Annotated in this window: 104 protein-coding genes and 6 pseudogenes (1 of these 110 running past the window's edge); 66 read left to right on the forward strand and 44 right to left on the reverse strand. The window is 74.0% G+C overall.

Going from position 1 to position 112,235, the window contains the following annotated elements:
- The 5 genes and pseudogenes from ADL08_RS08825 to ADL08_RS08845 all read left to right on the forward strand — a co-directional run.
- Positions 1-433, forward strand: a 433-nt coding sequence (locus tag ADL08_RS08825) for a DUF4394 domain-containing protein (protein ID WP_159043093.1), incomplete at its 5' end; no start/stop codon positions are given.
- 512 nt (positions 434-945) lie between these two features.
- Positions 946-1,419: a hypothetical protein gene (locus ADL08_RS08830; RefSeq protein ID WP_053641516.1), complete on the forward strand. Its 474-nt coding sequence runs from the start codon at positions 946-948 to the stop codon at positions 1,417-1,419.
- 167 nt (positions 1,420-1,586) lie between these two features.
- Positions 1,587-2,252, forward strand: coding sequence for a class F sortase (locus ADL08_RS08835; RefSeq protein ID WP_053641517.1), 666 nt, complete (start codon positions 1,587-1,589; stop codon positions 2,250-2,252).
- A 106-nt stretch (positions 2,253-2,358) separates the two neighbouring features.
- Complete coding sequence (locus tag ADL08_RS08840; RefSeq protein ID WP_053641518.1) at positions 2,359-2,652, forward strand: SPW repeat domain-containing protein; 294 nt, start codon at positions 2,359-2,361, stop codon at positions 2,650-2,652.
- 187 nt (positions 2,653-2,839) lie between these two features.
- A pseudogene (locus ADL08_RS08845) lies at positions 2,840-3,079 on the forward strand (hypothetical protein); the annotation flags it as partial.
- A 61-nt stretch (positions 3,080-3,140) separates the two neighbouring features.
- On the opposite strand, the gene ADL08_RS08850 reads toward ADL08_RS08845, so the two are convergent.
- Positions 3,141-3,533: an STAS domain-containing protein gene (locus tag ADL08_RS08850; RefSeq protein ID WP_053641519.1), complete on the reverse strand. Its 393-nt coding sequence runs from the start codon at positions 3,531-3,533 to the stop codon at positions 3,141-3,143.
- A gap of 328 nt (positions 3,534-3,861) precedes the next feature.
- Here ADL08_RS08850 and ADL08_RS08855 point away from each other — a divergent pair, with 328 nt between their 5' ends.
- Complete coding sequence (locus ADL08_RS08855; protein WP_053641520.1) at positions 3,862-4,146, forward strand: hypothetical protein; 285 nt, start codon at positions 3,862-3,864, stop codon at positions 4,144-4,146.
- A gap of 181 nt (positions 4,147-4,327) precedes the next feature.
- Here the strand turns inward: ADL08_RS08855 and ADL08_RS08860 are convergent, their stop codons facing one another.
- The 4 genes from ADL08_RS08860 to ADL08_RS08875 form a co-directional block, all read right to left on the reverse strand.
- Positions 4,328-5,398 (reverse strand): PP2C family protein-serine/threonine phosphatase, encoded by a 1,071-nt coding sequence (locus tag ADL08_RS08860; protein ID WP_234352062.1) that lies wholly within the window; start codon positions 5,396-5,398, stop codon positions 4,328-4,330.
- 547 nt (positions 5,399-5,945) lie between these two features.
- Positions 5,946-6,626: a GAP family protein gene (locus tag ADL08_RS08865; protein ID WP_053641521.1), complete on the reverse strand. Its 681-nt coding sequence runs from the start codon at positions 6,624-6,626 to the stop codon at positions 5,946-5,948.
- Positions 6,627-6,633: 7 nt separating this feature from the next.
- On the reverse strand, positions 6,634-8,019 hold the full coding sequence (locus ADL08_RS08870) for a DUF1254 domain-containing protein (RefSeq protein WP_053641522.1): 1,386 nt from the start codon (positions 8,017-8,019) through the stop codon (positions 6,634-6,636).
- Between the two features lie 12 nt (positions 8,020-8,031).
- Positions 8,032-9,345: a DUF1254 domain-containing protein gene (locus tag ADL08_RS08875; protein WP_053641523.1), complete on the reverse strand. Its 1,314-nt coding sequence runs from the start codon at positions 9,343-9,345 to the stop codon at positions 8,032-8,034.
- 149 nt (positions 9,346-9,494) lie between these two features.
- Between ADL08_RS08875 and ADL08_RS08880 the strand changes: the two genes are divergently transcribed.
- Positions 9,495-11,177 carry a SulP family inorganic anion transporter gene (locus ADL08_RS08880; RefSeq protein ID WP_159043094.1) on the forward strand — a complete coding sequence of 561 codons (1,683 nt, stop codon included), beginning with the start codon at positions 9,495-9,497 and terminating at the stop codon, positions 11,175-11,177.
- Positions 11,178-11,202: 25 nt separating this feature from the next.
- Here the strand turns inward: ADL08_RS08880 and ADL08_RS08885 are convergent, their stop codons facing one another.
- Together ADL08_RS08885 and ADL08_RS08890 are read right to left on the reverse strand one after the other, a co-directional pair.
- On the reverse strand, positions 11,203-12,549 hold the full coding sequence (locus ADL08_RS08885) for an MFS transporter (RefSeq protein ID WP_053641524.1): 1,347 nt from the start codon (positions 12,547-12,549) through the stop codon (positions 11,203-11,205).
- Between the two features lie 2 nt (positions 12,550-12,551).
- Entirely contained in the window at positions 12,552-13,964 is a 1,413-nt protein-coding gene (locus ADL08_RS08890; RefSeq protein ID WP_053641525.1) for an alkyl sulfatase dimerization domain-containing protein, read from the reverse strand.
- A gap of 171 nt (positions 13,965-14,135) precedes the next feature.
- Here ADL08_RS08890 and ADL08_RS08895 point away from each other — a divergent pair, with 171 nt between their 5' ends.
- The 9 genes and pseudogenes from ADL08_RS08895 (at position 14,136) to ADL08_RS08935 (ending at position 22,556) form a co-directional block, all read left to right on the forward strand.
- Complete coding sequence (locus ADL08_RS08895) at positions 14,136-15,374, forward strand: PucR family transcriptional regulator (RefSeq protein WP_053641526.1); 1,239 nt, start codon at positions 14,136-14,138, stop codon at positions 15,372-15,374.
- A 506-nt stretch (positions 15,375-15,880) separates the two neighbouring features.
- Positions 15,881-17,140, forward strand: coding sequence for an alpha/beta fold hydrolase (locus tag ADL08_RS08900; protein WP_053641527.1), 1,260 nt, complete (start codon positions 15,881-15,883; stop codon positions 17,138-17,140).
- 9 nt (positions 17,141-17,149) lie between these two features.
- Positions 17,150-17,782, forward strand: a complete 633-nt coding sequence (locus ADL08_RS08905) for an MBL fold metallo-hydrolase (RefSeq protein ID WP_053641528.1) — start codon at positions 17,150-17,152, stop codon at positions 17,780-17,782.
- A gap of 52 nt (positions 17,783-17,834) precedes the next feature.
- On the forward strand, positions 17,835-18,614 hold the full coding sequence (locus ADL08_RS08910) for an exodeoxyribonuclease III (RefSeq protein WP_053641529.1): 780 nt from the start codon (positions 17,835-17,837) through the stop codon (positions 18,612-18,614).
- Between the two features lie 185 nt (positions 18,615-18,799).
- A complete protein-coding gene (locus ADL08_RS08915; RefSeq protein ID WP_053641530.1) occupies positions 18,800-19,243 on the forward strand; it encodes a DUF6278 family protein in 444 nt (147 codons plus the stop codon).
- 174 nt (positions 19,244-19,417) lie between these two features.
- Positions 19,418-20,165, forward strand: a pseudogene (locus ADL08_RS08920) (amino acid ABC transporter ATP-binding protein).
- A gap of 13 nt (positions 20,166-20,178) precedes the next feature.
- Positions 20,179-21,035: pseudogene (locus ADL08_RS08925) on the forward strand (glutamate ABC transporter substrate-binding protein).
- A gap of 19 nt (positions 21,036-21,054) precedes the next feature.
- Positions 21,055-21,699, forward strand: a complete 645-nt coding sequence (locus ADL08_RS08930; protein WP_053641531.1) for an amino acid ABC transporter permease — start codon at positions 21,055-21,057, stop codon at positions 21,697-21,699.
- Positions 21,696-22,556, forward strand: coding sequence for an amino acid ABC transporter permease (locus ADL08_RS08935; protein ID WP_053641532.1), 861 nt, complete (start codon positions 21,696-21,698; stop codon positions 22,554-22,556). The genes ADL08_RS08930 and ADL08_RS08935 overlap by 4 nt, the downstream gene beginning before the upstream one ends.
- A 37-nt stretch (positions 22,557-22,593) precedes the next feature.
- On the opposite strand, the gene ADL08_RS08940 is transcribed toward ADL08_RS08935, so the two are convergent.
- The 3 genes from ADL08_RS08940 to ADL08_RS08950 form a co-directional block, all read right to left on the reverse strand.
- Positions 22,594-24,153, reverse strand: coding sequence for a CocE/NonD family hydrolase (locus ADL08_RS08940; RefSeq protein WP_078968251.1), 1,560 nt, complete (start codon positions 24,151-24,153; stop codon positions 22,594-22,596).
- A 105-nt stretch (positions 24,154-24,258) separates the two neighbouring features.
- Positions 24,259-25,521: a hypothetical protein gene (locus ADL08_RS08945; RefSeq protein ID WP_053641534.1), complete on the reverse strand. Its 1,263-nt coding sequence runs from the start codon at positions 25,519-25,521 to the stop codon at positions 24,259-24,261.
- Between the two features lie 123 nt (positions 25,522-25,644).
- A complete protein-coding gene (locus tag ADL08_RS08950) occupies positions 25,645-26,397 on the reverse strand; it encodes a hypothetical protein (protein WP_053641535.1) in 753 nt (250 codons plus the stop codon).
- Between the two features lie 116 nt (positions 26,398-26,513).
- Here ADL08_RS08950 and ggt point away from each other — a divergent pair, with 116 nt between their 5' ends.
- A complete protein-coding gene (ggt, locus tag ADL08_RS08955; protein WP_053641536.1) occupies positions 26,514-28,313 on the forward strand; it encodes a gamma-glutamyltransferase in 1,800 nt (599 codons plus the stop codon).
- Between the two features lie 108 nt (positions 28,314-28,421).
- On the opposite strand, the gene map is transcribed toward ggt, so the two are convergent.
- Positions 28,422-29,189: a type I methionyl aminopeptidase gene (gene map / locus ADL08_RS08960; protein ID WP_053641537.1), complete on the reverse strand. Its 768-nt coding sequence runs from the start codon at positions 29,187-29,189 to the stop codon at positions 28,422-28,424.
- Positions 29,190-29,221: 32 nt separating this feature from the next.
- On the opposite strand from map, the gene ADL08_RS08965 reads away from it, so the two are divergent.
- Complete coding sequence (locus ADL08_RS08965) at positions 29,222-29,479, forward strand: helix-turn-helix domain-containing protein (RefSeq protein ID WP_053641538.1); 258 nt, start codon at positions 29,222-29,224, stop codon at positions 29,477-29,479.
- 40 nt (positions 29,480-29,519) lie between these two features.
- Here ADL08_RS08965 and ADL08_RS08970 read toward each other — a convergent pair whose 3' ends face one another.
- Positions 29,520-29,831 (reverse strand): hypothetical protein, encoded by a 312-nt coding sequence (locus tag ADL08_RS08970; protein ID WP_234352063.1) that lies wholly within the window; start codon positions 29,829-29,831, stop codon positions 29,520-29,522.
- A 17-nt stretch (positions 29,832-29,848) separates the two neighbouring features.
- Between ADL08_RS08970 and ADL08_RS08975 the strand changes: the two genes are divergently transcribed.
- The 7 genes from ADL08_RS08975 (at position 29,849) to ADL08_RS09005 (ending at position 38,305) form a co-directional block, all read left to right on the forward strand.
- The gene (locus tag ADL08_RS08975; protein WP_053641539.1) at positions 29,849-30,232 is read left to right on the forward strand and encodes a PPOX class F420-dependent oxidoreductase; all 384 of its coding nucleotides are present in this window, start codon (positions 29,849-29,851) and stop codon (positions 30,230-30,232) included.
- A gap of 115 nt (positions 30,233-30,347) precedes the next feature.
- On the forward strand, positions 30,348-31,745 hold the full coding sequence (locus ADL08_RS08980; RefSeq protein ID WP_107092050.1) for a UL36 very large tegument protein: 1,398 nt from the start codon (positions 30,348-30,350) through the stop codon (positions 31,743-31,745).
- A gap of 266 nt (positions 31,746-32,011) precedes the next feature.
- Positions 32,012-32,854, forward strand: coding sequence for a nitrilase-related carbon-nitrogen hydrolase (locus tag ADL08_RS08985; protein ID WP_053641540.1), 843 nt, complete (start codon positions 32,012-32,014; stop codon positions 32,852-32,854).
- Entirely contained in the window at positions 32,851-34,131 is a 1,281-nt protein-coding gene (locus tag ADL08_RS08990; protein ID WP_053641541.1) for an aspartate aminotransferase family protein, read from the forward strand. Before ADL08_RS08985 ends, ADL08_RS08990 begins: the two co-directional genes overlap by 4 nt.
- A gap of 50 nt (positions 34,132-34,181) precedes the next feature.
- Positions 34,182-35,585 carry a dihydropyrimidinase gene (gene hydA / locus ADL08_RS08995; protein ID WP_053641542.1) on the forward strand — a complete coding sequence of 468 codons (1,404 nt, stop codon included), beginning with the start codon at positions 34,182-34,184 and terminating at the stop codon, positions 35,583-35,585.
- Between the two features lie 11 nt (positions 35,586-35,596).
- Positions 35,597-36,613: a TIGR03842 family LLM class F420-dependent oxidoreductase gene (locus tag ADL08_RS09000; RefSeq protein ID WP_053641543.1), complete on the forward strand. Its 1,017-nt coding sequence runs from the start codon at positions 35,597-35,599 to the stop codon at positions 36,611-36,613.
- A 162-nt stretch (positions 36,614-36,775) separates the two neighbouring features.
- Positions 36,776-38,305, forward strand: coding sequence for an NCS1 family nucleobase:cation symporter-1 (locus tag ADL08_RS09005; protein WP_053641544.1), 1,530 nt, complete (start codon positions 36,776-36,778; stop codon positions 38,303-38,305).
- Here ADL08_RS09005 and ADL08_RS09010 read toward each other — a convergent pair.
- Together ADL08_RS09010 and ADL08_RS09015 are read right to left on the reverse strand one after the other, a co-directional pair.
- Positions 38,259-39,080, reverse strand: a complete 822-nt coding sequence (locus ADL08_RS09010; RefSeq protein ID WP_078968262.1) for a serine protease — start codon at positions 39,078-39,080, stop codon at positions 38,259-38,261. The genes ADL08_RS09005 and ADL08_RS09010 overlap by 47 nt on opposite strands.
- Before the next feature lie 235 nt (positions 39,081-39,315).
- Positions 39,316-40,380 carry a lipoate--protein ligase family protein gene (locus tag ADL08_RS09015; RefSeq protein WP_053641545.1) on the reverse strand — a complete coding sequence of 355 codons (1,065 nt, stop codon included), beginning with the start codon at positions 40,378-40,380 and terminating at the stop codon, positions 39,316-39,318.
- Between the two features lie 139 nt (positions 40,381-40,519).
- On the opposite strand from ADL08_RS09015, the pseudogene ADL08_RS39165 reads away from it, so the two are divergent.
- The 8 genes and pseudogenes from ADL08_RS39165 to ADL08_RS09050 form a co-directional block, all read left to right on the forward strand.
- Positions 40,520-40,798, forward strand: a pseudogene (locus ADL08_RS39165) (effector-associated constant component EACC1); the annotation flags it as partial.
- A 22-nt stretch (positions 40,799-40,820) separates the two neighbouring features.
- Entirely contained in the window at positions 40,821-41,039 is a 219-nt protein-coding gene (locus tag ADL08_RS09020; RefSeq protein ID WP_053641546.1) for a hypothetical protein, read from the forward strand.
- Between the two features lie 46 nt (positions 41,040-41,085).
- Positions 41,086-41,922 carry an inositol monophosphatase family protein gene (locus ADL08_RS09025; RefSeq protein ID WP_053641547.1) on the forward strand — a complete coding sequence of 279 codons (837 nt, stop codon included), beginning with the start codon at positions 41,086-41,088 and terminating at the stop codon, positions 41,920-41,922.
- Between the two features lie 80 nt (positions 41,923-42,002).
- A complete protein-coding gene (locus tag ADL08_RS09030; protein WP_053641548.1) occupies positions 42,003-43,421 on the forward strand; it encodes a phytoene desaturase family protein in 1,419 nt (472 codons plus the stop codon).
- Positions 43,422-43,431: 10 nt separating this feature from the next.
- A complete protein-coding gene (locus ADL08_RS09035; protein ID WP_053641549.1) occupies positions 43,432-44,052 on the forward strand; it encodes an L-threonylcarbamoyladenylate synthase in 621 nt (206 codons plus the stop codon).
- Positions 44,053-44,140: 88 nt separating this feature from the next.
- The gene (locus ADL08_RS09040; RefSeq protein ID WP_053641550.1) at positions 44,141-45,616 is read left to right on the forward strand and encodes an AlkA N-terminal domain-containing protein; all 1,476 of its coding nucleotides are present in this window, start codon (positions 44,141-44,143) and stop codon (positions 45,614-45,616) included.
- 12 nt (positions 45,617-45,628) lie between these two features.
- Positions 45,629-46,129, forward strand: coding sequence for a methylated-DNA--[protein]-cysteine S-methyltransferase (locus ADL08_RS09045; RefSeq protein ID WP_053641551.1), 501 nt, complete (start codon positions 45,629-45,631; stop codon positions 46,127-46,129).
- Between the two features lie 63 nt (positions 46,130-46,192).
- Complete coding sequence (locus tag ADL08_RS09050; protein WP_053641552.1) at positions 46,193-46,396, forward strand: type II toxin-antitoxin system VapB family antitoxin; 204 nt, start codon at positions 46,193-46,195, stop codon at positions 46,394-46,396.
- A gap of 109 nt (positions 46,397-46,505) precedes the next feature.
- Here ADL08_RS09050 and ADL08_RS09055 read toward each other — a convergent pair whose 3' ends face one another.
- Entirely contained in the window at positions 46,506-46,724 is a 219-nt protein-coding gene (locus ADL08_RS09055) for a hypothetical protein (protein ID WP_053641553.1), read from the reverse strand.
- Between the two features lie 112 nt (positions 46,725-46,836).
- Between ADL08_RS09055 and ADL08_RS09060 the strand changes: the two genes are divergently transcribed.
- Complete coding sequence (locus ADL08_RS09060) at positions 46,837-47,985, forward strand: glycerate kinase (protein ID WP_078968252.1); 1,149 nt, start codon at positions 46,837-46,839, stop codon at positions 47,983-47,985.
- A 46-nt stretch (positions 47,986-48,031) separates the two neighbouring features.
- On the opposite strand, the gene ADL08_RS09065 is transcribed toward ADL08_RS09060, so the two are convergent.
- The gene (locus ADL08_RS09065; RefSeq protein WP_053641555.1) at positions 48,032-49,231 is read right to left on the reverse strand and encodes a PucR family transcriptional regulator; all 1,200 of its coding nucleotides are present in this window, start codon (positions 49,229-49,231) and stop codon (positions 48,032-48,034) included.
- Positions 49,232-49,429: 198 nt separating this feature from the next.
- Here ADL08_RS09065 and ADL08_RS09070 point away from each other — a divergent pair, with 198 nt between their 5' ends.
- The 5 genes from ADL08_RS09070 (at position 49,430) to ADL08_RS09090 (ending at position 54,492) form a co-directional block, all read left to right on the forward strand.
- Positions 49,430-50,248, forward strand: coding sequence for an ABC transporter ATP-binding protein (locus ADL08_RS09070; RefSeq protein WP_053641556.1), 819 nt, complete (start codon positions 49,430-49,432; stop codon positions 50,246-50,248).
- The gene (locus tag ADL08_RS09075; RefSeq protein WP_078968253.1) at positions 50,245-51,096 is read left to right on the forward strand and encodes an ABC transporter ATP-binding protein; all 852 of its coding nucleotides are present in this window, start codon (positions 50,245-50,247) and stop codon (positions 51,094-51,096) included. Before ADL08_RS09070 ends, ADL08_RS09075 begins: the two co-directional genes overlap by 4 nt.
- Positions 51,093-51,983 (forward strand): branched-chain amino acid ABC transporter permease, encoded by an 891-nt coding sequence (locus ADL08_RS09080; protein ID WP_053641557.1) that lies wholly within the window; start codon positions 51,093-51,095, stop codon positions 51,981-51,983. The genes ADL08_RS09075 and ADL08_RS09080 overlap by 4 nt, the downstream gene beginning before the upstream one ends.
- A 143-nt stretch (positions 51,984-52,126) precedes the next feature.
- A complete protein-coding gene (locus tag ADL08_RS09085; protein ID WP_053641558.1) occupies positions 52,127-53,230 on the forward strand; it encodes a branched-chain amino acid ABC transporter permease in 1,104 nt (367 codons plus the stop codon).
- Positions 53,227-54,492: an ABC transporter substrate-binding protein gene (locus ADL08_RS09090; RefSeq protein WP_053641559.1), complete on the forward strand. Its 1,266-nt coding sequence runs from the start codon at positions 53,227-53,229 to the stop codon at positions 54,490-54,492. The genes ADL08_RS09085 and ADL08_RS09090 overlap by 4 nt, the downstream gene beginning before the upstream one ends.
- Before the next feature lie 6 nt (positions 54,493-54,498).
- Here ADL08_RS09090 and ADL08_RS38005 read toward each other — a convergent pair whose 3' ends face one another.
- Entirely contained in the window at positions 54,499-55,038 is a 540-nt protein-coding gene (locus ADL08_RS38005; RefSeq protein ID WP_053641560.1) for a hypothetical protein, read from the reverse strand.
- Between ADL08_RS38005 and ADL08_RS38010 the strand changes: the two are divergent.
- Together ADL08_RS38010 and ADL08_RS38015 are read left to right on the forward strand one after the other, a co-directional pair.
- A pseudogene (locus ADL08_RS38010) lies at positions 55,037-55,450 on the forward strand (GNAT family N-acetyltransferase); the annotation flags it as partial. The gene ADL08_RS38005 and the pseudogene ADL08_RS38010 sit on opposite strands and share 2 nt — an antisense overlap.
- A 78-nt stretch (positions 55,451-55,528) precedes the next feature.
- Positions 55,529-56,044, forward strand: coding sequence for a GNAT family N-acetyltransferase (locus ADL08_RS38015; RefSeq protein WP_234352068.1), 516 nt, complete (start codon positions 55,529-55,531; stop codon positions 56,042-56,044).
- Positions 56,045-56,108: 64 nt separating this feature from the next.
- On the opposite strand, the gene pssA is transcribed toward ADL08_RS38015, so the two are convergent.
- The 9 genes from pssA to ADL08_RS09145 all read right to left on the reverse strand — a co-directional run bounded on the left by pssA (position 56,109) and on the right by ADL08_RS09145 (position 67,006).
- On the reverse strand, positions 56,109-56,969 hold the full coding sequence (pssA, locus tag ADL08_RS09105) for a CDP-diacylglycerol--serine O-phosphatidyltransferase (protein ID WP_053641561.1): 861 nt from the start codon (positions 56,967-56,969) through the stop codon (positions 56,109-56,111).
- Positions 56,962-57,618: a phosphatidylserine decarboxylase gene (locus tag ADL08_RS09110; protein WP_053641562.1), complete on the reverse strand. Its 657-nt coding sequence runs from the start codon at positions 57,616-57,618 to the stop codon at positions 56,962-56,964. Before ADL08_RS09110 ends, pssA begins: the two co-directional genes overlap by 8 nt.
- Positions 57,619-57,786: 168 nt before the next feature.
- A complete protein-coding gene (locus ADL08_RS09115; RefSeq protein WP_053641563.1) occupies positions 57,787-58,992 on the reverse strand; it encodes an acyl-CoA dehydrogenase family protein in 1,206 nt (401 codons plus the stop codon).
- Positions 58,993-58,994: 2 nt separating this feature from the next.
- Positions 58,995-59,519: a MaoC family dehydratase gene (locus ADL08_RS09120; RefSeq protein ID WP_053641564.1), complete on the reverse strand. Its 525-nt coding sequence runs from the start codon at positions 59,517-59,519 to the stop codon at positions 58,995-58,997.
- 5 nt (positions 59,520-59,524) lie between these two features.
- Positions 59,525-60,499 carry an HpcH/HpaI aldolase/citrate lyase family protein gene (locus tag ADL08_RS09125; RefSeq protein ID WP_053641565.1) on the reverse strand — a complete coding sequence of 325 codons (975 nt, stop codon included), beginning with the start codon at positions 60,497-60,499 and terminating at the stop codon, positions 59,525-59,527.
- Positions 60,496-62,508 carry a protein meaA gene (locus ADL08_RS09130; RefSeq protein WP_078968254.1) on the reverse strand — a complete coding sequence of 671 codons (2,013 nt, stop codon included), beginning with the start codon at positions 62,506-62,508 and terminating at the stop codon, positions 60,496-60,498. The genes ADL08_RS09125 and ADL08_RS09130 overlap by 4 nt, the downstream gene beginning before the upstream one ends.
- 15 nt (positions 62,509-62,523) lie before the next feature.
- A complete protein-coding gene (ccrA, locus tag ADL08_RS09135; protein ID WP_053641567.1) occupies positions 62,524-63,861 on the reverse strand; it encodes a crotonyl-CoA carboxylase/reductase in 1,338 nt (445 codons plus the stop codon).
- A gap of 408 nt (positions 63,862-64,269) precedes the next feature.
- Complete coding sequence (locus ADL08_RS09140) at positions 64,270-65,109, reverse strand: TetR family transcriptional regulator (protein WP_234352064.1); 840 nt, start codon at positions 65,107-65,109, stop codon at positions 64,270-64,272.
- Positions 65,110-65,224: 115 nt separating this feature from the next.
- Positions 65,225-67,006: a 3-hydroxyacyl-CoA dehydrogenase family protein gene (locus tag ADL08_RS09145; protein WP_053641569.1), complete on the reverse strand. Its 1,782-nt coding sequence runs from the start codon at positions 67,004-67,006 to the stop codon at positions 65,225-65,227.
- 328 nt (positions 67,007-67,334) lie between these two features.
- Here ADL08_RS09145 and ADL08_RS09150 point away from each other — a divergent pair, with 328 nt between their 5' ends.
- Positions 67,335-67,973, forward strand: coding sequence for a HEAT repeat domain-containing protein (locus tag ADL08_RS09150; protein WP_053641570.1), 639 nt, complete (start codon positions 67,335-67,337; stop codon positions 67,971-67,973).
- Between the two features lie 30 nt (positions 67,974-68,003).
- On the opposite strand, the gene ADL08_RS09155 is transcribed toward ADL08_RS09150, so the two are convergent.
- On the reverse strand, positions 68,004-69,632 hold the full coding sequence (locus ADL08_RS09155) for an alpha/beta hydrolase (RefSeq protein ID WP_053641571.1): 1,629 nt from the start codon (positions 69,630-69,632) through the stop codon (positions 68,004-68,006).
- Positions 69,633-69,772: 140 nt separating this feature from the next.
- A complete protein-coding gene (locus ADL08_RS09160; RefSeq protein ID WP_053641572.1) occupies positions 69,773-70,822 on the reverse strand; it encodes an Rv2578c family radical SAM protein in 1,050 nt (349 codons plus the stop codon).
- A 147-nt stretch (positions 70,823-70,969) separates the two neighbouring features.
- On the opposite strand from ADL08_RS09160, the gene ADL08_RS09165 reads away from it, so the two are divergent.
- On the forward strand, positions 70,970-71,413 hold the full coding sequence (locus ADL08_RS09165; RefSeq protein ID WP_053641573.1) for an SRPBCC family protein: 444 nt from the start codon (positions 70,970-70,972) through the stop codon (positions 71,411-71,413).
- Positions 71,414-71,693: 280 nt separating this feature from the next.
- Positions 71,694-74,165, forward strand: coding sequence for an MFS transporter (locus ADL08_RS09170; RefSeq protein ID WP_053641574.1), 2,472 nt, complete (start codon positions 71,694-71,696; stop codon positions 74,163-74,165).
- 14 nt (positions 74,166-74,179) lie between these two features.
- Here ADL08_RS09170 and ADL08_RS09175 read toward each other — a convergent pair whose 3' ends face one another.
- The gene (locus ADL08_RS09175; RefSeq protein WP_053641575.1) at positions 74,180-75,475 is read right to left on the reverse strand and encodes a hypothetical protein; all 1,296 of its coding nucleotides are present in this window, start codon (positions 75,473-75,475) and stop codon (positions 74,180-74,182) included.
- Positions 75,476-75,690: 215 nt separating this feature from the next.
- Here ADL08_RS09175 and ADL08_RS09180 point away from each other — a divergent pair, with 215 nt between their 5' ends.
- The 6 genes from ADL08_RS09180 to ADL08_RS09205 all read left to right on the forward strand — a co-directional run bounded on the left by ADL08_RS09180 (position 75,691) and on the right by ADL08_RS09205 (position 82,886).
- A complete protein-coding gene (locus ADL08_RS09180) occupies positions 75,691-76,524 on the forward strand; it encodes a M55 family metallopeptidase (protein ID WP_053641576.1) in 834 nt (277 codons plus the stop codon).
- A complete protein-coding gene (locus tag ADL08_RS09185; protein WP_053641577.1) occupies positions 76,517-77,851 on the forward strand; it encodes a M20/M25/M40 family metallo-hydrolase in 1,335 nt (444 codons plus the stop codon). Before ADL08_RS09180 ends, ADL08_RS09185 begins: the two co-directional genes overlap by 8 nt.
- A 123-nt stretch (positions 77,852-77,974) precedes the next feature.
- Complete coding sequence (locus ADL08_RS09190) at positions 77,975-79,972, forward strand: LpqB family beta-propeller domain-containing protein (protein WP_053641578.1); 1,998 nt, start codon at positions 77,975-77,977, stop codon at positions 79,970-79,972.
- Positions 79,969-80,928, forward strand: coding sequence for a S66 peptidase family protein (locus ADL08_RS09195; protein WP_053641579.1), 960 nt, complete (start codon positions 79,969-79,971; stop codon positions 80,926-80,928). Before ADL08_RS09190 ends, ADL08_RS09195 begins: the two co-directional genes overlap by 4 nt.
- A 170-nt stretch (positions 80,929-81,098) precedes the next feature.
- Entirely contained in the window at positions 81,099-81,734 is a 636-nt protein-coding gene (locus ADL08_RS09200) for a class I SAM-dependent methyltransferase (protein ID WP_324610442.1), read from the forward strand.
- A gap of 285 nt (positions 81,735-82,019) precedes the next feature.
- Complete coding sequence (locus ADL08_RS09205) at positions 82,020-82,886, forward strand: D-alanyl-D-alanine carboxypeptidase family protein (RefSeq protein WP_234352065.1); 867 nt, start codon at positions 82,020-82,022, stop codon at positions 82,884-82,886.
- A 61-nt stretch (positions 82,887-82,947) separates the two neighbouring features.
- Here ADL08_RS09205 and ADL08_RS09210 read toward each other — a convergent pair whose 3' ends face one another.
- Together ADL08_RS09210 and ADL08_RS09215 are read right to left on the reverse strand one after the other, a co-directional pair.
- Positions 82,948-84,036, reverse strand: coding sequence for an adenosine deaminase (locus ADL08_RS09210; protein ID WP_053641580.1), 1,089 nt, complete (start codon positions 84,034-84,036; stop codon positions 82,948-82,950).
- A 76-nt stretch (positions 84,037-84,112) separates the two neighbouring features.
- Positions 84,113-84,868 carry a GntR family transcriptional regulator gene (locus tag ADL08_RS09215; RefSeq protein WP_053641581.1) on the reverse strand — a complete coding sequence of 252 codons (756 nt, stop codon included), beginning with the start codon at positions 84,866-84,868 and terminating at the stop codon, positions 84,113-84,115.
- A gap of 299 nt (positions 84,869-85,167) precedes the next feature.
- Here ADL08_RS09215 and ADL08_RS09220 point away from each other — a divergent pair, with 299 nt between their 5' ends.
- A complete protein-coding gene (locus tag ADL08_RS09220; protein WP_053641582.1) occupies positions 85,168-85,518 on the forward strand; it encodes a hypothetical protein in 351 nt (116 codons plus the stop codon).
- 98 nt (positions 85,519-85,616) lie between these two features.
- Positions 85,617-86,219 (forward strand): GNAT family N-acetyltransferase, encoded by a 603-nt coding sequence (locus tag ADL08_RS09225; protein ID WP_078968255.1) that lies wholly within the window; start codon positions 85,617-85,619, stop codon positions 86,217-86,219.
- A gap of 13 nt (positions 86,220-86,232) precedes the next feature.
- On the opposite strand, the gene ADL08_RS09230 is transcribed toward ADL08_RS09225, so the two are convergent.
- On the reverse strand, positions 86,233-86,565 hold the full coding sequence (locus ADL08_RS09230) for a DUF6204 family protein (protein ID WP_053641584.1): 333 nt from the start codon (positions 86,563-86,565) through the stop codon (positions 86,233-86,235).
- 191 nt (positions 86,566-86,756) lie between these two features.
- On the opposite strand from ADL08_RS09230, the gene ADL08_RS09235 reads away from it, so the two are divergent.
- Positions 86,757-88,718 (forward strand): DUF5107 domain-containing protein, encoded by a 1,962-nt coding sequence (locus tag ADL08_RS09235; protein WP_053641585.1) that lies wholly within the window; start codon positions 86,757-86,759, stop codon positions 88,716-88,718.
- Positions 88,719-88,851: 133 nt separating this feature from the next.
- On the opposite strand, the gene ADL08_RS09240 is transcribed toward ADL08_RS09235, so the two are convergent.
- Together ADL08_RS09240 and ADL08_RS09245 are read right to left on the reverse strand one after the other, a co-directional pair.
- Positions 88,852-89,688 (reverse strand): methyltransferase domain-containing protein, encoded by an 837-nt coding sequence (locus ADL08_RS09240; RefSeq protein ID WP_053641586.1) that lies wholly within the window; start codon positions 89,686-89,688, stop codon positions 88,852-88,854.
- Between the two features lie 90 nt (positions 89,689-89,778).
- Complete coding sequence (locus tag ADL08_RS09245) at positions 89,779-90,309, reverse strand: GNAT family N-acetyltransferase (protein ID WP_053641587.1); 531 nt, start codon at positions 90,307-90,309, stop codon at positions 89,779-89,781.
- 196 nt (positions 90,310-90,505) lie between these two features.
- On the opposite strand from ADL08_RS09245, the gene ADL08_RS09250 reads away from it, so the two are divergent.
- The 3 genes from ADL08_RS09250 (at position 90,506) to ADL08_RS09260 (ending at position 94,241) form a co-directional block, all read left to right on the forward strand.
- Positions 90,506-91,744, forward strand: coding sequence for a sulfite oxidase (locus tag ADL08_RS09250; RefSeq protein WP_078968256.1), 1,239 nt, complete (start codon positions 90,506-90,508; stop codon positions 91,742-91,744).
- 174 nt (positions 91,745-91,918) lie between these two features.
- Positions 91,919-93,151, forward strand: coding sequence for an aminotransferase class I/II-fold pyridoxal phosphate-dependent enzyme (locus tag ADL08_RS09255; protein WP_053641588.1), 1,233 nt, complete (start codon positions 91,919-91,921; stop codon positions 93,149-93,151).
- A 67-nt stretch (positions 93,152-93,218) separates the two neighbouring features.
- Positions 93,219-94,241 carry an MBL fold metallo-hydrolase gene (locus ADL08_RS09260; protein ID WP_078968257.1) on the forward strand — a complete coding sequence of 341 codons (1,023 nt, stop codon included), beginning with the start codon at positions 93,219-93,221 and terminating at the stop codon, positions 94,239-94,241.
- A 123-nt stretch (positions 94,242-94,364) separates the two neighbouring features.
- Here ADL08_RS09260 and ADL08_RS09265 read toward each other — a convergent pair.
- Together ADL08_RS09265 and ADL08_RS09270 are read right to left on the reverse strand one after the other, a co-directional pair.
- Positions 94,365-94,961, reverse strand: a pseudogene (locus tag ADL08_RS09265) (DedA family protein); the annotation flags it as partial.
- Positions 94,962-94,990: 29 nt separating this feature from the next.
- The gene (locus tag ADL08_RS09270) at positions 94,991-95,764 is read right to left on the reverse strand and encodes an MBL fold metallo-hydrolase (protein ID WP_053641591.1); all 774 of its coding nucleotides are present in this window, start codon (positions 95,762-95,764) and stop codon (positions 94,991-94,993) included.
- A gap of 121 nt (positions 95,765-95,885) precedes the next feature.
- Between ADL08_RS09270 and ADL08_RS09275 the strand changes: the two genes are divergently transcribed.
- The 5 genes from ADL08_RS09275 to ADL08_RS09290 all read left to right on the forward strand — a co-directional run bounded on the left by ADL08_RS09275 (position 95,886) and on the right by ADL08_RS09290 (position 100,170).
- Positions 95,886-96,290 carry a recombinase family protein gene (locus ADL08_RS09275; protein ID WP_053641592.1) on the forward strand — a complete coding sequence of 135 codons (405 nt, stop codon included), beginning with the start codon at positions 95,886-95,888 and terminating at the stop codon, positions 96,288-96,290.
- Positions 96,291-96,512: 222 nt separating this feature from the next.
- Positions 96,513-98,648, forward strand: a complete 2,136-nt coding sequence (locus tag ADL08_RS09280; RefSeq protein WP_234352069.1) for a phage holin family protein — start codon at positions 96,513-96,515, stop codon at positions 98,646-98,648.
- A 139-nt stretch (positions 98,649-98,787) separates the two neighbouring features.
- Positions 98,788-99,165 carry a hypothetical protein gene (locus ADL08_RS09285; RefSeq protein WP_053641593.1) on the forward strand — a complete coding sequence of 126 codons (378 nt, stop codon included), beginning with the start codon at positions 98,788-98,790 and terminating at the stop codon, positions 99,163-99,165.
- Positions 99,166-99,224: 59 nt separating this feature from the next.
- Entirely contained in the window at positions 99,225-99,377 is a 153-nt protein-coding gene (locus ADL08_RS37125) for a hypothetical protein (RefSeq protein ID WP_159043095.1), read from the forward strand.
- Positions 99,378-99,753: 376 nt separating this feature from the next.
- Entirely contained in the window at positions 99,754-100,170 is a 417-nt protein-coding gene (locus tag ADL08_RS09290; protein WP_053641594.1) for a hypothetical protein, read from the forward strand.
- On the opposite strand, the gene ADL08_RS09295 is transcribed toward ADL08_RS09290, so the two are convergent.
- On the reverse strand, positions 100,160-100,987 hold the full coding sequence (locus ADL08_RS09295) for a helix-turn-helix domain-containing protein (protein WP_053641595.1): 828 nt from the start codon (positions 100,985-100,987) through the stop codon (positions 100,160-100,162). The genes ADL08_RS09290 and ADL08_RS09295 overlap by 11 nt on opposite strands.
- Positions 100,988-101,104: 117 nt before the next feature.
- On the opposite strand from ADL08_RS09295, the gene ADL08_RS09300 reads away from it, so the two are divergent.
- Positions 101,105-101,410, forward strand: a complete 306-nt coding sequence (locus ADL08_RS09300) for a 4a-hydroxytetrahydrobiopterin dehydratase (protein WP_053641596.1) — start codon at positions 101,105-101,107, stop codon at positions 101,408-101,410.
- A 50-nt stretch (positions 101,411-101,460) separates the two neighbouring features.
- Positions 101,461-102,195: a class I SAM-dependent methyltransferase gene (locus ADL08_RS09305; RefSeq protein ID WP_053641612.1), complete on the forward strand. Its 735-nt coding sequence runs from the start codon at positions 101,461-101,463 to the stop codon at positions 102,193-102,195.
- A 56-nt stretch (positions 102,196-102,251) separates the two neighbouring features.
- Here the strand turns inward: ADL08_RS09305 and ADL08_RS09310 are convergent, their stop codons facing one another.
- Positions 102,252-103,109 (reverse strand): NmrA family transcriptional regulator, encoded by an 858-nt coding sequence (locus tag ADL08_RS09310; RefSeq protein ID WP_053641597.1) that lies wholly within the window; start codon positions 103,107-103,109, stop codon positions 102,252-102,254.
- Between the two features lie 95 nt (positions 103,110-103,204).
- Here ADL08_RS09310 and ADL08_RS09315 point away from each other — a divergent pair, with 95 nt between their 5' ends.
- Positions 103,205-104,137 (forward strand): AraC family transcriptional regulator, encoded by a 933-nt coding sequence (locus tag ADL08_RS09315; RefSeq protein WP_053641598.1) that lies wholly within the window; start codon positions 103,205-103,207, stop codon positions 104,135-104,137.
- Positions 104,138-104,174: 37 nt separating this feature from the next.
- Here the strand turns inward: ADL08_RS09315 and ADL08_RS09320 are convergent, their stop codons facing one another.
- Both ADL08_RS09320 and ADL08_RS09325 read right to left on the reverse strand, forming a co-directional pair.
- Positions 104,175-104,639 (reverse strand): RICIN domain-containing protein, encoded by a 465-nt coding sequence (locus tag ADL08_RS09320; RefSeq protein WP_053641599.1) that lies wholly within the window; start codon positions 104,637-104,639, stop codon positions 104,175-104,177.
- 124 nt (positions 104,640-104,763) lie between these two features.
- Positions 104,764-106,251, reverse strand: a complete 1,488-nt coding sequence (locus ADL08_RS09325) for a PLP-dependent aminotransferase family protein (protein ID WP_078968258.1) — start codon at positions 106,249-106,251, stop codon at positions 104,764-104,766.
- Positions 106,252-106,297: 46 nt separating this feature from the next.
- Here ADL08_RS09325 and ADL08_RS09330 point away from each other — a divergent pair, with 46 nt between their 5' ends.
- Positions 106,298-106,750 (forward strand): carboxymuconolactone decarboxylase family protein, encoded by a 453-nt coding sequence (locus tag ADL08_RS09330; RefSeq protein WP_234352066.1) that lies wholly within the window; start codon positions 106,298-106,300, stop codon positions 106,748-106,750.
- Positions 106,751-106,851: 101 nt separating this feature from the next.
- Here ADL08_RS09330 and ADL08_RS09335 read toward each other — a convergent pair whose 3' ends face one another.
- The 3 genes from ADL08_RS09335 to ADL08_RS09345 form a co-directional block, all read right to left on the reverse strand.
- Positions 106,852-107,646: an aldo/keto reductase gene (locus ADL08_RS09335; protein WP_053641614.1), complete on the reverse strand. Its 795-nt coding sequence runs from the start codon at positions 107,644-107,646 to the stop codon at positions 106,852-106,854.
- Positions 107,647-107,920: 274 nt separating this feature from the next.
- Positions 107,921-109,744 carry an AMP-dependent synthetase/ligase gene (locus ADL08_RS09340; RefSeq protein WP_053641601.1) on the reverse strand — a complete coding sequence of 608 codons (1,824 nt, stop codon included), beginning with the start codon at positions 109,742-109,744 and terminating at the stop codon, positions 107,921-107,923.
- A gap of 316 nt (positions 109,745-110,060) precedes the next feature.
- Entirely contained in the window at positions 110,061-110,927 is an 867-nt protein-coding gene (locus ADL08_RS09345; protein ID WP_053641602.1) for a LysR substrate-binding domain-containing protein, read from the reverse strand.
- Between the two features lie 121 nt (positions 110,928-111,048).
- Between ADL08_RS09345 and ADL08_RS09350 the strand changes: the two genes are divergently transcribed.
- The gene (locus ADL08_RS09350) at positions 111,049-112,149 is read left to right on the forward strand and encodes a bile acid:sodium symporter family protein (protein ID WP_053641603.1); all 1,101 of its coding nucleotides are present in this window, start codon (positions 111,049-111,051) and stop codon (positions 112,147-112,149) included.
- Positions 112,150-112,207: 58 nt separating this feature from the next.
- Here the strand turns inward: ADL08_RS09350 and ADL08_RS09355 are convergent, their stop codons facing one another.
- Positions 112,208-112,235 carry the 3' portion of an FhaA domain-containing protein gene (locus ADL08_RS09355; protein ID WP_053641604.1) on the reverse strand. 2,183 nt of this gene lie beyond the right edge of the window, so only the last 28 of its 2,211 coding nucleotides appear in the window; the start codon falls outside the window, past its right edge; the stop codon is at positions 112,208-112,210.

The raw sequence follows: 112,235 nt of genomic DNA on the forward strand, positions 1-112,235 counted from the left end.
CCACAACATCGACGACCCGGCCGCCCCGAGGACCACCACGGTCGACGGCACCCTCACCAACCCCACCACGCCGCCGTCCACCGCCCTGGGCGTCACCGGAGCGGCGTACACCAACAACGACCTCGACGCGGCGACCGCGACCACCCTGTTCGACGTCGACACCACCAACGACCGCGTCTCGCTGCAGTCCCCGGCCAACGCCGGAACCCTCGCCCCCACCGGCAACCTCGGCGTGAACGCCGGTCCCTCGGCCGGTTTCGACATCTACTACAAGCCCTCCAACGGGACCAACCGCGGCTTCGCGGCCCTGACGACCGGCGGAAAGCAGCGCTTCTACCAGGTCAACGTCCTCAACGGTCGCGCCGACCTCGTCGGCGCCTTCCCCACGGACCGCCAGGTCGTCGACGTCGCCCTCCCGCTCGACCAGCACTGACCAGCAAAGACGACGGGGGCGGGCTGCACCGGCCCGTCCCCGGCCCACCCGACACGCGGATGTCGGACGACGGCTGGCAGAGCACCTCCGTGCCCGGTCTCGAGGTACGCGGCGAACCGGGAAGGCCCGAGACACGGCTGTTGGGCTGGCAGGGAATGCTGCCGCCCTCGCTGCTCTGCTGCCTCCAGGACACACCACCCGCGCCGACACAACAGGTCGTCCTGAAAGTCCGCGGCATCGAGCCGACGCGGTGAGGGACGGCGTCCGAACAGCACGCGGCCGGCCTTGTCCGGCGGTCCTTCCAGGCAGCCACCGATGCCATGGCGAGGCGGTACGCAGACGCTTCCGGGCGTATTGCTGACGCCCTTTCGGCTCTGCAGGGCCATGTCGGCTTCCCGGATGCAGTACCTCAAGTGGCAGCCGTATGAGCGGCGGCTGACGGTGGGCCATGTCGCTGTGTGTGAAGAGCTGACAGCAGGTCGGCCGGCGCAGCGTACGGAAGGAAGCCATCGATGCGCTCTGCCCGCATTCTCTTCGCCGCCACCGCCACCGCCGCAGCTCTGGCGATCACCACGCCCGGCGCGTACGCCCTCACCACCGGCGACGACTGGTCCAAGGACGACTCCGCCCACAGCCAGAAGCGCGACCACGACAAGAAGGACCACGACAAGGGCGAGAAGGACCACGGCAAGCCGCACGGCGGCATGCACACCGGCGGCGGCGCGCTCACCGCGGTGAACGCCGACGACTGGTCCAAGCCGGAGACCGAGCCCAAGCCCGAGTCCAAGCCGGAGCAGAAGGACTACGAGAAGGACCACGAGAAGGACTGGGGCAAGGAGCACGACAAGCCCCAGGGCGGCATGCACACCGGCGGTGGTGGCCTGGCGAGCTCGGGCACGAACGTGACCGGCGCCGTGGTGCTGGCCGGCGGAGTGGCCGCGTTCGTCCTCTACCGACGCAAGAAGGCCGCGGGCGCCACCGCGTGACACCCGGCCGGGGCTCGCGAGCCGCTTCCTCGCGAGCCCCGGCCCACACGTTCCCCACTCCGCCTGCACCCGGCTCGCGCATTCGAAAGGTATCCGTGGTGAAGACCCGACCAGAATCCGCCGGTGCGAGAGCGCCCCGTCGCACCGCTCGGTGGGTTGTCCCGACGGTGTTCTGGACGCTGGTGCTGGTCGTGCTCCTGGCAGTCTTCGGCCCGGGCGTGTTCTCGTCGGATACGACCGTGCCGCCCGGCCCCGCGGCCCCTTTCGCGGCCGGACACGCTCCCGCTGCCGCACCGCGGCCTGTCGTGCCGCCCGCCCCGGACACCTCACGTCGTGTTTCGTCGAACAGTGCCCCGCCGGTCGGCCCGGCGATGCCGAGATCGGCTCCCGTACGCCTGAGGATTCCCAGGATCGGGGTGGACGCGCCGTTCACCGACCTGCGGATCGGTCCTTCCGGGGCTCTTGATCCGCCTCCGGCCGATGACACCAACCTGGTCGGCTGGCACGCTGCCGGCACCTCTCCCGGAGAGCGGGGCACCGCCCTGATCGCCGGCCATCTCGACACCGCCACCGCCCCGGCCGTCTTCGCCCGCCTCAGCGAACTCGACGCCGGAGACACCTTCGAGGTCACACGCGCCGACGGCACCACCGCGGTCTTCCTCACCGACTCCGTCGAAAGCTTCCACAAGGGCAATTTTCCCGACCGGCGCGTCTACGACGACACCCCCGCCGCGCTCGTACGCCTGATCACCTGCGCGGGTGCCTACGACCGCACGGCGAAGGACTACACCGAGAACCTCGTCGTCTTCGCCCACCTGCAACCCGCCGACTGACGCGCGGGCATCGCATCCATGGCGTATCGAGTCAAGGATGCCGTGGGGGAAATCAGTCCGGCTTTTTGCCGCATATGGCTGTTTAGTCGAAGAGCATCCCGACCTGGTGGAGCTGCGGGCCCGGGCGTCCCCGTGGATAGCCGGCTTCAACGGCTTCACCACCCTGGCCTACGCGCTGCTCGTGGGCGGTCTCGGCAACTCCTGCGAACGTACCCGCTCCATGGCCTGGGCCGCCGTCGTCATCGGCGTCCGGACCTGCTTCGCCCCCTGGGGCGTCGCCGGTGACGCCGCCCGCACCCGCTCCATCACCAGCAGCCTCATCGCCGGCGCCGCAGCCCGCGACCGCACCGACAACCGCCATGGCGCACGCGGCCACCGTTCCACGGCCGACGAGCACTGACCGCTCCGGCTCTGCTCCAAGGCGCCGAGATCCCTGAGAAGAACTGTTCGGGCCGGCCGTGACGGCGCTCCCGCCGAAACACGGCCGGGGCGAACGGCGCTCAACGCCTTCGTCGGCCGCCCCTGCCCGCCTTCCCGAGGATCTTCGTCGGCCGCACCCCGTCCCACCTCCTTCAAGGAGGACCGTCATGTCTGAACGCGACACGCTGATCCGCAGCCTGCACGATGTGGGCCTGGCCGTCCGGTTCGGCGGCTCCCTGATGGGCGCGGTCGGCCTCGACGGCGCCGCCGGGGAGGAAGGCGCAACCGACACGGCCACGGACCGGATCGCATCCGCCGGCTGGGCGAAGCGGACACCGGTCAACGCCGCCGCCGTCGGCGCGCACCTGTTCGGCGGTGGCGGACTGCTGGCCGTCAACGCCCACCGGGGCTGCCGCCCGAGTTTCCGGCAGCGCCGGGCCGCGGTGATAGCGGGCGTGCGCGGGAGTATCAGCTCTTGAGCGCCCGACTGAGGGTTTCGTGGCAGTCGATGGCGCTGTCGGGGCCGGCGATGCCGATGGTGCGCATGACGCCGGTGGGGGTTCCGGCCAGGCGCAGCCAGCCACCGGCTTCGGTGAGGGTGCGGTGGGCGGCGATGAGGATGTTGATGCCGCTGGAGTCCATAAAGGTGCCCTGCCGCATGCCGGCCACGATGCGGAGAGACGAGGTGTCGGGAAGGGGCGGAGCCCGGTACTCGATGTCGCCGGTGGTGGTAGCCGTGACCGGCAGACGGCCAGGCCGCTCGGCCTCGGCCATCACCGCGGCAGCAGCCAGAGCGACGGCGACGAAGGTCTTACGGAAGGACGGCGCGATCTCTTTCCAGGAAGTGGAGGTCAGGGACACCGCAGACTCCACCAGCGCCCGTCTTCGCTCGCACGCCGGGATGCGCCACTTGGACCGCCGGATGCCCCGACGTGCTTCCCCGCCGGTGTTCCGGTGGTGGTGACGACCTGGGGCGCGGTGTCGCACTGCTCGACAGGGGTTCGTGAACGGTACTGGTGCTGTCGTAGACGGATCCGCAGGACAGGACTCGGCCGAGTGGACGTCTCGCCTGGCGGGCGCTGCTGGTCACCCTGAGTCTGAGTCCCAAGCCCGCGGCTGTAGGGGGCCATGTCTCCTGCTCCAGTCGCCGGCTGCCCGTACCCGCATCCCTCACGCAAGGAGAACCATCATGCCCAGAGCCGCCACGACGAAGGTGACGCAGCCGGTCACGGACGACAGCATCAAGGTGCGCCAGCTCAGCCACTACCAGTTCAGCTGGGTCGCCGGTGAGCCCGCGGCCCGAGGCACCCTCACCCTGCAACTCGTCCTGGACGAAGGCGCCTGGGAAGAGGTGCTGACCGTCGACGTCGACGACGCCGACGTGCTCCAGGACCTCTTGCGCAGCACGCCGACCGTGCACTATGACGTCAGTCGTCGGACCCTGATGTTCGGCGTCACCACCGTCGGCACCTGAACAGGCGACGCCCGCCCGTCACCGCAGGACTCCTGGGCCGCCGTCGACGGTGAGCCCCGTCCACCGTGTCGGGCGGGCAGGTCGCCCACCAGATGCGGGACAAGCAGGTCACCGGATGAGGGTTCTGCACCGTCGTCCATGGACCCAGCCTCTCGGACATTCGCCACCGCAGAACGCGCGGTCAGGCCGTGGGAGGAACGTACAGGGCGAGCAGGGCGGTGTCGTCGCTGGCCCAGCCGCCGTGATGGGTGCCCAGGACGCCGGTGAGGTGGGTGATGGTCGCGGCGGCGTCCATGCCGCGGCTGGCCGCCAGGGCCAGGGCGAGGTCTTCCTCGCCGAAGATCGCCTGCGCGTCCTCGGGAGCGGTCCCGGGACGGGGACGGGCTTCGGTGGCGCCGTCGGTGTAGAGCAGGAGCAGATCACCGGGTGCGAGGTGGAAGGACACGTCGGTCAGCGTCAGCGTGTTCATGATGCCCAGCAGGGTGCCCGGCGTGCCGAGGGATTCGACGGTTCCGTCGGCACGCCGGAGCAGTGCCGGGGGGTGTCCGGCCAGGGCGATGGTGCCGGACAGGCCGGTGGGGGTGAGGTGGAAGGTGGTGTAGACGGCGGTGAGGAACCGCGGGGCCTTCTGGGCGATCAGGGCGGTGTTGAGCCGGTCGAGCAGCTCGGCCGGGGACCCGGCCTCGCCCCCGTCGGCGCGGATCGTGTAGCGGGCCATCGAGCTGACCTGCGCGGCCTTCACACCCTTGCCGCACACGTCGCCCAGGACGGCGGCGTAGTTCGCACCGTGGGTGTGGAACAGGTCGTAGAAGTCGCCGCCGACCTCGATGTCGGCGCGGTGCCGGTTCGAGGCCGGCAGGTAGGAGGCGGCGGTCTCCACGCCGGGGATCGTGCGCAGCCGCGGGGGCAGCAGTCCGGCCTGCAGAGTGTGGGCGAGGTCGGCCGAGCGCTGGTGGGCGTCCTGGGCCGCGGTCAGGCTCTGGCGCAGGTGTATCTCCGCGGAGACCGAGCGGGCCAGGGTCGCCAGCGTCTCCAGGTCCGCCCGGGACCAGACGCGGGGGGAGTCGTCGATCACGCAGAAGCTGCCCAGCACCCGCCCCTGGGGATCGAGCAGCGGGTAGCCGGCCCAGGCTCCGATGTGCATCGGCCCCACCGACGGATGGCCGGCGGTGCGCGGGTCGGTGGCGGCGTCCTCGACGAGGAACGGCTGCCCTTCCAGCCCGACCAGGAAGTAGCAGAAGCTCTGTCCCACCGGGTGTTCTGCCGGTCGGCGAGCGCGTCGGCATCCACGCCGACGCACGCCTTCCAGAACGAGCGGTCCGCGTCGACCAGCGTCACGAACGCCCGCCCCGACCCGGTGATCCTCGCGGCCAGCGAGGCCAGGTCCTCGAAGACCTCCTCCGGACCGGTGTCGAGCAGGCCGGTGGCTTCCACCGCGGCCAGGCGCCTGGGATCCGACAGCGCGGCCGGCAGGCCGTCCGCCCGCAGCCCGCCCGCGAAATCCGTCTCCGCCACTCGCCCGCGCCCTCTCCTCGCCCACTGATACGACACCAAGCGAACCACACTGCCTGCACAGGCGGGCTGCGGTGGGGTCCTTGGCGATGTCACCGGGACCCACGTGTCCCTCCCGGTCCGCCTCAGGGGCGAGCAGCCACACGATGCCGCCGTCGGCATCGTCCGCGCCCACCACGGCGAGCCCGCACCGGCCCTCCGTCCCGGAGGCGGGCCGACCGTCCGTTGTCGCTCCCCGCCGCCGGCGATTCCGGGCTCGTCGCCCGTCACGTACTGCCGTCAGGGGCTCAGCCCGCCAGCCCGCTGATCGCGTCGCCGGTGTACTTGGCGCCGAGGACGATCAGGACGGTGGTCATGACGGCCGCGTTGTGGGCGGCCATCCACGCCTTCCACTCGCCGAGCACCTTCGCCGACTTCCGGCCGCCGAGGAGGTAGACGCCGAGTGGCAGCAGGGTGCACAGGGACGCGATCAGCACCATGAGGACGGCGGCGACCGCCTTACCGCCCGTCGAGGCCGTACTCGCGGCGATGGAGACGGCGCCGCCGACCGCGAGGACGAGGTTCTTCGGATTGGCGACGGCGAGCGCGGCGGCGAGTCCGGCCGACCTGCCCGGGGTGAAGGTGTCGATCGCCTTCATCCAGCCCGGCTGCCCGGCCGCGTGTCCTTCCCTCGGCCGGTCCTTCCACTGCTTGGCGCCCATGAGCAGGAACAGCACGCCGAGCCCCAGCTTCAGCCACAGCGTCCAGGAGGCCGGACCGTCGTCGCCGCCGGAGGCGTCGCCGCCCGAGCCGACGAGGACGACGACCGTGACGAGCGCGGCGAGCGAGACCAGCCAGCCCGCCGTGAAGGCGATGCCGTTGCCCCGGCCCTCGGGGGTGGCCAGCATGAGGATCACGGCGATCAGCGGCAGGGGGCTGATGGCGATGCCGACCGCGGAGGCGAGCATCTGCCCGACGGCGTCTCCCACGGCGGCCTCACCCCCTCGCCACGACGGGCGGCAGCCGGTAGGTGCCGTCGAGGACGGACCGCCCGGGCGTGTAGAGACGGATCATGGGCCGGAAGTCGCCCTCCGGGGCGGGCAGCCAGTTCGCCGCCTCGGCCGGGTCGTCGGGGCGTTCCCGCTGGATGACGACGGTCAGCGAACCGTCCTCGCCGTACACCAGGCCGGGAGTGCGGTCGCCGAGCGAGTAGCGGCCGGCCGGGTTGGCGACGAGGTAGTAGTCGGGGGTGTCGTACATGGTCACCGACCAGAACGACTCGACGGGAGGGGGCTGCTCGAAGCGCAGGGTGTAGGACCGGGCCCCGTTCAGCCGCTCGCCGGTGGAGTCGGTGAAGGTGTGCGCGTACACCGCCTCGTAGCCGTGGTTGCCCCACAGCGCGGCCCGCGCCGCGGCGGCCCGTACGAGGTAGGACGCCTCCCGGTCGGCGGTCTTCCACTCCGGTGCGTCGATCGTCCCGATGCCGAAGTGGTCGAGGTTGTAGTCGAACAGGTGGGGGTTCGCCTCCCAGGCGCCCGGGGGACGGTCACCGTCGGCGGACGGCTTCGACGCGGCCTCGACGCGCGCCTTGCCGGCGGCGAGCCCCTCGGTGAGGGCTTTGACGAGGGCGGGGTCGGCGTTCACGTACGGCGAGGGGCCTTCTTCGAGGAGGCCCAGGGGCTGGAAGCGTTCCTGGTGGTCCTGGTCGGGGCCGGCGGGCGGGAAGTCCGCCATCCAGACGCGCATCCGCTCGTAGAAGCGCAGTTCCTCGGGCACGTCGGGATCCGGCGCCGGCAGACCCGTGCGGTGGGCGGTCGGCGCGTCGAGCGGGGTGAGCGTGAGCCGCTGCTGCAGGGCGTGTACCCGGGGCATGTCGTCGGGGCCGTCGCAGGCGTTGCGGCCGATGACGGAGATCACGGCGGTCGGTGCTTCGATCACCCCGCGCACCCCGTCGGGCGCGGTGCCGGACCAGCCGGGCGGGACGACGAGCCAGTCGCCCTCCTCCGTACCGGTGGCGCGTTTTCCCAGGTACGCGAAGTTGTTGCTCCACACGTCCACGAACTGCAGGACGTAGTACGCGCCGGCCGTGTCCGGGACGTGGAGGAGGAGCGGGCCGCCGGAGAGGTCGACCTGGGCGATGGAGTAGACGGTGTCGTTGTTGACGGACACGAAGTGGGCGTCGGGGGTGGCCAGTTTGGTGGAGTGCCCGAAGCGGTTGAAGGGGGTGGGCGGCAGCGAGCCGAAGCCCTTGTGCGTGGACGCGGAGATCATCGACACGTCGAAGACGAGGGGGTAGCCGTAGACGTACGCGTCGGCGGCCAGGTCGGCGAGGCCGCCGGCGGCACGGCTGTCGGTGCTGCTCGGACTGGTCTGGCTGTTCACGGTCGGCTCCTGTCAGGCGTCGACGCTCAGGGCGGGCAGGGTCCAGGTGCCGTCGAGGACCGAGGGCTCGGGACCGTACACGCGGATGGCGATGGTGAAGGGTCCGTCGGGCGCGGGCAGCCAGTTCGCGGCCTGCTTCGGCTCGGTCGGGCGGTCCTTGCGCACGTAGAGGGTGAGGCCGCCGTCGTCGTCGTGGACCAGCCCGGGAGTGCGGTCGCCGATCGAGTAGCGGTCGATCTCGTTGGCGACGAGGAGCCGTTCGGGCAGCCGGTAGATCGTGGCCGACCAGAAGGAGCGGGCGGGCGGCAGCGCGCCGGGGGCGAAGCGGATGACGTGGTCGTGCGTGGAGGCGTTCGGCGGCCGGTTGCCCTGGTCGTCCTGGGCCCACCCCGCGTACCACGCCTCCGCCGCCGGCAGGCCGTACAGGCCCTTGTCGACGCCGACGGCGCGGGTCAGGTAGTCGTCGCCGTGCTCGGCGCGGGTGCCGAACCAGTGGGTGGAGTCGGCGGCGTCCTTCTTCGCCTCCTCCAGACGCGCGCGGGCGTCCGCGACGCCCCGCTCGATCGCGGCGCGGATCTCGGGCTTCAGGGCCGAGGGCTCGAACTCGCCGCCGCCCGTCACTCCGAGGGCGGCGAGCCGGTCCCGCAGCTCCCGCTCGCCGTCGAGGACGGGGAAGAACCGGAGCAGGAAGTCGAGGAGGGTGAAGAACTCGACGGTGTCGAGGTCCTCCTCCCGCCAGACCGGCCACACCGGCTCCTCGACCGGGTGCGGTGCGGCGGTGCCGGTGAACTCCGACAGCGGCCGGAGGAGGTACCGCTCCTGGATCGCCCGCAGGGCCGGTACGTCGTCGGGGCCGGCCAGACAGGTGCGGCCCAGGATGCCGACCAGGAAGGTGTCGGCGCGCAGCACGCCCGTGATGCCCTCGGGAACGACGCCGTCCCAGCCGGGCCCGGCGACCAGGTGGTCGCTCGCCTCCGGGCCGGTCGTACGGGCGCCGACGTAGCCGACGTAGGAGGTGTCCAGGTCGTGCGGCGGCAGGACGTAGTACCGGTCCACGGCCGGCACCGAGATCACCCAGGGCTCGGCGCGCAGGTCCAGCCAGGCCCACGAGTAGGGGGTGTCGTTGTTCGGGGTCACCACGTCGGTGTTGGCCGGGGTGAACGGCTCCGAGTAGTGCCGGAAGCGGCCGAAGCCCCCCACGTACCGGGGGTCGTCGGAGTCGACCGCCTGCGGGTACATCGTCCGGTAGTTCTCCAGGAGCGCGTACCCCCAGATCCAGCCCTCGGCCGCGGTCCGCCGCGCCTCCTCGACCGTCAGCTCCGACACACCGGCCTCCTCGCACAGAGCGCACATATCGCTTCAAAATGTCACGCTACTTCGTGGGACGCATCCGCAGCCCTGCCCCTCGGGCACGAACCGGACGCAGCGAAGGAGCCGGCCATGCGGCTCACGAGGGATTCTCCGAGGTCGTCCGCGTGAGCGCCGGACAGGAACACCGGAACCGGCCGGTGGCCGACTGGCTGGGTCGCTACCACAAGGGTCTGCTGCGGGGCGACGTGCTGGGGGCGCTCACGGCGTGGGCGCTCATCGTCCCCGAGAGCGTCGCGTACGCGCAGATCGCCGGGCTGCCCCCGCAGAACGCGTTCTACGCCGCTCCGGTGGCCCTGCTGGTGTACGCGTTGTTCGGCCGGTCCAACTTCCTGATCGTCGGCGCGACGTCGGCGGCGGCGGTCCTGTCGGCGGCGGCCGTGTCCGACATCAGCGGTGATCCGAAGGACGCCGTCGGCCTTTCGGCCGCTCTCGCGGTCGTCGTCGGGGCGGTGCTGCTGGTCGCCGGCGTCGCCCGCCTGGGGTTCGTCACCAACTTCCTCGCCGAGCCCGCTCTGGTGGGCTTCCTGTTCGGGATGGCCCTGACCATCGTCGTCCGGCAGGGAGCCAAGCTCGTCGGCGTCTCCAGCGGGGACGGCGACTTCTTCGAGCGCCTGTGGACCATCCTGCGCAAGGCGCCCGACTGGTCGCTCGCCACGCTCGCCGTCGGAGCCGGTGCGCTGGCGCTGCTGCTCCTGCTGGAACGGTTCGCGCCCCGCCTGCCCGCCGCGCTGATCGTGCTCGCCCTCGCACTGGTCCTCTCCGCCCCCCTGGGCCTGAAGGACCACGGCGTGGACGTCGTGGGCGAGATTCCCCAGGCCGTCCCCGTACCGCACCTGCCGGGCATCGCGGCCGAGGACTGGATCGCCCTGTCGGCGGGTGCGCTCGGCGTCGCCCTGGTGGTCTTCGCCGAGGCGTTCAGCATCGCCAACCGCTTCGCGCGCGAACACGGCCAGGAGGTCGACGCCGACCGGGAGATGGTCGCGGTCGGCCTCGGCAACATCGCCGTCGGCCTGGTCCGGGGTTTCGTCGTCTCGGGCAGCGCCTCGCGCAGCGCGGCGGCGACCGGCGCGGGCGGCCGCACCCCGATGGTGTCCCTGATCGCCGCGGGCCTGATCCTGCTGACCGGGGCCTTCCTCACCCCGCTCTTCACCGACCTGCCCGAACCGGTCCTGGGCGCCATCGTGATCGTGGCCGTACGCGGCTTCATGAGGACGGACGAACTGCGCCGTTACGCGGCACTGGACCGGCAGAGCCTGTGGGTGGCGCTCACCGCCCTGATCGGCGTCCTCCTCTTCGACCTGCTTCCCGGACTGCTGCTGGCCGTGGCGCTCTCCCTCCTCCTCTTCATCGCCGCCGCCGGCCGCCGCAACGTCGCCGTCCTCGGGCGCCTGCCCGGCACCCGTCTGTACGCCGACACCGCGCAGCACCCGGACGCGGCCACCACCCCCGGCGTGCTCGCCGTGCGGCCCGACGGCAGCCTGTTCTTCGGCAACGTCGACCGCGTCCGCCTCGCCGTCCGTGACCTGGTCGCGGACGCCTCCCCGCCCCCGCGAGCCGTCGTCCTGGACCTGACCGGCAGCTATCGGCTCGGCATCCCGGTCCTCGACACGCTCGACGAACTGGGAGAGGAACTGGCCAGGAAGGACATCACCCTGCACGTGGCGCACGTACGGGCACGCGCCGAACGGGACCTGGCCCGGCACGTCCTGGCGGACCGCGTCGGACCGCACGGCCTCCACCGCACCGTGGACGACGCCGTCTCGGCGGCGACCGGCGGGCCGGCCTGAGCAGCGGGCCCGCGCTCCCGCCCTTTCAGTGGCTGACGGGAATCCCGGCGGCCGGGGACTCCGGGACGCCGAGGCGCCGCGCGTCCTTCTCCGGGCGCATGAAGAGGGCCGCCAGGAGGCCGGTGACCAGCAGCAGACCTGCCGTGACGAGCCAGCCGTCCCGATAGCCGATCGCGGCTGACGCGCCACTGTCCACGATCCGGCCCAGCACCAGGGGCGACACGATCCCGCCCAGGGCGAAGACCGCCACCAGGGCGCCGAGGACGACGCCGCGCTGGGAGGGCGGCGTGATCCGGGCGATGGCCGTCTGCGCGACGGTGATCATGACCAGGGCCAGAGCCATCGGACCGAACATCATCGGGACCTTGATCCAGAGCGCGTCGGCGGTCGCGAACACGGTCACCGCGACCGCCGAGGCCACCAGCAGCAGACCGGCGCCGGCGCCGGCGGGCAGCCTTCCCCCGGTGCCGCGCCGCGCGGCCCGGCGGGCCAGCAGCCCGTGCGCCAGGAGGACCGCCCCGTTGGCGACAGCCGCCGCGCCGACCGCGGTACCGGCCTGCTTCAGGTTCCAGCCGACCACCGTCTGGAGGTAGTCCGGCAGCCACGTGAGCTTGGCGCTCATCACCCAGTAGGCGGCGAACGCGCCCAGGGCCGCCGTGACGAACGTGCCGGAGAGGAAGACCTTCCGCAGCGGTACCTCCGGGAGCCCGGATCCGCCGTCCGCGGTGGGCGCCCGACGGCCCACGGGCGGGGCCAGCGGCCCCTCCCCGCCCTTCACCGTCCACACCGCGGCCCACAGGAGCCCGGCGGCGCCCGCCGCTCCGAAGGCCCATCGCCAGCCGAAGTGGGAGATCACCGCGCCCAGGGTCGGCGCCGCCACCGCGACGCCCGCCGCAGCGCCGACCATGAGGATCGCGGTCGGCAGGGTGCGCTCCCGCTGCTCGAACCAGCCGTGCACGTGGTGGACCGCCACCGGGGCCGCGGGCCCCTCGGCGAAGCCGAGCAGCACCCTCGTCGCGATCAGCGTCCCGAAGCCCGCCGCGGCCCAGAGCATCGGCAGCTGGGCGACCGACCACAGCAGGCCCATCACCAGGAGCAGCACCGAGGTGCGCACCTTGCGCGTCAGGAACGACACGCCGAGGGCGGAGAGCGAGAAGAGGCCGAAGAACGCGGCCTGGGCGGTGCCGAACTCCTGACGGCCGAGACCGAACTCCTTCATGATCTCCGGTCCGGCAAGGCCCAGGACGGCCTTGTCGGCGAAGTTCACCAGCATGAAGGCCAGCAGCAGCCAGGTGGTCGTCCACGCCTGCCGGCCGGCAGGCGCCGTCACCACCGGCCCGGTGGGTCGCGTCGGGACGTGGGTCGCCTCCATGGTCACGCCCCTTGCCGTGCGTCGGCATCCGCGGGCGTGCCGCATCCGCAGCCGTCGTCGTCGACGACGCCCACGCTGATGGCTCCCGCGGCCCGTCGCCGCCCCTCGTCGCTGCGCGTCAGCTCGGTGGCGACGTCCGTGCCCTCGGCGACGGCGGCGGATTCGGCGGCCGCCCAGTTGAAGACGCCGCGCGCCATCGTCGAGGTCTCCCGCTCGGCCCGGCGGGCGAAGACCTCGGCCCGGATCCGGGCGACCTCCCGGTCGGCCGGTGCGGCCAGGGCGGCGGTCTCGGCGAGGTGGGCCGCCAGGCGCAGTTCGCCGAGGCCGAGCAGCTGCCCGGCCCGGTCCGCCAGCGCTCGGGCGCCGCCCGCCGCGTCGGCGAGTTCGGCGGCCAGCGCCGCTTCGGGGGCCGGCTTGAGGTGCGCCGGGTTCTGGTCGTACCAGCCGCCCCACAGCCGCCAGAGGTTGCGCACGACGAACTCCGGCTCGTCGTACGCCGGGTGGAGGTACGGCTTCTCCAGGAGGCCCGGCGGAACCTTCACCCCGTGCAGCACCTCGTCCAGACGCGCCCCGGCGTTCATGAGGTCCCGTGTCTGGTCGCACAGCGACTCCAGGAGCTCGGCCGTGTCGCCGAGGGCCTGACGGATGCGGTCGGAGCCGAGGATCGGCACCCCGTGCCCGGGGAGCAGGACCTCGGCGTCCAGCTCCTGCATGTCGCGCAGCGCCCGTGCCCACTCCACCGGATAGCGCTGCACCTTCTGCGGGTTGCCGGCGTTCGGCGAGTTCCAGATGAACAGGTCACCGGTGCACAGGGTGCGCAGCTCCGGGATCCACACGTAGGTGTGGTCGTCCGTCTCCCCGCGCGCGTGCACCAGCTCGAAGGTCAGCTCTCCCCGGCGCACGGTGAGCCGGTCCCGGTAGGTGGTGTCGGGGTAGCGGTACTGCGTCGGCCACTGCAGGGACGGGACGCCGAACTGCCGCCGGTTGATCCACGTGTTGTACCCGGCGGTCTCGCGGTAGCGGTCGAAGCGTGCCGCCACCGCCTCGTGGGCGAAGACCTCGGGGCGCTCCGTGCCCGCGTCGGCCGCCTCCTGGTCGAACGGCGCCAGGCCGAAGACGTGATCCACGTGACCGTGGGTGTAGACGACCGCGCTCACCGGATCCGCCGAGTGGTCGCGCACCGACGCGTGCAGCCGGGACGCCGTCCGGATGTCGCCGGAGTCGATCAGCACCAGACCGTCACCGGTGTCGAACACCGACACGTTCGCGAAGGCCGGGAAGAGCGCGGTCCGCTCGCCGACCGCCACGAGACCGCCGTCGGCGAACTCTCCCGTGAAGTGGGCCAGCAGCGACTCCTCGCCGGACCAGACCCGGTCCGCGTACTCCATGTAACCGCTCGCACTGTGTTCCGTCATAACACCCGGCTCCTCGTACGTCAGCCCGGGGACCGCGTCCCGCGTCCCCTCGCGTGGCCCTCTGATGTCTGTAGAGTCTGCGCCGGAGCCCGACGGGGAGACACCCGCGGTCTTCACAGTGGTTCGCGGCATCGGCTGTGACCCGTCACAACCCCCAGGGAGGAAGCCTCGATGCCGAGTGCCCCGCCGCCCGGACGCCAGGGCGCGTACCCGGCTCCCTCACCCGCCGCCCAGGCCCTTGCCGCCCGGTGCGAGAGCCGCGTCAACGAGCTCGCCCGCCGCATGGCCCGGGAATCCTTCGAACGACTCCCCGGGTACCGCGACCTCCCCACCGACGTGAAGGACGTGGAGGTCGCCGCGACGGTCCGCCACGGGCTGCGCCTCTTCCTGCACCGCGTGCGTGATGCCCGGGACGACGACGGGGACTACCGCCTCTTCCGGGAGCGCGCCGCCCAGCGCGCCGACGAGGGCATGCCCCTGCACACGCTGCTGCGCAGTCACTCGACGGCCGTCCACGTCCTGTGGCAGGCCCTCAGGGACGAGGCCGTCGCCGGGGAGGAAGCCGCGCTCCTGGAACTCGTCGACCTCCTCCTGCGCGGTCACGAAGCCGTCATCGGAGCCGTCGCCGAGACCTACCTCGACGAGCAGGCCGCGCTCTTCGCCGAACGCCGCGAACACCACCGGTCCCTGGTGCGCGGGCTGCTGGACGGCTCGCTGCCTCCCGCGCGGGCCTTCGAGGAACTGGGCCTCGAAGGCCCCGCTCTCGTCGTCCACCTGCACGTCCCGCGGGAGCGGGATCCGGCGGCCTCGGCCGTCGCGGACCGTCGCCGGGTGCGCCGCGTGCAGACCGTTCTCGACCGCGCCCTCGGATCCGGGGCGGTGTCGCTGCTCGATGTCGACGGCGGCCACGTGATCGCTCCGCGGCGGACGGACGACACCGACGGCGTCCGCGCCTGCGAGGAGCTGGCCGTCCGGCTCCGGCAGGTGTGCGGTCACGACGTCCGGCTGGCCGCGGTCACCGCCGCCACGGCCCAGGACGTGCCGGCCGCCGCCCGCACCGCCACCGACATCGTCCGGGTCGCCCGCGCCTGCGGACGCCCCGCCGGCCCGCACCGCATGGACGACGTCCTGCTGGAGTACCACCTCTCCCGCCACGACGAGAGCAGCGACCGCATCGCCGCCCTTCTCGATCCCGTCGGTGACCGGCCCGAACTCGTCGAGACCCTGCGCGTCCACCTCGAACACCGGCTGGACCGGCGCGGCACCGCCCACCGCCTCGGGCTGCACCCCAACACCGTGGACAACCGGCTGGCCAGGATCACCGAACTCACCGGCCTCGACGTCGCCTCCCCCCGCGGCAGCGCCCTGGCACTGGCCGCCCTGCTGCTGCGCGGCGACGCGCCCCGGTGACCGTCGCGGGAGCGGCGACCGGGTGTGCGGGGACCGGCGCTCCGGGGCGGGGAGTTCCACCCGTGCGCCCGGCGCGACGCGCCGGAGACCTCCGAAGCCGTCGGCCCCAGCTCGGAACGTCGCTGCGTATGAGGACGAGTCGAGGCGCTGGCCCCGAAACGGTAAGCGGACGAATCTGCCGACGCCTTGACCCGCCTCGTCCGCCCAGCGTCTGAGTCCCGCTTCGGTGAGGGCTTCGACGATCCCGTGCTGCCGTGCGGCGGTCAGGTCGTGAGTCGAGCCGGGCGGAGCCGGTGAGACCCGGAGCAGCCGTCCGAACGGACTCCGGTCGCCCCGACGGGCAGCAGCACGGCCACTCCCGCAGGACTCGCCCCGAGCGAATCACCGCGACCGCGCGGGCGGACGGGAATCGTCGGTGGTGCCGGATCCGGCACCCGGCCGGAGCGGGAGCCGCTAGGTTCGACCTGGTGATGTGAGAGCTTGTGAGAGATGAGAGGGTCTAGCGGGTGAGTGAGACACCACCGAACACCCTGCAGCACCGCGTCGACGGGCGAGAGGACGCTCCGGTCCTGGTCCTGGGGCCCTCCCTGGGCACCACGTTCCACATGTGGGACCGGCAGATCCCCGACCTCACGCGGGACTGGCGGATCGTACGCTTCGACCTCCCCGGACACGGCGGCGCGCCCGCGCAGCCCTTCAGCTCCGTCGCCGAGCTGGGCGACCGGCTGCTCGCCACCCTCGACGCGCTCGGGATCCAGCGCTTCGGGTACGCGGGCTGCTCCCTCGGCGGGGCCGTCGGGCTCGACCTCGCGCTGCGGGCGCCCCACCGGGTCGCCTCGCTCGCCCTGGTCGCCACCTCGCCCCGGTTCGGCACCGCCGACGAGTTCCGGCAGCGGGGCGTCATCGTGCGGGCCAACGGTCTGGAGCCGATGGCCCGCACCGCCCCCGAGCAGTGGTTCACCCCGCTCTTCGCCGGCGCGCAGCCCGCCATCGTCGACTGGGCCGTGCAGATGGTCCGCACGACCGACCCCGCCTGCTACATCGCCGCCTGCGAGGCCCTCGCCGTCTTCGACGTCCGCGAGGCCCTCGGCCGCGTCGGCGTCCCCGCGCTCGTGCTCGTCGGCTCCGAGGACCAGGTCACCGGGCCCGCCGAGGCCCGCACCCTGGTCGCCGGCATCGCCGACGCCCGGCTCGCCGTCGTCCCCGGCGCCTCCCACCTCGCCCCCGTCGAGCAGCCCGCCGCCGTCACCGACCTGCTCCTCGACCACTTCGCCGGGACGGTCCAGGACACCAGCGGCACCCTGACCGTGCCGCCGCTCCCCGCGGGACCGGCGCCCGCCGCCGAGCCCGCGGCCCCCGCCCCGGCCGCCGAGCCCGCCGGGGACGCCCGCCCCGACCCGTACGAGCGGGGGCTCGGGCTGCGCCGCGAGGTGCTCGGCGACGCCCAGGTGGACCGGGCCCTCGCCGAGGACCCCGACGGCACCCTCCAGGGGCTCGTCAACCGCTACGAGTGGGGCGAGGTCTGGAGCCGCGCGGGCCTCGACCGGCGCGTCCGCAGCGCCGTCACCCTCACCGCCCTCCTCGCCGGGGGCCACCGGGAGGCCCTCGCGGACCACACCCGGGCCGCCCTCCGCAACGGCCTCTCGCCCGACGAGATCCGCGAGATCGTGCTCCACGCGGGCGTGTACTGCGGCCTCCCGGCCGCCGAGACCGCCCTGCGGGTCGTCGCCCGCGTCATCGCGGAGGAGACCACGCCCCCGGCGTAGCCTGGACGCGTGAAGCTGACGAAGAAGTCCCACGCCTGCGTCCGGCTGGAGAAGGACGGGCGGACGCTCGTCCTCGATCCCGGCGGGTTCACCGAGGGGGACGCCGCCCTCGGGGCCGACGCGCTGCTCGTCACCCACGAGCATCCCGACCACTTCGACGAGGGCCGGCTGCGGGCCGCCCTGGAGGCGAACCCGGCCGCCGAGATCTGGACGCTGCGCAGCGTCGCCGAGCGGATCTCGGCGGCCTTCCCCGGCCGGGTGCACACCGTCGGCCACGGCGACGCCTTCACGGCCGCCGGGTTCGACGTCCAGGTGCACGGCGAGCTGCACGCGGTGATCCACCCCGACATCCCGCGCATCACCAACGTGGGCTACCTCGTCGACGGCTCCGTCTTCCACCCCGGCGACGCGCTCACCGTGCCCGACCACCCCGTCGACACGCTCCTGCTGCCCGTCATGGCCCCCTGGAACAAGATCTCCGAGGTCATCGACTACGTGCGCGAGCTGAAGCCGCGCCGGGCGTACGACATCCACGACGCCCTGCTCACCGACCTCGCCCGGCCGATCTACGACCGCCAGATCGGCGAACTCGGCGGCACCGACCACTCCCGGCTCGCCCCGGGGCACTCCGCCGACGTCTGAGACGGCCCCGGAGGACCGGCCGTTGTCGGTGCCCGCCAGTAGGCTTGCGCCCATGCGCATCGCCACCTGGAACGTCAACTCGATCACCGCCCGGCTGCCCCGTCTCCTGGCCTGGCTGGAGAGCAGCGGCACCGACGTGCTGTGCATCCAGGAGACCAAGTGCACCGCCGAGCAGTTCCCCACCGAGGAACTGCGCGAACTGGGCTACGAGTCGGCGGTCAACGCCACCGGACGGTGGAACGGCGTCGCGCTGCTCTCCCGCGTCGGCCTCGACGACGTGGTCACGGGCCTGCCCGGCGGCCCGGAGTACGACGGGGCGCAGGAGCCCCGGGCGGTCTCCGCGACCTGCGGCCCGGTCCGCGTCTGGTCGGTGTACGTGCCGAACGGCCGCGAGGTCGCCCACGAGCACTACGCCTACAAGCTGCGCTGGCTTGAGGCGCTCAGGACGGCCGTCGGGGAGGACGCGGCGGGGGACCGCCCCTTCGCGGTCCTCGGCGACTACAACATCGCGCCGGCCGACGAGGACGTCTGGGACGTCGCCGTCTTCGAGGGCGCCACGCACGTGACGGAGCCGGAGCGGGCCGCGCTCGCGGCCCTGCGCGAGACGGGCCTGCGCGACGTGGTCCCGCGCCCCCTCAAGTACGACCACCCCTTCACCTACTGGGACTACCGCCAGCTCGGCTTCCCGAAGAACAAGGGCATGCGCATCGACCTGGTCTACGGCAACAAGTCCTTCGCCGAGGCGGTCGCGGACAGCTACGTGGACCGCGAGGAGCGCAAGGGCAAGGGCGCCTCGGACCACGCCCCCGTCGTCGTCGACCTCGACGTGTAGGACCGCCCGCCCGGCGGATCGCGACCGGTCCGGGCGAATCACGGTCGGCCCGGTGCATCGGGGTCGGCCCCGGCGCATCGCGGCCGGTCACGGCGGTGTGCGGCCGTCCCGGCGGGGCGGCCGCCCGGAAACGATCTCCGCGCGCCGAGTGGTGGACCGGGAGGTGCCGGTGCGAGGCTGTTCGGATGAACATCCCGTTTCTGGACAGCTGGCGCAAACGTCACCACCTCGACTCCCCGGGCTCCCCGCCGGCCGCCGCCTTCGACCGCGCCCCGGACGGGATGGCCGAGCTGTTCGCCGAGTGCGAGCTGCTGCGCACCCGGGTCGCGGAGGCCGGGGTGGCGCTCGACGACACCCCGCGCTCCCTCCAGGAGCTCGACCAGCTGCCGCCCCGCTGGCGGGAAGACCCGGAGGGACTGCCCTGGTTCGGGAACGACGCCGGGCTCTACCTCGGCACGGTGATCGTCCGCAACGTCCCGGCCGCCCGCTGGCAGATGCGCCCCGGCGGCGGCCCGGTGGTGCAGCTCGCCTCCGGCCGGGAGATCCAGGTCGTCGAGGCCGGTCTCGACTGGGCGATGACGGGCGCGCCGCAGCTCTCCCAGGTGTACGCGGAGGCCGCCGAGTACTGACGCGGACCCCTTGGCCCGCCACCCTTCCGCAGTAAATACGGCTTATCCATGTTTCACGTGTGTCGCCCTTGAAGTCCCTTTTGCGGTGGATAGTTTGCCTGGACCGCGGCCCCCACGGGTGACGCGGCCCCCACGGGAAACGCGACACCGCTGAGGAATGGGGCAGGGCAGCGCATGGCCGTCGTCGATCCGCTGATCGAACTGCGTGGCGTCAACAAACACTTCGGCGCCCTGCACGTCCTCCAGTCCGTCGACCTCACCGTCGGCCGCGGGGAGGTGGTCGTCGTCATCGGCCCCTCCGGATCCGGCAAGTCCACCCTCTGCCGGGCGATGAACCGCCTGGAGCGCGTCGAGTCGGGCGAGATCCTCATCGACGGACAGCCGCTCCCCGAGGAGGGCCGGGCGCTGGCCCGGCTGCGGGCCGAGGTCGGCATGGTCTTCCAGTCGTTCAACCTCTTCGCGCACAAGACCGTCCTCGCGAACGTCTCCCTCGCGCAGATCAAGGTCCGGGGGCGCAAGAAGGAGGAGGCCGACCGGCGTTCGCGCGCACTCCTCGCCCGGGTCGGACTCGCTTCGCAGGCCGACAAGTTCCCGGCCCAGCTCTCCGGCGGCCAGCAGCAGCGCGTGGCGATCGCCCGCGCGCTCGCGATGGACCCGAAGGTCATGCTCTTCGACGAGCCGACCTCGGCCCTCGACCCCGAGATGATCAACCGAGGTCCTGGAGGTCATGCGGCAGCTGGCCCGGGACGGCATGACGATGGTGGTCGTCACCCACGAGATGGGCTTCGCGCGGTCCGCCGCCAACCGGGTCGTCTTCATGGCCGACGGCCGGATCGTCGAGGACCGCGCGCCGGAGGAGTTCTTCACCGCCCCGCGCAGCGAGCGCGCCAAGGACTTCCTCTCCAAGATCCTCAAGCACTGACCGGACGGGAACCATGCAGCGTACGCACCGGACCCTGGCCGCGCTCGCCCTGCTGCTCGCCGCGGCGGCGGCGCTCGGCGGCTGCGGCCGGGAGGGCAGCCCGCCCGTCAAGGGCCCGCAGCCCGACCAACTCCCCGTCTACCAGGTGCGGTCGGACTTCACCCTGCCCGACTCGGCCACCTGGAACCGGGCGAAGAAGCGCGGCCGGCTCGTCGTCGGCGCCAAGGAGGACCAGCCCTACATGGGGGAGAAGGACCCCGCCTCCGGCCGCTACTCCGGCTTCGACATCGAGATCGCCAAGATGATGGCGGCCTCCCTCGGCAGAACGGCCAGATCGACTACTACGTCGGCACGTACACCATCAACGACAACCGCAAGAAGCTCGTGGGGTTCGCCGGGCCGTACTACCTGGCCGGACAGTCCCTCCTCGTCCGCACCGACGAGCACGACATCGACGGACCCCAGGACCTCGCCGGCAAGCGGGTCTGCTCCGCCGCGGGCTCCACCCCGTACCAGCGGATCGAGAAGGACCACCCGCAGGCCGAACTCGTCGCCTACGACACGTACTCCGTCTGCGTGGACAACCTGCTGACCTTCCAGGTCGACGCGGTCACCACCGACGACACAATCCTCCTCGGCTACGCGGCCAAGGTCCCCGACGAGCTCAAGGTGGTCGGCAGGCCGTTCTCCGAGGAGCCGTACGGCATCGGCGTCCCCCGCGACGACAACGCGCTCCGCTTCGCCCTCGACGACGCCCTCGCCGCCCACGAGGAGAGCGGCGACTGGAAGAAGGCGTACGACGCCACCCTCGGCCTCTCCGGGGTCCCCGCCCCGCCGCCGCCCGCCATCGACCGCTACCCCGCGGGCTGATCCGCAGGAGCCTCCCGACATGGACGTCCTGACCGACAACTTCTCGATCTACGGAAAGGGGTTCCTCGGCACCGTCGAACTCACCGTCTACGCCTCGGCGCTCGCCCTCGTCCTGGGCTTCGTCATGGCCTCCTTCCGGGTCGCGCCCGTCGGCTCCCTCCGGGTCTTCGGCACGACCTGGGTGACCGTCCTGCGCAACACCCCCCTGACCCTGCTCTTCTTCGCGGTCATGCTGGGGCTGCCCCGCTTCGGACTCGTCCTGCCCTTCCAGCTGTTCGCGGTCCTCGCCCTCGGCTGCTACACCTCGGCCTTCGTCTGCGAGGTGCTGCGCTCCGGCATCAACACCGTGCCGCGCGGCCAGGGCGAGGCGGCCCGCAGCCTGGGCATGACCTTCACCCAGACCCTCGGCACGGTCGTCCTGCCGCAGGCCTTCCGCACCGTCATCCCGCCCATCGGCTCGACCCTGATCGCCCTCGCCAAGAACTCCGCGATCGCGGGCGCGTTCAGCGTCACCGAACTCCTCGGCACCTACAAGACGCTGAGCGAGCTCGGCTACAACATCGTCTGGACCTTCGTCTGGATCGCCGTCGGCTACCTGATCATCACCCTCACCATCAGCGCCCTCTTCCACGTGATGGAGAAGTGCTGGGGAGTCGCCCGATGACCACCGAGTCCACCGCCCTCTACGACGTCCCCGGGCCCGGCGCCCGGCGGCGCCACCTCCTCTACGGCCTCCTCTCCACCGCCGTGATCCTCGCCCTGGCCGGCTGGATCCTCCACCTCCTGTTCGACACCGGGCAGTTCACCTCCGCCAAGTGGTCGCCCTTCCTCTACGAGGGCATCCAGGAGCTGCTGCTCAGGGGCCTCGGCAACACCCTGAAGGCCTTCGCCTGCGCGTCGGTCCTCTCGCTCGTCCTCGGCGCCGTCCTGGCCGCCGGACGCCTCTCCGAACACCGCGTCCTGCGCTGGACCTCCACCCTCTTCGTGGAGTTCTTCCGCGCCATGCCCGTCCTCGTGATGATCTTCTTCGTCTTCGTGGCGCTGAAGGCGCAGCCGCTGCCCGCCCTGGTCACCGGACTGACCCTCTACAACGGCTCCGTGCTCGCCGAGGTCTTCCGCACCGGCGTCCACGCCGTCGCACGCGGCCAGGGCGAGGCCGCGTACGCGCTCGGCATGCGCAAGACGCAGGTGATGACGTACGTCCTCGTGCCCCAGGCCGTCCGCGCGATGCTGCCCGCCATCATCAGCCAGCTGGTGGTGGCCCTGAAGGACACCTCGCTCGGATTCCTCATCACCTACGAGGAGTTCCTGCACGCGGGCAAGCTGATCGCGTCCGACCTCGACTACGACCTGCCGTTCATCCCCGTCGTGCTCGTCATCTCGCCGATCTACATCGGGATGTGCGTGCTGCTCTCCTGGTGCGCCACCCGGGTGGCCCGCAGGGAGCGCCGCGACCCGAGGACGAAGGCCGCGGACGTCGCTCCGGCCGGACCGGGAGGGCCGCCGCCGGGACAGGGGTAGCGGGCGGGAGCCGCACCCGCCCGGCGGCGGCCGGAGATCACTCCTTCCGCAGCGGCACCGACACGTACGACGGGTCGGCCGCCGGGGAGGAGAAGGTCAGCTGCGCGCCGGTCGGGTTGTGCTCGATGTAGAGCGGGTCGACGGTGTCGACGACCAGCGCGAGCCGGTGCCCGGCGGGCACGTCGTACGCCGTGGAGAACAGCTCCAGGTCGACGACGAACGGCTGCCCCGGCGCCTTGCCGTGGAAGGTGTACGGGGCGTTGCTGACCAGCTTGCCGACGCCGAGCGGGCCCACGTCGTAGAGGTACGCGACGAGGGTGCCGCTCTCCTCGGTGGAGGCGACCGTGGTGTGCACCTTCACCGTGCCGCGCACCCGCTGCGGGGCGTCGTACCGCTCGGACTGCCAGACGCCGGCGAAGGAGCGGGGGAGGAGGGGGACGGAGACGACGGGCGGGGTGCGGAGGAACTGGTCCAGGGCGTTGGTGAGCAGGGTGACCCCGCCGTTGGCGCCGGAGTCGACGTTCGCCCACACCCGCTGCGTGCCGCCGAGGTCGAACGTGCGCTGGTTCGCGTGCACGGACTTCCAGTCCGGATAGCCCTCGTAGCCGCCCGTCGAGCGGGACTTGAGCTGGACGGGCTGCTCGCGGTCGATGCCGTTGTCGGCGCCCTTGAGGTAACGGTCGAACCAGCGCCGGGCGTTGGTCCAGGTGTCGTTGGGCAGTCCGAAGAGACCGGTGAGTTCGGCGGTGGCGTGGTCGCCGGGGCGGAACTCCAGGCGCTTGGGGCCGGTGAGCTTCTCGTAGAAGCTCGCGTACTGGTTGGGCGGGAAGATGGTGTCGCCCCAGGCGTTGCCGAGCATGATCGCGGCGCCGTTGGCGTTGATCCGGTCCAGGTGGGTCACCGGGGAGCGCGTGCGGCCCCAGGCGATCATGTCCTCCTCCTTGGCCAGGTTGGAGGAGAGGAAGTCGCTGAGGATCTGCTTGAGTTCGGGGCCCGGGCGGCCGGTGAGGGCCCCGGCGCCGCCGAGCAGGGCGGCGGCCTGGAGGTGCTGGGTCCGGCCGCTGTAGATGGACTCGATGAGGTCGGCCCAGCCGCTGAGCGCGGTGACGGCCTTGACCCTCGGGTCGTGCGCGGCGGCGAGCAGGCTGATCCCGGCGCCGTACGAGACGCCTCCCATGCCCACCCGGTCGGGGTCGGCGGCGGTGTTGGCCAGGGCCCAGTCGATCACCTTGGAGGCGTCGGCGACGTCCTTGGGGCCCGCGGTCTCGATCTCCCCGCCGGACTGCCAGAAGCCGCGCGAGTTGTAACTCACCACGACGTAACCGGCGTCGGCGAGCTTCTGCGCCGGGACGAGGTACTCGATCTGGGGCATGGCCCAGCTGGTGGGCAGCACGATCAGGGGGTGGCGGGCGCCGGCGGCGGACCCGGCGGGGGTGAGGACGTTCGCCTTGAGGACGGTGCCGCCCTCTCCCGCGATGTCGACGAAGCGGATGCCGGTGGAGCCGCCGGCCTCCGCGGCCTGCGCGGCGGGGGCGAGCCCGAGGGCCGTCCCGGCCACGAGGGCGGCCGAGACGGCGAGGACCAGGGATGTGCGCACGGGGCACTCCTCACTGGGGACGCCGATGGGTGGTCGGCGATGGGGGGCAGCGAAAGTGACCCGACGGTAACCGCAGGTGCTTACCCGAGGTAACTCCCCGGTAAGTTACGTGGCGGTAACGATTGGCGTCCGGTCGGCACCGCCGAACAGGCCCACGGCCTCCGCGAAGTCCGCGCGGGCCTCCTGGTACCGCTCGGCCGCGACGAGGAACATCGCCCGGTCGGTCAGGGCCCGGGGGAGTCCTTCCGCCGAGCGCCGGGCGAGCGCCACCTCCTCGTCGAAGAGCGGCCGGAGCGGTTCCTCGATCCGATGGGTGCGGTTCTCGTGGAAGAGGGCGGACCGCACGGTCAGCCGGCGGTGCACGGCCGCGAGTTCGGTGAGCCGCCCCGCCGCCGACAGGCGCGCGGCCTCGGCCTCCAGGGCGGGGACGCCGTCGAAGTAGGCCTTCCGCGTGTCCCGCGACCAGCGGTGGAGGTGGGTGCCGAACGCTGGCGCCGGGGCCTCCGGCGACGCGGGAGGCTCCGCCGTCCGGGCCGACAGGGCGTACGGGGTGGTCCACCAGGAGAGGATGTCGCTCCAGTTCCTGGGCTCGCCGGACTCCGCGAGCCGGTCGAGGACCGCGAGGGCCTCCCGCCGGTCCGCGCCGGCCTCCCCGTGCCGTCCGGCGGCGTCCAGCATCCGGGAGCGGTGCACGAGTTCCCACACCAGGCGGGCCAGCGGGGCGGAGCCGCTCTCCGTCTCCCGCCGCGTGTCGTCCACGAGACCGGTGAAGACCGCCACCGCCTCCTCGCGCCGGCCGGCCGCCTCCAGCTCCGCCGCCCGCGCGACCGCAGACCAGAAGGAGTCCTCGGTCTCCGCGCCGGCGCCCCGCATCCGCAGGTCCGCCGCCTCCCCGTGGCGCCCCTCCTCGGCCAGTACGACGGCCAGCCGACCGCTTCCGCGCTCCGGATACGCCGCCTGCCCCCGCTCGAAGCCGAGCCGCCCGGCCTCGGCCATCTCCTCGCACACCGCGCGTCCCTCGGCCCGCCGCCCCAGCTCGAAGAGCGTGCGTTCGTAGTCCCTCAGGGCGCCGAGGAGCAGGTCCGTCCTCCTCGGGTGGTCGGCGCCGATGCGGCGGGCCGCGTCCACGGCCTCCGCGTACAGCACCAGTTCCCGCTCCGGGCCGCGCCTGCGCCCCACCTCGTCCCCGTACCGGCCCAGCGCTCCGGCGAGCTTCGGCAGATACGCCGCCGGGCTCACCCTCGCCAGGACCCGGTACGCCTCGACCTCCTGGGCCAGGCCGAGCCGCCCCGACCCGAGCAGCATCGTCCTCGCCCGCAGGACCGCGTCCTGATCGATGTTCTGACCGGTGTTCTCGGAGTGATTCATGACGGTGATTCTGGGAGCCGGGGGAGGGACCGGACAAGGCTCGCGAACTGTGCGTTCGGTCCTACGAAAAACGCCTCTGACCTGTCATGATGGTGACGTCTTCACCCCGTCGGGCCCCTCCGGTCAGGCCGCTGCCGCCGGTTCGGCGGCGGAGGGCTCGGGAGCCGGGGGAGCCGTACGGGCCGCGCGCGTCACGTCGGCCACCAGTTCCACCACGTCGGGGCCGTACGCCTCCGAGTTGACCACCTTCAGGAGCAGCACGAACGAGCCGCCGCGGTGGCGGCGGGCCAGGGTCTCGTGGTGGCGGGCCAGGTAGCGGGTCGCCGCCTGGTTGGTGATCGCCCGCTGGCCGCAGAAGAGGAAGACCGGCCGGTGGCCCTCCCCGGCCGTGAGCCGGGCCAGGATCACGTACTCCGACAGCCCCTTCTCCATGAGGTACCGCTCGGCGCCTATCGTGATCGAGCCCCGGACCTCGGACGGCTCGACGTCCACGTTCACCTTCACCCCCGGCAGCAGGGTGGCCAGGTGAGCGGCCATGCGCCTGTTCGAGTACGGCCCGCCCACGCAGAACTCGGTGCGGTCGCCGAAGCCCTGGTGGGTCTGGTCCTGCGACAGGATGCGCGCCTGCGCGCCGCAGTCCTTGACGAGCGCGGAGAGTTCGAGCATCGCGAAGACGTCGTAGCGGTGCACCACGTTGTCCCCGCCGGCCTCCCTGTTGACCACGAGCAGGCACTCCGAGCCTCCGGGCAGCCCGAAGAACGCCTGCTTGCGGCGGAGTCCGCGCCGCCAGCGGTACGTACGGCCGAGCCAGCCGAGGGAGGCGCTGACGCCGGTGGCGAGCACCCCGAGCACGATGTTGCGCACGTCTTCGTTCATGGGCGCGCATGCTAGCGGCCGTTCGGCTTCCGGTTCGAGATCCCGTTCGAGGCGTTCCTGACGGGAGGGGCGGGAGGAAGTTACGCTGCGCGGACGGTTGTTGACTGGAGGTACGAATGCGTCGCTCCGCCGCTGGCAAGGTCTCCGTTCTCGCCGTCACGGCGACGGTGTTCTCGATGGGCGCCGCCGCGCCGCCGACGGCGGTGGGGCCACCCGTCAAGGAGCCCGTCGCGACCGGCTACGGCGGAGCCGTCGCCAGTGTCGACGCCGACGCCTCGGCCGCCGGGATCGAGATCCTCCGCAAGGGAGGCAACGCGGTCGACGCCGCCGTCGCCGTCGCGGCCGCGCTCGGCGTCACCGAGCCCTACTCGGCCGGCATCGGGGGCGGCGGCTACTTCGTCCACTACGACGCGAAGAGCCGCAGCGTGCACACCATCGACGGCCGCGAGACCGCGCCCCGCTCCGCCGACGCGAACCTCTTCACGGAGAACGGCGCCCCCATCCCCTTCGAGGAGGGCATGACCAGCGGGCGCGGCGTCGGCACCCCCGGCACCCCGGCGACCTGGCGGTCCGCCCTCGACGCCTGGGGCAGCAAGCGGCTCTCCACCCTGCTCGAACCCGCCGAGCGCCTCGCCCGCGAGGGCTTCACCGTCGACGAGACCTTCCGCTCCCAGACGGCCGCCAACGAGGCCCGCTTCCGCGACTTCCCGGCCAGCGCCGACCTCTTCCTGCCCGGCGGGCAACTGCCCGCGGTCGGCTCCCGCTTCAGGAATCCCGACCTGGCCCGTACGTACGAGAAGCTCGGCCGCGAGGGTATCGGCGCGCTCTACAAGGGGCCGCTCGCCCGGGACGTCGTCAACACCGTCCGCAAGCCGCCCGTCCGTCCCGGTGCCACCCGGAACGTCCGCTCCGGCGACCTGACGGAGCGCGACCTGGCGTCGTACCGGACCGTGTTCCGCGCGCCGACGAAGGTCGCGTACCGGGGGCTCGACGTCTACGGCATGGCCCCCTCCTCCTCCGGCGGCACCAGCGTCGGCGAGGCGCTCAACATCCTGGAGAACACCGACCTCTCCCGCGCCTCGCAGGCCCGCTACCTGCACCGCTTCATCGAGGCGAGCCGCATCGCCTTCGCCGACCGGGGCCGCTGGGTCGGGGACCCGGCCTTCGAGTCCGTGCCGACGCGCGGGCTGCTCTCCCAGCGGTTCGCGGACTCCCGCGCCTGCCTGATCCGCGACGACGCCGTCCTGACCAGCCCGCTCGCGCCCGGCGACCCCCGCGACCCGGCGGCGTGCGCCCCCGGCGGGACCGCGGCCCCGACCACGTACGAGGGCGAGAACACCACCCATCTGACGGTGGCCGACAAGTGGGGCAACGTCGTCGCGTACACCCTCACCATCGAGTCCACCGGCGGCAGCGGGATCACCGTGCCCGGCCGGGGCTTCCTGCTCAACAACGAGCTGACCGACTTCTCCTTCGCCCCGGCGAACCCGGCCGTGCACGACCCGAACCTGCCCGGCCCCGGCAAGCGGCCGCGCTCCTCGATCTCCCCGACGATCGTCCTCGACCGCCACGACAGGCCCGTCCTCGCGCTCGGCTCCCCGGGCGGCGCCACCATCATCACCACGGTCCTGCAGACCCTCACCGGAGTCGTCGACAGGGACCTGCCGCTCGTCGAGGCGATCGCCGCGCCGCGCGCCAGCCAGCGCAACCAGACCACCACCGAACTCGAACCCGGCCTGTGGAACAGCCCCGTCCGGGCCGAACTGGAGGCGATCGGGCACGGCTTCCGGCAGAACCCGGAGATCGGCGCGGCGACCGGCGTCCAGCGCCTGCCGGACGGCCGCTGGGTGGCCGCGGCGGAGAAGGTCCGCCGGGGCGGCGGCTCCGCGATGGTGGTCCGGCCGGCGGGGAGGTAGCCGGCTCTTCCCCGGGGCGCCCCACGGCTCCCCGGGCTCCTCAGGTTCCCCGGGCTCCCCGGGGCCTCCGGGGGCTCCCCGGGTCTTCCCGGGCCTTCCCGGGGATCCCTACAGCGCCGTCAGGATGCGCGGGCCGTCGTCCGTGATCGCCACCGTGTGCTCGGCGTGCGCGGCGCGCGAGCCGTCGACCGTGCGCATCGTCCAGCCGTCCCCCGCCGTGTAGTAGTCGTCCGTGCCGCCGCCGACGAGCATCGGCTCGATCGCCAGCGTCATCCCGTGGCGCAGCTTCATGCCCCGGCCCGGGCGTCCCTCGTTGGGGACGCCCGGGTCCTCGTGCATGGTGCGGCCGATCCCGTGCCCGCCGAAGCCGTCCGGGATGCCGTACCCGGCGGCCCGGCACACCCGGCCGATCGCGTGCGCGACGTCCCCGATCCGGTTGCCGACGACGGCCGCCGCGATCCCGGCCTCCAGGGCCTCCTCGGCCGTGGCGATCAGCCGCGCGTCCTCCGGCCGGGCCCGGCCGACCGTGAAGCTGACGGCCGAGTCGCCCGCCCAGCCGCCGAGCAGCGCCCCGCAGTCCGCCGACACCAGGTCGCCCGGCGCGAGCCGGGTGTCGTCCGGGACGCCGTGCACGATCGCGTCGTTCACCGACAGGCACACCACCGCCGGGAACGGCACCGGCGCCCACTCCGGGCGGTAGCCGAGGAAGGGCGAGGCGGCGCCCGCCTCGTCCAGCACCTCGCGCGCGACCCGGTCCAGGTCGGTCAGCCGGACACCGGGCGCCGCCTTCTCCCGCACGGCCGCCAGGGCACGCGCCACCACCCGTCCGGCCTCGCGCATGGCCGCCAGGGATTCGTTCGTCTTGATCTCCACCATGCCAATTACTATACCGGTATTAGAATGGCGTCATGGTGCGCACACCCCTGACCCCCGAAGAGCGCGAGCGCGGCGAGCGCCTGGGCCTCCTCCTGCGCTCGGCGCGCGGCGAGCGGTCCATGGCCGAGATCGCCGCGGCCGCCGGCCTCTCCGCCGAGACCCTCCGCAAGATCGAGACCGGCCGGGCCCCGACCCCGGCCTTCTTCACCGTCGCCGCCCTCGCCGGAGTCCTCCAGCTCTCCATGGACCAACTGGTGGCCCACTGCTCCCCGGTCCCGGCTCCGGCCTGAGCCGGAGTCGGGAGCGGGGCCGGGGCCGGGGCCGGGTTCCTCAGGGGGACGCGGCCAACTGGACCCGGCCGTGGCGGGGGCGCCCGATCTCGTCCAGGAGCGCCCGCGCCGGATCGGCGTGCGCGATGCGGCCCGGCCCGTCGACGACCCGGCCCACCGCCGTCCGGTACCCGCCCACCGGCTCCGCCTCCGGATTCAGGTCCGGCGGCACCACCATCAGCCGGTCGAGCTCCGGCCCCGCCTCGGCCGTGAGCAGTTCGAACTCGGCCGCGTGGCCCCGCGCGAAGGCCCGCGCCCACGCGTCCGAGGCCCGCACCGCGTACGGGCGGACGGGCGGAGGGGGCCGACGCACCCCGTAGGCTCCCGGACATGATCCCCGAGGAGCTGCGGCGCGGCCGCTACGTCAGCCTGACCACCTTCCGGAAGAACGGCACGGGGGTGGCGACGCCCGTCTGGTACGCGGTGGAGGGCTCCGAGCTGTACGCCTGGACCCGCACCGACTCCTGGAAGGTCAAGCGGCTGCGGAACGACCCCCGGGTCGTGGCCGCCGTCTGCGACGTGCGCGGCAACGTCCCCGAGGGTGCCGAGCGCGTGACCGGCGAGGCCCGCCTGGTGACGGGCGAGGAGCTGCGGCGCGTCCGGAAGCTGCTCCTGCGCAAGTACACCTGGCAGTTCTGGTTCATCGACGTGCCGGCCACCGTCTTCCGGCTCGGCAAGCGCCCGCACACCGGGATCGTCGTGCGCTTCCCGTGAGCGCGCCGACCGGGCACCCGCACGAAAACGGTCCGTAGTCGTCCCGTAACACGACTGCGGTCCAATACCCGCGGACCGTACGGTTCCAGTCGACTGCGGGGCAGGTGCGTGACGCATGACGGTGACTCAGCAACCGGCGGAAATCGCCGAGTTCACCCACTGGCTGGCGGGTCTCACGGCCCGCCTCCGGCCGGACGCCGGCTGGTACGCGGTCTTCGCCGCACGCGACCCGGAGGGCCTGCGCGCCTGTCTCGACGGTATGGAACTCCTGCCCTGGGACGTCGTTTCGTCCCTGCTCCAGGACGCCGGGGAGGCCACCGGCGGATCCTTTACGGCCCGGGGCCGCGCACTGTACGCGGCGGCGGCGGGCGTCCACGACCGCCGGCCCGGCGCGGCGGCGGCGCTCGCCGAGCGCCGGGAGCTCATGGAACGCGAACGCCGGTACGCCGAGTCCCGCGCCCGCGAACTGGTCGAACGGCTCCGCGCGGTCCCGGGCCCGGACCCCGAGGAGGCCGCCCGCCTGGAGCACGACCTCGCCTGGACCCACGACGACCGGGCCAGGGCCGTCGCCCGCGTCGCGGAACTGACGGCACGGCTGGCGGGGACGGGGGAGCGGGGCCGGGACCGGGCCTTGGGGGGCGGGGCCCCGGCGGACCGCGCTCCGGCCCCGCCGTGGACCCCGGAGCCTCCGTCGGCTCCTGTCGGCCGGGCCGCGACGACTCCGGCGGCCTCCGCGTCCCCCGCCCCCGGCTCCCCCGCGAGGCCGGAGCGGCCGGCGAAGGCCGCGAAGGCCGGGCGCCGTCCCCGGGGCGCCCGGTACGCCTGGCTGGAGGAGAGCGACGGGACGCGGGAGGCGGAGGCCGTACCCGCGCCCGTGCTCCCGGCAGGCGGCGCGGCACCCCGGGGCGCCCGCTTCGGAGGCACCGCCGGGCCCGAGGAGACGGGCGCGGGCCCGGCCGGGGGCCCGGCGGAGGACCCCGCCGAGGCCGCCCGCGCCGCCGCGAACGCCGTCTACGCCCTCCGGAGGCTCCGCGCCCGGGGCCGCAGCGGCGAGGCCCACGTCCTGCTCTGCGAGGCGCTCGGCGGTCCGCCCGGCCGGCTGCCCGCGCTCGCCGACGAACTGCACCGGGCCGGGCTCGGCGCGGACTGGGCCACCCTGCTCTGGGAGGCGGCCTCGCTGCCGCCCGACCGGCTCGCCGCCGTCGCCGGCGTCCTCGCGGACGCGGGCCGGACGGCCGACTGCGAGCAGCTCCTCCGCCAGGGCGTGGCCCGCCCGGTCGAGGAACTGGCCGGGGCCTGCGCCGCCCTGCACGCCGAGGAGCACCACCGCGAGGCCCACGCCCTCCTGACCGCCTTCGTCCGCGTCCGCGCCCCCGAGGACGCGGCCCGCCTCGCGGGCGCCGACCCGCGCGGACTCGTCCCCCAACTCCTCGACGCGGCCCGCGCGGTGTCCGCCTCCCGCGAGCGCGACCTCCTCCACGCCCTCCGCGTGGCGGGCCTGGCGGGCGCCTGAGGAGCCACGTACGCCGAAGCCGAAGCCGAAGCCGAGCCGAGCCGAGCGGGACCGGACCGGACCGGACCGGACCGCTGGGCGTGCCCGTACGCCTCCCCACGTGTCGGTACGTGTCCGATGTGGACCACTCGGGTATGAAACATGATCGACCCGGCCGGTTCACGGCGGCGGTCTTGCTCCGGGGTGTGACGGGGCTTACGTTCTCCTCCTACGCACCGCGTCTACGTGCGTAGAGGCTCTCTGACGCCGTGCCGAAGGAGCAGCTCATGACCGACGTCGTACGCGCCGCGCTCGTCCAGGCATCCTGGACCGGCGACACCGAATCCATGATCGCCAAACACGAGGAGTACGCCCGGGAGGCCGCCCGGCAGGGCGCGAAGGTGATCGGCTTCCAGGAGGTGTTCAACGCCCCCTACTTCTGCCAGGTGCAGGAGGCCGAGCACTACCGCTGGGCCGAGCCCGTCCCCGACGGACCGACCGTCAGCCGGATGCGGGACCTCGCCCGCGAGACCGGGATGGTGATCGTGGTCCCCGTCTTCGAGGTCGAGGGCGAGGGCTTCTACTACAACACCGCCGCCGTGATCGACGCCGACGGCAGCTACCTCGGCAAGTACCGCAAGCACCACATCCCCCAGGTCAAGGGCTTCTGGGAGAAGTACTACTTCCGCCCGGGGAACGCCGGCTGGCCGGTCTTCGACACCGCCGTCGGCAAGGTCGGCGTCTACATCTGCTACGACCGCCACTTCCCGGAGGGCTGGCGTGAACTGGGCCTCAACGGAGCCCAGTTGGTCTACAACCCGTCCGCCACCCACCGCGGCCTCTCGGCCCACCTCTGGCAGCTGGAGCAGCCGGCCGCCGCCGTCGCCAACGAGTACTTCGTCGCCGCGATCAACCGCGTCGGCGTCGAGGAGTACGGCGACAACGACTTCTACGGCACCAGCTACTTCGTCGACCCGCGCGGCCGCTTCGTCGGCGACGTCGCCTCCGACAAGGCCGAGGAACTCGTCGTCCGCGACCTCGACTTCGGCCTCATCGAGCAGGTCCGGCAGCAGTGGGCCTTCTACCGGGACCGCCGCCCCGACGCGTACGACGGGCTGGTGAAGCCGTGAACGACCTGTACGACCGGCACAAGGCCGTCATCCCCGACTGGGTCGCCCTCTACTACCGCGACCCCGTCGAGATCACCCACGGCGAGGGCCGCCACGTCTGGGACGCCGAGGGACGCAGGTACCTCGACTTCTTCGGCGGCATCCTCACCACCATGACCGCCCACGCCCTGCCCGAGGTCACCAAGGCCGTCACCGAGCAGGCCGGGCGGATCATCCACTCCTCGACGCTCTACCTCAACCGGCCCATGGTGGAACTGGCCGAGCGGATCGCCGGACTCTCCGGCATCCCCGACGCCCGCGTCTTCTTCACCACCTCTGGCACCGAGGCCAACGACACCGCCCTCCTCCTGGCCACCGCGCACCGCGGCTCGAACCAGATCCTGGCGATGCGCAACAGCTACCACGGCCGCTCCTTCTCCACCGTCGGCATCACCGGCAACCGCGCCTGGTCGCCCACCGGCCTCTCCCCGCTCCAGACGCTCTACGTGCACGGCGGCGTCCGCACCCGCGGCCCCTACGCCGAGTACGACGACGAGCGGTTCACCGAGGCCTGCGTCGCCGACCTCGAAGACCTCCTCGGGCACACCCGGAACGTCGCCGCCCTCATCGCGGAGCCGATCCAGGGCGTCGGCGGCTTCACCTCCCCGCCCGACGGCCTGTACGCCGCCTTCCGTCGCGTCCTCGACCGGCACGGCATCCTGTGGATCGCGGACGAGGTGCAGACCGGCTGGGGCCGCACCGGCGAGCACTTCTGGGGCTGGCAGGCCCACGGCCAGGCCGGGCCGCCCGACATCCTCACCTTCGCCAAGGGCATCGGCAACGGCATGTCGGTCGGCGGGGTCGTCGCCCGCGCCGAGGTCATGAACTGCCTCGACGCCAACTCCATCTCCACCTTCGGCGGTTCGCCGATCACCATGGCCGCCGGGCTGGCCAACCTCTCGTACCTCCTGGAGCACGACCTCCAGGGCAACGCGCGCCGGGTCGGCGGACTCCTCCTCGAACGCGTCCGGGCCGCCTGCGCCGGCGTCCCCGCCGTACGGGAGGTGCGCGGCCGCGGCCTCATGATCGGCATCGAACTCACCGAACCGGGCACCGACCGCGCGAACCCGGACGCCGCGGCCGCCGTCCTGGAGGCGGCCCGCGAGAACGGCCTGCTCATCGGCAAGGGCGGCGGCCACGACACCAGCACCCTGCGCATCGCCCCGCCCCTCTCCCTCACCGTCTCCGAGGCGGAGGAGGGCGCCGCGCTGCTGGAGGCGGCCCTCCGTTCCCTGTAGCCCCCCGCAGGCCGCCCCGTAGCCCCGACTCAGCGACCAGGGAGAGTCCCGTGAGCACCCGTACCCTCATCCGGGGCGGTCTCGTCGTCACCGCCGCCGACGAAGTCCACGCCGACGTGCTGATCGAGGACGGCCGCGTGGCCGCCCTCGCGGCCCACGGCTCGGACGCGGCGGCCGGCTGGACCGCCGACCGGACCATCGACGCCACCGACCGCTACGTCATCCCCGGCGGCGTCGACGCCCACACCCACATGGAGCTGCCCTTCGGCGGCACCTCCGCCTCCGACACCTTCGAGACCGGCACCCGCGCCGCCGCCTGGGGCGGCACCACCACCATCGTCGACTTCGCCGTCCAGAGCGTGGGCCACACCCTGCGCGAGGGGCTCGACGCCTGGTACGCCAAGGCCGACGGCGTCTGCGCGATCGACTACGCCTTCCACATGATCCTCTCCGACGTCAACGAGCACACGCTCAAGGAGATGGACCGGCTCGTCCAGGAGGGCATCTCCTCCTTCAAGCTCTTCATGGCCTACCCCGGCGTCTTCTACAGCGACGACGGGAAGATCCTGCGCGCCATGCAGCGCTCCGCCGACAACGGCGGGCTGATCATGATGCACGCCGAGAACGGCATCGCGATCGACGTCCTCGTCGAACAGGCCCTCGCCCGGGGCGAGACCGACCCCCGCTACCACGGCGAGGTCCGCAAGGCCCTCCTGGAGGCGGAGGCCACCCACCGCGCGATCCAGCTCGCCCGGGTGGCCGGCGCCCCGCTCTACGTCGTGCACGTGTCGGCCCAGGAGGCGGTGGCCGAGCTGGCGGCGGCCCGCGACAAGGGGCTCCCCGTCTTCGGCGAGACCTGCCCCCAGTACCTCTTCCTGTCCACCGACAACCTCGCGGAGCCGGGCTTCGAGGGCGCCAAGTACGTGTGCAGCACGCCCCTGAGGCCGAAGGAGCACCAGGCGGCGCTGTGGCGGGGCCTGCGCACCGACGACCTCCAGGTGGTCTCCACCGACCACTGCCCCTTCTGCTTCACCGGGCAGAAGGACCTCGGCCGCGGCGACTTCTCCAAGATCCCCAACGGCCTTCCCGGGGTGGAGAACCGCATGGACCTCCTCCACCAGGCCGTCGTCGACGGGCGCATCTCGCGGCGCCGCTGGATTGAGATCGCCTGCGCCGCCCCGGCCCGGATGTTCGGCCTCTACCCGAAGAAGGGGACGCTCGCGCCGGGCGCCGACGCCGACGTCGTCATCTACGACCCGCACGCCACCCAGGTGCTGTCGGCCGGGACCCACCACATGAACGTCGACTACTCGGCGTACGAGGGGAGGACCGTCACCGGGCAGGTCGAGACGGTCCTCTCGCGCGGCGAGCCCGTCATCGACCAGCGGAAGTACGTCGGCCGCGCCGGGCACGGGGCCTTCACCCCCCGCTCCACCTGTCAATACCTGAACTAGGAGACCGTGCCTTGGACTTCGGACTCGTCCTGCAGACCGACCCGCCCGCCTCGCAGGTCGTCGGGCTGATGCGCCGGGCGGAGCGCAACGGCTTCCGCTACGGCTGGACCTTCGACTCCGCCGTGCTGTGGCAGGAACCCTTCGTCGTCTACAGCCAGATCCTCGCCAACACCACCAAGCTGCACGTCGGTCCCATGGTCACCAACCCGGGCACCCGCACCTGGGAGGTGACGGCCTCCACCTTCGCCACCCTCAACGACATGTTCGGCAACCGCACGGTGTGCGGGATCGGGCGCGGCGACTCGGCGATGAGGGTCGCCGGACGCAAGCCGAACACCCTGGCCCGCCTGGGCGAGGCCATCGACGTCATCCGCGACCTGGCGGAGGGCCGCGAGGCCGAGGTCGACGGCAACCCGATCCGCATCCCGTGGATCAAGAACGGAAAGCTGCCGGTGTGGATGGCCGCGTACGGACCCAAGGCCCTCGCGCTGGCCGGGCAGAAGGCCGACGGGTTCATCCTCCAGCTCGCCGACCCGTTCCTGACCGAGTGGATGGTCAAGGCGGTCCGGCAGGCCGCCACCGACGCCGGCCGCGACCCCGACGCCCTCACGATCTGCGTCGCCGCCCCGGCGTACGTGACGGCCGACGACTCCCCGGAGGCGCTCGCCCACGCCCGCGACCAGTGCCGCTGGTTCGGCGGCATGGTCGGCAACCACGTCGCCGACCTGGTGGCCAAGTACGGCGAGCACTCGGGAATGGTGCCGGAGGAACTCACCGCGTACATCAAGAACCGGCAGGGCTACGACTACTCCCACCACGGCCGGGCCGGAAACCCCGACACCGCCTTCGTCCCCGACGAGATCGTCGACCGCTTCTGCCTCCTCGGCCCCGCCGACGCCCACGTCGAGAAGCTGCGACGGCTCCGGGACATGGGCGTGGACCAGTTCGCGGTGTACGCGATGCACGACGCCAGGGAGTCCGCGATCGACGCGTACGGCTCCGAGATCATCCCGGCGCTCGCCCCGTAACCCCTCCCTCTCCCGCAACCCCTCCCTCTCCCGGTGCCCATCCCTCTCCCGTAACCCCTCCCTCTCCCGGCGCCCATCCCGTAACGCGCCCCTCCCGGACCCCCCACGCCCCGCACGGCTCGTTCCGTCCTCCCCGCCGAACGAACGAAGGGTTCCGCCGCCATGACCGCCACCACCCCCGCGGGAAGACCCGCCATAGCCGACGACCGCGTCGAGCTCGCGCCCGGCACGGTCCCGGCCGACCCCCGCTTCGTCAACGACGACCTGCTCCCCGTCCCCGTCGAACGGCGCCGCTGGACCACGTACAACTTCACCGCCCTCTGGGTCGGCATGGCCCACAACATCCCCTCCTGGATGCTGGCCTCCGGTCTCGTCGCCCTCGGCATGGACTGGAAACAGGCGGTCCTGACGATCGCCCTGGCCAACGTGATCGTCCTCCTCCCGATGCTGCTCACCGGACACGCCGGACCCAAGTACGGCATCCCCTTCCCCGTCCTGGCCCGCGCCTCCTTCGGGCTGCGCGGCGCCAACCTGCCCGCGCTGATCCGCGCCGGGGTCGCCTGCGCCTGGTTCGGCATCCAGACCTGGATCGGCGGCCAGGGCGTCTTCATCCTGCTCGACAAGGTCTTCGGCGGCTGGGCGGAGGCGTCGCGCGTCGGCGGCCAGCCCTGGACCCTGTGGCTCTGCTTCGTCCTCTTCTGGGCCCTCGAACTCGCCGTCATCCACCGGGGCATGGAGACCCTGCGCCGCTTCGAGAACTGGGCCGCGCCCTTCGTCATCGTCGGCGCGCTCGTCCTCCTCGTCTGGGTCTCCGCCAAGGCCGGCGGCCTCGGCCCGCTCCTCGACCAGCCCTCGAAGCTCGGCTGGGGCGCCGACTTCTGGCCCGTCTTCTTCCCGGCCCTGATGGGCATGATCGCCTTCTGGGCCACCCTCAGCCTCAACATCCCCGACTTCACCCGCTTCGGCGCCGGCCAGCGCGCCCAGGTGTGGGGCCAGACCCTCGGCCTGCCCACCACCATGACGCTCTTCGCGCTGCTGTCCGTCCTGGTCACCTCCGGCTCGCAGGCCGTGTACGGGGCGCCCGTCTGGGACCCGGTGGCGCTCGCGGCCAAGGCCGACAACGTCTTCGGGCTGCTCTTCGCCCTGGTGACGGTCCTGGTCGCGACCCTGTCGGTGAACATCGCGGCGAACGTCGTCTCCCCGGCGTACGACCTGGCCAACCTCGCCCCGAAGCTGATCGGCTTCCGTACGGGCGCGCTGATCACCGGGGTCGTCGGCGTGGTCATCATGCCGTGGAAGCTCACCGCCACCCCCGAGCTCTACATCTTCACCTGGCTCGGGCTGGTCGGCGGGCTCCTCGGCACGGTCGCCGGGATCCTCATCGCCGACTACTGGCTGGTCCGCCGCACCGTCCTCGACCTCGAAGGGCTCTACCGGGCCGACGGCCCCTACTGGTACCGGGGCGGCTGGAACCCGGTCGCCGTCCTCGCCTTCGCGGTCGGCGGGATCCTCGCCGTCGGCGGCTCCCACTCGGCCCCGGGCACGGGCCCCTTCCCCGAGGACGGCCTGATCCCCTTCCTCGAGCCGCTCGCCGACTACGGCTGGGCGGTGGGCCTCGCCGCCTCGCTGCTCCTGTACACCGCCCTCATGAGGCGCGGGACGGCAGCCCGGTCACCCGCCCGATCCAGGTGAGGTGCGACCAGACGCGGGTGTTCACGGCGGGGGTGTCGGTGGCGCACCCCCGCCCGTAGGAGACCAGGCCGACCAGGCACGGCTTCCGGGCCGCCGTGTGGACGAGGGGGCCGCCGGAGTCGTACAGGCAGGTGTCCCGGCCGGGGGCGTACGTGCAGAGCTGGGCGGGCGTCACCCGGGACATGCCCCGGGAGACGCACGTCCGGTTGCTCATGGTGCCGAGGGTCACCGTCCGCAGGACGTCGGAGGCGCGACCGCCGAAGGAGGTGGCGCCCCAGCCGGGGGCCTCGACCTGCGTGTGGTCGAAGGCGCCGTGCGCGTACGCGGTGGGGAGGGCGACCGGGCGCACGTCCCGGCCGAACGCGACCGGCTCGGCCAGCCGGACGAGCGCGATGTCGTTCCGCTGGGTCTCCGGGTCGTACTCCGGGTGCGTCAGGAACCGGGCGGCGGAGGCGAGGAGCGCGTTCGGGCTGTCGTCCCCGGCCGTCAGGTCGTGGTCGCCGAGCAGCACGCCCACCCGCGCCGTGCTGCCGTACGAGCCGGTCAGGCAGTGCGCGGCGGTCAGCACGTACCGGTCGTCGATCAGCGCCCCGCCGCACATCACCCGGCGCTCCCTCAGGTCCACGAGCCCCGCCATGAAGGGGTACTGGTGCGGCCGGGCCTCCTGACCGCCGACGACCGCGTACGCCGGCGGGGTCCCGAGCGGGCTCGCCCCCATCACCGCGCCCGCGACCGCGGCCACGAGCCTCCGCGTCCATTCCCGCGCCCGTCCCATGGAGAACTCCGAACCGTCGACACCGTCTTCTCCGGGGCCGCCGGTGTGCAAAGACGTTTCCTCCGGCCGCCTTCCGCACGCCCACCGGCCCGCGTCGGCATCAACGAACCGGACGGGATCCGGTCACCCGGGCACGGGGAGCGGACTGACGTGCGAGGGGATCCGGGGGCGCCCGCGCGGGAACGGGTTACGGCACCCGCTCGGAAACGGGCCGCAGCGCCCGCGGGGAAACGGGCTACGGCACCCGCGCGGTCCACTCCTCGGTGGCGAACTTCGTCCGCGCCAGTTCCTCCGCCCGGAGCATTTCCTCCGCCGTGACCTCACCCGTGGTCAGTCCGTGGCGGTCGCGGAAGGAGGCGATCATGTTCTCGATCACCTGCTCCCGGGCGAGGCCGGTCTGCCGGCGCAGGGGGTCCACGCGCTTCCCGGCGCTCTTCGTGCCCTTGTCGGACATCTTCTCCCGGCCGATGCGCAGGACCTCCAGCATCTTGGCGGCGTCGATGTCGTACGACATGGTCACGTGGTGCAGGACGGCCCCGGGCCCGCCGTCCGGGCCGACCACCCGCTTCTGGGCGGCGCCCGCGATCTTCCCGGCCTCGGTGGCGATGTCGTTGAGCGGCTGGTACCACGCCTTGATCCCCATGTCGCCGAGCGCGCCCAGGACCCAGTCGTCGAGGTAGGCGTAACTGTCGGCGAAGGAGAGCCCCGAGACCAGGGACTCCGGCACGGACAGGGAGTAGGTGATCGTGCTCGGGGGTTCCACGAACATGGCCCCGCCACCGGAGACGCGGCGCACCACGGTCATGCCGTGTCTCGCCGCCCCTTCGGGGTCGACCTCGTTCCGCAGCGACTGGAAGCTGCCGATGACCACGGCGGGCGAGGCCCACTCCCAGACCCGCAGGGTGGGGGCCCGCCGCCCGGCGGCCACCTCGGCGGTGAGCACCTCGTCCAGCGCCATGTGCAGAGCCGGGGCCTGGGGCCCCGCGTGCACCAGCTGCCAGTCGTAGTCGCTCCACTCGGTCGCGTGGGCCAGGGCCCGCCGGACGGCGGTGCCGACCCCTTCCGCGGTCAGTCCGAACAGCACGGTCGACGCGGGCAGGGCCGCCGTGATCCGGGCCGCCAGGCCCGTGGCGTCCGTCGCGGCAGGGGCGCCCTCCAGGGCGCCGTTGATCGCGAGGATCGCCTCGTCGGGCTCCAGGAAGAAGTCCCCCGAGACCCGCACGTCGCGGAGCACGTCGTCCTCGACGTCCAGATCGACGACGACGAGCTTGCCGCCGGGCGCCTTGTACTCACCGTGCACCGCTTCGTTCCCTTCCGGTGTGGGGCGGGGTCCCGGGCCCGCAGGCCCTGGGGTCGGGGCAGATCCACGCATACCGCGCATCGCACTCTAGGGGGTGTCCCGTGAATGATCCACGGCACGCCGGTCGAACGGCGGGGTCGTGCCCCACCCGGCGAGGGCGAGGGCGAGGGCGAGGAGGCGGGCGGCAGCGCGTGCGGATCTTGGGATTCGGGGCCAACCCGGTGGGGCGGAGTCGTTGTCGACGAAGGGGGAGGAAACGACCAGGGGAGACAAGGTCACCGTCACCGTCACGGACGGGGACGAGCAGCGACTGGCTTCGCTGTACGAGTGGTTGCGGCAGAGCCCGCGCGTCACCGCGAACTCCACGGTGACGCTGGAGTCGGAGCCGGTGCCGGGCACGATGGGGGACCGGCTCGACCCCATCAGTCTGGGGGGCGCCGGTGCCCGAGCCCGCGCCGGTGCCCGAGCCGGTGCCGGTGCCGGAGAAATCCCCCGGTGTCGCGGACCGGGTGCGCGCCCACCTGACGGAGCAGGTCCAGAAGGAGCGGAAGGAGGCGGAGGAGCGGAACCTGCACCTGGCCCCGGAGAAACCGGTGGGCGAACCCAGGCCCGCGCGCCTGGCCCGTGAGTCCCGTGCTCCCCGGGGAAACGGCGGATGACGGGTGCGCCGTACCGGTTGTCAGAGCGCCGTGATTGGCTGGACGCATGATCGAAGACTTCCTTGAGCACGTCCTCGCCGGCGGTACGACCGAGGTGGAGGAGGCGGTCCGCAAGGCCGCCGCCGCCGAGATCATGCCCCGCTTCCGGCAGCTCGCCTCGCACGAGATCATCGAGAAGAACGGCCCACACGACCTGGTCACCGTCGCCGACCGGTCCGCCGAGGCACACCTCACCGCCTCCCTGACGGCGCTGCTCCCCGGCTCCGTCGTCGTCGGCGAGGAGGCCGTCCACGCCGACCCGGCGGTCTACGACGCGCTGCGCGGCGACGCGCCCGTGTGGATCGTCGACCCCGTCGACGGCACCCGCCAGTTCGTCCACGGCGACCCCGCCTTCTGCACCCTCGTCGCCCTCGCCCGGCACGGCGAGGTCCTCGCCTCCTGGACCTACGCCCCCGCCCTGGAGCAGATGGCCGTCGCGGTGCGCGGCCGCGGCGCCACGCTCAACGGGGAGCCGCTGCGCTCCGGCTCGCCCGCGCCCGGCGAGGTCCTGGAGATCGCCTCCTCGCACCCCGACTACACCACCCCGGAGCAGAAGCGCGCCCTGCTCGGCCTGGACACCGAGGGCGTCCGCCCCCGCCCCTGCGGCTCCGCCGGACTCGAATACCTCGCCGTGGCGCGCGGGGCGCTCTCCGGGACCGCCTTCTCCTGGGAGTACGCGTGGGACCACGCGGCCGGGCTCCTCCTGGTCGCCGAGGCGGGCGGCACGGACACCACGGTCGCCGGGGAGCCGTTCCGCGTCACCGGCGGCAACGCGCTGCCGTTCACCGCGGCCCGGGACGCGGCGACCGCCGAGCGGATACGGACCCTCCTCGGGGGGCGGTGAGACCGCCGCACCCCTCCGCCTATCCTGAGAACCCGGCCACCGGCTGACGAAGGAGCCCGCAGGTGACGCACAGGACGCCGATGCTCGACGCCGTCGTCGTGGGGGCGGGGCCCAACGGACTGACCGCCGCCGTCGAACTGGCCCGCCGCGGCCTCTCCGTGGCCGTCTTCGAGGCCAGGCCCACCGTCGGCGGCGGCGCCAGGACCGAGGAGCTCACCCTCCCCGGCTTCCGGCACGACCCCTGCTCCGCCGTGCACCCGCTGGGCGCCGGCTCGCCCGTCTTCAGGACCATGCCCCTCGACCGGTACGGCCTGGAGTGGCTCCATCCCGAACTGCCCATGGCCCACCCCTGGGACGACGGCACCGCCGCCGTCCTCGCCCGCTCCGTCGCCGAGACCGCCGCCTCCTTCGGGCCGCGCGACGCCGGGGCCTACCGCAGGCTCGTCGCCCCCTTTCTCGGCAAGTGGGACACCCTGGCGGCGGACTTCATGCAGCTGCCGCTCACCGCGCTGCCCCGCGACCCGGTCACCCTCGCCCGCTTCGGCCTCGCCGGACTGCCCCCCTCCACCTGGCTGATGCGCCGCTTCCGGGACGAGAAGGCCCGCGGGCTCTTCGCCGGGCTCGTCGGTCACGTCATGGCCCCGCTCGGCGGCTTCGCCACCGGCGCCGTCGGCCTCGTCTTCGCGCTCGCCGCCCACGCCGGCGGCTGGCCGCTGCCCCGGGGCGGCTCGCAGTCCATCTCCGACGCCCTCACCGCGTACCTGAAGGACCTCGGCGGCGCCGTCCACACCGACTTCGAGGTCAAGCGCCTCGACGACCTGCCGCCGGCCCGCGCCTACGTCTTCGACACCTCGCCCACCGCCCTCGCCCGGATCGCGGGCTTCGGCGGCCACTACGACCACTACCGGTACGGCGCCGCCGCCTTCAAGATCGACTACGCGCTCGACGGACCCGTGCCGTGGACCGCCGAGGAGGCCCGGCGCGCCGGCACCGTCCAGATCGGCCCCACCGCCGGGGAGATCGGCACCGCCCTGAACCGGGCCTCCTCCGGCACCGCCCCCGACGCCCCCTTCCTCATCACCGCCCAGCCCAGCCTCGTCGACCCCTCCCGCGCCCCGGAGGGCAAGCACGTCTTCTGGGCGTACGGCCACGTGCCCAACGGCTGGCGCGGCGACCTCACCGGGGCGATCGAGCGCCAGATCGAGCGCTTCGCGCCCGGCTTCCGCGACCGCGTCCTGGCCCGCGCCACCGCCGGACCGCCCGAACTCGCCGCGCACAACGCCAACTACGTCGGCGGCGACATCGCCTGCGGCGCCGCCCGCGGCCTCCAGCTCCTGCTGCGCCCCACCCTGTCTCCGCGCCCCTACGACACACCGCACCCCGCCGTCTTCCTCTGCTCCTCCGCCACCCCGCCCGGCCCCGGCGTGCACGGCATGTCCGGCCACAACGCGGCGAAGGCGGTCTGGCGGCGGCTGCGCGCCTCCGCCCGCGAAAATTAGACTGACCCCCATGGCCAAGTACTTCGACGTGCACCCCGACAACCCGCAGCCGCGCACCATCTCCGCGGTGGCCGACAGCATCCGGAACGGGGCGCTCGTCGCGTACCCGACCGACTCCTGCTACGCGCTCGGCACCCGCATGGGCAGCCGCGACGGCATCAGCCGCATCCGGGCGATCCGCGACCTCGACGACCGGCACCACTTCACCCTCATGTGCCGGGACTTCGCCCAGCTCGGGCAGCTCGTGCACATCGACAACGACGTGTTCCGCGCCGTCAAGGCGGCCACCCCCGGCCCGTACACCTTCATCCTGCCCGCCACCAAGGAGGTGCCGCGCCAGCTCCTCCACCCCAAGAAGAAGACGGTCGGCGTCCGCATCCCCGACCACGTCGCCACCCAGGCCCTCCTCGCCGAACTCGGCGAGCCGCTGCTCTCCAGCACCCTGCTCCTGCCCGACGAGGACGAGCCGCTGACCCAGGGCTGGGAGATCAAGGAGCGCCTCGACCACCAGGTCGACGCCGTGCTCGACTCCGGCGACTGCGGCACCGAGCCCACCACCGTCGTCGACTTCTCCGGCGGCGAGCCCGAGATCGTCCGCCGGGGAGCGGGCGACACCACCCGCTTCGAGTAGAGGTCCCCCGGGGCCCCGGGGCCCCGGGCCGGACGGCCATGTCGTTTTTCCGCCAGCCCCGGCGCCGCCCGCCCCCGATCATGGAGGCATGCACACCGACACCGAGCGCTGCGTGCGGGCCGTCCGGTCGAAGGACGCCCGCTTCGACGGCGTGTTCTTCACCGCCGTCCGCACCACCCGGATCTACTGCCGACCGAGCTGCCCGGTCGTCCCGCCCAAGCCCGAGAACATGGAGTTCCACCCCAGCGCCGCCTCCTGCCAGCGCGCCGGCTTCCGGGCCTGCAAGCGGTGCCGGCCCGACACCAGCCCCGGCTCGCCCCAGTGGAACGTCCGGGCCGACGCCGTCGCCCGCGCGATGCGGCTCATCCAGGACGGCGTCGTCGACCGGGAGGGCGTCCCCGGGCTCGCCCGGCGGCTCGGCTGGTCCACCCGCCAGATCGAGCGCCAGCTCCTCGCCGAACTCGGCGCGGGACCGCTCGCCCTGGCCCGCGCCCAGCGCGCCCAGACCGCCCGGGTCCTCATCGAGACGACCCCCATGCCCCTGGGCGAGATCGCCTTCGCCGCCGGGTTCTCCTCCATCCGCACCTTCAACGACACCGTCCGCGAGGTCTTCGCCCTCACCCCCGGCGCACTGCGCGCCCGCGCCGCCCGCCCGGCCGGCCACCGGGCCCCCGCCCCCGGCGCGATCACCCTCCGGCTGCCGTTCCGCACCCCCCTCGAACCCTCCAACCTCTTCGGCCACCTCGCCGCCACCGCCGTCCCCGGCGTCGAGGAGTGGCGGGACGGCGCCTACCGCCGCACCCTGAACCTCCCGTACGGGCACGGCGTCGTCGCCCTCGCGCCCCGCGCCGACCACATCGCCTGCCGGCTCTCCCTCACCGACCCGCGCGACCTCACCCACGCCATCAGCCGCTGCCGCCGCCTCCTCGACCTCGACGCCGACCCCGTCGCCGTCGACGAGCGGCTCCGCGCCGACCCGCTGCTCGCCCCGCTCGTCGACGCCGCCCCCGGCCGCCGGGTGCCCGGCACCGTCGACCCCGCCGAGTTCGCCGTACGGGCCGTCCTCGGCCAGCAGGTCTCCACCGCCGCCGCCCGCACCCATGCCGCCCGGCTCGTCACCGCCCACGGCACCCCGGTCGACGACCCCGAGGGCGGCCTCACCCACCTCTTCCCGGAGCCCGCGGCGCTCGCCGCCCTCGACCCCGACTCGCTGGCGCTGCCCCGCAGCCGCCGCACCACCCTGCTCACCCTGGTCCGGGCCCTCGCCGACGGCACGCTGCCCCTCGGCCCGGCGGACGACCGCGAGGAGGCCCGCGCCCGGCTGCTCGCCCTGCCCGGCTTCGGCCCCTGGACCACCGAGATCATCGCCATGCGGGCCCTCGGCGACCCCGACGCCTTCCTCCCCGGCGACCTCGGGATCCGCCGCGCCGCCGAAGGCCTCGGCCTGCCCGCCACCCCGGCCGCGCTGACCGCCCGCGCCGCCCACTGGCGCCCGTGGCGCGCCTACGCCGTCCAGTACCTCTGGGCGACCGACTCCCACCCGATCAACCACCTGCCCTCCTGAGGAGGCCGCCCCGTGCCCACCGTCCAGCACACCGTCGTCGACAGCCCGTACGAGCCGCTGACCCTCGTCGCCGTCGACGGCGTCCTCAGCCGCCTCCACATGACCGGCCAGCGCCACCGCCCGTCCGAGGAGACCTTCGGCGACCCCGACCCGCGCCCCTTCGGCGAGGCGGTCCGCCAGCTCGACGCCTACTTCGCCGGCGAGCTCACCGCGTTCGACCTGCCGCTGCACCTGGTCGGCACCCCGTTCCAGCTCCGCGTCTGGGAGCGGCTGAGCCTCATCCCGTACGGGGAGACCCGGACGTACGGCGAACTCGCCGAGGAGCTGGGGAACCCCGGGGCCTCCCGCGCGGTCGGCCTCGCCAACGGCAAGAACCCCGTCGGCATCATCGTCCCCTGCCACCGGGTGGTCGGCGCGGGCGGCGGCCTCACCGGCTACGGCGGCGGCCTCGACCGCAAGCAGCGGCTGCTGGCCCTGGAGTCGGGCGCGGGGGAACCCGACGCCCTCTTCTGAACCCGGAGCCCTTTCCCGTCCGAACCCGACACCCTCGCCCCGCCGGGCTGTTAGGTTCCCGGCATGGCCAAGGTGAACATCGCGCTCGACGCCGAACTCGTCGTGGAAGTCATGGTCCTGGCGGGCGTCAACGACCCGCGGGACGCCGTCGAGGCGGTCGTCCGCGACTACATCGCCCGCGGCCACCGCACCGAGGCCCGGGTCGCCGGCCGCGACGAACCGGTCCGCACCGGGGAGATCGTCCCGCCGGAACCGCAGCAGGGCTGAGACCACCTGCCCCGCAGGAGACCTCAGCCCTCCCGCCCCGGGGGCTCCGCGTCGCTGCGGGCCCGCGCCGCACGCCGCAGCCGGGGGTGCCGGTCGCCGCCCCGCCCGGTCATCGCCTCGCCGACCATGGACCGCACCGCGTCCCGCAGCCCGTGCGGGGCGTGCTGCCGGGCCTCCGGCCGAACCGGCTCGGCGCGAGCACCGCGCACAGCACCGGGAAGACGTCCGCCGCGACGACGGCCGCGCCCCCGATCCCGACGACCTTGCCGTCGGGCGCGTACCGCCCGTCCGGAGCCGCCGGGGCGTGCTCGCTCGGTTCCGTGCTCATGCGACCCCGCTATCGTGCGGAATATCCCCACATCAGGGGGTGGCACGCCGTCCGGAGCTCCGGATAGGGTCGGCGGCGGCGCGACTGCACGTTCGAAAGCAAGGGATGCAAGGTGACGGACGGAGCAGCAACGGTCGCTCGCGTGCTCGTGGCGGCCGACAAGTTCAAGGGTTCGCTCACGGCCGTGGAGGTCGCCGAGCGGGTCACGGCAGGACTGCGACGGGTCGTCCCGGACCTCGAAGTGGAGACGCTGCCCGTCGCGGACGGCGGCGACGGCACCGTCGCGGCGGCCGTCGCGGCCGGTTTCGAGCGCCACGAGGTGACGGTGACGGGGCCGCTCGGCGAGCCGGTCACCGCCGCGTTCGCGCTGCGCGGCACCACCGCGGTCGTCGAGATGGCGGAGGCCTCCGGCCTCCAGCTCCTCCCGGCCGGCGAGTTCGCCCCGCTGACCGCGACCACGTACGGCTCCGGCGAACTGCTCCGCGCGGCCCTGGACGCCGGTGCGACCACCGTCGTCTTCGGCGTCGGCGGCAGCGCCACCACCGACGGCGGCGCCGGCATGCTCGCCGCCCTCGGCGCCCGCTTCCTCGACGCGACCGGCGAGCCCGTCGGCCCCGGCGGAGCGCCCCTCGCCGACCTGGCCACGGCCGACCTCACCGGCCTCGACCCCCGCTTCGCCGAGATCGACCTGATCCTCGCGAGCGACGTCGACAACCCGCTCACCGGCCCCAAGGGCGCCCCCGCCGTCTACGGCCCGCAGAAGGGCGCCACCCCCGACGACGTCCGGACCCTCGACGCGGCCCTCGCCCACTTCGCCACCGTCCTGGAGAAGGCGATCGGCCCCAAGGCGGCCGAGGCCGCCCTCGCGCCCGGCGCGGGCGGCGCCGGCGGCATCGGCTACGGCGCCCTCGTCCTGGGCGCGAGCTTCCGCCCCGGCATCGAGCTGATGCTGGAGGTCCTCGGCTTCGCCCCCGCCCTGGAGCGCGCCACCCTCGTCGTCACCGGCGAGGGCTCCCTCGACGAGCAGACCCTCCACGGCAAGGCCCCGGCGGGCGTCGCCGCCGCGGCCCGCGCGGCCGGCAAGGAGGTCGTCGCGGTCTGCGGCCGCCTCGCCCTCCCCGCCGAAGCCCTCGGCAGGGCCGGCATCCGCCGCGCCTACCCCCTCGCGGCCCTGGAGCCGGACCCCGCGAAGTCCATGGCGAACGCGGGCCCCCTCCTGGAGGACGCGGCGGCGGACATCGCCCGCGACTTCCTGACGTAAGGGGTACGGGGACGGGGCGCGCAAGGGGTACGGGGGCGGGGCCCGGTCACCCCGGCCCCGTCAGCCGGAACGCGTCGAGCGCCAGCGTCATCTCCGTGAGGTCCCGCGGCCGGGAGAGCGACCGCGACGTCAGCTGTTCGAGCCGCCGCAGCCGGTTGAAGACCGTGTTGCGGTGGCAGTACAGCCGCCCGGCCGCCCGCCCCGCCGACCCCTCGCACTCCAGCCACGCGTCCAGCGTCTCCAGGAGCACCGCCCGGTCCGCCGGATCCAGCTCCAGGAGACCGCCCAGGACGTCCGACACCAGCAGGTCCGCCATCTCCGGCTGGCCCACCACCAGCGCCCCCGTCATCCGCCGGTCGAGCCGCACGATCCGCCGGCTGCCCGGCGGACACGTGCGCAGCGCCAGCTCCGCGAGGCGCCGCGCCCGGCCCAGCTCGGTCAGGCCCACCACCACCGGACTGATCCCGCCCGGCCCCGGACACCGCCCGTCGAGCAGCTCCGACAGGGCGTCCAGACCGGTGTCGCCGGCGAGCGCCACCACCCCCAGCTCGCAGTCCGCGCCCATCCGCCACAGGAACCGCACCCCCTCGCCCTGCACCTGCCGGTGGAACGGCTCCCGCTCCTCCCGCCGGTCGTAGCGCAGCACCACCACCGCGTACCGCCCCTGCTCCGGCAGGTCCAGGCCCGCCGCCGCCCGCGCCACCAGCTCGGGCGAGCGCTGCCCCTGGAGCAGCGCGTCCAGGAGCGCCTGCAACTGCTCGTCCGTACGGCTGCGCAGCTCCAGCTCCGTCTCCCGGTACGCCTCCGACGCCGTGTCCGCCTGCGCGTCCACCGCCGACCACACCGTCGTCGCCGACTGCATCAGGGCCGCGAGGTGCGCCGCGTCCGACCCCGCGCCCTCGATCAGCGCGTCCCACACCAGGTGCCCGGCGTGCCGGTAGGCGTGCACGACCAGTTCGAGCGGCATGCCCTGCGCGGCCCGCCGCCGGCCCATCCCGTCGGCGTGCTCCAGGTCCCGCCGGGGCGAGTTGCGGGGCGCCGAGATCATCTCGATCCCGATCCGCATCGCCTCGTGGGCCTCCTGCCAGTGCTGGTCGTACGGCAGGATCCGCCCGTAGGCGGGCTCGTACGCGTGGAGCTCCCTCAGGTGCTCGTCCACCAGCTCCGGCACCCGCTCCAGAAGTTCCGCGCACGCCCGTGCGAGCACCTTCCAGTCGTCACCGGTCCGCCTTCTGCGCCGTCCCATGCCGGGAGGATCCCCCCTCCCGGCCCCCTTCGCACACCCCCTGACACGCACTGTTGTGCGCGTGCACAGCCCGCCGCCGCGCCCGCTGGTCACCGGCAGCGATTCGGCCGCCGGGCGTGGACGCGCGGTCCGGTGCGGTGCTGGGGTGAGCGCCACCGAACGGCCGGACCGACGTGGGCGGCCCGGGAAGGGGGAGCCATGGGAGGTACCGCACCCGCCCTGGAGGTCACGGACCTGACGGCGGGATACGGACCGGTGCGCGCGCTGCGACGGGTGTCGCTGACCGTGCCCGCGGGCGCCGTCGTCACCGTCCTGGGCGGCAACGGAGCCGGCAAGTCCACCCTGCTGCGGGCGGTCTCGCGCACCCTGCGGTTCCACGGCGGCGCCGTGGTCTCCGGCACGGTGAGCCGCGACGGCCGGCCGCTCGACGGACTGCCGCCCGACCGGGTCGTCGCCGCCGGCGTCTCCCAGGTGCCCGAGGGCCGCCAGGTCTTCGCCCGGATGACGGTCGAGGACAACCTGCGGGCCGGCGCGCTCGGCCGGCGCGGCGGCCGGGCCTCCAAGGCCGCCGCCCTCCGCCGGGTCCACGAGCTCTTCCCGGTCCTCGCCGAGCGCGCCCGCCAGCCGGCCGGGCTGCTCTCCGGCGGCGAACAGCAGATGCTCGCCGTCGGCCGCGCCCTGATGGCCGCGCCGGGCCTGCTGCTCCTGGACGAACCCTCCCTCGGCCTCGCCCCGCTGATGGCGGCCCGGATCGCGGACGCCGTCCGCGAGATCAACGCCCAGGGCACGGCGGTGCTCCTCGTCGAGCAGAACGCGGCGCTCGCGCTGCGGCTCGCCTCCCTCGCGTACGTCCTGGAGGTCGGCGAGGTCAGCCTCTCGGGACCCGCCGCCGAACTCGCCGCCTCCGACGAGGTGCGCCGCCGCTATCTGGGCGTGGTCGACGAGGACGCCGCCGCCGACGCGGCCCGCGCCGCCACCGCGCACCCGGTCCTGACCCGCTGGGAGGAGACCCGATGAGACCGCAGCGACGGCAGCCCCCACCGGCCGGACCCGGTCCGGAATCCGCACCGATCCCCGGCGCTTCCGACGTCCCCGCCCTCCACGTCCGCGACCTGACCGTCCGCTTCGCCGGGCTCACCGCCCTCGACGCCGTCGGCTTCACCGTCCGGCCCGGCACCGTCCACGCCCTCATCGGCCCCAACGGCGCCGGCAAGTCCACCTGCTTCAACGTGCTCTCCGGCGTCTACCGGGCCACCTCCGGCTCCGTCCGCCTCGGGGAGCGCGAACTGACCGGCCTGCCCCCGCACCGGATCGCGGACCTCGGCGTCGGCCGGATCTTCCAGAACCTGGCCCTGCCGCCCCGCGCCACCGTCGAGGACAGCCTGATGCTCGGCCGCCACCGCCACCGCCTCACCCGCACCGGCTTCCTCGCCGCCGGGCTCCGGCTGCCCTCCGCCGCCCGCGAGGAGGCCCGGCACCGGGCCAGGGTCCGGGAGATCGCCGCCTTCGTCGGCCTGGAGGGGCAGCTCTCCAGGCCCGCGGGCTCCCTCCCGTACGGACAGCAGAAGCTCGCCGAACTCGCCCGCGCCCTCTGCACGGAGCCCCGGCTCCTGCTCCTCGACGAGCCCGTCGCCGGCATGACCGCCGACGAACGGCGCCGCACCGCCTCCGTCATCGCCGGGGTCCGCGACGGCCTCGGCATCTCGGTCCTCCTCGTCGAGCACGACATGGGCCTGGTCATGCGGCTCGCCGACTCCGTCACCGTCCTCGACTTCGGCCGCCGGATCGCCGACGGGGCACCCGCCGACGTGCAGAACGACCCGGCGGTCGTCCGCGCCTACCTCGGAGAGGAGTCCGCCGCGTGAGCACCTTCGCGGAGTTCCTGATCAACGGCGTCTCCCTGGGCTCGATCTACGCCCTCATCGCCCTCGGCTTCGTCGTCATCTTCCGCGCCACGGAGGTCGTCAACTTCGCCCACGCCTCCCTCCTCCTGGCCGGCGGCTACGTCACCGCCGTCCTCCACGACGACATCGGCTTCTGGCCCGCCCTGCTCGCCGGCGTCGCGGGCGCGGCGGTGGTCGGCGCGGCCGTCGAGTTCCTCGTCATGCGCCGCCACCGGGGCGCCGACCACAGCGTCCTCGCCATCGTCACCATCGGCGTCGACATCCTGCTCGCCACCGAGCTGACCCGCCGGATCGGCACCGACATCCTCGCCCTCGGCGACCCCTGGGGCGACGCCGTCGTCACGCTCGGGCCGGTCACGATCGCCCAGACCCGGATCGCCGCCCTCCTCGCGGCGGCCCTCCTCATCACCGCCTTCCTGCTCGCCTTCCGGTACACCTCCTGGGGCGTCGCCATGCGGGCCGCCGCCGAGAACCAGGAGACCGCCGCCCTCATGGGCATCCGGCTCGGCCGGGTCTCGCTCGGCGCCTGGGCGGTCGCCGGCGGCCTCGCCGCCGTCGCCGCGCTCTTCCTCACCGTCTTCCCGACCCCCGGCCTGGAGCGGGCCACCTCGCTCGCCGCCCTCAAGGCCTTCCCGGCCGCGATCCTCGGCGGCCTCGACTCCACCACGGGCGCGCTCGTCGGCGGCCTCCTCGTCGGCGTCACCGAGTCCCTCGCCACCGGCTACCAGGGCGACCTGGCGTTCCTCGGCCGGGGGATCGGCGACCTCGCCCCGTACCTCGTCATGGTCGCGGTGCTCCTGATCCGCCCGGCCGGCCTCTTCGGCACGAAGGAACTCGCCCGTGTCTGAGCCCCCTGCCCGCCCGGCGGCCCCTCCGCACGCCCCTGCCCGCCCGGCGGCCCCTCCGCACGCCGCCGCCCCTGCGGCGGTCCGGGGCAGCCGGTCCGCGTCCACGGCCCCCGCCCGCCCCGGTGGCCCGAAGGAGCCCGCCCGTGTCTGAGACCCTCGCCCGCCCCGGCCTCCGGGTCCGCCCCGCGGCGTACGCGGGGGCCGCCGCCGGCCTCCTCCTGCTCGCCCTGCCCTTCTACCTGGACCGCTTCTGGCTCCAGGCCGGCCTGTTCGCCATGGCCGCCGCCCTCGGCGCCATCGGGATCAACCTGCTGACCGGCGCCACCGGCCAGCTCTCCATGGGGCACGCCTTCTTCCTCGCCGTCGGCGCCTACGGCTACTGCGCCTTCGCCGGGGACGGCACCGACGGCCTCGCCGGACTCGGCCTGCCCGGCTGGCTCGCCGCCGTCCTCGCGGTCGCCCTCGCGGGCCTGGCCGGCGGGGTGTTCAGCCCCATCGCGGGACGGCTGCACGGCGCGTACCTCGGCATCGCCACCCTCGCGCTGATCTTCATCGGCCAGCACGTCCTCTTCAACGCCCACGACCTCACCGGCGGCTACAACGGCCGCGCCGTCCCGCCGCTCTCCCTCTTCGGCCTCACCTTCGACGACAGCGAACTGCTCGTCGCCCAGGTCCCCTTCGGCGCCGTCGAGAAGCTCTGGTACCTCGGCCTCGCGCTGCTCCTGGGCGGAGTGCTCTTCGCCAGGGGGGTCCTCCGGGGCCGCCCCGGGCGCGCCATGAACGCCATCCGGGACCACCGGATCGCCGCCGGCGTCATGGGCATCCCGGTGGCCCGCCACCGCGCCGCCGTCTTCGTCCTGTCCTCCATGTACGCGGGCCTGGCCGGCGTCCTGCTCGCCCTGGTCTTCCAGCGCACCGTCCCGGAGTACTTCGGCATGGCGCTCTCCCTGGAGTACCTGGCCATGATCGTCATCGGCGGCCTCGGCTCGGTCGCCGGGGCGGTCGCCGGAGGCGTCTTCGTCTCCCTCCTGCCCCAGCTCCTCACCCGCTACAGCGACGCCCTGCCCCTGGTCTCCGCCCCCGGGACGGGCGGGATCGCACCGGGGGAGGCCGCCCGCTACCTGTACGGCGCCGCCGTCGTCGCGGTGGTGCTGTTCCTGCCCGGCGGCCTGGCCCGCCTGGCCGCCCGGACGCCCCGGACACCCCAGACCCCCACGTCCACCGAACCCTCAGGGGAGACACGATGAACCACAGACGACAGGCCGTGCGGGGCCTGGCCGCCGCACTCGCCGCACTGGTCGCCCTCACCGCCGCCGGATGCAGCTCCAAGGCGAAGACCGGAGACGGCGAGCAGACCGGTGCGGGCGGGGTGAAGACCGGCGCGGGCGTCACCGACAAGACGATCGCGATCGGCGCGCTCACCGACATGACCGGCGTGTACGCCACCCTCGGCAAGAGCGTCACCCAGGCCCAGCAGCTGTACGTGAAGCAGGTCAACGCCGCCGGCGGGATCTGCGGCCGGCAGCTGGAGCTCACGGTCCGCGACCACGGCTACGACCCGCAGAAGGCGCTCGCCGCCTACACCGAGCTGGAGCCCAAGGTCGTCGGCTACGCCCAGTTCATCGGCTCCCCGTTCGTCGCCGCCGTCAAGCAGCGCGTCGACGGCCAGGACAAGGGCCTCGTCCTCCCGCAGGCCTGGTCGGCCTCGCTGCTCGGCTCGCCGTACATCCGCGTCCTGGGCGCCACGTACGACGTCGAGACGATCAACGCCGTCGACTTCCTCCTCACCGAGAAGGGCCTCAAGGCGGGCGACAAGCTCGGCCACGTCTACTTCGAGGGCGACTACGGGGAGAACGCCCTCAAGGGCTCGAAGTACGCGGCCGGCAAGGCCGGCCTGACGGTCGTCGAGCAGAAGATCAAGCCCACCGACAACGACATGTCCGCCCAGGTCGCGGCGCTCAAGCAGGCCGGGGTCAAGGCCGTCGTCATCAGCGCCGGCCCCCGCCAGGCCGCCTCCCTCGTCGGCGTGGCCGCCGCCACCGGCCTGAAGGTCCCGGTCGTCGGCAACAACTCGGCCTTCGCCCCGCAACTCCTCGGCACCCAGGCCGGGCCCGCCCTGGAGAAGATGTACTGGTTCGCCTCCCCGAGCCTCCCCGTCGGCGCGGACACCCCGGTCGCGAAGAAGCTGGTGGCGGACTACCGGGCCGCCTATCCGGGGGAGGCCCTCGACAACGGCGTCGTCGCCGGCTGGACCGCCGCGAGCGTCTTCGGCGAGACCCTGAAGAAGGCCTGCGCCGGCAAGGACCTCACCCGCGAGGGCGTCGGCAGGGCGCTGCTCACCCTGACCGCCCACGACGCCGGCTTCGGCATGACCCATGACCTCGGCGACCCGAAGGCGCCCTCGTCCCGCGAGTCCGTCATCATCCAGCCGGACAAGTCCGTCCCCGGCGGCATGCGCACGGTCCGGCAGCCCTTCGTCTCGGACACGGCGAAGACCTACACGCCGTAGCGGACGTCAGCCCCGGTCCGCGAAGCCCGTCCGCCAGGACGGGCGGGCCGGGGCCCGGCCGAGCGCCCGGGCCCGGACGTTCACCGCGCCCCGGGCCCACGGCGCCCGGCCCGCCGTCCGCCCGGGGGCCGGGACGCCCAGGGCCTCCGCCAGGACCGGCAGCCAGACGTGAGCGGGGGCGGGCTCGTCGTCCACCGCGTCGTACGCGCCCGGGGGCCACGCCAGGGCCCGTACGGCCGCCTCGGCGGCGTCCCCGACGTGCACGAAGGAGCCGACCGAGTCGTCGGCCGCCGTGCTCCCCGGGAACCGCGCCCCCGGGTCCCCGGCGAGCGCGGCGACGACGGCGCCGCCCGGCGCGTACCGGGTGCCGGGCCCGTAGAGGATCCCGTACCGCAGGACCACGACCTCGTGGCCCGCCGCCTCCAGGCGCGGCACGAGCTGGCGACCCGCGGCGCCCGCGACCAGTACACGCAGGGGCGCCGCCCCAGAAGCCTCCGGGAAGACCGTCACCTCCCGGAAACACGCGGGTGTGAAGCTCGGGCGCATGCACCCGTTCATCGAGGAGAACCGCTCCCACCCCCGCCTCGCCGACCTGCTGGCCGCCTACCACCTGGCCAACCAGGCCGAGAAGGGGACGCCCGTGGCGACGGTCGCCGGGCTTCCGGCCGCCTACCGCGGGGAGGCCGAGGACCCGGCCGCCGCGTTCGCCGCCGACACGGTCCTGCTCGCCACCCCGCCCGGCGGGGACGGACCGGCCGGCTGCGTCGTCCTGAAGGCCCCCCGCGAGGGGCGCGCGCCCGAGGTCAAGCGGCTCTGGGTCGCGCCCGGGGCCCGCCGCAAGGGCCTCGCGAGGGCCCTCGTGGCCGAGGCCCTGCGCCGGGCCGCCGCCCTCGGAGCGCCCCGCGTGCGCCTCACGGTCTGGCACTGGCGGCAGGAGCCGCTGGCCCTCTACCGGAGCCTCGGCTTCGCGACCGTCCCCTCCTGGGACGCCCGCCCCGGCCTCCTGTGCCTGGAGAGGCCGCTCGTGACGGACGCCATCGAGCTCCTCACCCCCGACGCCGTCCGCGCCCACGCCCCGGACGGCCTCGCCGCGCTCCTCGTGGACGCCGTGGACGGCGGGGCCTCCGTCGGCTTCCTCGCGCCCCTGGACGCCGCCGAGGCGGCCTCCTGGTGGCTCCGGGCCGCCCGGGAGGCCGAGGAGGGCGCCCGGGACGTGTGGGCGGCCCTGGACGGCGAGGGGCGCCCGGCCGGGGCCGTCACCCTCGTCCGTACCGGCGCCGCCAACGGCCGGCACCGGGGAGAGGTCGCCCGGCTCCTGGTCCACCGCTCCGCCCGGGGCCGGGGCCTCGGACGGCGGCTCCTCGCCGCGGCCGAGGCGCACGCCGCCGCCACCGGCCTGACCCTGCTCGTCCTGGACACGCAGACCGGCAGCCCGGCCGAGCGCCTCTACCGGGGCGCGGGCTGGACGGCCGCCGGGACGGTCCCGGACTACGCCGCCGACCCGGACGGGGTCCTGCGCGCGACCACGCTGTACTACAAGCGGCTCGGCTGAGGCACGCGAAAAGGGCCCCGGGAGGCGACACGCCTCCCGGGGCCCTTCTCGTACGTCGTCCGCGCTACGGCAGCTGCGCCGCCCGCGCCTCCCGGCTCTCGCGCCGGTTGCCGCGGAAGGTGTTCACCCGGCGGGCCGTCGCGAAGAGCGGGATGACCGCGCCCATCACGACCTGGAGCGCGCAGCCGGTCTGGAGCAGGAACTGCCCGCCCGGGGCGTCGAACGCCCAGGCCGCCAGCATGCCCATCGCGCCCACGATCCAGCTGAGCATCGCCACCGCCAGCACCCCGCGCGGCTTCGGGTACTCGACCCGGCTCACCATCAGCCAGGCCACCCCGATGATCGCGAGCAGCGTCGGGATGAACGGGAGCTCCAGGAGCACGATCGAGACCACCGTCAGCGCGCCGAAGGGGCTCGGCATGCCCTGGAACATGCCGTCCTTCATGGTCACGCAGGAGAATCTCGCGAGCCTGAGGACCACCGCGAGCAGCACCACGATCGCGGCCACCGCCGAGACCTTCTGCTGCGCGTCGTCCGCGACCATCCCGTACACGAGCACGAAGTAGGCCGGGGCCAGACCGAAGCTGATCAGGTCCGACAGGTTGTCCAGCTCGGCGCCCATCGGGGACGAGCGGAGCTTGCGCGCCACGATCCCGTCGAAGAGGTCGAAGATCGCCGCGCACAGCATCAGGATCACGGCGGTGGCGGCGCTGTTGCGCGCCATGCCGGTCTCGGTGCTGCCCGTCAGGTGCGGGATGAGGATGCCGGTGGTGGTGAAGTACACCGCCATGAAGCCGCACGTGGCGTTACCGAGCGTGAGGGCGTCCGCTATGGACAGCCTCAGCGACAGCGGCATCTCCTCGGCTTCTTCGGCCGCCTCGGCCTCGGCGGCCCAGTCGGCCGCCCGTGTGTCGGGGTCAATCACGGTCAATGCGAGTCACCCCCGCCGTGGTGACCTGACCGACCTCGACCGCGACCTCGACGCCCTCGGGGAGGTAGATGTCGACGCGCGAACCGAAGCGGATCAGGCCGATGCGGTCACCCTGCTCGACCTTCGTCCCCTGCGGGACGTAGGGCACGATGCGCCGGGCGACGGCACCCGCGATCTGCACCATCTCGATGTCGCCGAGCTCGGTGTCGAAGTGCCAGACGACGCGCTCGTTGTTCTCGCTCTCCTTGTTGAACGCCGGAACGAACCCACCGGGGACGTGCTCCACGGACGTCACCGTGCCGGCCAGCGGCGCGCGGTTGACGTGGACGTTCAGGGGGCTCATGAAGATGGCGACCCGGGTGCGCCCGTCCTTCCACGGCATGATGCTCTGCACCACGCCGTCGGCGGGGGAGATGACCCGGCCCTGAGCGATCTCGCGCTCGGGGTCGCGGAAGAACCACAGCATGCCGGCCGCGAGAGCGGTGGTCGGCACGGCGATGGCCGCGGCGCGCCGCGACGTGCGGGCGCGCACGAGGCTGAGCGCCGCGGTGGCGACGGTCGGCAGGAGCCACGGCGATGCTCCGCGCGCGAGGCGTACGCCCTTGAGGCTGTCGCGGTGTGCAGAGGTTTGGCTGTGGGGCATGGATGACCTTCGTAGCGGATGATGCCGCGCAGGCAACGGGGACGGCGGCTTTCCGGCGATGCTATCGGTTGCGGGGCGCAACTGGGCAAGCCAGGAACCGAGTCGGAGGCCGGAAGACGAACACAGGGTGTGATCTTCTTCGCGGCCTTACCGGCTCAAAAGCGACAATCATCCCTGGAATCGGTACTCCTCGAGCAGCCGACGACCAATGATCATTTTCTGGATCTCGGCGGTACCTTCACCGATGAGCAGCATCGGCGCCTCGCGGTAGAGGCGCTCGATCTCGTACTCCTTCGAGAACCCGTATCCACCGTGGATGCGGAAGGCGTCCTCGACGACCTCCTTGCAGTACTCGGAGGCGAGGTACTTCGCCATCCCTGCTTCGAGGTCGTTTCGTTCCCCGGAGTCCTTTTTGCGTGCTGCGTTGACCATCATCGCATGAGCGGCCTCGACCTTGGTAGCCATTTCGGCCAGCTTGAACTGGATCGCCTGGTGCTGGGCGATCGCCTTGCCGAAAGTGTGACGCTGCTGGGCATACGAGACGCCCAGCTCGAACGCACGCTGAGCGACGCCGCAACCACGGGCCGCCACGTTCACGCGCCCGACCTCGACACCGTCCATCATTTGGTAAAACCCTCGGCCGGTCTCCCCGCCGAGTACACGATTGGCCGGAATGCGTAGTCCGTCCATGATGAGCTCGGTCGTGTCGACGCCCTTGTAGCCCATCTTGTCGATCTTCCCGGGGATGGTGAGGCCCGGACGGACCTCTCCGAAGCCGGGCTCCTTCTCCACGAGGAAGGTCGTCATCGACTTGTGGGGCGCGGTGCCCTCGGGGTGTCCTTCGTCACTCCGGACCAGAACGGCCACCAGGGACGACGTCCCACCGTTCGTCAGCCACATCTTCTGGCCGTTCAGGACGTACTCGTCGCCGTCCCTCACCGCCTTCGACGTGATGGCCGACACGTCCGAGCCGAGGGCCGGCTCCGACATCGAGAACGCGCCGCGCGTCTCGCCGGCCGCCATCCGCGGAAGGAAGTACTCCTTCTGCTCCTGGGTGCCGTGCTGCTTGAGCATGTACGCCACGATGAAGTGGGTGTTGATGATGCCGGAGACCGACATCCAGCCGCGGGCGATCTCCTCCACGCACAGCGCGTAGGTGAGCAGCGACTCGCCCAGGCCCCCGTACTCCTCGGGGATCATCAGGCCGAAGACGCCGAGCTCCTTGAGCCCGTCCACGATCTGCTGGGGGTACTCGTCGCGGTGCTCCAGGTCCGTCGCGACCGGGATGATCTCCTTGTCGACGAAGTCCCGGACGGTGGCGAGGATCTCCTGCTGGACGTCGGTCAGACCGTGGGTCTGGGCGAGTCGCGCCATGACTACTTCTCCGTCTTCTTGGAGGGCTCGACGAGCGTGGGGCGGCCGGGCTGCTCGCCGCCGCGCTCCTTGATGTACGTCTCGGTGGGGACCATCACCTTGCGGCGGAAGACGCACACCAGGGTGCCGTCCTGCTTGTAGCCCTTGGTCTCGACGTGGACGATGCCGCGGTCGTTCTTCGACTTCGACGGGGTCTTGTCGAGGACCGTCGTCTCGCCGTAGATCGTGTCGCCGTGGAAGGTCGGCGCCACGTGCCGCAGCGACTCGATCTCCAGGTTGGCGATGGCCTTGCCGGAGACGTCCGGCACGGACATGCCGAGCAGCAGCGAGTAGATGTAGTTGCCGACGACGACGTTCTTGCCGAAGTCCGTCGTGTTCTCGGCGTAGTTCACATCCATGTGCAGCGGATGGTGGTTCATCGTGAGCAGACAGAAGAGGTGGTCGTCGTACTCCGTGACCGTCTTCCCGGGCCAGTGCTTGTAGACGGCACCGACCTCGAACTCCTCGTACGTGCGGCCGAACTGCATCGGACTCAGGCCTCCGGGATCTCGAACTTGCTGGTGCGCTGCATGCCGGCCGCGCGGCCCTTGCCGGAGATGACCAGGGCCATCTTGCGGGAGGCCTCGTCGATCATCTCGTCGCCGAGCATCGCGGAGCCCTTCTTCCCGCCGGCCTCGGACGTGTAGTAGTCGTACGCGTCGAGGATCAGCTCGGCGTGGTCGTAGTCCTCCTGCGAGGGCGAGAAGATCTCGTTCGCGGCGGCGACCTGGTCCGGGTGCAGCACCCACTTGCCGTCGAAGCCCAGGGCGGCGGCCCGCCGGGCCACGGCCCTGTAGCCCTCCTGGTTGCGGATCTGGAGGTAGGGGCCGTCGATCGCCTGGAGGTTGTTGGCGCGGGCGGCCATCAGGATGCTCATCAGGATGTGGTGGTACGCGTCCGCCGGGTAGCCGGGCGGCTGCTCGCCCACGACCAGCGACTTCATGTTGATGGAGGCCATGAAGTCGGCCGGGCCGAAGATGATGGTCTCGACGCGCTGGGAGGCCTGCGCGATCGCGTTGACGTTGGTCAGGCCCTGGGCGTTCTCGATCTGCGCCTCGATGCCGATCTTGCCGACCTCGAAGCCCATCGTCTTCTCGATCTGGGTGAGCAGCAGGTCGAGCGCGACGACCTGCTGCGCGTCCTGGACCTTCGGCAGCATGATGCAGTCGAGGTTCTGGCCGGCGCCCTCGACGACCGTGACGACGTCCCGGTACGTCCAGTGGGTCGTCCAGTCGTTGACGCGGACCACGCGCGTCTTGCCGGTCCAGTCGCCCTCGTTCAGGAACTTCACGATGGTGTGCCGGGCCTCGGGCTTGGCCAGCGGGGCGCAGGCGTCCTCCAGGTCGAGGAAGACCTGGTCGGCGGCGAGGCCCTGGGCCTTCTCCAGGAAGCGCGGGTTGGAGCCGGGGACCGCCAGGCAGGAACGGCGGGGGCGCAGCCGGTTCACGGGGGACGCGGGGCTGGTCATGCGGGGACCTCCAGGGGGTCGAGCTTGTTCGCTTTCCGGATCTCGTCGACGATACGGCCGATGATCTCCGTGATACCGAAGTCCTTCGGCGTGAAGACGGCGGCCACGCCCGCGCGCTTCAGTTCTGCGGCGTCGGCGTTCGGGATGATCCCGCCGACGATGACCGGGATGTCGGCGGCGCCCGCCTCGCGCAGGCGCTCCAGGACGTCCGGGACCAGCTCGGCGTGCGAGCCGGAGAGGATCGACAGGCCCACGCAGTGCACGTCCTCGGCCAGGGCCGCGTTGACGATCTGCTCGGGGGTCAGCCGGATCCCCTGGTAGACCACCTCGAAACCGGCGTCACGCGCGCGTACGGCGATCTGCTCGGCCCCGTTGGAGTGCCCGTCGAGACCGGGCTTGCCGACGAGCAGCCGCAGCCGCCCGGCGTTCAGCTCCTCGGCGGTCCGCGTCACCTTCTCGCGCACGAGGGCCAGCGGCGTGCCCGCCTCGGCCGTCACCGCGACCGGGGCGGAGGAGACGCCCGTCGGGGCGCGGAACTCGCCGAAGACGTCCCGCAGCGCCCAGGACCACTCCCCGGTGGTGACGCCCGCACGCGCGCACTCCAGGGTGGCGGCGAAGAGGTTGCCGTCGCCGGCCGCCGTCGCCTTCAGCGCCGCCAGGGACTCCTGGGCGCGGGTCTCGTCGCGGTTGTCGCGCCACTCGTGGAGGGCGGCGACGACCCGCGCCTCGTTCGCCGGGTCCACCGTCATGATCGCGGTGTCCAGGTCGGCGGTGAGGGGGTTCTCCTCGGTCGACTGGAAGATGTTGACGCCGACGATCTTCTCGTCGCCGGCCTCGATCCGGGCGCGCCGCTCGGCGTGCGAGGAGACGAGCTGCGACTTGAGGTAGCCGGACTCGACGGCGGCCATCGCGCCGCCCATCTCCTGGATCCGGTCGATCTCGGCCAGGCACTCCTCGACGAGGGCGCCCACCTTGGCCTCGATGACGTGCGAGCCGGCGAAGATGTCCTCGTACTCCAGCAGGTCGGACTCGTGGGCGAGCACCTGCTGGATGCGGAGCGACCACTGCTGGTCCCAGGGCCGGGGCAGGCCCAGCGCCTCGTTCCAGGCGGGGAGCTGGACGGCCCGCGCGCGGGCGTCCTTGGAGAGGGTGACGGCCAGCATCTCCAGGACGATGCGCTGGACGTTGTTCTCCGGCTGGGCCTCGGTCAGGCCGAGCGAGTTGACCTGCACGCCGTAGCGGAACCGGCGCTGCTTGGCGTTCTCGATGCCGTACCGCTCCAGGGTGACCTTGTCCCAGATGCGCCCGAAGGCGCGCATCTTGCACATCTCCTCGACGAAGCGGACGCCCGCGTTCACGAAGAACGAGATGCGGGCGACCACCTCGCCGAAGCGGTCCTCCGGGACCTGGCCGGAGTCCCGGACCGCGTCGAGCACCGCGATGGCGGTGGACATCGCGTACGAGATCTCCTGGACCGGGGTGGCCCCGGCCTCCTGCAGGTGGTAGCTGCAGATGTTGATCGGGTTCCACTTCGGGATGCTGTTCACCGTGTAGGTGATCATGTCCGTCGTGAGGCGGAGGGAGGGGCCGGGCGGGAAGACGTGCGTCCCGCGCGACAGGTACTCCTTCACGATGTCGTTCTGGGTGGTGCCCTGGAGCCTGGTGACGTCCGCGCCCTGCTCCTCCGCGACCACCTGGTAGAGCGCCAGGAGCCACATCGCCGTGGCGTTGATCGTCATCGAGGTGTTCATCTGCTCCAGGGGGATGTCCTGGAACAGCCGGCGCATGTCACCGAGGTGCGAGACGGGGACTCCGACCCGGCCGACCTCGCCGCGGGCGAGGATGTGGTCGGGGTCGTAGCCCGTCTGCGTCGGCAGGTCGAAGGCGACCGAGAGGCCGGTCTGACCCTTGGCGAGGTTGCGCCGGTACAGCTCGTTGGACGCCTCGGCGGTCGAGTGACCGGCGTACGTCCGCATGAGCCACGGCCGGTCCTTCTGGCGCTCAGTCATCTGTGGTCCCGGGTATCAGATGTTGCGGAAGCGGTTGATGGCGTCGATGTGCTGGGCCCGCAGCTCCGGGTCGCGGACGCCCAGGCCCTCCTCGGGCGCGAGGGCGAGGACGCCGACCTTGCCCTGGTGGAGGTTGCGGTGGACGTCGTAGGCCGCCTGGCCGGTCTCCTCCAGGGAGTAGACCTTCGACAGGGTCGGGTGGATCTTGCCCTTGGCGATCAGGCGGTTGGCCTCCCACGCCTCGCGGTAGTTCGCGAAGTGCGAGCCGATGATGCGCTTGAGCGACATCCACAGGTAGCGGTTGTCGTACTGGTGCATGTAGCCGGAGGTCGAGGCGCAGGTGGTGATGGTGCCGCCCTTGCGGGTGACGTACACGGAGGCGCCGAAGGTCTCGCGGCCCGGGTGCTCGAAGACGATGTCGATGTCCTCGCCGCCGGTGAGCTCGCGGATGCGCTTGCCGAAGCGCTTCCACTCCTTCGGGTCCTGGGTGTGCTCGTCCTTCCAGAACTTGTAGCCCTCGGCGTTGCGGTCGATGACGGCCTCGGCGCCCATGGACCGGCAGATGTCGGCCTTCTCGGGGGAGGAGACGACACAGATCGGGTTGGCGCCGCCGGCCAGGGCGAACTGGGTGGCGTACGAGCCGAGGCCGCCGCTGGCGCCCCAGATGAGGACGTTGTCGCCCTGCTTCATGCCGGCGCCGTTGCGGGAGACCAGCTGGCGGTACGCGGTGGAGTTGACGAGGCCCGGGGCCGCCGCCTCCTCCCAGCTCAGGTGGTCTGGCTTCGGCATCAGCTGGTTGGACTTGACGAGGGCGATCTCCGCCAGGCCGCCGAAGTTGGTCTCGAAGCCCCAGATGCGCTGCTCGGGGTCGAGCATCGTGTCGTTGTGGCCGTCCGAGGACTCCAGCTCGACCGAGAGGCAGTGCGCGACGACCTCGTCGCCCGGCTTCCAGGAGTTGACGCCCGGGCCGGTGCGCAGGACGACGCCCGCGAGGTCGGAGCCGATGACGTGGTACGGCAGGTCGTGGCGCTTGGTCAGCTCGGAGAGGCGGCCGTAGCGCTCCAGGAAGCCGAAGGTCGAGACCGGCTCGAAGATCGAGGTCCACACCGAGTTGTAGTTGACCGAGGAGGCCATGACGGCGACGAGCGCCTCGCCCGGGCCCAGCTCGGGCAGCGGGACGTCGTCCAGGTGGAGCGACTTGCGCGGGTCCTTGTCGCGGCTGGCGAGTCCGTCGAACATCTCCGCCTCGTCCTTGTGGACGGTGACGGCGCGGTACGACTCGGGGAGCTTGATGTTCGCGAAGTCGGCGGACGTGGACTCCGCGGACTGGATCGCGTCCAGGATTTCCTTCACGGGTTGCCTCCGGCGGTGAGCGTCCGGGGGAGGACGCCTGAGGGTTACGGCGGTGAGTGCTGCTGTGGAGGTGTGCCGTCGGTTCGGCTGGGTCGTGCGGTGGCGCGGCGCCGGTCGGGCGCGGGGTTGCCTGTGACGCAGGCGTCCGGGCACACGAGCCGTCGGCTTGTGGGGACAGCCGGCGCACGAGGTTGGTCTCTGCGCGCCGGCCGCCCGGACAACATCAACGTATGGCACGCCGTGTCACCTGACAAGGCACTCGGTGCCAACAATTTCACTCAGATGCAATCCGGCGGTCACACATGAGCGATGATCGATCGAATCATGCCCTGAAACGGCTCCGAGCTGGGCGAACACGACGAGGGCCGTCCCCGGAATCCGGGAACGGCCCAGGGGGCGGAAAGGGGCTCAGGCGGTGCCGAGCGCCTTCTGGATGGTCCGCATGACCTCGTCGAGGGGCGCGTCCGTGCGTGCCACGGCGACCACCACGTCGCCGGTGGTGGAGGCCCGGACGGCGGGGGCGGCGGTCTCCTCCCGCGCCTCCGGAGCGGAGGCCGCGGACGGGGCCGGCCGGCCCGCGCCTATGCCCGACCCGAAGGTCTCCCGGACGATCGCGAAGGCGTGGTCGAGCTGGGCCTCCACGTCGCCCTGCCCGCCCGCCCGCAGCCAGCGGCGCAGCACGTGGTTGTGGGCGGTGACGACCGCCGAGGCGGCCACCTCGGCGAGCAGCGGGTCGTCGTTGCCGTCGTGGTGGTCGCGCTCGTCGAAGTGCCCGAGCAGGTACCGGGTGAAGAGGCGCTCGTAGCGGGCCACCGAGGCGATCTCCCGCTCCCGCAGGGTCGGCACCTCGCGGGTGAGCCGGTAGCGCTCCACGGAGACCGCGGGGGACCCCGCGTACATCTTCATGACCTCCTTGATGCCCCGGCACACCGTGTCGAGCGGGTGCTCGTGCGGCGGCGCGGCGTTCAGCACCGCCTCCGCCCGCACCAGGGTGTCGTCGTGGTCGGGGAAGATCGCCTCTTCCTTGGACCGGAAGTGCCGGAAGAAGGTCCGCCGCGCGACCCCGGCCGTGGCCGCGATCTCGTCCACCGTGGTGGCCTCGTACCCCTTCGTCGCGAACAGCTCCATCGCGGCGGTGGCGAGCTCCCGGCGCATCTTGAGCCGCTGCGCGGCGGCGCGGGTGCCCGCCGCGCTCTCCGGAGCGTCGGACGGGGAGGTGGCACGGGGTGACTTCGCGGCCTTGGGCATGGTCCGAACGTACTGCATCGGGGGAGGAGTGTGCCCAGGTGGGGGCGGGGAGCCCGCCGGGGCACCGGGGGTGCCCGAGGGGCTCAGGAGCCCGCCCCAACCAGGGGTGCGGGGCTCAGCGTCGGGCATATTCGCGGAAGCCGCGACCCGTCTTGCGGCCCAGGCAGCCGGCCGCCACCAGGTGCTCCAGGAGCGGGGCCGGGGCGAGGCCGGGGTCGCGGAACTCGCGGTGCAGGACCTGCTCGATGGCCAGCGAGACGTCCAGGCCGACCACGTCGAGCAGCTCGAACGGGCCCATCGGGTAGCCGCCGCCCAGCTTCATGGCGGCGTCGATGTCGTCCAGGGTCGCGTAGTGCTCCTGGACCATCTTGATCGCGTTGTTCAGGTACGGGAAGAGCAGTGCGTTCACGATGAAGCCGGCCCGGTCGCCGCAGTCCACCGGGTGCTTGCGGATCCTCGTGGTGACCTGGCGGACGGTGGCGTGGACGTCGTCGCCGGTCAGGACCGTGCGGACGATCTCCACCAGCTTCATCGCGGGCGCCGGGTTGAAGAAGTGCATCCCGATGACGTCCTGCGGGCGGGTGGTGGCCCGGGCACAGGCCACGACCGGCAGCGAGGAGGTCGTGGTGGCGAGGACCGCGCCCGGCTTGCAGATCTTGTCGAGCCGCGCGAACAGGTCCTGCTTGACCTCCAGGTCCTCCGCGACCGCCTCGACCGCCAGGTCGACCTCGGCGAAGGCGTCCAGCGTGCCGGCCGGGGTGATCAGGGCGAGCGTGGTGTCCCGGGCCTCGGCCGTCATCCGGCCCCGGGACACCGACCGCTCCAGGGACGTGGCGATCCGGGCCTTGGCGGTGTCCGCCTTCTCCTGGGAGCGGGCCGCGAGCACGACCTCGTACCCGGCCTTGGCGAAGACCTCCGCGATGCCGGAGGCCATGGTGCCCGAGCCGGCGACGCCGACCGAGCGGACCTCGCGCCCGCCGGCGCTCTCCGCCGAGGTCAGCGGGGTCAGCGCGTCGCGCACCACCTCGTCGGAGCCCGGCGCCGCGTACGTGTAGAAGCCGCGGCCCGCCTTGCGGCCGGTCAGACCCGCCTCACTGAGCTGCTTGAGGATCGGGGCCGGGGCGTGCAGCCGGTCGTGCGAGGAGGCGTACATGGCCTCCAGGACCGTACGGGCCGTGTCCACGCCGATCAGGTCGAGCAGCGCCAGCGGGCCCATCGGCAGGCCGCAGCCCAGCTTCATGGCCGCGTCGATGTCCTCGCGGGAGGCGTACTTGGCCTCGTACATGGCGGCGGCCTGGTTCAGGTAGCCGAAGAGCAGCCCGTCCGCGATGAAACCGGCCCGGTCCCCGACCGCCACCGGCTCCTTGCCGAGGTCCTGGGCGAGCCGGGTGACGGCGTCGACGGCCCGCGGGTCGGTCAGCACCGAGGAGACCACCTCGACCAGCTTCATGGCCTGGACCGGGGTGAAGAAGTGCAGGCCGAGCACCCGCTCGGGGTGCGCCGAGTCGGCCGCGAGCCGGGTGACGGAGAGCGCGTTGGTGCCGGTCGCCAGGATCGCGTCGGGCCGGACGATGCCGTCCAGGGCCCGGAAGACCTCGTGCTTCGCCTCGTACGACTCCGGCACGACCTCGATCACGAGGTCGGCCCCGGCGGCCGCCTGGAGGTCGGAGAAGGTGCGGAAGCGGGCCAGCGCGTCCTGCCGCTCCTCCTCGGTGATCCGCTCGCGGGCCACGGCGCGGGCGGTGGAGGCCTCCAGGGCGGCGACGGCACGGGCGGCGGCGTCCTCGCTGACGTCGATGCCGATGACCTCGCGGCCGGACCGGGCGAGGACGTCGGCGATACCCGCGCCCATGGTGCCGAGACCGACGACGGCGATGGTGGAGAGAGGGATGTCCATCAGGGGACTCCAGAGAGGAAGAGTGACGACTGAGGGCAGTGCGTGCGGGTGGTGCCGCTGAATTGCGCGGGCGCGAGGAGAATCGCGGGAAACACACGGGAAGGGGCCCGTGGAAAGGGGCGGCGCCCGGTGGAGGAGGGGTGACGGGCTCTGTCCCGGAGCCGCGTCGAAACTGCCGAACCGACGTACGCTCACCACGGCTGCGTCACCAGGCCGTTGTGAGAAGCGGGGGTTGACCCGCTCACCCGAGATTAACCGGCGGGTAACGAGCGCGCCAGTCCCGGGAAGTCGAGAAAATGTGATCTGGATCGCGGATAGGCTCGGATTCATGGAATACGCCGAGGATCCGGAATTCTGCTCGATGATCGATCGATTGCGCGACGAGATCGGGAATGGCACCGGAGAAGTCCCGTCGGCATTCGGCCGGCTCGTGGAAACCGGCGACCCCGGGGAACTGCCCGCCGACCCCGAGGAACTGCACCGCGTCCTCACCGCGCCCGGACAGCCGCTCTGGGCCCGCGAGGTCGCCGCCTACGCGCTCGGCGTCGCCGGCGACCCGCGCGCCTTCGAGGCCCTCGTCCTGTTCCTCAACCACCGCGACCCCGAGCGCTGCGTCACCGCCGCCCACGCCCTGGCCCGGCTCGGCGACCCCCGCACCGCCCGCGCGGCCGCCGCCCTCGCCACCAACGAACTCCGGGCCGCCTACGCCCTGCTGCCGGTCCGGCTGCTCGCCGAGCTGCGCGCCCCCGAGTCCGTACCGGCCCTGATCGCCGTCCTCGAACGCCGCCTCCCGGCCGACGACCCCCACTGGCGGGTCGGCCTCGCCTGCGTCGAGGGCCTCGGCACCCTCGGCGACACCCGCGCCCGCCCCGCCCTGGAGTCCGCCCTGCCCCACCCCCGCCTCGGCGCGGCGGCCGCGCGCTCCCTGGGCCTGCTCGGCCCGGAGCGCGCGCCCGACCGCCCCTGAGCGCGGGGACGGCCGGGCGCACGGGGCCCCTCAGCGCACGTGGCCGAGGAGGCCGTGCAGGGCGGTGCCGGCCGGCGCCGTCCGCGCGGCGCCCCCGCGTACGCCGCGCTTCTCCGGGGGCTTCGACCCGGACGTGACGACGGGCTCGGGCTCCGGCTCCGGGAGCGCGGCGCAGACCGCGTCCGCCTCCGCGCCGCCCTCGCCGCGCGGGACCCTGCCCGTGGCCAGATAGGCGGCCAGATGGCCGTCGAGGCAGTCGTTCCCGGCCAGCGTCACGCCGTGGTTGCCGCCGCCCTCCTCCACGACCAGGCTGGAGCCGCGCAGCAGCCGGTGCAGCGAGACCGCGCCCTCGTACGGCGTCGCCGCGTCGTCCGTCGCCTGGAGGACGAGGACCGGCGGCACCCGGTCGTTGGAGACGTCCGGGGGGGTCAGGGACTCCACCGGCCAGAACGCGCACGGCGCGTTGTACCAGGTGTTGTTCCAGGACGAGAAGGGCGCCTTCGCGTGCGTCTCCCACGCGTCCTTGCGCCAGACGTTCCAGTCGCGCGGCCAGCCCGCGTCCCGGCACTGCACGCTCGCGTAGACCGAGTAGCCGTTGTCGGAGGCCGCGTCGGCCTCCCCGTACCGCTCGTACGCCTCGACCAGCGGCCCGGAGTCCCCGTCGTTGACGTACGCGGAGAAGGCGCTCGCCAGCTTGGGCCAGTAGCCGTCGTAGTACCCGCCGGGCAGGAAGGTGTCCTCCAGCTCGCCCGGCCCGACCCTCCCGCCGGCCGGCTCCGCGCGCACCGCGTCGCGCATCCGGTACCAGGCGGCCTCGACCGCAGCCGGGTCGCCGCCGAGCCGGTACGTGGCGTCGTACCGGGCCACCCACGCCATGAAGTCCTTGTGCCGCGCGTCGAAGGCGAAGTTCTGCCCGATGTTGCTCTCGTACCAGACCCTCTGCGGATCGACGACGGAGTCGAGCGCCATGCGCCGCACCCGGTCCGGGTGGAGGCGCGCGTACACGGCGCCCAGATAGGTGCCGTACGAGTAGCCGAGGTAGTTGAGCTTCGGCGCGCCGAGCGCCTCCCGGATCACGTCCAGGTCCTTGGCCGCGCTCACGGTGTCGATGTACGGCAGCACGTCGGCGTACTTCTCGCCGCAGGCCTCCGCGAAGGCCCGCGCCCGGTCGGTCCCCGTCCGCTCGGCCCGGGAGCCGCGCGGCACCGAGTCGGGGCGCACCGACGCGAAGTGGCCGGGCCGGCAGTCGAGCGCGGGCTCGCTCTTCCCGACTCCGCGCGGGTCGAAGCCGATCACGTCGTACTGGGCGGCCACCTCCGCGGGCAGCGCGGCCGCCACGTACCCCGCCATGCCGCGCCCGCTGCCGCCGGGCCCGCCCGGGTTCACAAGCAGCGGACCCTGGAACGTCTCGGCGGTGTGCGGGACCCGGGTCAGGGCGAGCGTGACCTTCCGCCCGGCCGGGTCGTCGTGGTCGAGCGGCACCTCCAGGGTGGCGCACTGGAGCCTCGGGTACGCCTTGGTGGCGCAGTCGGTCCAGGCGAGCCGGGGGAGCGGGCGGGGGGCCGGTTCGACGGCGTCCGCGGGCGCGGCGGGCAGCGCGGTGACCGTCCCGGCCACCAGCGCTCCAGCGGCGATCAGCATTCCTGCGCGTGGGGTCATAGGGCCTTTGTGCCTCGAACGGGCCCCGGCGGGACCCGTTCCGCCCGGAGTTGACCCGAAAGGAGGGGAGCGGACGGCGTGTCAGACGGGCCGGTCCGATGATCCGACCGGACCTCGGGGAGCCGGAGGGTCCGGGAGGCTCAGAGGAAGGTGAGCTGCTCCGGGACGGCCGCCGCACCCGGCTGCTCCGGCTCCTCCGGTTCGGCGGTCCGGCGCGTCCCGTCCCGCCGCGCCGGACCCATGCCGAACTCGGCCGCGAGGTCGTGCACCTGACGGGTGATCCGGCGCTGGTACCAGGTCGGCGCGTAGGCCCCGTCCGCGTACATCCGCTCGTACCGCCGCACCAGGCCCGGGTGGTGGCGCCCCAGCCACTCCGCGAACCACTCGCGGGCGCCCGGCCGCAGGTGCAGGACGAGCGGGGTGACCGAGCTCGCCCCGGCCTCGGCGATCGCGCGGACCGTCGCGCGCAGCTGCTCCGGCCGGTCGCCCAGGAAGGGCACCACGGGGGCCATCAGGACCCCGCAGTCGATCCCGTTCCCGACGAGCGCGCGGACGACGTCCAGACGGCTCTGCGGGGAGGGGGTGCCGGGCTCGACCGTGCGCCACAGCTCCCGGTCGGTGAAGCCGACGGAGACGGAGACGCCGACCTCGGTGGCCCGGGCCGCCTGGGCGAGCAGCTCCAGGTCGCGCAGGATCAGGGTGCCCTTGGTGAGGAGCGAGAAGGGGTTGGCGCGGTCGCGCAGGGCGGTGAGGATGCCCGGCATCAGGCCGTACCGCCCCTCCGCCCGCTGGTAGCAGTCGACGTTGGTGCCCACGGCGATGTGCGCGCCCTCCCAGCGGGGGGAGGCGAGCTGACGGGCGAGCAGCTCGGGCGCGTTGACCTTGACGACGATCTGGGAGTCGAAACCGAGGCCGGTGTCGAGGTCGAGGTGGGCGTGGGACCTGCGGGCGAAGCAGTACACGCACGCGTGCGTGCAGCCCCGGTAGGGATTGACCGTCCATTCGAACGGCATCCGGGAGGCTCCGGGCACCCGGTTCAGGATCGACCGGGCCCGCACCTCGTGGAAGGTGACGCCCCGGAACTCGGGGGTGTCGAACGTGCGGGTGGTCACCGCGCCCGTGCCGAACAGGGCCGGATCGGCGGGGGCCGAGGGGTTCGCAGGGGTTTCGCCCAGGTTGTCCCAGCGCATGGACGCCTCCTCGATCGCTCGGATCCGGCCGTTCGCTCAGAATAGAACACTTGTTCCCTTGATCGCCGCAACCCGGATTTCGCGCGCCGAAGCCCACGTGGTTCGCTTGGCCCGCAACCCCGAGGAACCACGAGCTGGAGGAAGTCAATGGCGCAGGTCGAGGCCACGACGGAACGGATCATCGCCGCGGACGCCGAGACGGTGTTCGACGCCCTCGCCGACTACAGCGGCACGCGCGCGAAGCTGCTCCCCGAGCACTTCAGCGAGTACGAGGTGCGCGAGGGCGGCGACGGCGAGGGCACCCTCGTCCACTGGAAGCTCCAGGCCACCAGCAAGCGCGTCCGCGACTGCCTCCTGGAGGTGACCGAGCCCACCGACGGACAGCTCGTCGAGAAGGACCGCAACTCCTCCATGGTCACCACCTGGACCGTCACCCCCGCCGGCGAGGGGAAGTCCCGCGCCGTCGTCACCAGCGTCTGGAACGGCGCCGGCGGCATCGGCGGCTTCTTCGAGAGGACCTTCGCGCCCAAGGGGCTCGGCCGCATCTACGACCTCGTCCTCGCCAAGCTCGCGGCCGAGGTCGAGAAGTAACGCCCGGAGCGGGACGGGTGGCGCCCGGGCCGGGAGGAGCGACGCCCGGAGCGTTCACCGGTTCGAGTGGATCGCCCGCGCCTCCCGTGACCGCGCCCCCGCGCGCCGGGGGCGCGGGCCCTCTCGTAAACGCGCTGATGAGCGACCCAAGTGCGCCGTCTCCCGGGGCCGTTCGCCGCCCGGGACCCCACTGACCTGCCGTACCGCCCGACTTGCTCCCCCTTCGCGCGCAATGCGAAGAATGGCGCGGCGCAGACGCCGTGACGAGGGGAGCAGACACGTGGGTGCGGTCACCGTGGTGAAGAACACCGAGGACGCCGGGGCCGCCGTCGCCTCCGGCACCGGGGGTGCGGAGCCGGCCGCCCCGCCCGCCGGATCCGCGCCGCCGCCCGGCCCCGGACCGGACGCCCTCGACCCCCGCCGCGTCCGCCTCGTCTTCTTCGGCCTCATGCTCGCCCTGCTCCTCGCCGCCCTGGAGCAGATGATCGTCGCCACCGCCCTGCCGAAGATCGTCGGCGAACTCCAGGGCCTGGACCGGATGTCCTGGGCGATCACCGCCTACCTGCTGACCTCCACCATCGGCCTGCCGGTCTACGGAAAGCTCGGCGACCTCCTCGGCCGCAAGGGCGTCTTCCTCTTCGCCATCGTCGTCTTCGTCATCGGCTCCGGCCTCGCCGGCTGGTCCCGGACGATGGACCAGCTCATCGCCTTCCGCGCGATCCAGGGCATCGGCGCCGGCGGCCTCATGATCGGCGTCCAGGCGATCATCGCCGACATCGTCCCGCCCCGGGAACGCGGCCGGTACATGGGCATGATCGGCGCCGCCTTCGGCCTCGCCTCCGTCGCCGGACCACTGCTCGGCGGCTTCTTCACCGACCACGTCTCCTGGCGCTGGTGCTTCTACTTCAACGTGCCCTTCGGGCTCGTCACCCTCGCCGTCGTCGCCACCGTCCTCAAGCTCCCCAAGCCCGCCGCACGCGCGCGCTTCGACGTCCTGGGCGCCCTGCTCCTCGCCGCCGCCTCCACCTGCCTGGTCCTGCTGACCAGCTGGGGCGGCACCGAGTACGCCTGGGACTCCCGGGTCGTCCTCGCCCTCGCCTGCGGAGCCGCCGGAACCACCCTGCTCTTCCTGGTCGTCGAGCACTTCGCGCCCGAGCCCCTCATCCCGCTCCGGCTCTTCCGCGACTCCGTCTTCACGATCACGTCCCTCGTCGGCGCCGTCGTCGGCATCGCGCTCTTCGGCGCCGCCAGCTACCTCCCCGGCTTCCTCCAGATGGTCGAGGGCGCCACCGCCACCGAGTCCGGCCTCCTGATGCTGCCCCTCATGGGCGGCATCGTCGTCGCCTCCGTCGTCTCGGGCCGGCTCATCAGCCGCACCGGCCGCTACAAGGCGTACCCGGTGGCCGGCGGGGCCCTCGCCGCCCTCGGCATGTGGCTGCTCTCCCACATGGACGCCGACACCCCGCGGCTCCAGCACAGCCTCTGGCAGGCCGTCCTCGGCACCGGCATCGGCCTGGTCATGCCGGTCCTCGTGCTCGCCGTGCAGAACTCGGTGCGCCCCGCCGACCTCGGCACCGCCACCAGCGCCCACAACTACTTCCGCCAGATCGGCGGCAGCGTCGGCGCCGCGGTCTTCGGCACCCTCTTCGCCTCCCGGCTCGACGACGCCCTCGGCGACCGGCTCGCCGCCGTCCTGCCCCGGGACGGCTCCGCCCCGCTGCCCCCGGCCGAGTCGATCACCCCGCAGACGGTGCACACCCTGCCGCCCGCCCTGCGCGACGCGTACGTCCAGGCGTACGCGGACGCGATGCCGCGCATCTTCCTCTACCTCGTGCCGGTCCTCGTGCTCGGCCTCGTCCTCGCCTTCTTCCTCAAGGAGAAACCGCTGGTGTCCCACCCCACCCCCACCACCGAGGCCGCCGACTTCGGTACCCAGGCGGTCCCGCACGCCCGGCACGCCGCTCCCGAGCCCGCCCCCGCCGGCCCGCCGCACTCCGGACTGCCCGTCTGCGGCACCGTCCAGCACCACGACGGCAGCCGCGTCCCCCGCGCCGCGCTCACCCTCATCGACGTCCAGGGGCGGCAGGTCGGCCGCGGCGCGAGCGGCGAGGACGGCCGGTACGCGCTGAGCGTGCCCGGCGGCGGCGCGTACGTCCTGATCGCGGCGGCCGGCGGACACCAGCCGCAGGCCGTCTCCGTGACCGTCGGGGACCGGCCGGTCGAGCTCGACGTCGTCCTCGGCGGCGCCGGGCGGCTCGCGGGCGGCGTCGTCACCGCCGACGGCACGCCCGTGCGGGACGCGGCCGTCACCCTCACCGACGTGCGCGGCGAGGTCGTCGCCTCCACCCGCAGCGGACGCGAGGGCGGGTACGTCATCACGGAACTGGTCGCGGGCGAGTACACGCTCGCCGCCAGCGCCCCCGCCTTCCGGCCCGCCGCGCTCCCGGTCAGCGTCCAGGCCTCCCGCGAGACCCGCCAGGACATCGAGCTGGCCGGCGGGGCCGTGCTGCGCGGGACGGTGCGGGCCGGCGGCGGGCGCCCGGTGGAGGACGCCCGGGTCACCCTGCTCGACGCGGCGGGGAACGTCGTCGACACCCTCACCACCGGGGCCGACGGGACCTTCCGCTTCATCGACCTGTCCTCCGGCGAGTACACGGTCATCGCCGCCGGGTACCCGCCCGTCGCGACCGTCCTCCAGGTGGCCGGCGGGGGCCGCACCGAGCGCGACCTCCAGCTCGGCCACCAGGACTGAGGGCCCCCGGCGGATCAGGAGGCGGTCGACGCCCTGCGCAGCGTGCTGATGCAGGAGCCGATCGCCTCCTGGAGGGCTTCCAGGCGCTGGAGCATGTCGTCCTCGAAGATCTCCTCCTCCAGGACCTCGTCCAGGGTCAGCTCCTCGAAGACCTTCGTCGCCTTCTGCAGGCTGTTGTAGAACTTCGTCCGCCGCTCCTGGACCCGCAGCGCCGGGTCCTCCTCGACGGCCTTGGCGACGAGCCCCCTGACCGCGTCGTACGCCTCGCCGGCCCACTCGCCGGCCTCCTCCGAGTCGTCCAGCTCGTCGAGGAGCGACAGGTGCCGCTCGGCCTCGGCCCGCAGCTCGGACGGCGCCTCCACGGTCTGCCCGGCGGGCGTCTTGATCTGCCCCTTCTCCACGATCTGCCGGACGTACCCGATGCGGTCGGCCGCCTTCGCCTCGCTCGCCACCGCCTTCTTCAGGTCACCGGTGCGGGCGATCGCGCGGGCCATCTCCGTCTGGAGGGCCGGGTCCTCCTTCATCCGGTCGAGCAGCGCGCCGCGCGCGGCCTCCGCCGTCCCGGGATCGGCGAGGATCGCCGCCCGCAGCGCCGTGGGGTTCTCCGCGACCTCCAGGGCCTTCGTCGGCCGGATGCCCTGCGCCTCCGCCGCCGCGCTGATCGCCTGCCCGCGCACGGAGGTCGCGCCGTTGCGGGCGGAGTAGTACGAGACCCAGGCGTCCGCGTCCGGCAGGTCGACGTCCTCGCCGGGGACCAGGACCTCGAACTGCGGGACCAGACCGTCGTCGGCCGCCGTGTCCCAGGCCTTGTAGTGGCGCATGACCCGCTCGGGCGAGCACCCCGCGAGCTCCGCGAAGGCCTTCGCGGAGACCTTCGCCCGGGCCGTTCCCTCGGCGGCCTGGCCGCCGGGCCGCACGCTCCGCGCCACCTTGAGCGCGAAGGCCCAGCCGCCGGTGCGGGCGTAGACGCCGAAGTCGCGGGCGTCGCGCACGACGACCGGGTCGACCTCTCCGGGGTCCTCGTCCCGGTCCTGGTCCTCGGCCTCCTCCTCGGCCTCCCGGTCCTCGTCCTCCCGCGTGCTGCGGGGCTCCGGCGCCGAGGGCTCCCAGAACTCGGGCTCCTCCGCCATGACGGGCCCCGCGGCCTCCCCGGCGGGCCAGGAGGCCACGGCCTCAGGGGCCACGGCCTCAGGGGCCACGGACTCGGGAACCACGGACTCGGGAACCACGGACTCGGGAACGGCGGGCCCGGCCTCGGCGGGCGCGGCCTCGGCGGGCGCGGTTTCGGACGGGGTGAAGGCGATGGTCACCGGGGCTCTCCGAGGGTCGGGTGCGAGGACTGCGGCCGACAGCCTATACACACCCCTTGGTGAAGTTTCACCCGTTTCAGCGGTCCGGCGCGCGGGAGACGACCGGAAGCCGCCGGGTCGCCCGTACCGCCGCCCGGTCCGTGCCATTGGTCCACTCCAACGGTGGTTATCCACAGGGGTGGTAGGGCGGCCGGGTGCCGCGTACGGTGCCAGGCATGAAGATCCTCATCAGCGCCGACATGGAGGGCGCGACCGGTGTGACCTGGCCCGCCGACGTGCTGCCCGGCACGCCCCAGTGGGAGCGGTGCCGCTCGATGTTCACGTCCGACGTGAACGCGGCGGTGCTCGGCTTCTTCGACGGCGGCGCGGACGAGGTGATCGTCAACGAGGCGCACTGGACCATGCGGAACCTGCTCCTGGAGCGGCTCGACGAGCGGGCCGAGATGCTCACCGGCCGGCACAAGTCCCTCTCCATGGTCGAGGGCGTCCAGCACGGCGACGTCGACGGCATCGCCTTCGTCGGCTACCACACGGGCGCGGGCACCGAGGGCGTCCTCGCCCACACCTACCTCGCCAACTCCATCACCGGGGTCTGGCTCAATGGCGAGCGGGCGAGCGAGGGACTGCTCAACGCCCAGGTGGTCGCGGAGTACGGCGTCCCCGTCGTCCTCGTCACCGGCGACGACCTGACCTGCGAGGACGCCCTCGGCTACGCCCCGGAGGCGCCCAAGGTCGCCGTCAAGGACCACGTCTCGCGGTACGCGGCGGTGTGCCGCCCCCCGGCCAGGACCGCCGCCGACATCCGGGCCGCGGCGAAGGCCGGCGCCGCGCTCGCCGTGCGGTACGAACCGGTCCGGGGCGGCCCCTTCACCGTGGAGGTCGAGTTCGACGCCGAGCACCTGGGCGCCGCCGCCACGGTGGTCCCCGGCGTGGCGCGGAGCGGGGAGCGGCGCGTCGCGTACACGAGCGGGACCATGTACGAGGCAATCCGTACGTTCAAGGCGGTCACGACCATCGTCTCCGCCGCCGTGGAGGAGCAGTATGGCTGAGGAGGTCCGGGAACCGGACGCGACGGCGCTCGACGAGGTGGTCACCTTCACCTCCGAGCTCATCCGCATCGACACCACCAACCGGGGCGGCGGCGACTGCCGCGAGCGCCCCGCCGCCGAGTACGTGGCCGAGCGGCTCGCCGCCGCCGGGATCGAGCCCACCCTCCTGGAGCGGACCACCGGCCGCACCAACGTCGTGGCGCGCATCCCCGGCACCGACCCCACGGCCCCCGCGCTCCTGGTCCACGGCCACCTGGACGTGGTGCCCGCCGACCCCGCCGAGTGGGCCGTCCACCCCTTCTCCGGAGAGGTCCGCGACGGCCTCGTGTGGGGGCGCGGCGCCGTCGACATGAAGAACATGGACGCGATGGTCCTGGCCGTCGTCCGCTCCTGGGCCCGCCGGGGCGTCCGGCCGCGCCGGGACGTCGTCCTCGCCTACACCGCCGACGAGGAGGACAGCGCCGCCGACGGCTCCGGCTTCCTCGCCGACCGGCACGCGGCGCTCTTCGAGGGCTGTACGGAGGGCATCAGCGAGTCCGGGGCGTTCAGCTTCCACCCGGAGCCGGGCACCACCCTCTACCCGATCGCGGCGGGGGAGCGGGGCACCGCCTGGCTCAAGCTCACCGCCCGCGGCCGCGCCGGCCACGGCTCCAAGGTGAACACGGCCAACGCCGTCACCCGGCTCGCCGCCGCCGTCGCCCGGATCGGCGCCCACACCTGGCCCGTCCGGCTCACCACCACCGTCCGCGCCGCCCTCACCGAGCTGGCCGCGCTGTACGGGATCGAGGTCGACACCCACGCCCCCGACTTCGACACGGACCTCCTCCTCGACAAGCTCGGACCCGCCGCCGCCCTCGTCGCGCCGACCGTCCGCAACAGCGCCAACCCGACGATGCTCGACGCCGGCTACAAGGTCAACGTCGTCCCGGGCACCGCCGTCGCCTACGTGGACGGGCGGATGCTGCCGGGCGGCGAGGAGGAGTTCGCCGAGACGATGGACCGGCTCACCGGGCCGGACGTGGAGTGGGAGTTCCACCACCGCGAGGTGCCCCTGGAGGCCCCCGTCGACTCGCCGACCTTCGCCGGACTGCGGGCCGCCGTCGAGCGCTTCGACCCGGACGGGCACGTCGTGCCGTTCACCATGTCCGGCGGCACCGACGCCAAGCAGTTCTCCCGGCTCGGCATCACCGGCTACGGCTTCTCGCCGCTGAAGCTGCCCCCGGACCTCGACTACGCGGCGCTCTTCCACGGCGTCGACGAGCGGGTCCCCGTGGACGCCCTCCACTTCGGCGTCCGGGTGCTCGACCACTATCTGAAGTCCGCCTAGAAGAGGGGACAGGCAGGACACGCGGGACACGCGGGACAGGCAGGACACGCACGGCACGCGGGACACGGCAGCACACCCGAGCACACGAGGGGGAACGGACCTGTGACAGGGGGAGCGGAGACGATGAACACGGCCGCCTACGGCAGTTGGCCCTCGCCCGTCGACGCGGCGCTCGCCGCCGCGCACGACGGACGGCCCGAATACCCCGGCGCCGTCGGCGACGAGCTGTGGTGGACCGCGCCACGGCCCGCCGAGGACGGCCGCCGGGCCCTGGTGCGCCGGCGCGCCGACGGCACGGAGGAGACCGTGCTGCCCGCCCCGTGGAACGTCCGCAGCCGGGTCGTCGAGTACGGCGGACGGCCCTGGGCGGCGGCCGACCGCCCCGGGGACGGCCCGCTCGTGGTGTTCTGCCACTTCCCCGACCAGCGGCTGTACGCGTACGAGCCCGACACTGGGCCCGGCGCGGAGCCCCGGCCGCTCACCCCCGTCTCCCCGGTCGGCGGCGGACTGCGCTGGGTCGACCCGGTGGTCCACCCGGACCGGGGCGAGGTGTGGTGCGTCCTGGAGGAGTTCACCGGACCCGCGCCGACCGACGTGCGCCGGGTGCCCGCAGCCGTACCGCTCGACGGCTCGGCCGCCGGGGACCGCGCCGCCGTGCGCGAACTGACCGGCGAGCGGCACCGGTTCGTGACCGGCCCCCGGCTCTCCCCGGACGGGACCCGGGCGGCCTGGATCGGCTGGGACCACCCCCGGATGCCGTGGGACGGCACCGAGGTCCTGCTCGCCGAGGTCGGCCCCGACGGCACCTTCCGGGACGTCGGGACCGTCGCCGGCGGGCCGGCCGAGTCGATCCCGCAGGTCGACTGGGACGCGGCGGGCCGACTGCTCCTGGTCAGCGACCGCACCGGCTGGTGGAACCTCTACCGGGCCTCGGTCGGCGACGACGGCACCCTGTCCGAACCGGTCGCGCTCTGCCCCCGCCCCGAGGAGTTCGGCGGCCCGCTCTGGAAGATCGGGCTCGACTGGTTCGCGCCCCTGGAGAACGGGCTCGTCGCCGTCGTCCACGGCACGGGCACCACATCGCTCGGGATCCTCGACCCCGAGCGCGGCGACCTCGTCGACGCCGCCGGCCCCTGGACCGAGTGGGCCCCCTCCCTCGCCGTCCACGGCACCCGGGTGGTCGGCGTCGCCGCCGGACCGCACAGCTCCTACGAACTCGTCGAGCTCGACACCCGCACCGGCCGCGCCCGCGTGGTCGGCGCCGCGCACACCGACGCCGTCGACCCCGCGTACTGCCCCGAGCCCCGCGTCCGCACCTTCACCGGGCCCGGCGGCCGGGGGATCCACGCACAGCTCTACCCGCCCCGCCACCCCGGCTTCACCGCCCCCGCGGGGGAACTGCCCCCGTACGTCATCCGGGTCCACGGCGGGCCCACCGGGCACGCCCCGCTCGTCCTCGACCTGGAGATCGCCTACTTCACCTCGCGGGGCATCGGCGTCGCCGAGGTGAACTACGGCGGCTCGACCGGCTACGGCCGGGAGTACCGGGAGCGGCTGCGCGAGCAGTGGGGCGTCGTCGACGTCGAGGACTGCGCGGCCGTCGCGACGGCGCTCGCCGCCGAGGGCACGGCCGACCCGGCACGGCTCGCCGTGAGCGGCGGCAGCGCGGGCGGCTGGACGGCCGCCGCCTCCCTCGCCGGCACGGACGTCTACGCCTGCGGCACGATCGTCTACCCCGTCCTCGACCTGCGGGGCTGGGCCACCGACGAGACCCACGACTTCGAGTCCCGGTACCTCGACGGGCTGGTCGGCCCCTTCGACCGGGTCCCGGGCCGGTACAAGGAGCGCTCGCCCATCGAGCACGTCGACCGGATCACGGCCCCCTTCCTGCTGCTCCAGGGCCTCGACGACGTCATCTGCCCGCCCGCGCAGGCCGAGCGCTTCCTCACGCGCACGGCGGGCCGGGGCGTCCCGCACGCCTACCTCGCCTTCGAGGGGGAGGGCCACGGATTCCGCGGGGCCGACACCCTGGTCCGCGCCCTGGAGGCCGAGCTGTCGCTGTACGTGAAGGTGTTCGGCCTCGACCGCACGGACGTCCCCGCCCTGGAGTACCGCACGTGACCGGCCGCGGGGCGCGGGAGCCGCTCGCCGTCGGCACCCCGGAGCGGCCCGCCAGGCTCCGGCCCGGGGCGCGGGTCGCCGTCGTCGCCCCCAGCGGGCCCGTCGCCGAGGAGCGGCTGCGGGCGGGGCTCGACGTGCTGCGCGGCTGGGACCTGGAGCCGGTGGTCGCCCCGCACGTCCTGGACGTCCACCCCGGCCTCGGGTACCTCGCGGGCGCGGACCGGGCGCGGGCCCGGGACCTGACCGCGGCCTGGTGCGACCCCTCGGTCTCCGCCGTCGTCTGCGCGCGCGGCGGGTTCGGCGCCCAGCGCATGGTCGACCTCGTCGACTGGGCGGCGGTCCGGGCGGCCGGGCCCAAGGTCTTCGTCGGCTACAGCGACGTCACCGCCCTGCACGAGGCCTTCGCCGTCCGCGCGGGCTTCGCCACCCTGCACGGGCCGATGGCCGCCGCGGGCACGTTCCTCTCCGACCCGCGGACCCGGGAGTCCCTGCGGGCCACCCTGTTCGAGCCCGAGTCGGTGCGGACCCTGGGCCTGGAGACGGCGCGGGCGCTGGTGCCGGGCCGCGCCCGGGGCGTGACCCTCGGCGGCTGCGTCAGCCTCCTCGCCGCCGACCTCGGCACCCCGCACGCCCGGCCCTCGGCGCGCGGCGGGCTGCTGGTCCTGGAGGACGTGGGGGAGGAGGCGTACCGCCTCGACCGGATCCTCACCCAACTGCTGCGCTCCGGCTGGCTCGACGGGGTCGCGGGCGTCGCGCTCGGCTCCTGGGCGGAGTGCGGCCCGTACGAGGAGGTCCGGGCGGTGCTCGCCGACCGGCTCGGCGGTCTCGGGGTGCCGGTCGTGGAGGAGCTGGGCTTCGGTCACGGCACGACCGCGCTCACCGTGCCGCTCGGCGTGCCGGCGGTGCTCGACGCGGACGCGGGGACGCTCACCCTCGACGTACCGGCCCTGCGCTGAGGGGTTCCGTCGAGGCCCCTTCGCCGTGCCGGTGCCGAGCACGACGACGAAACGACCCGGCCGTCTTCGTGGGTTCCGCCAGTACGGCTCCCCGGACGGCCCGGGAGAGACTTCACGGCGAGGGCCGCGGCCTGCCCGAAGGCCGACGCCACGGCGAGGGGAACGGCACGATGAGCGGTCAGTTGTACGACGGGATCGGCGAGGCCTTCGAGGGGTTCAAGGGCCTCCCCCTCGCGCGCTACGGGGAGGTGCCCGCGTTCCTCGCCCTCGTCGGGGACGTGAAGGGCAGGTCCGTCCTCGACCTGGCCTCCGGAACCGGCTTCTACAGCCGGGAGTTCAAGCGCCGCGGCGCGTCCGACGTCCTCGGCGTCGACATCTCCGGGGCGATGGTCGACGCGGCCCGGGCCCTGGAGGACGCCGAACCGCTGGGCGCCCGGTACGAGGTCGGCGACGTCGCGGAGCTGCGCGCCTTCGACGAGCCCTTCGACATCGCGGTCGCGGTCCAGCTGTTCAACTACGCCGACAGCGTCGCCACCATCGAGCGGATGTGCCGGAACGTCCACCGCAGCGTCGCGGACGGGGCCGAGTTCTTCGTCTTCACGCAGAACCCGGACTTCCGTTTCGGCGGGCCGTCCCTGGCCAAGTACGGCTTCCTGTGCGAATCGCTCGGCGAGGAGACCGAGATCGGGCCGCGCGAGAGGCTCACCGCGCTCCTCGACCCGCCGATCTCGTTCGAGGCGAACCCGCCCGGCCGCGAGGTCCTGGAGAAGAGCCTGCGGGCGGCCGGGTTCGGCGAGATCGCCTAGGTGCCCCTGGAGATCTCCGAGGCCGGCGTGGGCGCGTACGGCGAGGAGTTCTGGGCCGACCACGACGCCAATCCGCCGCTGACGATGCTGCGCTGCCGCGCCTGATCCCGGGCGTTCCGGCGCCGCCTCCCCGGCCCGTGGGGGGCGGCGCCGGAACGCGAGAAAAATCATGGCCCGGCCGTACATCCATCGGGACCCCTCGTGCGTCTTGTGTGCGCCGGGTCCGTGTGGATCCGGAAGGCATCGACCCAAGGGCAGAAGATTTTGAAAACTCCCACACTCGGGGTGCGCAGCGCCGTGACGGTGGCGTTCACGGCCTCGGCCGTCCTGGCCGGCGGCCTCTTCGCAGGCCAGGCGCACGCCGCGCCGGCCGTCCCGACGATCACCGCCCTGGGCGGCTTCGTCATGAACAACGGAACCGGCGCGACGCTGTACGGGAAGGCCGGGGACACCCGCCGGTCGACCGGGTCCACCACGAAGATCATGACCGCGAAGGTGGTGCTCGCCCAGAAGGGCCTCAACCTCGACGCCAAGGTCACGATCGACAAGGCCTACAGCGACTACATCGTCGCGAAGAACGCCTCCTCGGCCCGGCTCATCGTCGGCGACAAGGTGACCGTCCGCCAGCTCCTCTACGGCCTCATGCTGCCGTCCGGGTGCGACGCCGCCTACGCGCTCGCCGACAAGTTCGGCACCGGCACCACGCGCGCGGCCCGGGTCAAGTCGTTCATCGGCAAGATGAACACCGAGGCCAAGAACCTCGGCATGAAGAACACCCGCTTCGACTCGTTCGACGGAATAAGCAATGGTCAGAACTACTCGACCCCGCGCGACCTGACGAAGCTCGCGAGCAGTGCGATGAAGAACTCCACGTTCCGCACCGTCGTCGCGACGAAGTCCACGCAGCAGAAGGTGACCACGAAGACCGGTGGCTACCGGTACATGTCGTGGACCAACACGAACAAGCTCCTCGGCACGTACAGCGGCGCGATCGGCGTGAAGACCGGCTCGGGCCCGCAGGCCAAGTACTGCCTCGTCTTCGCGGCCACCCGCAACGGCAAGACGGTCATCGGCACCGTGCTGGCCTCGTCGTCCGAGGCGAACCGGACGGCGGACGTCAAGAAGCTGCTCGACTACGGCTTCGCGAAGTAACCCCGAGAACCCGGAGGGGCGGGCCCGCGCACCACGCGCGGACCCGCCCCTCCGGCGGTCCTCAGAGCGCCGCGTACCCCGGGCGCACGACCTCGTCGATCAGCCGCCGGCGCTCCGGCAGCGGCAGGAACGCGGCCTCCAGGGCGGCGACCGTGAACTCCTCGAAGACCTCCGGGCCGTAGCCGAAGGCGTCCGCCATGTGCTGGAACTCCTCGCTCATGGTGGTGCCGGAGACCAGCCGGTTGTCCGTGTTGAGCGTGATCCGGAAGCCCAGACGGCGCAGCTCGTCGATCGGGTGCGTGGCGTAGTCCTTCGCCGCGCCCGTCTGGAGGTTGGAGGTCGGGCAGACCTCCAGGGCGATCCGGTTGTCCCGGACGTACGAGGCGAGCCGGCCCAGCGTGCCGTCCTCGGCTATGTCGTCCGTGATCCGCACGCCGTGGCCGATCCGCTCGGTGCCGCAGACCTGCACGGCCTCGTGGATCGACTCCGCGCCCACGGCCTCGCCGGCGTGGATCGTGAAGTGGCAGTTCTCCCGCTTGAGGTGCTGGAAGGCGGGGAGGTGGCGGGCCGGCGGGTTGCCGATCTCGCCGCCCGCGATGTCGAAGCCCGCCACGCCGTCGTCCCGGTGCGCGACCGTGAGCCGCGCGATCTCCAGGGAGCGGTCCGTGTGGCGCATGCCGGTCAGCAGGGTGCGGACGGTGATGCGGCCGCCGGAACGGCGCTCGCCCTCGCGGAAGCCGTCGTTGACCGCCACGACGACCTCGTCGAGGGTCAGACCGCCCTCCAGGTGCTGCTCGGGGGCGTAGCGGACCTCGGCGTAGACGACGCCGTCCGCCGCCAGGTCCTCGGCGCACTCGGCCGCGATGCGCGTGAGCGCCTCGCGGGTCTGCATCACCGCGCAGGTGTGGGCGAAGGTCTCCAGGTACCGCTCCAGCGAACCGGAGTCGGCGGCGTCCCGGAACCAGACCGCGAGCTCGGCCGGGTCCTCGGTCGGCAGCGCGGTGTAACCGCACTCGCGCGCCAGCTCGACGATGGTCGCGGGGCGCAGCCCGCCGTCGAGGTGGTCGTGGAGGACGGCCTTGGGGGCCCGCCGGATCCAGTCGGAGACGGGGGCGGCGGCGGACGCGGTGAGGTTGTCAGACAAGTGCATGGCGGGGAAGTGTACGCCACGGAGCGCGGGCGCGCTGTGACGCCCCCGACAGGGGGCCGGGACCGGGGCGGGCCGCTCAGTGGGACTGGAGCACCGGCAGCGCGGGCGCCCCCGTCGGCAGCATGTGCTTGGCGGCCAGGACCGGGACCTCGCCGACCCGTACGATCTGGGTGACCAGGACGGCGGGGGTGTCCGCGGGGCGCCCCAGCTGGTCCCCGCGCCGCCGCCCGAGCAGCGTCGCCGTGATGCCGCTGTGCGCGCCCAGGGCCGTCTCGCGCGAGGCCCCGACCAGGACCGAGAGCATGGAGACGGCGGGGTGTCCGTCGGCGTCCGCCCTCCGCAGGGCCCCCGCGAACTCGGGGTGCACCCGGTCGAGGAGCTCGTCGGCCGCCGCCCACTCGTGGCTCAGGGCCGCCGCCGCACCCTCCCCGGACAGCACGGACTCCCAGAACCGCAGCTCGGCGCGGGCCGGGGCGAGCAGGTGCTGGGTGGTGAAGTCGGTCGGCTCCTCGACCGTCCGCAGCAGCGCCCGCACGCGGAGCGGGGCGCCCCCGCCGATCAGCTCCTCCAGCGGCTGGACCTGCTCGAACCCGCGCCGGGGCGGGCGGTCGTTCACGGTCCGGCCGACCCCGCGCCGCACGGTGAGGACGCCGTCCTCCTGGAGCAGCAGCAGCGCCTCGCGCAGGGCGGGCCGGCTCACGCCCAGCTCGGCCGCGAGCTTCGGCTCGGAGGGGAGCGTGGAGCCCGGCGGGTAGGTGCCGTCGTGGACGGCGTCCGCGATCCGCTCGTAGAGCGCCACGACCGGCCGCCGCCGCTGTCCGCTGACCGCCACGGCCTCTCCTCTTCTCGTCGTCGGACCCGCCTCCGGCACCACGGTAGTCGGGCCGTGTTGTCTGACAAGTCACCCGTACGGCTCTCCTCGCCGTCACGGAGGGGCCCCGCCCCCCTCATTCTGGTCCCACGGCGGCGGCCGGTACGGACCGTACGGACGACAGGGCCACAGGGCGACGGGGCCCACAGGGCGACGAGGCGACAGGACGACATGACGAGGCGAGGGCCGGAACGGATGAGTCCCCGGGACAGGGCGCGGACGGCGGGCGCGGGCGCGCCCCGGCCCGGCGGGAGGCGGAGGTGAGGCGGGCCGCCGCCGTCGGGGCGGTCGCCCTCCTCGCGCTCGCGGCCGTCGCGGCGACCTCGGCGGAGGAGACCGCCGGGGCCGGGGACGAGCCGGGGAGACGGACGGTGCCGGACTTCCTGGGCCTGGGCCTGTGGCGGGTCTTCACCCGCCTCGACCGCCGGACCCGGCTCGACGTCCACGACGTGAGCGGCCGGGACCGGCGGGTGCTCTGGCCGTCGCGCTGGCTGGTCTGCACCCAGTACCCGGCGCCGGGCGCGGACCTCGACCGGCGGACCACCGTCATGATCGGTGTCGTCCGCAGGGGCGAGACCTGCCCGCCCCGCGTCCGCACGGCCCGCCGCTGAGGGGTTCCGCACGGGGTGGTCCGCCGTCGACCGGTTCCGCGTGTCCGTACGCACGCCGTCGACCGGCCCCGTACGGGCGGCCCGCATAACCTGGCCTCATGTCCGACGCCCCAGGACCCGACGCCCCCGGCCCGTACCCCTACGTCCCAGGACCCGACGCCCCCGGCCCGTACCTCGCCGCAGGCCCCCGCGTGGGCCTGCGGCCCTTCTCGGCCGCCGACGCCGGCGAGTTCACCGCCCGGGCCCGCGAGAGCCGGGAGCTGCACCGGCCCTGGCTGTTCCCGCCGTGCACGCCCGAGGCGTACGCCGCCTACTCCGGGGCGCTCCTCGGCGACCCGGCGCGCGCCGGTTTCCTGGTGTGCGAGCGCGGAGAGGGCGGCCGGATCGCCGGATTCGTCAACATCAACAACATCGTCCGCGGCGCCTTCCGCAGCGGGGCCCTCGGCTACGGCGCCTTCGCGCACGCCGCCGGGCGCGGTCTGCTCACCGAGGCCCTGGGCCTGGTCGTGGAGTACGCCTTCGGGCCCCTCGAACTGCACCGCCTGGAGGCGAACGTCCAGCCCGGCAACGCCGCCTCCCGCGCCCTCGTCCGCCGCGCGGGCTTCCGTCTGGAGGGCTTCTCGCCCGCGATGCTGTTCATCGACGGCGCCTGGCGCGACCACGAACGCTGGGCGGTCACGGCCCCGGAACCGGCGGCGTGAACGCGCGACGGCCTCAGCGCTTGCGGTTGATCTTCATCGTGTCGAGGTCCGTCACGGTCGAGCGCAGCCCCTCGTACCCGTGCCCCAGCTCCTTGAGCGCCGTCTCCACCCGGTCCTCCGCGAGCGCGCCCGCCATCTCCTCGCCGTCCTCGGCGTCGGAGACCACGACCAGACGGTACGAGAAGTGCTTCAGCGTCCGGTCGTAGGTCAGCGAACCCTCCTCCGTGAACCGCATCGCCGTCAGTCCGTGGTCGTCCGCCTCGGCGAGCAGCCGGGACCGGCTCTCCTCCGACAGACCGCCGAACGTACCGCGCACGATGACCCGGTAGGTGTGCTGCGTGCCCATTCCTCGTACTCCCTGCGCCACGGGTGCCCCTGCTCCCCGGCCCGCCACGGTGGCGCGCCGACCCGTCACCGTACGACGCCGGGCCCCCGCGCCGCCCGGAATATCCGGCCGCGCCGCCCCGGGCCCCCTCTCCCCGGCCCGGACGTGGAGAACCCCTGGTCAGGACGGATCGCACCGTGTTCCATGGGGCGATGACGACCGTACGACGTGCCGTACTGACGCTGCCCGCGGCCCCGCTGGGACCGGACAACCCCCTTCCCGCCCTGCGCGCCCCCGCCCGCGCCGGGGCGCACGCCGTCGACGCGCGGACCCTCGCCGGGCTCCCGCGCGACATGGCCCGGGGCATCGGCCGGGCGCCGCTGCGCAGCCTCCTGCCCGTCCCCGTGCGCGACGGCTACGGCCGCGACCGCGTCCCCACGGACCTCGACACGATCGTGATCGAGAACGACCGCCTCCGGGTGACCGTCCTCCCCGGCCTCGGCGGCCGGATCCACTCCCTCCACCACAAGCCCACCGGCCGCGAGCTCGTCCACCGCAACCCCGTCCTCCAGCCCGCCGCCTTCGCGCTCAACGGCGCCTGGTTCGCCGGCGGCGTCGAGTGGAACGTCGGCGCCACCGGCCACACCGCCCTCTCCTGCTCGCCCCTGCACGCGGCGACCGTCCGCGCCCCCGACGGCGGCCCGATGCTCCGCCTGTGGGAGTGGGAGCGGCTGCGCGACCTGCCCTTCCAGGTCGACCTGTGGCTCCCCGAGGACTCCGACTTCCTGTACGCCGGCATCCGGATCCGCAACCCCCACGAGCGCCCCGCCCCCGTCTACTGGTGGTCCAACACCGCCGTCCCCGAGGACCGGCGGATCCTCGCGCCCGCCGACGCGGCCTGGCACCACGGCTACGAACGCGGCCTGGACCGCGTGCCCGTACCCGCCGGCGACGACGGCACCGACCGTACGCACCCGCTGAACAGCGTCCACGCGGCCGACTGGTTCTACGACCTCCCGGACGGGCAGCGGCGCTGGATCGCCGCCCTCGACGCGGACGGCACCGGGCTCGTCCAGACCTCCACCGACGCCCTGCGCGGCCGCAAGCTCTTCGTCTGGGGCACCGGGCGCGGCGGCCGCCGCTGGCAGGAGTGGCTGACGGAACCCGGCGCCCCCGGCTACGCCGAGATCCAGGCCGGACTCGCCCGCACCCAGCTCGAACACCTGGAGCTGCCGGGGGAGGCGGAGTTCAGCTGGCTGGAGGCGTACGGCCCGCTCGCCGCCGACCCCGCCGCCGCGCTCGGCGACGACTGGACGGCGGCCCGTACGGACGTCGAACGGGCCCTGGACGGTGCCCTGCCCCGTACCGCCGTCGACGCCGCGTACACCGCCTGGCGGGAGCACGCCGCCGACGCCGCGCCGGAGACGGTCCTCGCGGCCGGGTCCGGCTGGGGAGCCCTCGAAGTCCTGCGCGGAGGGTACGAGCTGCCCGGCACGCCCTTCCCCGGGTCGACGCTCGGCCCGGAGCAGGAACCGTGGCGCGAACTCCTGCGCACCGGCGTCCTGCCGCCCCCGGCGAAGGGCGCGGGGCCCGGCGCGCCGCTCGTCTCCGCCCCCTGGCGCGACATGCTGGAGACCGCCCCGGCCGACCCCTCCACCGAGTACCACCTCGGCATCGCCCAGTGGCACGCCGGGGACCGCGCCCAGGCGGTGCGGAGCTGGGAACGGGGACTGCGCGGGGCCGAGGCGTCCTGGCCGCTGCTGTACTGCCTGGCCGTGGCCGACCGGGAGGACGGGCACCCGGAGCGGGCCGCCGAGCGGTTCGCCGAGGCCTTCGCCGACCACGCGCACCCGGACGGGGGAGGAGCGGCGACCGCCGCCGCCCTCGGCCGCGAGGCCGTGGCGGCGCTGCTCGCCACCGGCCGGACCGACCGGGCCCGGCAGCTGTGGACGCGCCTTCCGGAGGAGGTGCGGGGGAGGGGCGCGTTCCGGCTCCTGGAGGCCCGCCTCCTCCTCGCGGAGGGGCGGCCGGACGCGGCCCGCGCCGTCTTCGACGAGGGCTTCGAGGTGGCGGACCTGGGCGAGGGCGCCGAGACGCTCGGCGAGCTCTGGGCGCGGCTCACCGACGAACCCCTGCCGGACGCCTACGAGTTCCGCATGCGCCCGAACCCGTGAGGGGCGGCCGGGCGCGGGGCGAGCCCGAACCCGTGAGGGGCGGCCGGGCTCCGGCCGGGTCCGGACCCGTGAGGGCTGATCGCCTTCCGGACGCGTCCGACGACCCCGTGACCCGGGGCGGTGGTGGCGGCCGTCAGGACACCCGGCACAGGATCTCGCCGTGCGGGACCATGAACCAGGCGTCCTCCCGCCCGCCCCACTCCCGCCAGGCCTCCGCGATCGCCGCCAGCTCCCCGGCGGTCGCGTGGCCGCCGGAGACGGCCAGGCCGGCGTAGTCGGAGGCGGTCGTGCGGTCCGCCCACAGGCCGCTCCACCAGGCCCGCTCCCCGGGGGTGGCGAAGCACCAGGTGCCGGCCGTCGTCGTGATCTCCGTGAAGCCGGCCCGCCGGGCCCAGGAGAACAGGCGCCGTCCCGCGTCCGGTTCGCCGCCGTTGGCGCGGGCGACCCGGTGGTAGAGGTCCAGCCACCCGTCCAGGGCGGGCGCCTCGGGGAACCAGGCGAAGGCCCCGTAGTCGCTGTCCCGGGCCGCGACGATCCCGCCGGGGCGGCACACCCGCCGCATCTCGCGCAGCGCCCGGACCGGGTCCCCGACGTGCTGGAGCACCTGGTGGGCGTGGACGACGTCGAAGGAGTCGTCGGGGAAGTCCAGGGCGTGGACGTCGGCCACGGCGAACCGGACGTTCTCCAGGCCGCGTCCGGCCGCGACGGCGCGGGCCTTCGTCAGCACGTCCTCGGCCGCGTCGACGCCGGTCACGCGGCCCGGCGCGACCCGCGCGGCCAGGTCGGCGGTGATGGTGCCGGGCCCGCAGCCGACGTCCAGGACGTCCAGGCCCGGCCGCAGTTCGGGCAGCAGGTAGGCCGCGGAGTTGGCGGCGGTCCGCCAGCTGTGCGAGCGCAGGACCGACTCGTGGTGGCCGTGGGTGTAGACGGCGGTGTCGTGGGCCGCGGGCGGTACGGAGGCGTGCGTCATGGAACCGACTCCCTCGGTGTGGGTGCGTGCCCTCACGGTAGGCGCCCCGGCCGCATGATGAGACCTGCGTCTTGCGATGTGGACAGCACCTCAATCCAACAGGTCCTTCCGGTAACGGAGTTCCTCCAGGACCCGGCCGCCCGTCTCCTCCCGTACGGTCGCGCCGTCCGCCCGCCAGCCCGCCGCCCCGTAGAACCTCCGGGCCCGCTCGTTCCCCGCGAACACCCACAGGGCCGCCGAGCGGAAGCCGGCCGCCACGAGCGCCCCGGTGGTCGCGGACAGCAGCGCCCGCCCCACCCCCGCGCCCCAGACCTCCGGCAGGGCGTACAGCGCGGCCAGTTCGGCCGTGGGCGCGGGAGCGAACCCCTCGCCCGGCCACGGGCGGAAGCAGGAGAAGGCGACCGGCCGGCCGTCCCCGTCCCGCCCCGGTTCCGTCGCGAGCAGCACGGTGGGCCGGTCCGGCGCCGTGAGGCGGGCGCGCCACGCGGCGGCGCGCTCCTCCACGTCCAGGGCCGCCAGGTACGGGCCGGGGAGCAGATCGCGGTAGGCGGCCCGCCAGGACAGCACGTGCACGGAGGCGAGGGCGGCCGCGTCCCCGGGGAGCGCTTCACGTATCGACATGCCGCATTCTGCGCCGGGCCCCGCCCGGACGTCCTCGCGTTTTCGGGTCGGCGCCCCGGCTCGGCCTCGCGTCTGCCAGGCCTCCACCGGCCTTCCATGACAGGCGTATGAACGGGCCGTACGAAGGTGTCCCGTGCCCCTAGGATCGGCGCGCCGCCGTCCGGTCGCCCCCTTCCCCGTCCCACCGAGGAGACCCGTGCCGTACTCGCCCGTGCCCGCCCGACGCTCCCTGCTGAAGCTGCTCGCCGCGAGCCCGGCGGCGTCCGCCCTCGGCGGGCTCGCCGCCGCGGACCCCGCGCACGCGGCGTCCACCACCGCCCTCGCGCGGGCGGCGGTCGCGGCCGGGCCCACCGCGCCCGGGATCGTCAAGGCGCTGCCCGCCGAGCACTTCACCGTCCGGGGCACCAACGCCGAGGCACGGTTCGACGCCTTCGCGGACACCGGCCACCTCACCCCCGCCGACCGCTTCTTCGTCCGCAACCACACCTCCACCCCCGTCCTCGACGCCCGCGACTGGCGCCTGACGCTCTGGGGCGACGGGCTCCACGGCCGCGGCCCCGTCCACTTCACCTACGGGCAGCTGCGCGACCTGCCGTCCGTCACCCGGACGGCCCTCATCGAGTGCGCGGGGAACGGCCGCAGCCTCTACACCAGCCAGCAGGGCGAGACCGTCACCGGCACCGCCTGGACCCTGGGCGCCGTCGGGGCCGCCCGCTGGCGCGGCGTCCGCCTCGCCGACGTCCTCCGGCGCGCCGGGATCGCCCGCGACGCCGTCGCCGTCCAGCCGCGCGGCCTCGACGACCCGTACGTATCCGGCGGCGTCGACCACGGCCGGGTGCGCCGCCCGCTGCCGCTCGCCAAGGCCCTGGACGACGTGATCCTCGCGTACGAGATGAACGGCGAACCCCTCCCGTACGACCACGGTCACCCCGTCCGGCTCGTCGTGCCCTCCTGGATCGGCATCGCCTCCATCAAGTGGCTCGGCGACATCGAGGTCTCCACCCGCCCGCTGACCTCGCCCTGGTCCACCGACTGGTACCGGCTCTTCGGCGACGCCCACCCCGAGGGCGGCAGCGCCCCGCTCGGCCGCCAGACCCTCAAGTCCGGCTACCAGCTCCCCTCCGGCGCCACCCTGGAGGCGGGCAGGGTCCACCGGCTCACCGGCCGCGCCTGGTCCGCCCTCGCCCCCGTCCGGAAGGTCGAGGTCTCCACCGACGGCGGCGCCCGCTGGCGCCCGGCCCAGCTCCACGACGCCCCCCGGCGCGACGGCTGGGTCCGCTGGAGCGCCCCGTGGCGCCCGCACCGCCCCGGGCAGGCCACCCTGCTCTCCCGCACCACCGACGCCGCCGGCAACGTCCAGCCCGAGCGGGCCGTCCACAACACCCAGGGCTACCTCTTCGACGCGGTCGTGCGCCACCCCGTCACCGTCGCCTGAACCGCGCCCGGGGCGGCCCGCGCACCGCCCCGGCCCGGCGCCCGGCCCGTCCCCGGAACAGCGTTCGGCCCGTCCCCGGACCGCCTCCACGAGCGGCGGAAACGCCCGAGACTCCGTATAAAGGGCACGAGGGTGCCGTGCCCGGCGCCCCCGTGCGCTCAGGAGGTACGGGACATGCCGCAGAAGGCTCCGGAAGGGCGCGGCCCGGTGCGCCACGGTCCCCCCGCCCCCGACACCGGCCTGCCCGTCCCGCCCGTGCTCGCCGGCCTCCTCTCCGCCGCCGCCGGACGCACCGGCCCCGAGCCGCCCGGCGGCGGACCCGTCCTGCGCGAGGCCGCCGCCGGACACTGGTGGCGCCGGGGCCTGCGCACCCACCCCGAGGACGTGGTGGCCGCCCCCGGCGCCCCCGCCCTGCTCCTGGCACTCGTGGCCGCCCACGGCGGCGACCTCCTGCTGCCCCGCCCCTGCCCCGCCTGGTGGACCCCGCAGGCCCGGCTCCTCGGCCGCCCCGCGTACCACGTGCCCACCCCCGCCGAATGCGGCGGCGTCCCCGACCCGTACGCCCTCCTGGAGACCGTCCGGCGGGTCCGCGCCGAGGGCGGCGACCCCCGCGTCCTGCTGCTCTCCGTCGCCGACGACCCCACCGGCACCGTCGCCCCGCCCGAACTCCTCCGCGAGGCCTGCGAGGCCGCCGTCGCCGAGGGCCTCCACGTCGTCAGCGACGAGACCTGGCGCGACACCCTCCACGACCCGCACGGCACCGTGCTCGTCAGCCCCGCCGAGATGTGCCCGGACGACGTCACCGTCCTCAGCGACCTCGGCGGCGCGCTCACCCCCGCCGCCTGGCCCTGCGCCGTCGCCCGCTTCCCGCCCGCCGATCCGGCCCGCGCCGACCGCTGGACCGACCCCCGGGCCCGCGTCCTCGACGTCCTCACCGCCCTCGGCTCCGTCGTCCCCGGCCCCGTGGCCCCCGCCGTCGCCCACGCCCTCGACGAACCCGAGGACGTCATCGCACCGGCCCGGCGGGCGGCCGCCGTCCACGGGCGCCTCGCCGCCGCCGCCCACCACGCGGTCCTCGCCGTCGGCGGCCTCTCCCTGCCCCCGCAGGCCGGCCGCCACCTCTACGCCGACCTCGGGCCGCTGCGGGCCGGTCTCGCCGCCCGGGGCGTCACCGACTCCCCGGAACTGGAGGACCTCCTCACCGGGCGGCTCGGCGCCCCGGCGGTCGGCGGGCACCGCTTCGACGACGAACTCGGCGCACTGCGGGTCCGGTTCGGCACGCGCATGTTCCTGGGGACCACGGGGGAGGAGCGGACCGAAGCCCTGGCGGCCGAGGACCCCCTGGAGCTTCCCCGGGTGGTCCGGGCCCTCGCGGACTTCGGCGCGGCACTGGAGGAACTCCGGTGACCCGCGCCCCCGTCCGCCGCCGCCCCACGAGCCCGCCATGAAGCGCCGAGCGGAACGGAGCACACAGATGACCGAACGGACGGCAGCCGCCCCGTACGAAACCGACCGTGCCACGGTCCCCGCATCCCTCCTCCAGCCCGTCGGCCGGGTGCGGAACGACTGGCCGCGCACCTTCGTCGACCGGCTGACCACCCCCCTCCCCGGCGTCCGGTCCATGGCCCGCTTCGCCCGCGAAGGAGCCGTGCGCCCCCGCCCCGAGGGCCTCCGCGACGTCCCCCTGCTCCCCTTCGAGCCAGGCCCGCTCCCGCCCGCGGGACCCGACACCCTCGCCGTCACCTGGGCCGGGCACGCCAGCTGGGTGGTGCGCGTCGGCGGCCTCACCGTCCTCACCGACCCGGTCTGGTCCCGTCGCATCCTCGGCACCCCCGCCCGGCTCACCCCCGTCGGCATCCGCTGGGAGGACCTGCCGCCCGTCGACGCCGTCGTCATCAGCCACAACCACTTCGACCACCTCGACGCCCCCACCCTGAAGCGGCTGCCCCGGGACACCCCCGTCTTCGTCCCGGCCGGCCTCGGCCAGTGGTTCACCCGCCGCCGCTTCAGCCGGGTCACCGAGCTCGACTGGTGGGAGGCGGCCGAACTCGACGGCGTCCGCTTCGACTTCGTCCCCGCCCACCACTGGTCCAAGCGCACCCTCCTGGACACCTGTCGCTCCCTGTGGGGCGGCTGGGTGCTCACCGACCGCTCCGGGCACCGCGTGTACTTCGCCGGGGACACCGGATACGGCCACTGGTTCGCCGAGATCGGCCGCCGCCACCCCGGCATCGACCTGGCGCTGCTCCCGATCGGCGCCTACGACCCGCGCTGGTGGCTCCGCGACGTCCACACCGACCCCGAGGAGGCCGTCCAGGCCCATCGCGACCTGGGGGCCCGGCGGATGGCGCCCATGCACTGGGCCACCTTCGTGCTCTCCTCCGAGCCGGTCCTCGAACCGCTCACCCGGGTCAGGGCCGCCTGGGAGAAGGCCGGCCTCGCCCGCGAGGACCTGTGGGACCTGCCGATCGGCGGCTCACGGGTGCTCGTGCCCTGAGCCGGAACCGGAGGGGGAGCCCGAGGCGGAGCCGGAATCGGGCCCCGGGCCGGAGTTCGGGCCGGAGCCCGGTCCCGGACCGGATTCCGCGCCACCCGGCGCCCCGGCGGCCGGGGCGCCCGAGCGCGTCCCCCGCGCCCGCCGCCACAGCGACGGGACCGCGCCGACGAGCACCGTCAGACCCACCGCCGCCACCACCCCCTGCCACGGCTCCGGGAAGAGCGAACCGCCCAGGATCCCGATCAGCTGGTATGTCGCCGCCCACGCCAGACAGGCCGCCACGTCCCCCCGGACGAACCGGCGCAGCGGCATCTCCGCGAGCAGGCACGCCAGCATCACCGGTATCCGGCCCGCCGGCACCAGCCGGGACAGGACGAGCACCGGCACCTGGTGCGTGTCGAGCCGCTCCCGCGCGTGCGCGAGCCGCTCCGGCGTGACCCGGTTCTCCAGCGCTGCCAGCCACCGCGAGCCCTTGTCGGAGTGCACCCCGCGCCGCCCCAGCCAGTACAGCGCCGCGTCCCCCAGGCACGCGGCGAACGCCGCCACCAGGAAGACGAAGAGCAGCGACAGCGGCGAGGTCTGGTGGAAGGCCACCACCGCCGCCGAGCTGACGATCGCGCCCGTCGGCACCACCGGCACCAGCGCGCCGAGCGCCACCAGCAGGAACAGCGAGGGATAGCCGACCGCCTGCTGCGTGGACTCCGGCGGCAGCTCGCGCACCGCCGTGAGGAACCGGGCGATCCCGTCGATCACCGGGCGACCTCCGGCCGCACCCGCTCGCCGTGCCCGAGCAGGTGCACCGCCACCTTCGGCGCCAGGCGCGCCGAGTGCCGTACGAATTCGTCCCCCGGGGAGTGGAACTCGTGCGGCCGGACCCCGTCGAGCCCGATCGGCCAGTACGTGCCGTAGTGCACCGGCACCGCCGCCGCCGGCGACAGCTCCGCGAGCGCCTCGGCGGCCCGGCCCGCGTCCAGATGGCCGGGCCCCAGGTACGGCCCCCAGCCGCCGACCGGCAGCAGCGCCACGTCCACCGGGCCCACCGCCTCCGCCATGCCGTCGAAGAGACCGGTGTCCCCGGCGAAGTACGTCCGCGCCTCGCCCTCGACGACGTAGCCGAGCGCCGGCGCGCGGCGCGGCCCCACGGGCAGCCGCCGTCCGTCGTGCAGTGCGGGGACGGCCCGCACGGTCACGCCCTCCACCGTCACCGTGTCGCCCGCCTCGACCTCGGTGAGCCGCAGCCCGGTCCGCGCCAGCCTGCGCAGCCCCGGCACGGCGGCGGGGGCCCCGCGCGGCACCAGGAGCCGCGTCCCGGGCGCGAGCCGCGCGAGCGACGGCAGATGGAGGTGGTCGGAGTGCAGGTGCGAGACGAGGACGGCGTCGGCGGCCGCGGCCTCGGGCGGCGGCGGGGCGCCGCGGCGGCGCCGCAGATGGGCGAGCCGCCGCGCGAACAGCGGATCGGTGAGGAAGCGGACCCCGGAGTCCTCGACCGTGCAGGTCGCGTGACCCCACCAGGTGACCTCCACCGCGTGCCGCCTTCCGTCCGTTCCGTACCCCCGCACCCTCCGTACCCCCGTAACGAGGGTAGATGTCCGGAGCGCGCCCCGGAGGATGTTCGCCCGCTCCTTCGCGCAGTAGGGTCCCTCCATGGACGACGTTCGGGTGGCGGCGATCGCCAGCCTCACCCCGCTCGAAGAGCTCGACAGCGAACCCTTCCTCGTCGACACGCGCGGCCAGCACGCGGTGTGCGCGCGCTGGGCCGAGGACCGGGGGTACGTGATCGCCAGCCAGTTGCTGTTCTACGGCATCCGGCCCGACCACGAGGCGCTGTGGGCGGACGTGGAGGCGGGCGCGGTCGACCTCTTCGTCGCGGCCAGCGAACGGGTCCTGGCCCGCGCGCTGACCTCCGTGACCGGCTTCCGCGCCGAGTGCGAGCGGCGCGGGGTGCGCCTGGAGACGGTCTGCCCCGAGGAGCCGGTGTACGACACGGCGGCCAGGGCCGGGGTGCACCGGCGGCTCTCGATGCCCACCGCCGGGTACCACGGCTCCTGAGACGCTCCTCCGCGCCCCGCCACCCGTTCCCCTCCCCTCCCGCCGTGGGCCTTGTGACAGGCTGGGGTCGGAGAACGGACGAAGGGCGAGGCGGGCGTGGGTGACGGGCGAGGGGGTGGCGCCGACCGCCGGGGGTCCGCCGGAAGCGGGCGGCCGCCGGGAGACCGGCGGTCCGCGGGGCGCTGGAGGTCCACCGGGCGCGCGCTGGGGCGCGTGATCGTGGTGTGGGCGGTGTCCACGCTCACCCTGCTCCTCCTCGCGGGGCTGCTCCCCGACTTCCAGCTCCAGTCCCCCGACGGGGACAGCCTCACCCGCACCGCGATCACCGCCGCCTGGGCGGCGGGCGCCTTCGGCCTGCTCGGCGCCCTCGTGTGGCCGCTCCTCGTCCGGGCCCTGCTGCTCGTCCCGGCCCTCGTCCTCGGCCTGCTCGGCTTCTTCCTCAACGGCTCGCTGCTGCTCGTCGCGCTCTGGGTCACCCCCGACGGGCGCGGCGCCGCCGACCCCGAGACCGCCGTCGTGGTCGCGGCCGTCATGTCCGCCGTCGCCTCCGCCACCTCCACGGGCCTCGCCGTCCGCGACGACGACGCCTACCGGAGCCGCCTCTACCGGCTCACCGGCCGCACCCGGCCCCGCGACCCCGGCGACTCGACGGAGACCGTCCCCGGCACCGTCTTCCTCCAGCTCGACGGCGTCGGCCACCGCGTGCTGCGCGACGCCGTCGCCGGCGGCCTCATGCCGACCGTCGCCGCCTGGCTGGCGGCCGGCCACCGGCTCACCCCCTGGCACACCGACTGGTCCAGCCAGACCGGCGCCAGCCAGCTCGGCATCCTGCACGGCTCCAACGAGGACGTGCCCGCCTTCCGCTGGTACGAGAAGGACACCGGCCGGATCATGGTGTCGAACCGCCCGGCCGGCGCCGTCGAGCTCCAGCGGCGGGCGGTGCGGCGCACCGGCGACGGCGGACTCCTCACCTTCGACGGGGCCTCCCGGGGCAACCTCTTCAGCGGCGGCGCCGAACAGGTCGCCCTCGTCCTGTCGGTGGCCGCCCGGCGCGGCCGGCGCAACCGCTCCCGGGCCGGCTACTTCGCGTACTTCTCCGACCCGGCCAACGCGGTCCGCACCGCCGGGTCGTTCGTCACCGAGTGCGTCCGCGAGGTGTGCCAGTCCGCGCGGGCGCGCCTGCGCCACGAGACCCCGAGGCTCTCGCGCGGCGGCACGTACCCCCTCGTCCGCGCCTTCGCGACCGTCCTGGAGCGGGACGTGGTGGTCTCGGCCGTGATGGGGGACATGCTGGCGGGACGGACCGCCGTCTACGCCGACCTCGTGGCGTACGACGAGGTGGCCCACCACTCCGGCCCGCACGGCCGGGACGCCGAGCAGGTGCTGCGCAGCCTCGACCGCTCGATCGCGCTGATCGCGGACGTCGCCGGACACGCCCCGCGCCCCTACCGGATCGTGCTCCTCTCCGACCACGGGCAGAGCCCCGGCGAGACCTTCGAGGCGGTGTACGGCCTGACGCTCAAGGACCTGGTCAGGGCCGGGTGCGGGCTGCCCGTGCCGCGCCGGGTACGGCGCACCCGCTCCGGTTCGGAGGCGCGGGACGCGGCCAGGGACGCGCTGCGCAGCGCGCTGCACCGCCCGGTCGACGAGGGCGACGAGACGGCGCGCGAGCTGCCCGCCAAGCCCTCCGAACCGGTGGTCCTCGCCTCCGGCAACCTCGGGCTCGTCTCCTTCCCCGACGTGCCGCACCGGATGACCCGGGAGGAGATCGACCGGCGCCACCCGGCCCTGCTCCGCACCCTCGCCCACCACCCGGGCGTCGGCTTCGTCCTCGTGGCGAGCGCCGAGCACGGCTCGGTGGTCCTGGCCGGGGACGGGACCGAGGTCCCGGTCGCCGAGCTGACCGACGACGGGCCGCTGGCCGTGTTCGGGCGGGGCGCGGCGCGGGCCGTGCGGCGCACGGACGGCTTCCCGCACGTCGCGGACATCATGGTCAACTCCATGTACGACCCGGAGACCGGCGCCGTGCACGCCTTCGAGGAGCAGATCGGCTCGCACGGCGGCCTCGGCGGCGAGCAGTCGCACCCCTTCCTGCTCTCACCGCCGGAACTCTCGCCGCCGGCGGGGGAGGGGGAGGAGCTGTTCGGCGCGGAACAGGTCCACCGGGTACTGCGCCGCTGGCTGCGGGAGTCCTCGGGCCCGCAGGTACCCGTGGAGCCCCCGGAGGCGGTGGAGGCCCCGCCGGCCCCGGAACGGCCGGGCCCGCGCCCTCCGGCCGACGGCTCGGTGCACGACCCGGCCGAAGGCCCTGTCCGCGACCCGGCCCACGGACCGGCCGTGCGGGACGAGAAGCGCTGATCCGGCTGCCGGGGCCGCGAGCGCCGATCCGCCCGTGACCGCCGGGGCGGTGAATCCCGGGCGTCGCGCGTAGGCCGCCCGGGCGGATCTCGGGCCACGGGCGCCGCGCCGGGACCCGTGCGGGGCAGTACGGATCTCCGTGAGCCCCGCGCCCGAGCCGACCGCAGCGCCCGCCGCCCCGGCGGGCCGCCGGGCGCGTCCGGGCCGCCACCGCTGGGTCGTCCTCCTGCTCGTGCTCGCCGCGCTGTTCGGCACCGGGGCCCCGGCCCCGCCCTCCGGCACCTCCCCGCTCCCCGCCGCGGCCGCCGCACCGGCCTCCGACCCGGTCGGCGAGACCCACGACCAGGCCGCCGACACCGCGTTCCCCGGCCGTACGCGACGGCACCGCACCGGCCTGCGCCCCACCGGGCCCCGGCCGCGACCCGCCGCGCGCCCGGGACACCGCCGGAACCCGCTCTCCGCCCCCGTGCCCGCCCCGCGCGGGGACGCGCTCCGGTGCGTGGTGATGCGCTGCTGAGCGGCCCTCGCGCCCCGGCAGTCCCCCCATCATCCCTTCGCACCGCGAGGAGCTCCGCCATGCCCGTCGATCCGTTCGCCGTCCTCCACGCCCTGATGCGTGCCGAGGCCTCCCGGGCCCAGCGCGCCGACCGCGCCGCGCCCGAACCCGGCGCCCCGGCGCCCACCCCCGCTCAGGAACCCCCCGCGTCCCGGAGCGAACCCGTCCGCTGACACCCGGGAACGGCCCGGCGCGGGCCACGGCGACATCCGACGCGCGGACCGGTGCCCGGAGGCACGAGGACGATCCGACGCCCTCGGCCGACCGGGACACCGGCCCCCGGCCGGTCCGCCGGACCCGCGTCCGGCCCGGGCCCCGAAACCGCCCGCCCCACCGCCCTCCACCGCGCCCCGAGACCGGCCTCGCGCCCTTGTTCGGGAGCGCCCGGCCGCGTACGGCACGGCCCCCGGCGCCCGCCGCATTACCTCCCACGTCATCGACCCCCCGCCCGCCGCCCGGCATGCTCGTGAGCACCGGAACCCGGGCGGCGCACTCCGTCCGGGCTCCGGGCCCACCACCAGCACGTACGTCCCCGGAAGGTGATCCGCCATGTCCCAGGGCCTGTCCGCCGGTCCCGCCCGCGCCGCCCGCCCGCACACGGCGGTGCGCCGCTTCCTCGCCCTCGACGCCGCCGTCACCGGGGCCAACGGCCTCGCCTACGCCGTCGCCTCCCGCCCCCTCGGCGAACTCCTCGGGATCGACGCGGGCCTGCTGCTCGGACTCGGCCTGTTCCTGGTCGTGTTCGCGGCCGGGGTCGCCCGGCTCGCGAGCCGCCCGCAGCCCCCGGCGCCCGCCGTGAAGCTCGTCGTCGACGCCAACCTCCTGTGGGCCGTCCTGAGCGTCGTCGCCCTGCTGGCCTGGCTGGAGCCGACCACCGCCGGCCTGGTGTGGACACCGCTCCAGGCGGCCACCGTCGCCGGATTCGCCGTGCTCCAGTGGACCGCCCTGCGGGCCGTCAGCCGCTAGCGGACTCCTCGTCGGCCTCCGCGAGCTCCCGCAGACGGGCGGCCGTCTCCGGGTCCGCCGGGATCAGCGTCTCGATGGCCAGCTCGGCGACCGTCACGTCCATCGGGGTGTTGAACGTCGAGATCGACGACACGAACGACAGCACCCGCCCCTCGTGCTCGATCCGCATCGGCAGCGCGAAGTACGGATACGGATCCTCCTCCTCCGGCTCGTCCACCGACCCGGCGGGCAGCGGATACGCCGCCACCTCCTCGTACAGCGCGCGCAGCGACTCCGAACGGGCCAGGGCGATCTGACGCCCCATCTGGGACAGCAGATGGCCCCGCCACTCCCGCAGGTTCCGGATCCGGGCCGCCAGGCCCTCCGGGTGCAGGGCGATCCGCATCGTGTTCAGCGGCGGGGTCAGCAGGTGCTCGGGCAGCCCGTCGAGCAGCAGCCGCACGCCCCGGTTGGCCGCCACCACCGTGTACGAGCCGTCCACCACGAGCGCCGGATACGGCTCGTACCCCCTCAGCAGCCGCTCGACGCCCTCCCGGAGCGCCTCCAGGCGCGGGGCGTCGAGCGGCGACTCCGTGTACCGGGGGGCGTAACCGGCGGCGAGCAGCAGCGCGTTCCGGTCCCGCACCGGCACCTCCAGGTGCTCGGCGAGCCGCAGGACCATCTCCTCGCTCGGCCGCGAACGGCCCGTCTCCACGAACGAGACGTGCCGCGCCGAGGAGCCCGCGCGCAGCGCCAGCTCCAACTGGCTCAGCCGGCGCCGCTCCCGCCATTCGCGCAGCAGCGGCCCCACTCCCGTGTCGCTCGCGACAGTCGTCATGGCCAGACGGTATCCCAGAGGGGGAGCCCGGGTACCTTTCCCCGGAACCCCCGCGCACCCCGACCGTCCGCCCGTCATCCGTGCCGCCCGCGCAGCCCGACCGGAGGGAGCACCGCCGTGCCCGCAGAACCGCTGTCCCAGAAGGAGATCGAGGACCGTCTGAGGGAACTCCCCGGCTGGTCCGTCGAGGACGACCGCCTCACCCGCGCCTACCGGCTCGGCGACCACTTCGCGGCGACCGCCCTCGTCGTCCACGTGGCACAGATCCAGCAGGAGCTGGACCACCACTCCGACCTGACCCTCGGATACGACTCCGTCGCCCTCTCCGTGCACACCCACTCCGCGGGCGGCGCCCTCACCGGAAAGGACTTCGAACTGGCCGAACGCGTCGAGCGGATCGCCCCCGGCCACGGCGCCCGCTGACCCGCCGCCGGCCCGGCGGGGCCCGTAGGATCTCCGCCATGGCGGAGACCGTGCTCGACTACGAGGCCGAGGCAGCGCACTACGACCGCACCCGGGGCGGCGCGCCCCGGGCCGGGGCGGCGGCCGAGGCCGTCCTGCGGCTCGTGCCGCCCGGCGCCCGCACCCTGCTCGACCTGGCCTGCGGCACCGGCCTCGTCACCGAGCGGCTCGTCCGCCCCGGCCTGCGCGTGTACGGGGCCGACGCCGCGCACGCGATGCTGCGGGTCGCCGCCGGGCGGGTGCCGGGCCGGGCCGTGCGCGCCGACGCCCGGCGCCTTCCGCTGCCCGACGCCTCCCTCGACGCGGTCTGCGCGGTCTGGCTGCTCCACCTCGTCCCCTTCGCGGCGGACGTGGTCGCCGAGGCCGCCCGCGTCCTGCGGCCCGGCGGGGTCCTGATCACCACCGTCGACAAGGACGCGGCCCACGACGTCGGCAGCGACGTCGACGCGGTCCTGCGCCCCCACCGCTCGACCGGGGAGGCCTCCGACCGCGCCGACCTGATCGCCCGGTACGCCGCCGCCCACGGCCTCGCCCCCGCCCCCGGCGCCCGCTTCACCGGCCACGGCCAGGGCAGCACCCCGCGCGACACCGTACGGAAGCTGCGCGCGGGCTACTTCGCCTCCTGGTTCCGCGGCGACCCGGCCGTCGCCGACGCGCTCGCCGCCGCCCTGGCCGCCCTGCCGGACCAGGACCGCCGCCGCCCCGACCCCCGCTACCGGCTGGCCTCCTTCGTCAGGCGGAGCTGACCCCGGCCCCTCCCGCGCCGACCGGATCCGCGAGGACGCCGCCGCAGACACACGCCCTAGGACGCGCCCCCGCCCCACGTCTCCGACGCGAACGCGGCGAAGGAGCGCGGCTCGCGGCCCAGGACCCGCTTCACCCCGTCCGTGGCCGAGGAGTTGTGGCCGTCGAGGAGCGTCGTGAACAGGGCCGCGAGCCAGGCCGCCTCGGCGGCCGGCAGCCCGAAGCCGGTGAGCAGGTCCGCGTAGGCGGCCTCCGGCACCGCCCGGTAGACCACCGGGCGGCCCGAGGCGCGCGCGATCTCCGCCGCCACCTCCGCGAAGCCCACCGGGCGCGGCCCGGTCACCTCGTGCACCAGACCCGCGTGACCGTCCGCCGCCAGGGTCTCCACGACGACGTCCGCCAGGTCGTCCACGTCGATGAACGGCTCGGCCGTGTCCCCGGCCGGGAAGACGACCTCGCCCTCCGCGACCCCCTGCGCGAGCAACCCCTCGGAGAAGTTCTGCGCGAAGAACGAGGCCCGTACGACGGTCAGTCCGGCCCCGGCCCCGTCCCCCTCCCCGGCGGCCGCCGTACGGAGGGCGTCCTCCGCCGCCACGGCCGTGGGCTCCCCGCGCCCGGAGAGGAGCGTGATCCGCCGCACCCCGTGCTCCGCGGCCAGCCGGCCGAAGGCCTCCATCGCCTCCACCGCGCCGGGGGCGGCCAGGTCGGGGTAGTAGGCCACGTACGCGGCGTCCGCGCCCCGCAGCGCCGGCGCCCAGGTCGCCGGGTCCTCCCAGTCGAAGCGGGTCGTGCCGGTACGGGACCCGGCGCGGACCGTCGCCCCGCGCGCCGCGAGCCGTTCGGCCACGCGCCGCCCGGTCTTGCCGGAGGCGCTCGTCACCAGGACCGTCTGTGTGTTCCGCGTGTGCGTCGTCATGGCCCAAGACTCCCGCCCACGGGCCCGCGGGCCCATGTCGCACCGTCTCACGTCCCTGCGCGTGCGTCTCACGCGCTCGCCTAGGCTTGCGGACCATGGACCCACTCGCCGGACTCCTCGACGGGCCCCGCGCCAAGGGCGCCTTCCTGCTCCGCATGGTCATGGAGCCGCCGTGGTCCGTCCGCGTCGAGGACGGCGCCCCGCTCTGCCTGATGTGCGTCACCGGCGGCGAGACCTGGATCGCCCCCGGGACCGGCGCGCCCGTCCTGCTGCGCCCCGGGGACATCGCCGTCGTCCGGGGCCCCGAGCCGTACACCGTCGCCGACGCCCCCGGCACCCCGCCCCGCGCCCTGATCGGCCCCGGGGGCGACTGCACCACCCTCACCGGGGAGCCCCTCGACCAGAGCATGCGGCTCGGCGTCCGCACCTGGGGCAACGCCCCCGACGGCGGCACCACCGTCCTCGTCGGCACCTACCGGATGGACGGCGAGGTCGGCCGCCGGCTCCTCGACGCCCTGCCCGGCTTCCTCCACCTGCCCGCCGACGGGTGGCACTGCCCCCTCGTGCCCTTCCTCGACGAGGAGGTCTCCCGCGACGAACCCGGCCAGAGCGCCGTCCTCGACCGGGTCCTCGACCTGCTGCTCATCTCCGCCGTCCGCGCCTGGTTCTCCCGCCCCGGCGCCGAAGCCCCCGCCTGGTACCGGGCGATGGGCGACCCGGTGGTCGGCCGGGCGCTCCGGCTGCTCCAGGACGACCCCGCCCACCCCTGGACCGTCGCCTCGCTCGCCGCGGGGACGGGGGCGTCCCGGGCCGCGCTCGCCCGCCGGTTCACCGCCCTCGTCGGGGAGCCCCCGATGGCGTACCTCACCGGCTGGCGGCTCGCGCTCGCCGCCGACCTGCTGCGCGGGACGGACGCCACCGTCGAGTCCGTCGCCCGACAGGTCGGCTACAGCGGCGCGTTCGCCCTGAGCGCCGCCTTCAAACGGGTCCGGGGCCTCAGCCCGCAGGAGCACCGCGCCGGGGTGTGAGACGACGCCCGGCCGGCTCCTCGACCCGGCCGGGGGCTCAGGACACCGGCTCCAGCCGCCACCACTGGAACGGGGAGTCGGTGTCCTCCCACTGCCGCACGTCCCCGCCGTCCTCCTCCGAGCCGTCCGCGACCTCCAGGAACAACCCGCTGACGAAACTCACGAGGGTCACGGTGCCGGGCGACTGGAGGTCCTGCTCGATGATCCACTCCTGCGCGCCGAAGTTGTTCGCCCGCCACTGCTGGACGCGCGCGCCGTTCTCCGTGGACGCGTTCGCGACGTCGAGCCGTTTCCCGCTGGCCGCGTTGACCAGGTGGTAGAGCCCGCCGCCGTTCGGCACCGCCGTGATGTGCCAGTGCTGCCCGGGAGTTCCGTTCCCGGCGCCCTGCTGCACCTTCGCGCCCGCGCGCGAGGACCCCTCGTACACCTCCAGGAGCAGCCCGCTGGCCACGTTCCGCACCCGGTAGAGGCCCTCCTCCACGAGCTCCGGCACACCGCTCACCGCACCGACTCCTCACTCTTCGCCGACCGATCGGGACACGCGGCGCCACGGCCGCGACCGGCCCCCCACGGGCCGCCCCCGACTCTACGTCCGGAGTCCGGCGACGGGCTCCGGACGGGCCCCCTCACGGGGGGTCGGGCAGCGCCAGGCACAGGGCGTCCAGGGCCGCCGCGAAGGCGTGTTCCGGCGGTGTGCCGTAGCCGACGACCAGGCCGTCGCGCGGTGGCATCGCGCTGTCGGGATGGCGGTAGGGGCGCAGTCCTTCGAGGGCGAGCCCCTGCCGCCTGGCCGCGCGCAGCGCCGCCTCCTCGGTCCCCTCCGGGAGTTCGAGCACGGCGTGCAGCCCGGCCGCGATGCCGCTGACCCGGATGTGCGGGGCGCGTTCGGCGAGGGTGCGCACCAGCAGGTCGCGGCGGCCCCGGTAGCGCTGCCGCATGCGCCGCAGGTGCCGGTCGTACGCGCCGTGCGCGACGAAGTCGGCCAGGGTGAGCTGGTCGACGACCCCCGCCCACATCTCCCGCGCCCCCTTGGCGGCGACGACGTCGTCGACGAGCCACCCCGGCAGCACCATCCAGCCCGTCCGCAGGGCCGGCGACAGGCTCTTGCCCGCCGAGCCGATGTAGACGACCCGGTCGGGATCGAGCCCCTGCACGGCGCCGACCGGCTGCCGGTCGTAGCGGAACTCGCCGTCGTAGTCGTCCTCCACCACCAGACCGCCCGAGGAGCGGGCCCAGTCGACGACGGCCGCCCGGCGCTCCGGGTGCAGGGGGCCGCCGGTGGGGAACTGGTGCGCGGGGGTGAGCAGGACGGCCCGCGCGCGGGTGCCGGACAGTTCGCCGACGTGCGCCCCCCGGGAGTCGACCGTCAGCGGCACCGTGGACCGGCCGGTCTCCTCCAGGACGCCCCGGTGGAACGCAAGCCCGTACGACTCGACCGCGACCGGCCCCTCCAGGAGGCCGCCGAGCAGCCGCAGCCCGTGGGCGAAACCGGAGCAGACCACGATCCGGTCGGGCTCGGCACGCACCCCCCGGGCACGCGCCAGGTACTCCGCGAGCGCCTCCCGCAGCTCCGGCCTGCCCCGCGGATCGCCGACCCCGAAGGCGTCGTGGGGGGCGGCGACGACGGCCCGGCGGGCGGAGGCGAGCCAGGCGGTACGGGGGAAGGCGGTCGCGTCGGGGGAGGTGGGCATCAGGTCGTGCAGGACCCGGCGCGGGGTCATGCGCCGCGGTCCGGACGCCCGGCCGGAGGGGGCGGCGGCACGCCGGGCGACCTGGGTGCCGGAGCCCTGGCGGGCGGTGAGCCAGCCCTCCTCGACCAGTTCGGCGTAGGCGGCGGCGACGGTGTTGCGGGCGATGCCCAGGTCGTGGGCGAGGCCGCGGTAGGGCGGCAGCCGGGTGCCGGGGGCGAGCCGGCCGGAACGGACCGCCTCCCGCAGGGCGTTCATGAGCCGGCTCCGCAGGCTTCCCCCGCCCGACAGCTCCAGGTGGAGGTCGGTCCCCGCGACCGGGCCTCCCGGAACGTCCGCGCCGGGATCCGGCGGCGCCTGCGCGCCGGATCCCGGCCGGGGAGCGGAGTCGGGGGGCGCCGGACGATTGGCCCGTGTTTCTGCCATGGAAATGCACCCTATCGTGGGCCGTTTCCGCTCGTAGGGTCATGGCATGACAACGTTTCAGGTACCCCAGCGCATGGACTTCCCCGCCGTCGCCCCCAAGGTCTTCAAGGCCGTCCTCGCCCTCGACGCCGCCGCCCGCGAGGGCCTCGACCCGGTCCTCCTCGAACTGGTGCAGATCCGCACCGCCCAGATCAACCGCTGCGCGTACTGCCTCGACTACCACACGTCCGACGCCCGCAAGGCGGGCGAGAGCGAGGAGCGCATCCACCAGCTCCCCGCCTGGGAGGAGTCGAGCCTCTACACCGAGAAGGAGCGGGCCGCCCTGGCACTGACCGAGGCCGTCACCCTGCTGCCCGGGGGAGTGCCGGACGGGGTCTACGACGAGGCCGCCCGGCACTTCGGGGAGAAGGAACTCGCCCAGCTCGTCGCCCTGATCCTCACCGCCAACGCGTGGAACCGCATGAACGTCGCCACGCGCAGGACCCCCGGCGCCGCGTAGCCGGCCCCGGCACGCCCGGGGGGGGTGTCTGCCACCCCCGAGGGGCGCCGGGGCCCGCCGACACGGCCCCGGCGCCCCCGGCGCGCTCCGTACCCGTACGGTCAGGCGCCGACGCTGAACTCCGCCGGGTCCGGGCCGAGGCGCCGGTTCTCGTCGAGGGCGGCGATCCCGGCCAGGTCCTCGTCGTCCAGCTCGAAGCCGAAGACGTCGATGTTCTCGGCGATCCGCGAGGGGGTGACCGACTTCGGGATCACCACGTTCCCCAGCTGGAGGTGCCAGCGCAGCACCACCTGCGCCGGGGTCCGGCCGTGCTTCTGCGCGATCGCGACGATCGCCGGGACCTCCAGGAGCCCCTTGCCCTGACCGAGCGGCGACCACGCCTCGGTCACGACGCCGTGCCGGGCGTGCGCCTCGCGCGAGGCCTGCTGGGAGAGCTGCGGGTGCAGCTCGATCTGGTTGACGGCGGGCACGACCGAGGTCTCGCCGATCAGCCGCTCCAGGTGCTCCGGGAGGAAGTTCGAGACGCCGATCGCCCGGGCGCGCCCGTCCGCGAGGATCTTCTCGAAGGCCCGGTACGTGTCGACGTACGCGTCCTTCGCCGGCACCGGCCAGTGGATCAGGTACAGGTCGACGTGGTCGAGGCCCAGCTTGTCGAGGGAGGCGTCGAAGGCGCGCAGCGTCGTGTCGTAGCCCTGCTCGCTGTTCCACAGCTTGGTGGTGACGAACAGGTCCTCGCGGGCGATCCCGGACCGGGCGACGGCACGGCCGGTGCCCCGCTCGTTCTCGTAGATCGCGGCGGTGTCGATCGAGCGGTAGCCGGCCTCCAGGGCGGTCGCCACGGCCTTCTCCGCCTCGTCGTCCGGCACCTGCCAGACGCCGAAGCCCAGCTGCGGCATCGGCACGCCGTTGTTCAGGGTGACCTGGGGAACCTTGCTGTCCGTGCTCACGTGAGGGAGATCCTTACGTCGTGTGAGGTCGTACGGGGTACTCCCAGCGTCAACGATCACGGGCCGCTCCGCATTCCGCGAGACGCGTTCCGGTTGTCCGGCCGCGTCCCCGTCCCGGCCGCGCGGGGCTCCGCTCCGGCCGTGCGGGACCTCCCGTCCCCGGAGTACGGGGCCCGCCCGGGCCGTACGGGACCCGTCCCGGCCCCGCGGGACCTCCCCCGCCTCAGCCGTACAGCGCCGCGACCTCCGTCGCGTACGCCCGCTCGATCGCCCTCCGCTTCAGCTTCAGGGAGGGGGTGAGCAGCCCGTGCTCCTCGCTGAAGGGGTGCGCCAGGATCCGGAAGGTCCGGATCGACTCGGCCTGCGAGACCAGGGTGTTCGCCGCGACCACGCCCCGCCGGATCTCCGTCTCCAGGGCCGGGTCGCGCACCAGCTCGGCCGGGGCGAGCGGCGGCCGCCCCTGCATCGCGAGCCAGTGCTCCACCGCCTCCTGGTCGATCGTCACCAGGGCCGCGACGTACGGCCGGTCGTTGCCGACGACGATGCACTGGGCGATCAGCGGATGCGCCCGCACCCGCTCCTCCAGGGCCCCGGGCGCGACGCTCTTGCCGCCCGACGTCACCAGGATCTCCTTCTTGCGCCCGGTGATCGTCAGATAGCCGTCCTCGTCGAGGCTGCCGATGTCCCCGGTGGCCAGCCACCCGTCGCTGAGGACGGCGGCGGTCGACTCGGGGTCGTTGAGGTAGCCGGAGAAGACCTGGCCGCCGTGCAGCCACACCTCCCCGTCCTCCGCGATGTGCACCGTCGTCCCCGGCACCGGCTGCCCGACCGTGCCGTACTTGATCCGCTCGGGCGGGTTCCCCGTGGCCGCCGCCGACGACTCGGTGAGCCCGTACCCCTCGAAGACCGTGACCCCCGCGCCCGCGAAGAAGAGGCCCAGCCGGCGGTCCATGGCCGAACCGCCCGACATCGCGTGCCGGACCCGCCCGCCCAGGGCCCCGCGGACCTTCCCGTACACCGTCTTCTCGAAGAACTGGTGCTGCACGCGCAGCGCCGCCGACGGGCCCGGCCCGCGCCCGAACGCCTTCTGCTCCAGCGCCTCCGCGTACGCCACCGCCACTTCCACGGCCTTGTCGAAGGGCCCCGCCCTCCCCTCGCCCTCCGCCCTGCGCCGCGCCGCGTGGAAGACCTTCTCGAAGACGTACGGCACGGCCAGGACGAAGCTCGGCCGGAAGGCCGCCAGGTCGGGGAGCAGTTCGGCCGCCGCCATCACGGGCTGGTGCCCCAGCTTCACCCCGCCCCGGACCGCCGCGACCTCCACCATCCGCCCGAAGACGTGCGCCAGCGGCAGGAACAGCAGCGTCGAGGCCGGTTCCCCCGGCCGGGAGCGGAACACCGACTCCCAGCGGCCCGTCACCATGTCCGTCTCGAACATCAGGTGCGAGTGGGTGATCACACAGCCCTTGGGGCGGCCGGTCGTCCCCGAGGTGTAGATCACCGTCGCCACCGTCTCGGGGGTCACCGCCCGCCGGTGCCGGTGCACGACCTCCTCGTCGATGCCGGCCCCCGCCGCCGTCACCTCCGCGACCGCGCCCGCGTCCAGCTGCCACAGCCGCCGCAGCAGGGGCAGCCGGTCGATCACCGAGCCGATCGTCATGGCGTGGTCCTCGTGCTCCACCACGCACGCCGTGACCTCGGCGTCGTGCAGCATCCAGAGGACCTGGTCGGCGGAGGAGGTCGGATAGACCGGCACGGGCTGCGCGCCCAGCGTCCACAGGGCGAAGTCGAAGAGCGTCCACTCGTACCGGGTGCGGGCCATGATCGCGACCCGGTCGCCGAACCGCACCCCCTCCGCGACCAGCCCCTTCGCGAGGCCCACGACCTCGTCCCGGAACCGGGCGGCCGTCACGTCCCGCCACTGTCCGTCCGGCCCCTTGCGGCCGAGGGCGATCCGGTCCGGGTCGGCCGCGGCGTGCGCGAACACGGCGTCCGCCAGACCGCCGATCTGAGGCGCCGCCTCGACGGGCGGCACGGTGAACTCGCGCACTGACCTGCTCCTCGACGGCTCGATGGCTGAAAAAGCCCGTTGGTCGCTCTCCGCACGGCGCGGGTGACGGTACCCCACCCGACTGCCCGGCGGGAGGACCTTCACCAAGCCGGGACATTCACCGTTCCCACAGGTCAGAATGGGTGGAGGAGCCAAGTCGGAGGCGCGGCGGGGGTATTGCGTACCACCCGGTACGTCCGCCGGGCGCGAATCTCCACGGAATCTGTACGGACCGCTCACGCGGGGGCGCCGGACGCCGGGCGGGAGGCTCCGGCGGCGGGGGCGCCGGACGCCCGGCGCCGGGCGGGAGGCTCCGTCAGCGCGGGCGGTGCAGCCGGTCGCCGCCCGCCAGGATCGCCTCCGCGAGCGCGTCGGCCGCCTCCTGCGTCTCCCCGCCCCGGCGCCCCTTCCGCAGGACGAAGCCCACCTCGCCGAGGTCCGGGAGCCCCGCCCGGGCCGGCACCGGGACGAGCCCCGGCGGCACCAGGCCCCGGGTGTGCGCCATCACCCCGAGCCCCGCGCGGGCCGCGGCCACGTTCGCGCTCAGACTGGAACTCGTACAGGCGATCCGCCACGCCCGGCCCTGCGCCTCCAGCGCCTCCAGGGCCCGCGCCCGGGTGATCCCCGGCGGCGGGTACAGGATGAGCGGCACCGGCCGGTCCGGCTCGATCCGCAGCCCCGGCGACCCGATCCAGACCAGGGAGTCCTCCCAGACGAGGCGGCCCCCGCTCTCCGTGCCCCGCCGCTTGGCGAGGATCAGATCGAGCCGGCCGGCCGCGAGCCGGGCCTGGAGCGTCCCCGACAGCTCGACCGTCAGCTCCAGGTCGACCTCGGGGTGCTCGCGCCGGAAGGACTCCAGGATCTCCGGCAGCCGGGTCGTCACGAAGTCCTCCGACGCGCCGAACCGCAGCCGCCCGCGCAGCCGCGTCCCGCCGAAGAACGCCGCCGCCCGCTCGTGCGCCTGGAGGATCGTCCGCGCGAAGCCGAGCATCGCCTCGCCGTCCTCGGTCAGCTCCACGCGGTGCGTGTCCCGGCTGAAGAGCGGCCGCCCGGTCGCCTCCTCAAGCCGCCGCACGTGCTGGCTGACGGTCGACTGGCGCAGCCCGAGCCGGTCCGCGGCCCGCGTGAAGCTCAGCGTCTGGGCCACGGCGAGGAAGGTGCGCAGCTGGGTGGGCTCGTACACGGGGCGAGGTTATCGCGGTGCGCGATGACAGTCAGAGCGCCGTACGGGATTCCCGATCACCGGGCCGTGGCGCAGGATGGACGCACCCGTGACCCGCCGCAGCGCACAGACAGTGGAGCCCATGACCCCCCGCACCACCGGCCGTCTCCTCCGCCCCCTGTCCCGGCTGCCCGTCGACGGGTACGTCCTGGCGCTGCTCGGCACGGTCGTCCTCGCCGCGCTCCTGCCCGCCTCCGGGACCGCCGCGACCGTCGTGGAAGGGGCGTCGACCGGGGCCGTGGCCCTGCTCTTCTTCCTCTACGGGGCCCGGCTCTCCACCCGCGAGGCGCTCGACGGCCTGAGGCACTGGCGGCTCCACCTCACCGTCCTCGGCTGCACCTTCCTGCTCTTCCCGCTCCTCGGCCTCGCCGCGCGCGGACTCGTCCCCGCCGTGCTCACCCCCCAGCTCTACGGCGGTCTCCTCTTCCTCTGCCTGGTGCCGTCCACCATCCAGTCCTCGATCGCCTTCACGTCGATCGCCCGCGGCAACGTGCCCGCCGCGATCTGTGCCGGCTCGTTCTCCTCGCTCGCCGGCATCGTCCTGACGCCGCTGCTCGCGGCGCTGCTCCTCGGCGGCAGCGGCGGGGGCGGCCCCTCCGCCGACGGGATCCTGAGGATCGTCCTCCAGCTCCTCGTGCCGTTCCTCGCGGGCCAGTTCCTGCGCCGCTGGGTCGGCGGCTTCCTGGTCCGCCGCAAGAAGGTCCTCGGGCACGTGGACCGGGGGTCGATCCTGCTCGTCGTCTACACGGCCTTCAGCCAGGGCGTGGTCGCCGGCATCTGGCACCTGGTGACCCCCGCCCGGCTCGGCCTGCTCCTCGCCGTCGAGGCCGTCCTGCTCGCGGTGATGCTGGCGGTGACCTGGTACGGGGCCGGGCGCCTCGGCTTCGACCGGGCCGACCGGATCGCGATCCAGTTCGCCGGCTCGAAGAAGAGCCTGGCGGCCGGGCTCCCGATGGCCAGCGTCCTCTTCGGCCCCCAGGCCTCCCTCGCCGTGCTCCCGCTGATGCTCTTCCACCAGATGCAGCTGATGGTCTGCGCGGTCGTCGCGAAGCGACGCGCGCACGACGGGGAACCGGAGCGGGGCCGGGCGGCGGACGAAAGGATGGCGGACGAAAGGGCGGCGGACGAACGGACGCCGGACACCCGGGGCGCGGGCGCTCCCGCCGCCGTGCGGGAGCGCTGAACCCCGTCGGGCCGCGACGGCCGGCGGCGGATCCGCCACCGGCCGCTGTGGCGACGGATCAGCCCCAGGCGGGGGTGGCGAACATG

Origin of the sequence: Streptomyces sp. NRRL F-6492 (assembly GCF_001280125.1) — a bacterium.
Lineage (GTDB): Bacteria > Actinomycetota > Actinomycetes > Streptomycetales > Streptomycetaceae > Streptomyces.

Excerpts from the sequence above, each read along its gene's own strand:
- ADL08_RS08830 (WP_053641516.1), top strand. The coding sequence starts at position 946 with ATGCGCTCTGCCCGCATTCTCTTCGCCGCCACCGCCACCGCCGCAGCT.
- ADL08_RS08855 (WP_053641520.1), top strand. The coding sequence starts at position 3,862 with ATGCCCAGAGCCGCCACGACGAAGGTGACGCAGCCGGTCACGGACGAC.
- ADL08_RS08885 (WP_053641524.1), bottom strand. The coding sequence starts at position 12,549 with ATGGAGGCGACCCACGTCCCGACGCGACCCACCGGGCCGGTGGTGACG.
- ADL08_RS08890 (WP_053641525.1), bottom strand. The coding sequence starts at position 13,964 with ATGACGGAACACAGTGCGAGCGGTTACATGGAGTACGCGGACCGGGTC.
- ADL08_RS08895 (WP_053641526.1), top strand. The coding sequence starts at position 14,136 with ATGCCGAGTGCCCCGCCGCCCGGACGCCAGGGCGCGTACCCGGCTCCC.
- ADL08_RS08910 (WP_053641529.1), top strand. The coding sequence starts at position 17,835 with ATGCGCATCGCCACCTGGAACGTCAACTCGATCACCGCCCGGCTGCCC.
- ADL08_RS08915 (WP_053641530.1), top strand. The coding sequence starts at position 18,800 with ATGAACATCCCGTTTCTGGACAGCTGGCGCAAACGTCACCACCTCGAC.
- ADL08_RS08930 (WP_053641531.1), top strand. The coding sequence starts at position 21,055 with ATGGACGTCCTGACCGACAACTTCTCGATCTACGGAAAGGGGTTCCTC.
- ADL08_RS08935 (WP_053641532.1), top strand. The coding sequence starts at position 21,696 with ATGACCACCGAGTCCACCGCCCTCTACGACGTCCCCGGGCCCGGCGCC.
- ADL08_RS08945 (WP_053641534.1), bottom strand. The coding sequence starts at position 25,521 with ATGAATCACTCCGAGAACACCGGTCAGAACATCGATCAGGACGCGGTC.
- ADL08_RS08950 (WP_053641535.1), bottom strand. The coding sequence starts at position 26,397 with ATGAACGAAGACGTGCGCAACATCGTGCTCGGGGTGCTCGCCACCGGC.
- ggt (WP_053641536.1), top strand. The coding sequence starts at position 26,514 with ATGCGTCGCTCCGCCGCTGGCAAGGTCTCCGTTCTCGCCGTCACGGCG.
- map (WP_053641537.1), bottom strand. The coding sequence starts at position 29,189 with ATGGTGGAGATCAAGACGAACGAATCCCTGGCGGCCATGCGCGAGGCC.
- ADL08_RS08965 (WP_053641538.1), top strand. The coding sequence starts at position 29,222 with ATGGTGCGCACACCCCTGACCCCCGAAGAGCGCGAGCGCGGCGAGCGC.
- ADL08_RS08975 (WP_053641539.1), top strand. The coding sequence starts at position 29,849 with ATGATCCCCGAGGAGCTGCGGCGCGGCCGCTACGTCAGCCTGACCACC.
- ADL08_RS08980 (WP_107092050.1), top strand. The coding sequence starts at position 30,348 with ATGACGGTGACTCAGCAACCGGCGGAAATCGCCGAGTTCACCCACTGG.
- ADL08_RS08985 (WP_053641540.1), top strand. The coding sequence starts at position 32,012 with ATGACCGACGTCGTACGCGCCGCGCTCGTCCAGGCATCCTGGACCGGC.
- ADL08_RS09005 (WP_053641544.1), top strand. The coding sequence starts at position 36,776 with ATGACCGCCACCACCCCCGCGGGAAGACCCGCCATAGCCGACGACCGC.
- ADL08_RS09010 (WP_078968262.1), bottom strand. The coding sequence starts at position 39,080 with ATGGGACGGGCGCGGGAATGGACGCGGAGGCTCGTGGCCGCGGTCGCG.
- ADL08_RS09025 (WP_053641547.1), top strand. The coding sequence starts at position 41,086 with ATGATCGAAGACTTCCTTGAGCACGTCCTCGCCGGCGGTACGACCGAG.
- ADL08_RS09030 (WP_053641548.1), top strand. The coding sequence starts at position 42,003 with ATGCTCGACGCCGTCGTCGTGGGGGCGGGGCCCAACGGACTGACCGCC.
- ADL08_RS09035 (WP_053641549.1), top strand. The coding sequence starts at position 43,432 with ATGGCCAAGTACTTCGACGTGCACCCCGACAACCCGCAGCCGCGCACC.
- ADL08_RS09040 (WP_053641550.1), top strand. The coding sequence starts at position 44,141 with ATGCACACCGACACCGAGCGCTGCGTGCGGGCCGTCCGGTCGAAGGAC.
- ADL08_RS09050 (WP_053641552.1), top strand. The coding sequence starts at position 46,193 with ATGGCCAAGGTGAACATCGCGCTCGACGCCGAACTCGTCGTGGAAGTC.
- ADL08_RS09055 (WP_053641553.1), bottom strand. The coding sequence starts at position 46,724 with ATGAGCACGGAACCGAGCGAGCACGCCCCGGCGGCTCCGGACGGGCGG.
- ADL08_RS09065 (WP_053641555.1), bottom strand. The coding sequence starts at position 49,231 with ATGGGACGGCGCAGAAGGCGGACCGGTGACGACTGGAAGGTGCTCGCA.
- ADL08_RS09070 (WP_053641556.1), top strand. The coding sequence starts at position 49,430 with ATGGGAGGTACCGCACCCGCCCTGGAGGTCACGGACCTGACGGCGGGA.
- ADL08_RS09075 (WP_078968253.1), top strand. The coding sequence starts at position 50,245 with ATGAGACCGCAGCGACGGCAGCCCCCACCGGCCGGACCCGGTCCGGAA.
- ADL08_RS09090 (WP_053641559.1), top strand. The coding sequence starts at position 53,227 with ATGAACCACAGACGACAGGCCGTGCGGGGCCTGGCCGCCGCACTCGCC.
- ADL08_RS38005 (WP_053641560.1), bottom strand. The coding sequence starts at position 55,038 with ATGCGCCCGAGCTTCACACCCGCGTGTTTCCGGGAGGTGACGGTCTTC.
- ADL08_RS09110 (WP_053641562.1), bottom strand. The coding sequence starts at position 57,618 with ATGCCCCACAGCCAAACCTCTGCACACCGCGACAGCCTCAAGGGCGTA.
- ADL08_RS09115 (WP_053641563.1), bottom strand. The coding sequence starts at position 58,992 with ATGGCGCGACTCGCCCAGACCCACGGTCTGACCGACGTCCAGCAGGAG.
- ADL08_RS09120 (WP_053641564.1), bottom strand. The coding sequence starts at position 59,519 with ATGCAGTTCGGCCGCACGTACGAGGAGTTCGAGGTCGGTGCCGTCTAC.
- ADL08_RS09125 (WP_053641565.1), bottom strand. The coding sequence starts at position 60,499 with ATGACCAGCCCCGCGTCCCCCGTGAACCGGCTGCGCCCCCGCCGTTCC.
- ADL08_RS09130 (WP_078968254.1), bottom strand. The coding sequence starts at position 62,508 with ATGACTGAGCGCCAGAAGGACCGGCCGTGGCTCATGCGGACGTACGCC.
- ADL08_RS09140 (WP_234352064.1), bottom strand. The coding sequence starts at position 65,109 with ATGCCCAAGGCCGCGAAGTCACCCCGTGCCACCTCCCCGTCCGACGCT.
- ADL08_RS09145 (WP_053641569.1), bottom strand. The coding sequence starts at position 67,006 with ATGGACATCCCTCTCTCCACCATCGCCGTCGTCGGTCTCGGCACCATG.
- ADL08_RS09150 (WP_053641570.1), top strand. The coding sequence starts at position 67,335 with ATGGAATACGCCGAGGATCCGGAATTCTGCTCGATGATCGATCGATTG.
- ADL08_RS09155 (WP_053641571.1), bottom strand. The coding sequence starts at position 69,632 with ATGACCCCACGCGCAGGAATGCTGATCGCCGCTGGAGCGCTGGTGGCC.
- ADL08_RS09160 (WP_053641572.1), bottom strand. The coding sequence starts at position 70,822 with ATGCGCTGGGACAACCTGGGCGAAACCCCTGCGAACCCCTCGGCCCCC.
- ADL08_RS09165 (WP_053641573.1), top strand. The coding sequence starts at position 70,970 with ATGGCGCAGGTCGAGGCCACGACGGAACGGATCATCGCCGCGGACGCC.
- ADL08_RS09180 (WP_053641576.1), top strand. The coding sequence starts at position 75,691 with ATGAAGATCCTCATCAGCGCCGACATGGAGGGCGCGACCGGTGTGACC.
- ADL08_RS09185 (WP_053641577.1), top strand. The coding sequence starts at position 76,517 with ATGGCTGAGGAGGTCCGGGAACCGGACGCGACGGCGCTCGACGAGGTG.
- ADL08_RS09190 (WP_053641578.1), top strand. The coding sequence starts at position 77,975 with ATGAACACGGCCGCCTACGGCAGTTGGCCCTCGCCCGTCGACGCGGCG.
- ADL08_RS09200 (WP_324610442.1), top strand. The coding sequence starts at position 81,099 with ATGAGCGGTCAGTTGTACGACGGGATCGGCGAGGCCTTCGAGGGGTTC.
- ADL08_RS09210 (WP_053641580.1), bottom strand. The coding sequence starts at position 84,036 with ATGCACTTGTCTGACAACCTCACCGCGTCCGCCGCCGCCCCCGTCTCC.
- ADL08_RS09225 (WP_078968255.1), top strand. The coding sequence starts at position 85,617 with ATGTCCGACGCCCCAGGACCCGACGCCCCCGGCCCGTACCCCTACGTC.
- ADL08_RS09230 (WP_053641584.1), bottom strand. The coding sequence starts at position 86,565 with ATGGGCACGCAGCACACCTACCGGGTCATCGTGCGCGGTACGTTCGGC.
- ADL08_RS09235 (WP_053641585.1), top strand. The coding sequence starts at position 86,757 with ATGACGACCGTACGACGTGCCGTACTGACGCTGCCCGCGGCCCCGCTG.
- ADL08_RS09240 (WP_053641586.1), bottom strand. The coding sequence starts at position 89,688 with ATGACGCACGCCTCCGTACCGCCCGCGGCCCACGACACCGCCGTCTAC.
- ADL08_RS09245 (WP_053641587.1), bottom strand. The coding sequence starts at position 90,309 with ATGTCGATACGTGAAGCGCTCCCCGGGGACGCGGCCGCCCTCGCCTCC.
- ADL08_RS09255 (WP_053641588.1), top strand. The coding sequence starts at position 91,919 with ATGCCGCAGAAGGCTCCGGAAGGGCGCGGCCCGGTGCGCCACGGTCCC.
- ADL08_RS09260 (WP_078968257.1), top strand. The coding sequence starts at position 93,219 with ATGACCGAACGGACGGCAGCCGCCCCGTACGAAACCGACCGTGCCACG.
- ADL08_RS09275 (WP_053641592.1), top strand. The coding sequence starts at position 95,886 with ATGGACGACGTTCGGGTGGCGGCGATCGCCAGCCTCACCCCGCTCGAA.
- ADL08_RS37125 (WP_159043095.1), top strand. The coding sequence starts at position 99,225 with ATGCCCGTCGATCCGTTCGCCGTCCTCCACGCCCTGATGCGTGCCGAG.
- ADL08_RS09290 (WP_053641594.1), top strand. The coding sequence starts at position 99,754 with ATGTCCCAGGGCCTGTCCGCCGGTCCCGCCCGCGCCGCCCGCCCGCAC.
- ADL08_RS09295 (WP_053641595.1), bottom strand. The coding sequence starts at position 100,987 with ATGACGACTGTCGCGAGCGACACGGGAGTGGGGCCGCTGCTGCGCGAA.
- ADL08_RS09310 (WP_053641597.1), bottom strand. The coding sequence starts at position 103,109 with ATGACGACGCACACGCGGAACACACAGACGGTCCTGGTGACGAGCGCC.
- ADL08_RS09315 (WP_053641598.1), top strand. The coding sequence starts at position 103,205 with ATGGACCCACTCGCCGGACTCCTCGACGGGCCCCGCGCCAAGGGCGCC.
- ADL08_RS09325 (WP_078968258.1), bottom strand. The coding sequence starts at position 106,251 with ATGGCAGAAACACGGGCCAATCGTCCGGCGCCCCCCGACTCCGCTCCC.
- ADL08_RS09330 (WP_234352066.1), top strand. The coding sequence starts at position 106,298 with ATGACAACGTTTCAGGTACCCCAGCGCATGGACTTCCCCGCCGTCGCC.
- ADL08_RS09335 (WP_053641614.1), bottom strand. The coding sequence starts at position 107,646 with ATGCCGCAGCTGGGCTTCGGCGTCTGGCAGGTGCCGGACGACGAGGCG.
- ADL08_RS09350 (WP_053641603.1), top strand. The coding sequence starts at position 111,049 with ATGACCCCCCGCACCACCGGCCGTCTCCTCCGCCCCCTGTCCCGGCTG.